A 115343-nucleotide genomic window follows, 5' to 3' on the forward strand; every position below is an offset into this window, starting at 1 on the left:
CAACTCGCCCTTATCGTTACCTGCGGTAAAACCCGCCATCAGCACAATATGATCATGTGGGATAGCCATGGCCGCAATACGTGCAGAAGATTCGGCTATGTCCACGGTCGATTCGAGGTAGTGCCCTTGGGCCAGCAATTTTTCAACAGGATTGATCACCGTAACCGGATAGCCCTTGGCTTTGAATACTGCCGCCATAATGGCAATTGACAGTTTTTCACCCCGGCAAATAATGGCCGCATTAACACTGTCCGGGCACTGGCCCAACAGCGCCACACCGTGCAATACCTGCTTTAACTGAGCAAATTCCTGATCAACCAAGGCTTTCAGGCGGTCATATTCAAATCCTGGCAGCGCCTGAGCCAATCCACTGAGTAGTTCAGCGAAAATACGCTGGGCATCACTCATATTGGGGAGAATATCTTGTCCTGCGGCAGTTTTTTCGATCATCGCCACCAGATGATTGGTGATCTTAGCGGGCGCTGACAATATCGTAGCCACCTGTCCCTGATGCGCATTGTTTTCAACGATATCGGCAACACGCAGAAAACGTTCTGCGTTTGCTACTGAGGTTCCACCAAATTTCAACACTCGCATTTCTGTTTATCTCCTGAATTCATATCCTAGTTGTTGCGCGCTACCGCTTGAATGACGAGAAGCATAGATCAAAAAAAAACCCGCACTGGTTAGGTGCGGGCTTTTTTTCTATTTTCGGTGTGCGTCAGCCCGCCCCGTTACCTGTGGTATCGGTGGTGGTAATAATTGTGGTGTTCAGGCTGATGTTTCGCATTCTGTTTGTCTGTCTCAATAAATATCTCTGTTACTTCTATTGGTTAAAGCAATCTCTTTACCAAGTCAAATTATTTTTTATTTTGTTCATTTTCTACCCATAGATTAATCTATGCAATAAAACGGAATAAATGTAAATTATCAGAACAAAACATAAGAATATGGTTTTAAAAATAGTGCATATCACTGGATTAATCAATGACTACACAACCATTACTTAATCAATTTTTTTTCGATGTCGTGTAGCAGCGTATGTAACATCACCATATCCCGTTGTTGCAAGATACCTAACCGTTGGTGGATCCAGTCACGCAATTTCTGATCTTCTGCTACGTCCAAAATGCTCAATAAATGTTCTAATCGTAAGCGTAACGCTTGTAATTGACCGGTATCCGCCGTGGGAACCGACGGCTCACTGACAGCCATCAACTCAGCCAATTGATAGCAATACACCATCACTGCCTGGCCCAGATTAAGGGACGGATAGTCAGCCACCATCGGCACACCCGTCAACAAATCCGCCAGTTCCAACTCTTCATTCGTCAGGCCGGAGTCTTCGCGGCCAAATACCAATGCCGCTTGCCCTACCCATTGTTGACGCTCCATCAACTGCTCAGCCAATTGCTGCGGGGTACAATAGTAATGAAAACGCGCGCGGCTACGAGCCGTCGTCGCAATGGTAAAATCAATATCTGCCAGCGCCAGTTCCAGAGAAGGATAGGTCTGAACGGCATCTAAAACATCGCCAGCACCATGAGCGACCCAGCGCGCCGCGGGCTGCAAGTGAGCCTCACTGTCGACAATGCGTAAGGAAGTAAACCCCATGGTTTTCATCGCCCGCGCTGCCGCACCTACGTTTTCTGGCCGGGCTGGCGCAACCAACACGATATGAAACTGCATCACTACTCCAACAATATATACCCGTCGCCAATGACGCTGCAGCGGTGTTGCTACGCTCTCTCACTCTAGTCACATAGCTATCTATGCTCCTAGGGCTTCATTCGCTGCCGCCTACCTGCAACTTCATTGAACTTGAGTCTAGTAAAAGTGAGGTTATCCTCTCGCCATTCAATCTACAGGGCTTTGATGAGTTCGCCCATCACTGACTGTGACAAAGTTATTGGTATTTACCTCACGCTTTCTGACTGAAACTTGATTAAATAGGGGGATAAATTCATTTGATCACAAATTACAAATCCTTAACATAAAAAATGTCATGCTAATAAAACATCGCTAAACACCTTTCTCAAACAGTAAATAATTGGAAACTTTCAGTTTTGCAAATAACGCCTTTATTTTATTAAAAAACAATAGTTTGTGACATTCTATAAAACAAAAGCCTAGAGCATTTAGCCTCGTCTGTTTAACAATGCTGAATCGTTCACAGAATCTGTCATGCAGTCCCTTAACTTGGCATTTTCATAGGTGTTTTTCACAATACTGTTAACGTGCTACAATTAAATTTGATATATGTCAACAAAGCGTAGTTTTGTTGGGTGATGAATACGGCACACACTGTTATATTGCTGTTAATAGGGTTAACATGTGCGCCGTTTTGGCATCATTGGGGCTGTAGAAAATAGCATCCCCCGCAAGCTAGCGATCTTGTTGACATAGGTGGAAAGCGCATCAAGAACCGAGTTTACGTACTTTAGTCGTTGGTAAGAAGGGAACGTGAGCTGTATCTCTGTCCTTCATGAAGAAAATAACGACTCCTGTATTTTCTATTTTGTTAGCAATTTTAGGTAGCAAATATGCAGACCCCGCACATTCTGATTGTCGAAGACGAGTTAGTCACGCGAAACACCCTGAAGAGCATTTTCGAGGCGGAAGGCTACATCGTTCATGAAGCCAACGACGGTGCAGAAATGCACAACATTCTGTCTGAAAATGATATCAACCTGGTTATCATGGATATCAATCTGCCAGGAAAAAATGGCTTGCTGTTGGCTCGTGAACTCCGTGAACAAGCCAGCGTTGCACTGATGTTCCTGACCGGCCGTGATAATGAAGTCGATAAAATCCTCGGCCTGGAAATCGGTGCCGATGACTACATCACTAAACCCTTCAACCCACGTGAGCTGACAATCCGCGCACGCAACTTGCTCTCACGCACCATGAATCTGGGCAGTACCAGCGAAGAGCGCAAACTGGTTGAAAGCTACCAGTTCAATGGTTGGGAACTCGATATCAACAGCCGTTCTCTCATTAGCCCTGCAGGGGAACAATACAAGCTGCCACGCAGTGAATTCCGCGCTATGCTGCATTTTTGCGAAAATCCAGGCAAAATCCAGTCCCGTGGTGAATTGTTGAAAAAAATGACGGGCCGCGAACTCAAACCCCATGACCGCACTGTTGATGTGACCATTCGTCGTATTCGTAAACACTTCGAATCCACGCCAGACACGCCAGAAATCATTGCCACTATTCATGGCGAAGGTTATCGCTTCTGTGGTGATCTGGAGGATTGATCCCTTCTGATTATTGCTGATAGCCATTCGATTCAAGCTGCAGGATAAAAACGCTGTCCGTTTTGTCCTGCAACTTGATAGTCCTTTATCTTATTTAACTTCACCCCACGGCATAATCGGCACAGCGCTTAACGCGTTCTTCGGCGAGCCATCAACCAAACGGTCGGAATAGCTCAAGTAAACCAACGCATTACGATTCGCATCATAAAACCGCACGACTTGCAGCTTCTTAAACACCAAAGAGGTGCGTTTCTGGAATACCACCGTACCTTCCGTCTTACCGCTTTTGATTTTGTCACTCAACACAATTGGCCCGACCTGCTGGCAGGAAATTGCGGCATCCGAGGTATCTTCTGCCAAACCAAGCCCCCCCTTGATACCACCTGTTTTGGCACGACTGATATAACAAGTGACATTTTTAACATCGGGATCATCGAATGCCTCAACCACAATCTTATGGTCTGGGCCGAGCAACTTAAATACCGTATCAACCGATCCAACCTGCTCTGCCTGTACAACATTGGCCGTTAAACCCACTAAACTGAAAAAGAGTATCCATCCTTTTTTCATTACCTTAACTCCAAAAAAGGTGCCCATTTAGCGATAGGGCAGAAATTAATAACAGCGATACCTTCGGGTCACAGAGGCGGGATCATTGTGACTCACATCTCTTTTTTTTGACATAGGGAGCAAAAAAATCTTTGGAAGTCGCGGAAGAAAAAAGTTGTTATGATGCCCTATCGTCATCGTTTTATGCTGGTTAACATCGCTTCTATCATCTATTTTGACATGATACCGATACACCCTAAATAGTGCGGGTTCCGACCCTCAAGTTTTACGAGGAAGATCTATGGATCAAGCCAATATCATTCGTGACCTACTTAACTGGCTGGAAAGCCATTTGGACCACCCCTTACTGTTGGATAACGTTGCGGCAAAAGCAGGTTACTCTAAATGGCATCTGCAACGGATGTTCAAAGAGGTCACGGGAAATGCCATTGGTGCTTATATCCGCGCCAGGAGATTATCCAAAGCCGCCGTCGCCTTACGCTTGACCAGCCGCCCTATTCTGGATATTGCCTTACAGTATCGTTTTGACTCACAACAAACCTTTACGCGCGCATTCAAAAAGCAGTTTGCACAAACACCCGCCTTATATCGCCGCACTGAAAATTGGAGTGCATTAGGTATCTGTCCACCGATACGATTAGAGGCATTTACGCTGCCAAATCCAGAATTTATCATCATGCCGGAACTCCATCTGATTGGTCAGACACAGAGTTACTCCTGTACCTTGGAGCAGATTTCCAGCTTCCGTACCGAATTGCGCAGACAATACTGGCGCCAATACTTAGGGGCAACCGAAACCTTGCCACCGGTACTCTATGGTTTGCATCACTCCCGTGCCAGTCAGGAAAAAGAGGATGAGCAGGAGGTGTTATACACCACCGCGCTAGAACCACATCACGTGCCAAAAGAAATTGCAGTGGGTCAGCCTTTCGTTCTACAACAAGGGGAATATGCCCTTTTCCACTACCAAGGTCCCCCCGCTGGACTGCAAGACTTTATTCTCATGCTATACGGTTCCTGTTTACCGTCTCTAAAACTGACCCGGCGCAAAGGGTGCGATATTGAACGCTTCTACCCGGAAGGTGAGCGCCGCATACCTCAGGCTATTTCCCAACTGAGTTGCGACTATCTGATCCCCGTCCGTCGTTAAGTTTTGCCGTTTGAGCCAATGGCCACTGAGACGAAGGATGGCGAATTAAGCCATCAGCTAGCGTTGCAGTTCATCCAACGCAGGCATGTCCAGATGTGAGACATCCCCGGTTGTTTCCACAATCCAACCGGGAGCCAGCCATGGGCTCTGCTGATAGTCAAGGCGTGACAACGAACAATTGCGTAAACGCAAACGGCGTTCAGCATAGGGTGGTAACCCAAGCACGGTATTGATCAAGCATCCCAATGCAATGCCATGGCTGACAATCAGTGGTTTACTCCCTTGCGGCAGCATCAGGCAATTGTCCAGGGCTGCTCGCATACGTTTCCCTAACTCCCCCATAGATTCACCTTGAGGGATCCGTGCTTCAGCAGTACCATCAATCATCTGTTTACGCCACTGTTCTTCAGGTTGTGTCAGGCTATCGATCAAGCGCTCTTCTAGAATGCCCATATGCAACTCTCGCAGCCGAGCATCAAGAACCACGTCACAACCGCAAGCATCCGCGATAATTTGCGCGGTATGGCGAGCACGGCCCAGGTCACTGGTAATCACATGGGTAATACCTTCATGACTCATGCGTTTACCAACCCAATGCGCCTGCTGTTCGCCCTTGGCGGTTAATGGGCTATCAGACTGCCCTTGAATGCGGCGTACTGCATTCCATTCTGTTTCGCCATGGCGAACGAGGTATACCTGTAACATATTTCTTTCCGTTATATCGCGTGAAACTTGAGTTTATCGGCTGACCGTGTTTTGCTTCGCACTGATGGTCGCCTAGGGTCATCACCCAAACTGGCAAAGCATAGCCCCACATTAAGTAAAGGAAGCTAAATCTGTTATGTATCATGTTGTCGCTGCAACAACCAATCCGGCAAAGATTAAAGCCATCCAGTTGGCATTTGAAGATACTTTTGGCGCAGACCAGTGTCGCATTGAATCTGTTGACGTCGCAAGTGGGGTCTCACTGCAGCCCATTGGTAATGTTGAAACCCGCACCGGCTCACGCCAGCGCGTTATGGAGGCTCGTCAGGTCAGACCTGAAGCAGACTTTTGGGTCGGCGTAGAGGCCGGGATCGAGGACAATATGACCTTCGCCTGGATGACAATAGAAAACCCGATAACCCGTGGTGAATCACGCTCTGCCAGCCTGATGTTGCCAGAGTCGATTTTACAGGGAATTCGCGCCGGGAGCGAATTAGGCGATGAAATGGCGTTAATCACCGGGAATAGAGAAGTGAAACGCCAAGGGGGAGCTATTGGTCTGTTTACTGATGGTAGATTAAGCCGTACCAGCGTTTATCATCAGGCATTATTATTGGCACTGGTGCCGTTCCATAATCCGATTTATCGCCAACATCTCAACACCACCCACCATCAATAATCGATTAGGAGACACTGACCTAGTCGGTGTCTCCTAATAGCTGCTGCTCCAACCACTGTTTCAAGGCCGGACTTGCTGCCTTCAAGCTATTCGAACCACGGGTAATGGTGGCAATACCCGCCCCCAGTTCATTCTTCAACTCACGCTGGCTCATCTCACCACGCATCAGTTCCTGAATTATTCGCACGCGGGTACCCAACGCAGTCCGCTCATCCGGTGTCAGCAACAGTTGCAGCAACGGTTGGTGCAAATCCTGTGAGAACGCATGATTCAACAGCGCAACAAAGAGCAGCCAATCCTCATTGCCTTGCTCTGAGAGCGCGGGATCATTAAGGGATAATTGCGTCATGACATTCACCATACTATTTAACTAGTACGGCAGCTTAGCATATCCGGGTTCTCTTTCAAGTTGGCGTAGAGCGGGTTGCCCTCCATGGGCTTCCCGGCATCTTATTTACTCAACTACCCTATCAGTAACGCCTTGACCACTCAGCATCCGTCAACACTTTGGCGGGTCGATTCATGAAATGACGATAAAACGCATCATACGCCAGCACGTTCTTGACATAAGAGCGGGTTTCATTAAATGGAATGCTTTCTACAAAGGCCACTGCGTCAACGCGCCCTTCGGTATTACCCAACCAGGTATTAACTCTCGATGGCCCGGCATTATAAGCCGCAGAAGAGAGAATACGGTTACGGCCAAACTGCTGATATACCGACTCAAGATAGTGGGTACCAATAGTGATATTGGTTTTTGGATCAAACAATTGACTTGGGCTGCTGTAACCTGGAATGCCATATAATTGCACGGTATGCTCCGCGGTACGCGGCATCACCTGCATCAAGCCTGCCGCCCCCACGGGGGATTGGGCTTTCGGGTTCCAGGCACTCTCCTGGCGGGCTATCGCCATGGCATAGCTGGGGGTGATACCTTTATCTTCAGTCGCACGATGGAATTCCGCTTCCCAGGCGATGGGGAAACGCTCTTCCAGATGATCCCAAAGTTTGCCGACAATGGTCGCCTGTACACTCAACTCAGCCCATTTCTGCTCAAAAGCATAACGCGCCAGCGCCTCCTGATCAGCACGGTTATGGCTAGCCACCAGCGAGCTCCATTCACTGCGCGCCTGATTATCCATATTCCAGTACATCAGCTCACGTACCCGATCAATCTCGGGCCTACTGACTAAATCGGCTCTTGGCTTGGTCGCCACTTCCACCATCACCGGGTAAGGCACATTGAGTTTTTGCGCCGCAACCATCGGGTAGAAGCCGCGTTCACGCATCAAGCTGCGTAGGGTGGCTTCCCCTTCGCTACGCTGCCCCTCATCAATCATTTGAACCGCACGCCAGTAACGCCACTCGTCTTTATCACGCGACTCTTGCGGCAAACGGGCCAGCCAGGTTTTCAGCCCCTGACGATCCCCCATTCCTAACGCCATACGCGCTCGACGTTCAAGCAAAGCAGACGATTGACTACGCAAGATCACCTGATCGCGCCACTGAGTCTGAGCTAAGGTGGCATTGTTATCCATCAAACGCCAAGCTACCGCCTCCTCCAACTCGAGCTTCTCGCCGTCACTCATTTTCTGCAAACGGGCCAGCGTTGGGATCATCAGCCGTGCATTTTCCGCATCCTGACGCGCCAGGCGAGCAAATACGATAATGGTTGCAGCACGCGTCAAGTCTGTCGGGCCGGCACTGCGAGCAAAAGACTCCACCGTACCAGGGTCATTCTGTAACCGAACCAGTGCCTCCCCCATGGTCTGCTCATTAGCCGGGAGTTGGCGATACAATGCATTTACCAGGCCACTGTTACCCGCTTTTAGCGCCAGTTTCATCCGAGCCTGAATATCGGCAGGCGTTTGCTTGCCCGCCGACTGCCAGACGCTGAATAGTTTGTCACAAGAACTCGGCAACGATTCTCCACTCAGCCAAATATCCCCGGCACCACGCCAAGCAACTTGCTGCTCACCGGTTACCCACTTGGCATAATAGTAATTACAACGAGCGGCTGCGGCTTTCGGTTCCTGTGGGCTGAATGCCAACAAAGTACGCCAATCTTCACGGCGGGCCAGTTCATTCACAAAACGCGATGAGAGTGACTGAGCGGGCGGCAGTGTGGGGTTGCGCTGCAAAAACTGACTGACTTGAGCCACATTGGCGATGCTCAAATCTTGTGCCAATTGGCGGTACTCCAGATAAGGGTACAGTGGGTAATCCTGCAACGTCGGCATCAATTGCTGTACCGTCGCCATCTGATTGCTGTCCCAAGCCTGCTTGATTTGCAGGTAACGCTGACGCTGGGCATCCAAAGAGTCCGCGACAACTGCACTAGAGAAGACCGTAAGGCTCAGCCCTACCGCCCAAATCCGCCATTTATCCACCTTGGACATACTTACTGTTTCCTCGCTGGGTTATCTTGCAACAAATCACACTCATTACCGACTCAGTCAGCCGTCAATGGACTTGTGGTTTCTAGGGGGGCAGTGTCTCACGCCCGATAACGGGAAACCACTGCCTGGCTCCCTTAGGATACAACCTGAATAAACTTGGGTATGACAGGATTGATTATAAGAAAAATTTCACCACAGCAATAGATTCTCTGTTCTATAGTTCTCTATAGTAGATCGTTCGTTGTTATACAAATCAATTACATTGTAAAAACATTTATTTAGAAGCATTTTCATATTTAACAGCACAGGGAGTATTAATGTGCTTTTGTCCGCTGAGATCAATAAGACAAGTTTTTGATTATCGACTATCATGCAGCGGAATAATTGATAAAGAATTGATTGAAAACACACAATAATCATCTCTCTGTGCCACAAATAATGGAATAACATTTCGACTAAAGAGCAGACAGCACAGACTGAAATTTGAGTACGCTTGACTTTAGGAGAGGCCTTAAATGCCAAAGCACACCCCCAATGACTATCATGAGTCGCCCAAGGCGAGTAAGCCATGGTACCAACATAATGTTGAAGACACACTTCAACAGCTCAATAGCCAGCAAAATGGCCTGAGCGCTCAAGAAGCAGCTGAACGGTTAAAAAAGTATGGTCCCAATGCTCTGCCAGAACAGGTGGGGAAAAGTGCGTTTATCCGTTTTATCGCCCACTTTAATGATGTCCTGATTTATATTTTGTTAGCGGCAGCCTTGCTTAAAGGCATCATGGGCCATTGGATCGATACTGTCGTGATTCTTGGTGTTGCCGTGATCAACGCCCTAATCGGTTTTGTGCAGGAAAACAGTGCCGAGAAATCACTGAAAGGCATTCGTAACATGCTGTCCAGCCAGGCGATCGCCATACGTGATGGTATTAACCAGACGGTGAACGCTGAAGACCTGGTGCCAGGGGATATTGTTTTGCTGCGCCCCGGCGATAAAATCCCAGCCGACCTGCGTTTGTTGGAATCCCATAATCTGCAGGTTGAAGAGGCTATTCTTACCGGTGAATCCACCGTGGTATCCAAGCAAACCGACCCCATTGCCGATGAAGTGATGATTGGCGATCGCACCAACCTGCTATTCTCGGGTACCACCATCAGCGCCGGCAACGCCAAAGGGGTGGTCATCGCTACCGGGGGCTTTACCGAACTGGGCCATATCAGCGAGATGATCTCAACCGTTGAGACTCAGCGTACCCCCCTGTTACAACAAATGGATCGCCTGGGTAAAAGCATCTTTATGCTGATCCTGGTGATGATGGTGTTGCTGTTCCTATTTGCCTTCACAATGCGCGACATGCCGTTCAGTGAACTGCTGGTGGCACTGATTAGCCTGGCGGTTGCCTCGGTTCCTGAAGGTTTGCCAGCTATCATCTCGATTATTCTGTCATTGGGTGTGCAGGCCATGGCGCGTAACCGAGCCATCATCCGTAAACTGCCTACCGTGGAAACACTCGGCTCAATGACGGTGATCTGTTCGGACAAAACCGGCACCCTGACCATGAACGAAATGACGGTAAAAAACGTCATCATGGCCGACCGTTCATTCCGTGTTGAAGGTGAAAGCTACCAGCCTGTTGGGGCTATTTTCCCTAGCGATAGCAACCAGCCAGTGAAAGTGCAGGATATTCCCCCACTGGCGCAATTTATCACCGCCATCACGCTGTGTAATGACAGCCATGTCAAACAGGATGAGCATGGTCGTTGGGGGGTCACCGGTAGCCCAACCGAAGGTGCCCTGAAAGTGCTGGCCATGAAAGCGGAGCTGGATGTCGGTCAAACACAGCAAGTGGCTAAAATTCCATTCGATTCCAGCTACAAATATATGGCAGTACGTAGCCAGGTAGCAGGCAAGAATCAGATATTCCTTACCGGCGCACCTGATGTGTTGTTCGCTTTATGTGAATTTGAACTGACCGATGCGGGTGTTCAACCCTTCCGCCGCGACTATTGGGAAGCGGAGATGTCACGCTTTGCCGAGCAAGGTTTGCGTATGGTGGCGGCTGCCAGCAAAACCACCGCTGACGGCGAAACCGAACTGGATCACAACGATATTCGCCAGCAGATGGTGTTTATCGGTATCGCCGGTGTAATGGACCCACCGCGGCCAGAAGCGGTTGCCGCTATCGCCGAGTGTCAGCAGGCTGGTATCCGCGTGAAAATGATCACCGGCGACCACCAGAAAACCGCGATGGCTATCGGTGCCATGTTAGGTATTGGCAACAGTCAGGACTCCATCACCGGTTCCCAACTGGAACATATGGATGATAAAGCGTTGGCAGAAGCCGCGGTACATTACGATATCTTCGCCCGTACCAGCCCGGAACATAAACTACGCCTGGTAAAAGCCTTGCAGGATAAGGGCGGCGTCGTCGGTATGACCGGTGATGGTGTCAATGATGCTCCCGCACTGAAGCAGGCTGACGTCGGCATCGCCATGGGGATTAAAGGTACCGAGGTGACCAAAGAGGCCGCCGATATGGTATTGACCGACGATAACTTCGCCACCATCGCCAGTGCAGTAAAAGAAGGTCGCCGTGTCTACGACAACCTGAAGAAAACCATTCTGTTTGTATTGCCAACCAACCTGGCGCAAGGGCTACTGATCATCATCGCCATTCTGATGGGTGCCATGCTACCACTGACGCCTATCCAGATCTTATGGATGAACATGGCCACCTCGACCACCTTGTCATTTGGTCTGGCTTATGAACCGGCAGAAAAAGACGTGATGCACCGTAAGCCGCGGATCCCCGGTAGTAATGTACTGGATCTGCACGCTATCTGGCGTATCGCCTTCGTCGGGACCTTGATTGCCATCAGTGCCTTTATCCTGGAAGCCTGGATGGAGCCGCGCGGTTATAGCAGCGAACTGATCCGTACAGTGCTGTTGCAAACATTAGTGACTGCGCAGTGGGTTTACATGTTCAACTGCCGTACCAATGACCGTTTCCCACTCAACCGCCAGGTGTTCCTCAACAAAGGCCTATGGTTAGTGAGTGGTGTGCTGTTCTTGCTGCAACTGGCCATCATCTATCTACCGTTTATGAACTCACTGTTCGGTACTGCGCCACTCCCCCTGTTCTATTGGGGCGTGACACTGATGATAGCGGTGGGGCTGTTCCTGATTGTAGAAGTGGAAAAATGGATTATTAACAGTTTCAAAGCGCGTCGTAAAACCACGGTATAATATGGTAGTCGTGGGTTAACCCCGCACTGAAACTCAAACGCCCGGCATCTCTGCCGGGCGTTTTCATTCTGAAACCGTTTTAACGTGCCACCGTTTACCGTTTACCGTTTACCGTTTACCGTTTACCGCACAAGGTTTTAAACTTATTCTTGAACCAAACCAAGGTATTATCACCCACGGCATAAATCGTATAAAACTTATTATCTTTTAGCGGTGTTGATGACGCACTGCAAACCGTTTGCAACATATCAGCATAGTTATCCCCCCACCCCAAATCGACATTATTGAGCCCCATAGAATAGAGGGTGCGCCTCGAGATCCAGCCATAAGATGGGGTATACATCAAATCGATAATTGCCTGATGGTTGAGAATAGTTTGGGTGATAGGTGCAGTACCGGGGTAGTTATTGATAAAAATCTTTCCGTGGTTATTGGCATTGACTGCCATCAAGTCATAGATCAACCACGAGAAAATACGGTCCTCATAGATGTGCTGATTTTTTACCGCATTCGCATATTGGAAACTCACCGCAGTAAAATAAAATACCGGAACCAGACTTAACAACATCCATTTAGGTTTTAGCTTTCTCAAAACTACAACGAGAGAATAGCCATGCAGAAATAGTGTTGCAGAAACCCCAGATAACACCCGAACATCCGTCATCCCTTCCCTAAGCAAAAACAATGGCCCAAGAAAAGCAAGGAAGATCACTATCGGCGACAACACCATCAGCAGTAAAGATAACAGCGTACTCACACTCCATTGTTTATCTTGCAGAAAGTTGTAAACATTCAGGAAAAACGTATAAACAACACACAAAGATGTAACATAAAGAATAATTTTCAATTCACGGGTAATAGCAGACTTAATATAATGAATTAAAATCTTAGTATGTTTAATAAGATAATCAGCCAACTCTGGCAAGGGGATCATGGCATCACGACCACCACTCATCCCCAGCATTTTATTGATAATAACAAAATATAAAATATAAGCCGATAATAACACCACACCTGACCATAGTGTCTCTTGTAATGGTGAACGGCTATTTTTATTAAAACCAACTAATAGGTTAACACCATATAAGCCAATAAAAATATTGGTACACGGCTGGTACAGCGTCAACGCTAAAAAAAGATAGGCCATGGGAATAAGATAACTTTTAACGCCTCTATCTCGCGGATAAAAATAAGCCAGTATCGAGATGGCAAGTCCAGCAATCATCGGGAGACTGTCATACTTGTAGGAGATATTTTGTAAAAAGAATGGGCTAATCAGCAACAAAATATAGGGGCAAAGAGAACCAATGGTTAAAATGGTTTCATTTCTCTTTGCTACCGTCCAGAGGACCCAAGAGATAAACAGAATCCCCAGCAACAGAGTAAAAGGTGCGGTATCAGTAAGCTCAAAAATATTAAACGTAAATAACCGCATCAGCAGGTCAGCGGTGGGGCGCCCGAGCGTATACCACCCTGCGGCTGGGTTTAGCACCCTTTCAAAGTCATCACGATAATAGACATCTGCCAAAATAATCGGGAAAGCATAGAGCATGCAGCAAGTTAAAACAAAGACAAAGGCATTCCTTGCAGAAATTTGCTTATTCATTAGATGGCTCATTTTTTCCCCTTTAAGCTCTTGACGATAAAACGTGGTCTATGTTTGGTCTCAACATAGATGCGGCCAATATACTCCCCGAGAACCCCAATCCCGATAAGCTGGATCCCGCCCAAAAACAACACAATAGAGATCAAAGAGGGATAACCTGCCACCGGGTTATCATTAACAATTTTATCAATAACCATATAGAGAGCATAAAAAAACGACAACGAGGCGATGCTCATACCGATATAAGTCCAAAAACGCAGAGGAATGGTGCTAAACGAGGTGATTCCTTCTAAAGCGAGGTTCCATAGCTTCCAGAAACCAAACTTGCTAGTACCACTAACACGTTCAGCTCTGGCATAAGTGACCACTTCTGTTTTAAACCCGACCCAACTGAGCAAACCTTTCATAAAAAGATTGCGTTCATTGAGCATCATGACTGCATCAACCACCTGGCGGCTCATCAGGCGGAAATCCCCCACATTCTCCTCAATCTCCGGGTTGGAAACGATATTATGTATCCGGTAAAACCAGGCCGCGCTGAGCCGTTTCAATCGACTGTCTGATTGGCGGTCGGTCCGTTTTGCCAGCACCACATCTGCACCATTCTGCCAAGATTCGATTAATTTAGGGATAATATCGATAGGATCCTGCAAATCGACATCAATAGGGATCACGGCATCGCCAGTGGAGTACTTCAATCCGGCATACAAGGCTGGTTCTTTACCAAAATTGCGTGAAAGATCGACCAGCAATACCAGCGGATCGGTCTTAATTAACTCATTAACGACGACTTCTGTCTTGTCTTGGCTACCGTCATTGACAAACACGATCTCAATATCAAACGGCGATAACTCCGGCTGATTACGTACAGCCTGATAGAAGATGGGAATTGCCTTTTCCTCATTAAAAACAGGCACTACAAGCGATATTATCATTGGGGTTTTGTCCTGAAAACGATATATTTCGAGTAAATGAAACCGAGCACTAAACTTATTGCGGAGAAAATAATCATCGTTAGTATCGGATTTATCTTCTGATTATCAGCTAAAGCGCCCACCAACCAACTCATGGCCCCCATAAAAGCCACATACAGCACATAGCGCTTCAACGACACGTAACTTTTAAACGTGAATCGTGCATTGACAAAAAATGAGAAAGTGACCGCAATAGCAAACGCCACCAAGTTACTAATAGCTTGTTTTTGCAGTAATTCATAGTACAGATACAGGAAGACCATCCAATGTATCAACGTGTTTAAAATACCAACAACACCATATTTGGTGAATAACTTCCACATGCCTAAACTCATTATAATTTTGCTATGTGTTAATTATAATAGTGAACTCAGGGTGTGCCTTTATGTCCTCCGACCCACCGCCAAAAATGTGATACAGATCACTAGATTTCTACTATTTTATGATTATTGATAAATGGAAATAAAAAATACTATTCAGATAATTGATTGACATCTTGTTGTGCCTCATTTTGTCGGCCACTATACTACGGAAAATTACCTTTACAGCCTCAGTTTGGTGCAATACCCATCGACTCTGGTTTCTGCCCCCTCTCCCCCAAAGATTGCCTCCCTCACTGCCTTTAGCGATATTTCAAATGCTTCTCGCATTACAATTGATCGGCAAATCAAATTATTTGGTATAGCGTGTATCTGAAATAACCGTATTTTGACTTGCAATTGTCACAATAGCGCCCAAAGAAGCATGATTCCTGTTATGACAATACTTATTTTTGAAGATCAGACTATTTTAGTGTGACAATATCTGCAAATTTTCTTAGGATAGGAGCAGAGAATAGGTCATAGCAGGTATGCCGGAATGCCGAATAGCGCCAAGCACAAAATTAATCGATTTTGTCCTCATGATCGGTTGATTACCGTTGTCTATAAGCTATCTACTTTGTGCCTGCTGACGACTCTCGCACTTCCTATGGCACATGCAGCGGGCAAGACCAGTGAAAAACCGCTCGTCAACGTGTTTACTACCCCCTGGTCACGCCTGTTCTCAGGCAGTGAAGCTTCATTTTCTACTGCACTCACCTACAGTGTTCCCTTAGAAAGATCAGACATCACGCTTCCTACCGGCAGAGAAACTTCTGAAACCCGGGAGATGCTGAATCATCGCGCTCTGTTCAGCATGCAATATTCACCCTTAAGTAACTTTTTTGCTAACACCACGGTGAATGTCCCATTGCAGGAAGTGAATAAATACGCTACCCGTTTTTCTTACAGTTTTGGCTATGATGACTGGCGTCCTAATACCTTTAGCTTTATATACAGCAACTATGCGGAAGATAACCATTTTTTCCCACAAAAAGGCTCGCAAATTACTGAGTTTGAGACTGGGTCATTTACTTCTGCCTATAAATTCGAGCTACCTGAAGGCATTGAAAAACATCTGTTGATTAATAAAGATGACAACATAGGGTGTCAGGTTGGTTATACCTACTCCTATCGCTATTATGACAGCGTCAGTGATGCCACCAAGCGCCATAAAAACGTTTTATTGGCAAGTTGCGGTTATACCCTTAAAGGTCACTATTTTTTGCGGCTTTCTAGTTTCTATTACCCGGATAAAAACCAACAACAGCCTTGGAACTCTGACTACACCTACAGCTTCGGTTATAATTCCGGTTATAAACCTGGTGCTATCTCGATACGTTATGATAACTACAGTGGTACACGTTACCCTTGGAAAAGTAATCCAACCGCCAATTTCAGATCGGGAACAGTGAGTATTAGCTGGACACTTCCCTGGTAAGCAACTTGAATAACCCGGCAACCTACCCCGTCGTCATTCAAGTTGCTGGGAAAACGATCACTTCACCTTTGCTGATTGCGCCTTGATATTACTGAAAGAGAATTGGTTTTTCCCCAACACGTTCCCTGCTTTATCACGTAATTCTGCCTCAACCACCATGGTTTGCTGATCCCGAGGGCGCACCTTCAGCTCAATCACTTTCTGGCCACTATCTGCCGCCAGATCAACCCGCTCTGCCCCTTGACTAATAACATGACCTGCCTGCTGTACACGCCAATGCAGCGTCGCATCAGGATAAGTTTGCCAACGATCATTAATCGCCCACAAACCAATCTGCCCCCATTTCCCTACTATCCAGTTCTGCGTTATCGGTTGAATGGAAGGTAGCACTGGCTGATAGGCACGTTGCAGTGCGTAATATCCCCGCTTGGGTTGCCGCAGATAATCGACGACAGCCCAGTTTATCGAGGGCCAGGTTTCAGAAAACATGAACTGAAACAGCATGTTCACTGGCTGATAACGTTGCCTGCGGTAACTCTCTGCCGCCAGTTGGATCAGGTCTGCCTGATATTTTTGTGTATTGGCAATCAGCTCTTCAATATCTTTGCCCATTGGCACTTTAGCCATGGCAAATGTATTTTTGGGCTGGAAATTATGGTAACGCCAGATATCCCAGCCAGGCGCCTTATCATTGGTGGTACCAGGCCATAACTTATCTGCTGGAATAATGGTACGTAGCGTCTCTATATTAGGCAGGGCTTGCGCGCCAAACTCAGTCACATATCGACTACGAGTTGGCTTGAGATAATCCTGCATCTTACCGGAGTACCACCCTAACCATGGGTGCTCATTAACCGAAGACCAAGCATGCGCGATCCGCCCATCGTCTTGGCTCAAGACCTGGGCAACCTGATCAGTCAGCGTTTTATTCAGTGTGGGTGTCCACCCCTTACGTGATTTCATCCATGGAGAATCGAACGGCGGCTCATTCTGCCCAGACCAGACGATGATGGAAGGGTGGTTACCCCATTGCCGTAACAGGTCGTTAGCTTGACGCTTCGCCTCATCAACAATGGACGGACTGTCGTCATAAGCCCACTGTAGCGGGAAATCCTGCCACAATAGCATGCCCATACGATCCGCCTGCTCATACAACGCCTGACCCGCAATATGTGCATGTATACGTACCGTATTGATATTCGCCTCACGCATCAGTTGCAGGTCACGATGGTATTTTTCACCATCCATGCTCCCCAGCCAGACAGAACCAATGTAGTTAGTACCACGAACAAACATCCGCTTATCATTGATTAACAAACTGTTATTCAGGTTATCCTGGCTGATTTTACGTAACCCGGTCTTAATGGTTTGCTGGTCAAGCAAGCCATCACTATCTTTTAGTGAGACTCGGAGTTGATAACGATTCTGCTCACCATAACCCGCAGGCCACCAAAGCGTTGGGTTTGGCACCCTCTGGCTGAATGACAGTTGTTGTGTCTTGTCAGGGGAACGTTTAAGGGCAACCGGATAGCTAAAGCGATAAGAACGCCCAGTAAAATTATCAGGGGTCAGTTCAATAACGAGCTCCGCATGACGCGCAGCATTGGCCCGGTAATCAATCTCAACCTTAACTTGGGGCTGGGTAAGCCCGTCCTGCCAATCCACAGAGGTCAGCAAATTGTCGATGGCAGCCCCACGACTGACATGTACCATTACGGATTGCCATATCCCCCCAGAATTAGCTTCTTGTCCACGCTCCGACCAAGCCCCTCCGGGGCGAGTATCATGGTGAGCAAGTACCCCCTTGATCAGCGTTTTGTGCATATACCAATGGGGACCAGGCTTTTCAATTGGGCTGTCAACTTTAACCAATAGCTGGTTATCAGCCCCGACAGTTGGCGTGATATCGAAGGCAAATCGCTGGAAATAACCTTTATGTTGCCCAAGCGGTTGTTGATTGAGCGTGATATCAGCAGAATAATCAACGCCATTGAATATCAGCGTTGCCATTTGATCCGAGGTGAGCGTTGGCAACAAAAAGTTCGTCTGGTACCAGACGACACCGTGGCGATCAACGCCCTGTGTGAACCAATTTGCCGGTACCTGCATCGGTTGACATATTTTGTCGTTGAACAACGGCAGTGCATCTGCGCTAGCAGGCGGCGGCAATTTGATACACCAAGTACCATTTAGTGAGATATCGGCCAAGGGTGGCACACTTGAAGGTGCCTGTTGGACACACCCGGCAATCAACAGTAACGGGAACAGCAAGTTAAGACGGTTCATTTCTATACCTCAACAAATATCCCGGCTGGTGATAATCACGGTGTTGAATGTTATCCCCAGCAGTGTCATCACATCGTACCCGGCGGTTCGAATGGCAAGCAGGTTTTTGGGCGATTAAAGACTTCCTGACGCATGCGTTCAAAGGCACCAGCAGGGTTGTCACGTACCAACACACCATAAGCGCTTTTGTACCATAAGGACTCCAAGACCAGCGCGTTGGTTGACAACGTCAACGCCTTATTTAATTTACCCGACCGCTCGGAACGCCCCTCAAACCAGCCCCGTTGCGGATCATTATGCCATTGCCCCAGACGCATCAATTGGTCGGTATAGGGGGTATTCCACAATGCCCACATACCGAACAGTGCTTTTGTTGAAAGCTGAGCATACTCAGGCCGGAAATTCCCTTTACTATCCAGCGTATTCCAGGGAAAACCACTGGCAAAAACGGTATCGCTAATGGCCCAAGGGGCTGCATTCAGTGAGAAGTCGGCACGTGCAGTCAATATTCCCTCTTTTTCGGCACGTAATTGCTGCACATTAAGCATGTTTAGTGCCTGGCGGCGCAACGCCTCGCTCTGCGTCTCATTCCCCGGTATCTGCCATTGAAACTCCATCCCAGCCAGGATATAGGGAGTTGAAGTCAGTGCATCACTCACCCCAGTAGTCCGCGGGTCACGCTCATCTATCGCTAAGGGGATGCCATATATCTGAATGTTTTTGTACGGTAAGGCGAGGTTATTGGCGGCAGAAAAACCCCATAATTGGAATCCCAGGGCGGTATATTCACTGTAACCCAAGCGCAAATCATCTTGGGTAGACAGTTTGCCGTTCTGGCGCCTGCCACTCAGCAAGGTACCCTGCGAATCAAACAGTGGGCAAAAGTTCCAGTTCACGACGGTTTTATCGACATAATAAGCATAATCAGGCGATAAATTACGAACCAGGCGCAAAGCAACCAGCAAGCGACCAATATCCTGCGCTGACCACCCTGTTGCCGCAGGTTTTACCGTTGAATCTACCATGGCGGCATCGGTAGTGCGGTAATGGCGGTTGACGATCCCATCCTTCAATGGCAACGCTTGTAGTGTGGCAAGCAAGGTGGTTATCCGCCGGTCATACTCTGCCGGCTCAATTACCCCCAGTTGTTTGGCAGCAAGCACCGCCATCATGCTGTCGCCAATCTGACCTACCGTCGTTAGCGGGTAATTGTCACTCCCATTTACCAGCCCAGTTGTGGGTTGAGTATTGTTCTCTATATAACGCCAGGCGATAGTTGCCCATTGACGCTCTTCCGCCGTCAGCGGCCCTAGCCGCCCCTGCGACTGCCAACCGCCTTGATAAAGATACTGCCATCCTTGCTGGATGCGCGCTGGAAACAGTACCAGCGCAACGACCAATACAAACAGCAGCCAAAGGAGTATTTTGCCTGTTATTTTTTGGTACATGATGAAAGCGCCGGTGGAAGTTTAACGGGCAAATCCTCGCTACACTGCGCACACTGGCATGCCGTGCAAGTTGGTGCCTCACGCAATGCCACCCCGGTCCGTTCACACCAACTGCGCGTACCTTTATCCGGTGAAATAAAGGGCCGATTCAAACGTTTATTATCTTCTTCAAAAACGTTCAATAGCCTTTGGTTCCAAATTGACGGCACAAAATCTTTCGCTTGCGAATCTTGTACTCTCAATTTCAGGATGTTGCCTTGTGTTTTGAATAACAGCGCTTCCAACATAATGCCGTTATTATTCGCGGTGAAGGTTTTAATTGGTCCACTTCCGTTTTCGTAAAGTCCCTCATAAAATCCTTTACCTTTCTCACTGGCATTTTCAATCATATTAAACAGATGGTCAGTATAAGAAGACTGCCATAACGCCCACATCCCCAAAGCTGCCTTCAATGAGACCGCAGAGAACTCAGGCACAAACTTGCCTTTATCCGTGATGGTGTTCCAGTCGAAACCATCTGAAAAGATAGTGTCATAAACAAAGTAAGGGGCACGGTCTAGTTGGTGTTCTGTACGGGCGGTCACCATCCCGGTGATCAAATAACGATTTTCCTGCGCTTGGTAAACTCGATCGCCAAAGTCATGTACCCATTCAGGAAGAATGGCAGCCTTTTCCTGCACATCGGTTCTCTTTTCACCCCAACCAAACTCCATGCCTTGCAGAAAAAAAGGTTCCATCACCACATAGTTATGTTGCTCATGTTCACGAGGATCACGCGAATCATAAGGCACCATCACACAATAAATATCTTTCAGCTGATAGGGTTCAGGGCGTGAAGCTTGACAGGTGTTAAACCCCCAAAGTTGGAAACCCCGCGCCGAATACTCCTCATAACCAAGCCGCCCTTCTTGCACATAAATAGTCTTCTTATCACCACCAACGATGGCACCATACATGGTCCCACAGCCATCTATCGCATTGGTGAAATCCCATCTGAGCACCACATTATCAACACCGTTGGCATATTCAGGATAACGCTCTTTAATGATCCGTAGCCAGATCAGCAGGCGGCCAGCATCCAACGGTGAAAAACCGATCTCGCCTGGCTTATTCATATAGTTCACTTTTTCTGCAGAAATAGTGTTATAGGCTTTATTCGGCATCTCGTTTTGAAATAGCGAGATACTATTGAGCGTCCCCAGCAACTTGATCATCCGTTTGTCGAATTCAGCTTTATCTATAATGCCTAACTCTCGAGCTGCAACCACAGCGGCAATGTAAGAGGCTGTATCCCACATCGTCGTAGAAGGGTAACCGTCCACCGCATTCACCAACCCAGTGGTAGGTTGATAGTTAGTGACGAAATACTCCCAGGCGCGGTTAGCCATGGCTCTTTCACGCTCAGTCAATTCACCTTGACGCACAGGATAATCTTTAGCAGGAAGCTGCTGTTCTGCCAGTGCGCAGAACGAACTCCCCACTAATAAGGTGGTCACTGCCAACATACTCACCACTAAATGACTGAAAAACCTCAGCGGTGACAAATAAAAGGGTAGCAAACGCATGAGTGCTCCTTAATGAGATCCTGAAGATTGTTCCGCAGAGGCGGTTTCTGTATTCTGACAGGCAAAGCAGACCATCTTTCCTTGAGCCGTATACATCAGACTTTCCAGAATGACTGCATTGGTTGTCGCCGTAATTAACTTGCTGGGTTGTTGGCTCTGTGCCTCCACTCCCTCAATCCAACCTCTACCCGGTACAAACAGCGTTGCTGCTTGCTGCCTGACCTGTTGGGTCCAGGTAGTACTGAATAAGGCATTCCAGCCAAAGGCGGCTTGCGTTGAAAGAGAAAGCGCAACCTTATTACGAGGTAACGCACTATCTTGGGTTGATGGTAACTGCCCGCTATTAGGTTGTTTTTTTCCGACAACAGGAAAAATATTCGTGAGCCCCATATTAACGTAACTGTGCCTGTCACTACTCTGGTTAATCATCTTCTGAACCTGAATAATGCGCCATGAAATCTCGGCTGACTCGGTATTAAAACCATTTTCCAGGCCACTGAGAATATAAGGTAAGCTATTGATAACAGGATACGGCTTACCCCTTATTGTCGCCTTACCATCATCAGGGATGTCTATGCCATTGACGGTAATAAAATCAAATTGTTGCCGGCTATTCGTCAATACGATCCCAGCCCAAGTATTAATTAATGACAAACCGTTAATGGCATACAGCGAATAACCGTAACCGCTGCGATAATTATTGGGCTTAAAATGGGCTTGCTTATGACGGCTTTTCAGTGAGGCATTATCTTTCACCATATCGAATAAAGTGGCCAGATCCCAATGTTTCACCGTTTGCTGAACTAAGACATTGTATTGCGGATAACGCCAGATAATCACCTTGAACGCGACCAACAACCGCCCGAGATCCACCAACGAATAATCAACATCATAAGCGGTCGAAAGCGGTTTTAAGTCTGTTGTGCTGTAGTAGAGATAAGGCACATTACCCTGATGCAAGGGTAATGAACTCAAGGCCATTAATGCCTTCTGCATACGCGCATCAAGTTCTTTATCATCGATAACATTGAGTTGATGAGCAGAGATCAGGGCTAATAGATAGCTCCCACAATCCCACAGACTGGTATAAGGCAAGCCGTCAGCAGAATTAACCAAACCACTCTCTTGAGTATTATTGACAAAGTATTGCCAGGCCACTCTTGCCCAGACCGCTTCCTGATAATCCAACCCGCGCGTTGTGGGTAGCGTGGGGAAGTTCTCACTTAACTGTAGTTGCGGCAATTTCATATTCGCCGGATTGGTATGCTTTTCAACATAAAAAACAATACTAAAGGCCAACATAAAACCAATAATCACCGTAAGATAGCTTCTCGCTTTCAGCAGATCCTGCTTAATTGACATTGGATATCTCCTCCGGCACCGCCATCTCCTCTTCGGATGGCTCTGGTTGCCAAAGTGCCGCACGGATCATCGGGATCATCGCAGCGATATTCAGCGAGCACCAAAAGATATTAATTAAAAAACCAGAAGGATCTTCAATTCTCCCCCAGTAAAGTTGCAATCCCCCCGCTATCAAGGCCAATAAGGTGACGCCAACAATCGCCAGTTGCGGCTTGACCAAACCAAGAAAATTACCTTGTTGCCGCTCTTTCGGTGTCACATGAAACTTGATTTTCTCCCCGCGCAATACGGTATCGATGGCACGCAAGTTCATGGAAAACAGCCCCAGATAAGAGGCTTTACCATCCCAGGCTGAAATTCCCCAGGTGCCAAACATAAAAGCCACCTCCGACAACAGAAAGAAAGGCACAAAATGGAGGTAAAAAGGCGTCGAATAGACTGACAAAGGAGGAATGCCGGTAAAAAGATAGATCATCGGGGCAATCAGGAAGATCGTATTCCAGATACAGGCCATATAAGAGATAAACGTCGAACCATACATCAGTTTCTGCGGCACACTAAGGTTAAGATTGCCACGTTTGAACAGTCGGTCATGGAACAGGATATCCACTGAACCGGCCGCATATTTAAAGCGCTGAATCATCCAGGAAAGCAGGTCTTGTGGTGATAACATCTTCGATTCAACCTCGGGATGCATCACTGAACGCCAACGACGTTCATGATCACCATGCAACATCAACGAGGTATAAATATCTTCGGAAACATGAAACTTATACGGCATCAATTCTGTTTCATTAGCCACCTGCCTCAGCATCGCCCCGCGCAATGAGGTTTTAAATTCTTCATGTTCGATATCGTCAGTGTACTTATCAATTTCAGCTTCAATATCATGATGATATCTTCGCAGCGCTGTCTGCATCACCGCTTCACGACGGTGTATCGATGCCGCACCACAACAAAACGCCGCATTGGCCCAATTACGCCGTCTTAAAATAATGTCGTAGAACATCTGAGGATCATTGGCAAAAGGATCATGCCCAATGGTAATAGGCCCAATACAGGATTCCACCGCCTTACCTAAATAATATCCCCCTTTACCAAACCGCTGTTGTAACTTCTTCGGTAAGGGTTTGCCTGCTGGAATATCATAGAACCATTGAGGCGTCTGGACCCAAGCCACATCCGGATCACGAAAATAACCCAATGTATCGCAGAGAATCGAAGGAAAAACGCGCGTATCTGCATCACAGATAATAATAAAATCACCATCGGTGAGTTCCATGCCATTACGCAAGTTACCAGCTTTAAAGCCGGTGTTTTGGTCTCGCGTAATATAATTGACCCCTTCCTCCTCTGCCACCTGGCGCATTTCTGCTCGCCGCCCATCATCAAGTACATAAATTTTATAGCTAATCGCGTTGGGTACAGTCACCTTATTGGCATCGATGATGGATAACCGGACCAGTTCAACATCCTCGGAATAAGTGGCAATAAACAGATCCACACTAATTGGTCGGTCATCACCATGTTGAGCCGAGGGCTCCAGACACTGATTTATGGTGGCAGGGGGTTGTTGGCGTTTATAGTCCTGTAACTTCCACAGGTTGATGGTAAAAAAAATGGTGCCGACATAGGCACAGGTTTCAGCAAGTAGCAAAGGAACCGAATACCAGAGGGCGTCATAGTTTAACGACTCCATCCAGCGCCAGCGGATATAATTTGCACCACACACCAGCGCGGTGACCGACAGGATTTGCCAAACACACTCAATCCCCTTGCGGTGACGCAAAGGTGCAGGAGGGGTCCGTTTCTCAAACGCTGAAAAGTAAAATCCCATATAAGCCAATGTCCTATCCCGGGTACGCTCTATCCCCTTCATCTTTCAAGCTACAGCGGTGTTGGCTGCAACTTGAATGAACTTGGGCCCCCTTGTCACATAAATTTTTCGCATGAACAAAAGGAGTTAGCGCCCCGTTTATTTCAAATAATGAGTATTCACTTGCCCACCGCTCACTGGCGATGTCAAATACTTCAATCACTTAAAAAGTGCTAATCAACGATTAAATATAGTTGAGCCACCTGTGGTTGGCAAACCAGGCAAAAAAAATATTAAATCATTTTTAATCAAACAATTAACCTATAATTGATTGAAAAAAAAGCAAAAATAAGCATGTAGTAAACATGCACAATGTGAGCTGTGTCCGGTCATCTAACGGCATGGTTACTCGTTGTGAGCTGCGCCTTTTGGATATCAAACTCAAATAACGCCAACAATGCTCGTGCCCCCTAGGCCCCTGCCAATGTTTAAAGATTCTTTTTAAATAAGTGATAATACTCGTTATACTCTATCTGGCTGGTTTGAATGACATGGCAAAAACATAATGCGTTTGTGAACAACACATCATGCGAGTCTCAATCCTTAATTGGCGAGTTGCCAGAACAAGTGTGAGAATTGCCAAGAGCATCAATAAACCATGTGATGAGTACGGCAGACCTGCCTAAACAGATCTGGATACGGTGATCTCGTTCACGTAATGGACCTAATACTCAGGCGCAGCCCCTGGCGCTTGAATAACGACGAGTATGAACATTTTCTTTAGGAGATGTATGTCATTGTCAGCAGGGTTATCGATTAAAGGGATGTCACTCGCCTATCACGCCTCTCCCCAAGCAGCGGGTAAACGTGATCTGCGGATTGACTTCCTGCGTGGTATTGCCCTGATTATGATGGTCGCTGCACATATCGAGATCACCTCTGTGGTTAACATTTTCACCTGGGAGCGTTTTGGGTTAACCACTGGGGCGGAAGGTTTCGTCATCTTGTCAGGTTTTGTCCTGGGTTTTCTCAAAAAGCAACAGCTGGAAAGAGATCATTTTCTTACGGTTGCCTACTCGATTTTGCGTAGAGCAGTCACACTTTATTTTATTAATATCACGATTATTCTCTCGATCCTGGTACTGACCAAAATGGGGGTCAACACCTATGAGACTACCCATTTTGTGGAAAGATTTTCTGGTACAGCATACTCAATGTATCCCACTGACGGTGGTTCATTAGAATCCTGGTTGAATAACATTTTATTTTTGCAAATAGGCCCTCACCAGACACAGATACTGGGGCTTTATTTTTATCTATTATTAATCACCCCAGTGATGTTCTATCTCCTTTACCATAAAAAAGCGTTGTTACTGCTGGGTGTATCTTTAACTCTATATATTATTTATCAAAATAATAGGATTACTTTAACCAGTGCACAATTTGAGTTCGCCTTCCCGCTGCTTTCATGGCAATTTATTTATGTGCTTGGCTTATGCTGTGGTTGGTATAAAGATGAACTGATGTCTTTGGCAAAAAATAATTTCGGCGTTTTTGTTATTGGCCTGTTGATAGTCATTTTCTTTATTTTGCTCTTTATTGCACAAAACCGTCTTAACCCCTTTTTACCGAAATCATTTTTCCTTCATATCATTCCTATCAATCAAGTTAACTGGATGTATGATAACTTGGCCGCAAAAAATGCGCTTGGTCCACTGCGGGTACTCAATGACATTGCCTTACTCGTCACCATGTATGTCTTTTTAAGCTATTTCTGGCGGCCGATGAACTATCTATTCAGTTGGTTCCTGGTCCCCTTAGGGCAGAACTCCCTTTATACATTTATACTGCATGTTTATATCGTGTTAATTGCTAGCTTCTTTGTAAAATTTAATCTGCTTGAATACCACTGGTTGAGAAATACCTTGGTCCATTGTGCTTCATTGCTTTTCCTCTGGTGGTTGGCGAAATCTCAAGTGCTGCGCCGTTTCGTGCCAAATTAATGGCCACGGTTCTATAGTGGGCTATGCTCCTAGGGATTAATGAACCTCATCCATGAGGTTCACCCTGCGGGCCAGCACTTACGCTAGTACGTAAGATAAACTTCAGGGATGAGGTTTATCATGCTCAAGAAAATAGCTTGCACGTCATCCTGTCGTTCCGGCAATTTCAATCACCATGGATAGCGTAATTAATAAGGAAGTCACCGCATGCACAGAGAAAAACACAGCATAGAGAAAATTGGTTGGCTTCGTGCCGCTGTACTTGGCGCTAATGATGGCATTGTTTCTACCGCCAGTTTGTTATTGGGCGTCGCCTCAGCCAACGCCACACACCAAACCATTCTGTTAACCGGCATTGCCGGCCTGGTTGCAGGTGCGATGTCGATGGCAGCCGGGGAGTATGTCTCGGTCTCTTCACAAGCCGATACTGAAAAAGCCGCACTGGCGGAAGAACAAGCGGAGTTACATGCCGATTATCCGGGTGAACACCGTGAATTAACCTCAATTTATGTCCACCGTGGGCTTGATTTGGCCTTGGCAAAACAAGTGGCAGAAAAATTGATGAGTCATGATGCGTTAGGTGCACATGCCCGGGATGAGCTGGGGATCTCCGAAATCACCACCGCTCGTCCATTACAGGCGGCCTGGACGTCTGCAATGAGTTTTGCTGTCGGAGCGATACTTCCTCTCTTGGTGGCTTTTATGGTCAACAGTGATTGGGCCATTACGGCAATCGCGCTCTCGACATTGATTTCACTGGCTATTTTAGGGGGAATTGCGGCAAAAACCGGCGGAGCGCCGGTACTTCCAGGGATTATTCGCATCACGTTCTGGAGCACTCTGGCGATGGGAGTCTCATCGGGGGTGGGTATGCTGTTTGGTTCACTTGTTAACTGATATAGCAAAGGTTATAACCTATGGACAGGACAAAACAAGGAAAACCACGATGTCGTCAAAAAAGCTGGAAACCCTATTAATCGGCGCGGGACGTAACAAACGTTATACCCAAGGTTCCGTCAACCCGGTAACGCAACGTGCCTCTTCATTAGTCTTTGAGTCAGTAGCTGCCAAAAAATATGCCACTGCCAAACGTGCACAGGGTGAACTGTTTTATGGCCGTCGCGGCACCTTGACCCACTTTGCTTTTCAGGATGCCATGACCGAGTTGGAAGGTGGCGCGGGATGTGTTCTCTACTCTTGCGGCGCTGCGGCGGTCGCCAATGCCATTCTCTCTTTTGTGGGCGCTGGCGATCATCTCTTGGTCACCGGCTCGGCCTATGAGCCTACCCAAGACTTCTGCCACCACATTCTTGGTCGCATGAACGTTACCACCCAATATTTTGATCCACTGATTGGTGCCGGCATCGCGGCGTTGATCCAACCGAACACCCGCGTGGTCTTTCTTGAATCCCCTGGTTCCATCACCATGGAAGTGCAGGATATCCCGGCTATCGTCAAAGCCATTCGTGACGTAAACCCGGAAATCGTCATTATGCTCGACAATACCTGGGCCGCCGGCGTTCTGTTTAAAGCCTTGGAGTTTGATATTGATATTTCTATTCAGGCAGGTACCAAGTACATCATCGGCCATTCCGATTATATGCTGGGCACCGCGGTAGCCAATGCCCGTTGCTGGGAGCGCTTACGTGAGTATTCCTACTTGATGGGGCAAATGGTTGACGCCGATACCGCCTATATGGCCAGCCGTGGCCTACGCACGCTCAATGTACGCCTCAAACAGCATGAACAAAGCAGTATTACCGTTGCGAACTGGTTACAGCAGCGGCCCGAGGTGGCGGTGGTCAATCACCCGGCACTGCCCAGTTGTAAAGGACACGAATTTTATCGCCGCGACTTCAGCGGGTGTAACGGCTTGTTCTCTTTTGTACTCAAAAAACGGCTCAGTAGTGAACAATTAGCCAATTATCTGGATAATTTCAGCCACTTCAGCATGGCTTACTCCTGGGGAGGTTATGAGTCACTGATCCTGGCCAACCAACCGGAAGAACTCAAGGCAATTCGCCCTGCGGGGGGTGTCGATTTCTCTGGTACGCTGGTGCGCGTACATATCGGGTTAGAGAATGTGCAAGACCTGATTGACGATCTGGCCGCCGGTTTTGCGCGTATCGCTGATTAAACAGTGCCGTGAATTGACCGTCATGCCATCAAAAAACGCCCCCTGGGTTTATGCCGGTTGCCTTGCTGCCAACCCTTTGTAATTTAAAAAACCCGGGGATAGCATATTATTACACTCTGTCTAATGTCCACTTAGGTTAATCGGGTTACACTACAAGCCAAGCCTGAGACACATGATTGTTTCCGTCATGACTCAAACTACTCAACGTTGGCTGTTGTTTGAATAAACCAGGGTATCAAAGCAGGCTAAATGATAAAAAGCCAAGCACCACAGGACAAAAAATGGATGTGTTAAGAGAGATTGTTCACGCACTGTGGACGCAGGACTTCGCTGCACTTGCTGACCCTAAGGTAATCTGGGTGGTTTATGCTGTTGTTTTCGCCACCCTGTTCCTGGAAAACGGATTGCTCCCCGCCTCCTTTCTGCCCGGTGACAGTTTGCTGTTATTGGCTGGCGCATTAATTGCCAAAGGCGTGATGAGTTTTATCCCGACACTGATCATTCTGACTGTCGCCGCCAGTCTGGGGTGCTGGCTTAGCTACCTGCAGGGGCGGTGGCTGGGTCATACTAAGTTGGTGAAAGGTTGGTTATTACAATTACCAGCGCAATACCACCAACGCGCCTATATGCTGTTTAACAACCATGGTCTGGCCGCCTTACTGATTGGTCGTTTCCTGGCCTTCGTCCGCACGCTACTGCCTACCATCGCTGGAATATCAGGCCTGAGCAACTCACGTTTTCAGTTTTTTAACTGGTTAAGCGGTTTGGTCTGGGTAGGGCTCGTGGTCTCACTGGGCTATGCCTTTAGTCAGATACCTTGGGTTAAACTCCACGAAGATCAGGTAATGACGGTACTCATGCTCCTGCCAATCGTGCTACTGGTATTGGGTTTATTGGGTGTCATCATGGTCATTTGGCGCAAAAAAAGCGCTTCCTGATAATCTATCGGTACCTGTGCCTTTACCCCTGTGCCACCATGATATTACTGTCCCGCAGCCGAGCGAGCTCATCGCTCGGCGTAATCCCGAACAAGCGTTTAAACTCACGGCTGAACTGTGAAGCGCTTTCGTACCCTACACGAATGGCTGCTGTACTGGCCTTCAACCCATCATGCACCATCAACAAACGCGCCTTGTGCAGGCGGTAAGATTTCACATATTGCAATGGGGAAGTGTTGGTTACCGCTTTGAAATTATGGTGGAAAGCCGAGACGCTCATATTCACTTCGTTCGCTAACTGTTCCACATTGAGATTTTCGGCGTACTGGCTTTCAATACGCCGCAACGCCTTGGCTATCTGGCTAAAGTGAGTATGGCGATTAACCAATTCCTGCAATGATGCACCACAACTACCACGTAACACGTAATACAACAGCTCGCGCACAATCTGTGGCCCCAGTACCTGAGCATCAAGTGGTGTTTCCATCACGTCCAGCAGGCGCTGGGTCGCACACAGCATTTCCTCAGTCAGCGGAGAAAGATTGACGCAGTTGCTTTCTACCGGTGGTTTTAGCAGGTAATCCTGGTCCCCGATGTCAAACAGCAGGTCCTGCAACATTTGGACATCAATACTTATCCCCAGCCCCACCATCGGACGCTGCGGGCTGGCAAAAGTCTCGCATTCAAATGGCAACGGTACCGTCATCAGCAGATAATTGCGGGGGTCGTACTGAAAAACTTTGTCACCACAGTACCCCACCTTATGCCCCTGAAAGATAATCACAATACAGGGTTCATACATTACCGGTTGGCGGGGCCAATGCTCGTCAGCATACAGAATTGTCACCTTGGCTACTGGCGAGGGGATAAAGCCTTTCCCTCGAACAAAACCCATTGCCTGGCGCGCCATACGGCCACGCCGCTCATCAATTTCAGTCATCACCCTTCTCTTGCCACCCAAACAATCCAGCAAAGAACATCGTAAAAAGCAGGCCTTTTCTACAATGTTTAAGAGAAATAGGCAAGACATTGAGAGAAATATGCATTGCCTGAGCAGGCTAAGTGACTAACAATAGCCAACGACTGTTTTTGCGCCGCTAGCGCTTCCCTGAGACTTGAGAGAATCCAACCATGCAAAACTTTATTCTTCATACCCCAACCAAGATCCTGTTCGGTCAAGGCCAGATCGCCGAACTGGGTAAACAGATCCCTGCAGATGCCCGCATCCTGATCACTTATGGCGGTGGCAGTGTGAAAAAGAATGGCGTACTGGACCAAGTCTATCGTGCGCTGGCTGGCCGCAATGTGCAGGAATTCTCTGGTATTGAACCTAACCCAACCTATGAAACGCTGATGAAAGCGGTTGAAATCGTGCGGGCGGAAAAAATCGACTTCCTGTTGGCCGTCGGTGGTGGTTCTGTAGCCGATGGCACCAAATTTATCGCTGCCGCCGCCCACTATCAGGCCGATAGCGATCCTTGGCATATTCTGAAAACCGTAGGGTCTGATGTCACCAATGCCATCCCGCTGGGTTGTGTACTGACCTTACCTGCCACTGGCTCTGAATCCAACAGTGGTGCGGTAATCACCCGTAAAAGCAGTGGTGACAAACAGCACTTCCACTCATCCTACGTGCAACCGCGCTTTGCCATCCTCGATCCGCTCGTCACTTATACACTTCCTCCACGTCAGATCGCTAACGGTGTCGTTGATGCGTTTATCCATATCCTGGAGCAATATCTGACTTATCCGGTGGATGCCAAAGTACAAGATCGCTTTGCTGAAGGCCTGCTGCTAACGCTGGTGGAAGAAGGTCCACGCGCACTGCTTGAGCCAGAGAACTACCAAGTCCGTGCCAACGTGATGTGGTGCGCCACACTGGCCTTAAATGGCCTGATCGGTGCCGGAGTACCTCAAGACTGGGCAACACATATGTTGGGTCATGAGTTAACTGCTATGCACGGTCTGGACCATGGGCAAACCTTGGCGATTATCATGCCTGCGCTGTTAGTCGAGAAAAAAGCACAGAAACGTGAAAAACTGCTGCAATACGCAGAGCGCGTTTGGGGTCTGCATGACGGTTCGGAAGATCAGCGTATCGATGGTGCCATTGCAGCTACGCGTGCTTTCTTTGAGAAAATGGGGATCCCTACCCGCTTATCCGACTACCAAATCGATGGCAGTTCCATCCCGGCTCTCCTCGACAAATTGCGCGAACACGGTATGACCGCCCTGGGTGAACATCAGGACATCACACCGGAAGTCAGCGAACGTATTTATCAGGCAGCACGCTAATCGGCTGACTGACACCTCCGTTGATTAACCTTGTTTGAACCGGCCTTGATGGCCGGTTTTTTTCGCTTCATTGCCCAGCTGCCACTGGATAAATTTGGGTATATAATTGAAAGATATCGTTTCAACTTGATGGGTTTATACCCAGGTGGTATGGAGCTCTATGACTCGATCACAGACTTATTTGTCGCGCTTCACCCTGGTACTGATGCTGTTGGTACTGGCTGGCTGTTCCAGAAATTCTCCGCATACTGGCAACTCTAGCCAAACCTCTGGGCACAATAAGCACACCTATAATTATCAAATTGAAGATGCAGCCAAAGAATATGGTGTCGACCAAAAGCTAATCACGGCCATTATTCAGGTCGAGTCTGGCTTTAACCCCGATGCAGTCAGCCGCTCAAACGCTATTGGCCTGATGCAGATAAAAGCAGATACCGCCGGCTGTGATGCCTACCGTTTTAAAGGTAAACGGGGTTGCCCAGATGAGAGTGACCTGCGGGACCCTCAAGTCAATATCGATTTGGGTGCGGCCTACATCAGTGCCCTGCAACATCAACAACTGAAATGGATTGAAAACCCGGTAACCCGGCGCTACGCCACGGAGGTCGCCTACGCCAATGGCGCAGGAACGCTATTACGCACCTTCTCTAATGACCGTAAAAAAGCCATAAGTATGATCAACAACCTCTCCCCGGAGGCATTTCACTGGCATGTGCGCAAGCACCACCCTTTTCCCCAGGCTCCACGCTATATGTTGAAAGTTGAAGCAGCCTATAACGAGTTGTAGAAAGGGACGCGCTGTAGAGATTGACGGGTTCACCGAGATCATTAATACGGGTACCCTACAGGAGGGATCCGGCGTAACCCCTTCATCATGCAAGCTGCGGTATGTTAGCTGCAGCTTGCACAATCTTGGATCTCACCGAATGAGAATTAACGGCGAACTGCAATTGCTTCGATTTCGATTTTCACATCTTTTGGTAAACGTGCCACTTCAACGCAAGAACGTGCTGGGAAGGGAGCATGGTGTTCAGTAAAGAAAGCTTCGTAGGTCGCATTAACGGTGGCGAAATCATTAAGATCTTTCACAAAAACCGTAGTTTTAACGATATCGGCCACTTTCAGCCCGGCAGCTTCAACAATCGCTTTCACGTTTTCCAGTGATTGACGAGCCTGAGCAGAAACGTCATCGGCAACAGTGCCGGTTTTAGGATCAACCGGAATTTGGCCAGAGGTAATGATCATGCTACCTAGATCAACACCTTGCACATAAGGACCAATAGCAGCAGGGGCGAGTTCAGTACTAATATTACGTGACATTTTTTCTCCTGATACCCTTTTGGCGTTACCAACAGTGGCTGGCACCCCATTGAGTAGCGTTATTTTTGAAATACCATTATAAAGAGTGGTGACAATATTAACAGCACCACTCCCGGTAAAACAGACGATTTTAATCGGCCTGCAATACCACTTGATGTTCAAACTCTTTTTCACAGTAACGGCACTTCAGGTGTACCTCACCAGCATGAGATTTCACACTAAAGCTGGAGGTCACCGGCTCACTGCGACTAATGCAATTGCTGTTCGGGCAGGTCAACACACCATCGATATGGTCTGGCAGGCTGAGGGTCAACTTACGCACCACTTCATAGTTATCGATGCGGTTGACTGTCGCCTTGGGGGCATACATCGCCAGTTGGTTAGCCTGCTGTTCCGTCAGGAAGGTATTCTCAATTTTGATCAAATCCTTGCGCCCCAACTCTCTAGAGGGCAGGTTTAACCCAATGGTGATGCGCTGGTCGGTAGCCGTCAGTTTGAACAGTGTAAGCAGTTTAAAACCGATTTGTGCGGGAATATGGTCGATCACCGTACCGCATTTGATTGCTTCAACCTGGAGTTTATTATCATGAGTCATGGCGGTTCCCCCTTAAAGAGCCAAATCTGCGTTTAATACCAGAGCCAACAACGCCTGGCGGGCGAAAATACCGTTACCCGCCTGCTGGAAATAGTGCGCGTAGGGCGTTTTATCCACTTCGATAGCAATTTCATCAATACGCGGCAGTGGGTGTAACACTTTCAAGTTGTCACGGGCGCGAGCCAAGTCCGAGACGCGCAAGATAAACTGCGCTTTGACATTGGCGTATTCGGAAGGATCCAGGCGCTCTTTCTGTACACGGGTCATATAGAGAATATCCAGCTCAGGTACCACTTCCTCAATACTGGCGTGACAACTATAAGAGATACCTTTTTCCGCTAATGTTTTCAGGATATAGCTTGGCATCGCCAAGGCGTCCGGTGCGATAAAAAAGAAGTGGTTCCCTTGGTATTTTGCCAATGCCTGGGTCAATGAGTGCACAGTACGGCCATATTTCAGGTCACCCACCATGGCAATATTGATATTACTCAAGCGGCCCTGAGTTTCCTGTATGGTAAACAGATCCAGCAGGGTTTGAGTCGGGTGCTGATTGGAACCATCACCGGCATTCAATATTGGGATACCACCGGCAAACTCAGCCGCCAGCCGGGAAGCCCCTTCCTGCGGATGGCGCATCACAATGGCGTCAACATAGGTACTGATCACCGAAATGGTATCGGCCAGGGTTTCACCTTTTTTGCCCAGTGAGGTGTTACTGCTATCAGAGAAACCAACAACCGATGCCCCCAGGCGATGAACGGCGGTCTCAAACGACAGACGGGTACGGGTAGAGGCTTCAAAGAAGCAACTGGCGACCACCTTATGTTTGAGCAACTCGGGTTGCGGGTTGGCTTTCAGGCTGGCAGCAGTGCGCAGTACCAGTTCCAGATCTTCACGGCTGAGATCACTAATAGAGATGATGTTCTTGCGATACAGCGGATTGGCCATGTTCACTCTCCTCAGATCAAACCCTTGGCGCGGGGATTTTCAATGTAATTGCAATTCTGCAGACAAAAAAAAGCCCCTCAATTGAGGGGCTTTTTTAAATGATAGGTGCTGTAACAGGAGGAAAAACGGCAGCTGCCCGGCGTTTGGTAGCCGGTTTTGTCCAATATGGCGAACAAAACAAACTTCGTCTTTCATGCTTTCTCCTGGCAAATTGTCGCGCATTATACTCGCGTTTTTGCTCTCTGCAAGCGTTAAGACACCTCTTTTTTATTTTTTCGCCATCCATGCTGGCAACCGCACTCACATTCCTGATTAGAACAGGTAACGGGCACCTAACATAAATTCGCTAGAAACCAGGCGAGCTTTCATTTGCTCATCTTTCAGCCCACGCACATTGGTGAAGTTATTATAACCACTTTCAATGTTGCCCATATCGACATAGCGATAACCTAAGTCTAGGCTAAGCTGTTGTATAGGGGCATAACTAACCCCTGCACCCACGGAATAAGCCAGGTTATTCTGGGTACTTTCCGCATATTGGCGCGAAGTATTACCTTGCCAACCATCAGACGTTACCTTGGCAATACCTAAACCCAGGGTACCATAGACCGAAAAGTTATAACCCAATGCATAGTCACGATAAACATTAATCATCACACGTTGGGCGTCCACTTTATGGTGATTGAAACTGCTGGCAAAAGTGGTAGAACCGCTGGTGTATTCAGTACTCTTTTTGAATACATACTCCCCTTCACTGCGCCAACCATTACCAAACTGGTAGCCCAGAGCAATGGAACCATTATAAAAACGCTGATTCTCATCACCGCTGACAAAATTACCCACCCCTGGGCGACTACTGGTGTCCATATTCTCGGCAGATTGTCTGGCATTCAGTAGTTTTACTGCTCCGTAATAGCCAGATAAATAATCATCAGCCAATACATTAGCGGAAAGTGCGGTTAAAACAATCGTCAGTGCAAGAGGTTTTATATTCATGTATTTCTCACTTAATAAGGTCATTTTTGATGAGCAATAAAGCTACGGTTAAAATAACCATCGGTGAGAAATTCAACAATTCGGTTCAATACCTAACTCTCTAGGTATTTTTACTTAGCTCGGTTGGCAGAAAATACCTCTCCATAGACTTTTATTAACTTCACCGACGAGTTGATAGCCAATTTTGTAAATAAATTGGCACGATGGGCTTCTACTGTCCGTGGTGAAAGCGAAAGCTCATTCGCAATTTCCTTGCTGGATTTGCCCTCCATCATCAGTTGGGTCACTTCTAATTCCCTGGTAGACAATGTATCGAGTTTTTCTTGTAACGCCGTTAATTCTTGCCGTTTTTGCTGAGAAGCACGCTGAAATTCCAACGCTCCGCCCACCGTTTCGAGCAGCAAATCAGCATCAATCGGTTTGGTTAAAAACTCAAAAGCACCATTTTTGAAGGCGCGGCGGCACAATTCAATATTCCCATGACCCGTCATAATGATGACCGGAATACTCAGTCCTTGCCGTTGCCACTCCTCCAGCAGCGTGATACCACTTTTACCCGGCATACGGATATCCAGTAGCAGACAGCCATTTAATGCTTGGGAACCCACCATCTGCTGTTGAAAATCCTGTGGATTTTCGTAAGTGACCGTTTGCCACCCCATGGTGGCCAAGAGTGAACTCAGAGCACAACGGATAGCCTGATCGTCATCAATCAAATAAATAAACTGTTCCATCACACCTCCCGACTGTTAAACGGAAACCACAGCGTAAAACACGCCCCCTGCCCAAGCCTATTTTCTGCTTTAATATTGCCATTGAGGCGTTGAACCAAGGTTTCTGTCAGCGCCATGCCTAATCCCAACCCCTCTTGGCGTGTGGTAAAAAAAGGAATGAAAACTTGCCCTAATGCTTGCACAGAAAGACCGGGCCCACCATCGGTGATGACTAACTCCATACCTTGCTCTGAGTAACTAGCATCAATGGCAACCCAAGACGATCCCGGTGGATTATTCTGCTGGGCCTGAATAGCGTTAGCGACAATGTTTTGAAAAATTTGTTCAACCCAGAGGGGATCAGCACGTAGAGTGGGTAGCTTTTCCGGTAACCGGTTAATGACCTTAACATTCCCACTATTGATTTCATCTTCCAGCAACATCGTGACGTGCAGCCAGACCTTGCGCAAATTGACATCCTGCAATACCACCGGCGCATCAACCAGCTTCTGTCTAAATTGCTGCAGTAATGTACTAATCCGTTTAATTTGTATCACCGAAGAATCAAGCAGCACAGTCGCTTTCTCTGCCTGCTGCTGCTCAATCAGGCGAAGTGCAGTCTGGTTATAGCTCAACACCGCAGTCAGTGGTTGGTTTAATTCATGAACGATACCGGCGGTGAGCTCCCCCATGGTGTTAAGCCGCGTTAATTCCGAGTAGTGCTCACGTAAAACGGCAATACTATGTTGATGTTTTTGCTTACGATACAGGCTAATAAAATGGATGACTGCCGCCCATAAAATCGACAACAGTAACAATATTAGCCAAGGTAACTTTGCCCAATCAGGATCATTACTGGCTTCTAACTCAAAAGGTTGCAATGCGCTGCTAACCTCTTTGTTCCATTGCCAGTAGGCGGGTTGGCTATTATTCCCCAGTTCGAACAGTGTTCTATTCTGCCTGCTCAGACTGATATGGCGAAAATCATGACGTTGGGGGATATCCGCCAATAACAGGTTGAAGTCAATCAACAAGGCGTTACGTTGATTTTCTAGCCAATAGGTTCCCTTATCAGTAGAGGGTAACGTTTGATGCGGGGCTGTGTTTAACTTGGGTTCCCAAGCCAGGATCTGTGGGAATTGTTGGCGAACAGCAGCAGGATCACTGGTGACGGAGAGCAATGAAAGTATCGTTTCCAACTGGGATAACTTAACGGCAATCTCACGATGTAAAATACGGTAGTTTACGGATTGCTCTTCATATTGCTGCTGCAAAACGTAAGCGACCACGCCGCCACCTGACAGCAGAGATAAAATCAACCAGAGGAAAACCTTGCGCATAATGATTCCAGACAGATTAAAGAGGCGATGAAGTTAAGGCTAGATGTTCCCCGGCTTGCAACTCTGCCCGGTTGTAGTGACGTACAATATGCCCTTGCTCCATTAAAGCCGCACGTTGGGACATATGAGCGATCACATCGCCATCGTGGCTCACCAAGAGGTAGGTCATACCATGTTCCCGTTTCAATTGATTGAGCAGGTTGAGGATCTCCGCCTGTACCGACATATCTAACGCCGAGGTGGGTTCATCTAACAATAACAGTTTTGGGCGTAACAACAGGGCACGGGCGATAGCCACGCGCTGGCGTTGGCCGCCAGAGAGTTGATGTGGGTAGCGCTCTGCCATCGCCGCACTCAACCCTACCTGCAATAACGCTTCACTGATCCGTGCCGGAATATGCTTTTCACCATGGATCTTGAGCGGCTCCCCTAACGTGCGGGCAATTTTGTGTTGCGGGTGCAATGATGCATAAGGGTCCTGAAACACCATTTGTACATCACGGCGCAACCGCCCAGAAAAACGCTGCAATGGCTGAATAACCTGGTCGAACAAGCGCACTTCACCGTGCCAATCACGTTGTAGCCCGGCCAACACACGCAACACCGTGGATTTTCCGCAGCCAGAAGCGCCAATCAAGCTAAAGGTTTCGCCGGCTTCAACGCTAAAACTCACCGACTCGACCGCAACTTTATGACCAAACGCCTGCGGAAAACTGACTTGTAGGTTCTCAATCTCAATCAGTGCCATATTCGCTCCGGGCAAAGTCGATACTACGATCCAATACCGGTAAATCATGACCGTAAGTCGCGGCACTGGGGCGACAGGCCCACAATGTACGCGTGTACGGATGTGTCGCCAGCGGCAGGTTGGCCGCGATCCCCTGATCCACCAACCGGCCTTGGTACATCACCAACACCCGGTCACAACGTGCCGCCACCAGCGACAAATCGTGGCTGATCAGCAACAGCCCCATATTACGTCTGGTAGCCTGTTCAACAATCAGATCGAGGATCTGCTCGCGCAACCGGGCATCCAACGCCGAAGTCGGCTCATCTGCAATCAGCAGTTGCGGATCGTTAACCAACGCAATCGCCAACATCGCACGCTGCCCCATCCCACCTGAAAGCTGAGCGGGATAACTGTGATAAGCACTCTCTGGTAAACCCACCGCCGCCAGCGAGTTCAACACCCGCTCATAGCGATCGGCCCGGGACAGGGCATTATGCAAGATGAGAGACTCGGTAATCTGTTTGCCAATTTTGCGTACCGGGTTCAAGGCATAGCGCGGGTCTTGCAGCACCATGGCAATTTCTGCGCCACGTATCTGGCTCCATTGGCGCGGTGGTAACGTCAGCAGATCGGTCTGGCAGTAGCTCAGCCTATCCGCCGTCACGATTCCGGGTTTACGCACCAAGCCCATCAGCGCTCGGGCGGTCATTGATTTACCTGACCCAGACTCGCCAACCAACGCGACTTTCTCGCGCCCAATATGCATGGAAAGGTTATCCACCACCTGATGACCATTAAACGCAATACTCAGATTATGTGCGGATATCAAAGGCTCAGTCATGATGCGGATCCAGTAAGTCACGTAGGCCATCGCCCAACAGGTTAAATGCCAGGCTGCTTACCAGGATCGCGCAACCGGGGATCGCCGCGATCCACCATTGATCAAAAATAACGGGCATCCCTTCTGCCACCATCGAGCCCCACTCGGCCATCGGTGGGCGCGCGCCCAAGCCCAGAAACCCCAAGCCGGCCGCCGCCAGAATGACCCCGGCCAGATCCAGTGCTAACCGGACAATGGCAGAGGGCAGGCACATTGGCAAAATATGCCCCCACAACAGGCGGGGACCACGAATCCCCATCATCTCAGCCGCCGCCAGATAGTCGCTGCGCCGCAATAATTGGATCTCGCTTCGTGCCTGGCGGGCATAGGCAGGCCAGGTAGTGAGTGCCAGTGCCAATGCGCCGTTAACCAAACCAGGCCCGAGCATAGCGACAAAGGCAAAAGCCAGAATCAGCCGTGGCATCGACATGGTGATATCGGTAAAACGCATCAATACGCGCTCCAACCAACCCCCATAGTAACCAGAAAGCACGCCCACCAGCAGGCCAAGGGGCAGCGTGATCACCGTGACCAGTAATACCAACCCCAACATCGGGCGGGTACCGTAGATCAGGCGGGAAAGCACATCACGGCCATAACTGTCGGTACCCAGCCAGTGACCGGCTCCCGGCGGCAACAAACGGTTAGCGGCCTGTTGCCAGTTGGGATCAACCGGTGCCAACCAAGGCGCAAATAGCGCAATCAGTAGCAGTAAGAGCAGGATAACCGTACCACAGGTGGCGGACGGTGAACGTTTAAGTAATGTCATCGCCATCTCAACCTACCCGGGGATCAAGCAAACGCACCAGTAGATCGGTGAGATTATTAATAATGACAAAGCATAAACCGATCAGCAGTGTCCCCCCCATGATGGTCGTGGTGTCACCCGCTAACAGCGCAATCGTCAGGTAACGGCCAATGCCGGGCCAGGAAAACACCGTTTCAGTCAGCACGGCACCTTCCAACATGCCGGTGTAAGCCAGCGCAATCACCGTCAGCAGTGTGCCACTGATATTGGGCAACACGTGGTGGAACATAATACGCATCTCGCTGGCGCCTTTGGCACGGGCCAGTGTCACATACTCTTTATTCAGCTCACTCAGGCAGGCGGAACGGGTCAGGCGGGTGATACTGGCCAGCGAGTAATACCCCAACAAACAGACCGGTAACACCAAATGTGCCAGTGCATTGCGTAACGCCCCCATATCGCCAGAAAGCCAGGTGTCGATCAGCGCAAAACCGGTCTTGGCCTCGACACTGTATTGGTAAATATCATCCAGCCGCCCGGGCCCAGGGCTCCATTGCAACTTGGCATAGAACAGTAGCAACATCAGCAAACCCAACCAGAAGATAGGCACCGAGTTACCCAACAAGGTCATCAAGCGCACAGTAATATCCAGCTTGCTACCGACAAAACGTGCACACAACACGCCCAACAGCACCCCTAAGGTCGCACCGACCACCAGCGACAAAGTGGCGAGTTCCAACGTTGCAGGAAACACGCGCAGCAATTCCTGCAACACGGGTTGCCCCGTAGCACTGACATTACCCAGATCACCCTGGGCGAGCCGCTGTAGATAGTGCCAAAACTGCACCGGTAAAGAGCGATCGAGGCCAAGCTGTTGTTTAACCTGCTCATAAGTTGCAGCGCTGGCATGATCACCAACAATCTGCAAGACCCGATCAACCGGCGACAACGCAGAAAGCAAAAAGGTAATCAATAATAGGCCGAACAGGGTCAGTACCAGTGTGAACAGACCCTGCGACAATCCCTTAAGACGACGCCGGGCAATATTTCCCGGCGTGAATTTTATCCCTACCGACATGGTTATCCTGATTATTTACTAACACGGTCATAATAGACCATATCTGCATTTAGTCCTTGTTGATAGCCTTTCACGTTATCACGCAGCACCACCTGCGTTTTAGCCTGATCGATAAACACATAGGGCGAACTTTGCTGTAACGCCTGCTGCAGGGCAGTATAACGTGCCGCACGCTTAGCCGGATCAGCCTCTGCCACCGCTTCCAGCGTCTGTTTATTCAGCTCAGGGATCTGCCAGCCATTGAGCCCGGCGACGGTGCTGCTTTTGCCATCGTTATACGCGAAGGTGCTGGCATTGGAATGGGCATCGAAATAATCGGGGATCCACAGACGGATTGCCGCTTGATGCTGTTTGGCACGGACACGAGCATAGACCTGGCTGCCCGCCGCAGGCAATAGCTCAAGTTTCACCCCACCTTGGGCAAAACTGGCCTGCAGCGACTGAGCAATGGTGATAAACGGAGGCTTATTTTCTACATCCAGGGTCAGAGTCGCATTGGTGATGCCGGCTTTTTCCAAGATAGCCTTGGCTTTGGCCGGATCAAAACTGAAGGGCTTATCTTCCAATGCCCCTGGCAGGCCCACAGGCAGGAAGCTTTGGTGAATAAAATATTGCCCTTTTAGCAGATCCTGGGTGATGCCTTGATAATCCACCAAATAGCGTGCGGCCTCCCAGAAAGCAGGGTTGTTCAACAGCGGGTTGGCCTGGTTGGCGGTATTAAACACCAAATAGTTCTGTTCAGCAGACGGAATTTCCAACACTTGCACGCCAGGCTGTTTTTTCAACGCACTGGTCTGGTCTGGGCCCAGCTCGCGAGCGATGTCAGCATCCCCTTGTTGGATCAACAGACGGCGCGCACTCGGGTCAGACACATTCTTGATAATGATGTTCTGGAGTAACGGCTTATCACCGGGAGAAGTAAGGTTGGCATCCAGCACAATGGCTTGATGGGGCTGATAAACGCGCATTTTAAACGGGCCGCTGCCAGCAGAGTGCAATTTCAACCAAGTATTACCGAGATCATCCCCTTTCACATTGGCTTGCACCACTTTGCTATCGACAATGGAGGCAATGGGGGTAGAGAGAATATTCAACGCGACCGCCGGGCTGACATCCGCCGTCCAACTCAACTGCACGGTATGATCATCAACCTTCTTCAATTGTTGTTCAATATTCTCGGGCTGCCAACCGAGCACATTGAGGATAAACGCTGGTGATTTATTCATTTTCACCGCGCGGGTATAAGAGAAAATGACATCATCCGCCGTCAATGGGTTGCCAGAAGAGAAAGTGGCCTGCGGACGCAGTTTGATGGTTAAGGTTTTAGCCGCCGCATCATCCTGCCAGCTTTCCGCCAATACGGGGATCACCTTGGCCGGGTTATCACGATCAGCTTGCACTAAACGCTGATAGAGACTGGGTACGGTTTGGATACTGGACAGTTCATTGGCTTCTGCCGGATCCAAGCTAACGATATCCTCTAATGACTGCACTACCACCAACGTATTCGGTGGCGTAGCGGCCCATGCAGTGCTGGAGAGAGCAGCAAGAATAAAAAGCGACAATACTTTGTTTTTCATGAGAATATTCCTTTATCCCTGTCCGTAATTCAAGCTGCGCAGGGGGAATGGCAACTTAAATGAACTTGGGTCACTTTGACTCGAACATTAAACCGAAAATGAGCAATTAGCATTTGTTTTTGTACGGTATTTTCACCGTCAGAGGGTCACGGTAGAACGTTGCACAGCCGCAAGCAAAGGTTAATCTGTTATTTCATATAGCCAAAAGAACTATAGCCAGATTCAATCAATTTGGTGGGTAAAGTGTGCAGGTTTATTAAAGAGAATATCGGGAGGGCTAGCCTATAGGGGCAGGTTTCGCCCCTATATACTCGTCATACTTCAAGCTGCATGGGTGTTGGCTGCGTCCGTTCGCACCAGTCACATAGTGGGCTATGCTCCTGGCGACTCTCAGACTTGCCGCCTACATGCAACTCGAATTATTTTGGGTATAGCACTTAATTTACTGGGCGTTGCTACTTAATGTCGCGACCATCACCGCCTTGATGGTATGCAGGCGATTTTCTGCCTGATCAAATACCACACTATGCGGGGACTCGAACACCTCGTTAGTCACTTCCATGCCCCCAGACAAGCCATACTGTTGTGCCATCTGTTTACCCAAGGTGGTTTGGTCATCGTGAAAGGATGGTAGGCAATGGAGAAATTTCACCTGTGGGTTACCGGTCAGTTTAACCATCGCCATATTCACCTGATAAGGCAGCAACTGGGCAATTCGTTCCTGCCAGACCTCTTTGGGCTCCCCCATAGAAACCCAAACGTCGGTATAGAGGAAGTCGGCACCTTGTACCCCTTCGGCAACATTCTCTGTCAGGGTAATTTTCCCGCCGGTCTGCTGCGCCAGCGCCTGACATTCAGCCACCAGTTGCGCCTGTGGCCAGCAGGCCTTCGGTGCCACCAAACGCAGATCCAACCCCACCAGTGCCGCTGCTTCCAGCAGCGTATTACCCATATTGTTATGGGCATCCCCCATATAGGCCAGTTTCATTTCACTCAAGTTCTTACCCGGCAGATGCTCAATCATGGTCAGTAAATCCGCCAGCAACTGGGTCGGGTGGAACTCGTTAGTCAGGCCATTCCATACCGGTACCCCGGCATATTCTGCCAGTGTGTCCACCAGATGCTGACCAAAACCACGATATTGAATACCGTCGTACAGGCGGCCAAGGACACGCGCCGTGTCTTTCATTGATTCTTTATGGCCGATTTGACTACCGCTTGGGCCAAGATAGGTGACCTGAGCCCCTTGGTCGAATGCGGCAACTTCGAAAGAGCATCGGGTACGGGTTGAGTCTTTTTCGAAGATGAGCGCAATGTTTTTACCCTGAAGATGTTGCATTTCCTGGCCTTGCTTCTTGGCCTGCTTCAAGTTAGCCGCCAGTTGCAGCAGGGACTGGATCTCACTGGGGGTAAAATCCATTAACCTCAAAAAGTGCCGATTATAGAACGGGTTCATTTGGCTCATCTCCATCTATCCTTATTTTTGTTTGAATTAAAATTCACGATATATGAATGAATATTCAAATTCAACCCTGATAAAGAAATCTTTTATCTTTACCATGGCAGCAGTGGCAACGGTATGTGAAAATAGAAGAGATAAAGCCATTTTATTGAGGATAGAGACATGGCAAACCGTGAACTGCTGGAAGAACAACGCGAAGAAACCCGCCTGATCATCGAAGAACTGCTGGAAGACGGCAGTGATCCGGATGCGCTCTACACCATTGAGCACCATTTCTCTGCTGAAAAGTTTGAAGTTTTGGAACAAGCGGCCGTTGAAGCTTTTAAACTGGGTTACGAAGTGACCGACGCTGAAGAGCTGGAAGTGGAAGATGGCAACCTGGTTATGTGCTGTGATGTGATCAGTGAAGTTGCCCTGAATGCCGAATTGATCGACAGTCAGGTAGAACAATTGATCACCCTGGCAGAAAAACATGGTGTCCACTACGACGGTTGGGGCACCTATTATGAAGACCCTAATGGTGAAGAGGGTGATGACGAAGACGGCGACTTTATTGACGAAGACGACGACGGCAAACGCCATTAATTAATAATTAAATATGACGGGCCGTTAGATAGCTACCGGCCCGGTTACCACTGGATACCATGAACACCGCATCACTCTTATCCCCTATTCTCAACTTCCTGCACTGTGAAACACCAGATAGCTGGATAGCAATTGCACGCCGCTCGGAAAACTTGCCACTGCTACTGACCGACCACCTGGTTTGTGAGCTAAAAGCCGCGCAAACGGGTATGTGGCTGATCCGCCGCTATGTAGCCGATAAACAGAGCGGTGAGGCTTTGCTGGCTCTGCTTAAGCCCTATGAGGCGTTTGTGCATGAAGAGCAAGCCGTGCCGGAAGTCCTGTTCCAGCAAAGTACGCTCACCAAAAAGATCTTGCCGAAAAACGACACCGCCTATGGCGCTGATTTGCTGGAAAAGATGGTCTTACTGATTAAAGAAGAACTTCATCATTTCTCGCAAGTGTTGGAAATCATGCGGATACGGCAGATCCCGTATAAAAAGATCACCGCCAGCCGCTATGCCAAAGGGATGATCCGCGAGGTACGTACCCATGACCCGGCCACCTTGATCGATAAACTGATCTGCGGGGCTTATATCGAAGCGCGATCCTGTGAGCGTTTTGCCAAACTGGCGCCGTTTCTGGATGATGAATTGAACCGGTTCTATGTTTCACTACTACGCTCTGAGGCGCGCCATTATCAAGATTACCTGACGCTGGCGCAGCAGGTGGCGGGGGGTGATATTAGCGAACGGGTGGATTATTTTGGCCGTATTGAAGCTCAGTTAATCCAGTCACCAGATACGGAGTTCCGTTTCCACAGCGGGGTGCCAACCTGCTGATTATCCTGGCAATACCCGTCATACTGCAAGTTGCTCGGGTCTTGCCAGGTTCACAGTGTTTTTAGCATCGCTACTTCGCAATCACCGTGGCCAGTATCGCCCATAGCGCACTCGATAAGCTCAAAACCAAGATGCTGATACAGGTCTATCGCACTCTGTAGGGTCGCGGTGGTCTCTAAATAACAACGCTGGAACCCTTGCTGGCGGGCAAAATCCAACGCCTGAAGGGCTAAACGTTTCGCCAAGCCTTTGCCACGGACTATCGGCAGGAAATACATCTTCTGTAATTCACAGATAACCGGATCGCCCCCTTGTAATGGCGCGACCCCACCGCCCCCCACCACTTGGCCCTCCAGCTCCACCACCCAATAGGCGCTGCGTGGTTGGCTATAGAACTGAAATAGTGTATCCAGAATCGGATCGGCAACGGCATAGCCTTTATCTGCCGTCAGGCCATGTTCGGCTGAAACGGTACGAATAACATCGGCAATCACAGCGTTATCTTCAACCGTGATCATGCGTATCAATGCTGTCATAGACTCCCTCCCTCAATCAAGCGGCAACCGGAAAGCAAAAACAGCGGTGGTTTGCCGCTGTTTTTGTGTTACCTGTTTTTGATATCGACTAGCTTTGGTGCAACTTACCCGCGCTGATTACAGCGCGGCAATCGTCGCTTGCTGCTCCTGCAGCTTCACCTTACCTTGCTGACAAGCGGCCAGACGCTCACGTTCCTTGGCGACCACCGCTTCTGGCGCACGAGCAACAAAGCCCTCATTAGACAGTTTGCCTTCAATCGAGGTAATTTCCGCATCCAGTTTAGCCATCTCTTTCGTCAGGCGCGCAATTTCTGCGTCCTTATCGATAAAGCCCGCCATGGGGATCAACAGCTCAGCACCTTCCACCAATTTAGTCACCGAAACCGGGCCTTTTTCACCCGCTGGTAACAGCGTAAGCGCACTCAAGCGTGCCAGTTTTTCAATAAAACTCTGGTTTTCCAACACGCGACGCTGGGCATCACCATTGGCATTGCGCAGCAGCACTTCCAGCGGTTTACTTGGCGCGATATTCATTTCAGCACGGATATTACGCACTGCAGTGATGGCCTGCTTGATCCACTCCAGATCATCCAATGCCTGCTGATCTTCCAGTGCGCTATCAAACGCCGGGAAAGGCTGCAGCATAATGGTATCGGCGGTGATGCCTTTAATCTGCTTCACACGCTGCCAGATGGTTTCGGTGATAAATGGAATGATCGGATGCGCCAAGCGCAACAAGGCTTCCAGCACAGTAATTAACGTGTTACGCGTCCCACGCTGTTCCGCTTCACTGCCATTACCGATAATCGGCTTGGTCAGTTCCAAGTACCAGTCACAGAACTGGTTCCAGGTGAATTCATACAGAATGCTTGCTGCAATATCAAAGCGGTAGTTATCCAAGGCTTCACGGTAAGCCTTCACCGTGCGGTTGAATTCAGCCAGGATCCAGCGGTCAGCCAGCGAAAGCTGCATTTCACCACCGTTAAAACCGCAGTCATGCTCTTCCGTATTCATCAGCACAAAACGGCTGGCATTCCACAGTTTGTTACAGAAGTTACGGTAACCCTCCAGGCGCTTCATATCCCAGTTGATATCACGCCCGGTAGACGCCAGTGCCGCCAGAGTAAAGCGCAGCGCATCAGTACCGTGCGGCTCAATGCCGTTGGGGAACTGCTTCTCAGTGCGCTTGCGGATCTTCTCTGCCAATTGCGGCTGCATCATATTGCCGGTACGTTTTTCCAGCAATTCTTCCAGTGATATCCCGTCCACCATATCCAGCGGGTCGATGACGTTGCCTTTCGACTTGGACATCTTCTGCCCTTCGTCGTCACGGATCAGGCCAGTCATATAGACCGTTTTGAAAGGCACTTGCGGTTTGCCATTTTCATCTTTGATGAAATGCATGGTCAGCATGATCATGCGGGCAATCCAGAAGAAGATAATGTCAAAACCGCTCACCAACACACTGGTCGGGTGGAAGGTTTTCAGCGCTTCAGTCTGCTCAGGCCACCCCAGCGTGGAGAAAGTCCACAAGCCAGAAGAGAACCAAGTATCCAGCACATCCTCATCCTGGTTGAGCACCACATCTGCCCCCAGGTTATGCTTCTGGCGCACTTCTTCTTCGTTACGGCCAACATACACCTTGCCATCCGCGTCATACCAAGCGGGAATGCGGTGGCCCCACCATAGCTGGCGAGAGATACACCAATCCTGAATATCGCGCATCCAACTGAAATACATGTTTTCGTACTGCTTGGGTACGAACTGAATGTCACCTTGCTCAACCGCTTCTACTGCTACTTTCGCCAGCGGCGCAGTACGCACATACCATTGGTCGGTCAGCATCGGTTCAATCACCACACCACCACGGTCACCATAAGGCACCGTCAAGTCATGGGGTTTGATCTCATCAAGCAGGCCGAGTTGCTCAAAGGCAGCAACCACCGCTTTACGGGCGGCAAAACGTTCCAGGCCACGGAACTGAGCTGGGAGCTCACCGCTGTATGCAGTGCTCGCTTCACCCTGGGTATCAAACACCTCGGCTTCTTCGCGGATATCGCCGTCAAAAGTCAGGATGTTGATCATCGGTAATTGGTGACGCTTACCCACTTCATAGTCATTAAAATCGTGCGCCGGGGTGATCTTCACACAACCGGTGCCCTTTTCCATATCGGCATGTTCGTCACCGAGGATAGGGATGCGGCGGCCAACCAGTGGCAAAATGATCTCTTTACCGATCAGATCTTTGTAACGCGGATCCTGCGGGTTAACGGCAACACCGGTATCCCCCAGCATGGTTTCCGGCCGGGTGGTGGCAACCACCAGATAATCTTTGCCTTCCGCCGTGGTAGCGCCATCGGCCAGTGGATAACGCAGATGCCACATCGACCCTTTGGATTCACGGTTTTCCACTTCCAGATCAGAAATGGCGGTGCGCAGTTTCGGATCCCAGTTCACCAAACGTTTACCACGGTAGATCAAGTCTTCCTGATAGAGGCGAACAAACACTTCTTTTACCGCATTGGACAAGCCGTCATCCATGGTGAAGCGTTCACGCTCCCAATCCACCGAGTTACCCAGACGACGCATCTGACGGGTAATGGTGCCACCGGATTCTGCCTTCCATTGCCAGATTTTTTCGATAAACGCATCACGGCCGTAGTCATGGCGGGTTTTCCCCTCTTCGGCGGCGATCTTACGCTCCACCACCATTTGGGTAGCGATACCGGCATGGTCAGTACCCGCTTGCCATAGGGTATTTTTACCCTGCATACGCTGGTAGCGCGTCATGGTATCCATAATGGTTTGCTGAAAGGCGTGGCCCATATGCAAACTGCCGGTGACATTCGGCGGCGGGATCATGATGCAGAAACTTTCCTGGCGGGTGTCGCCATTTGGCTTAAAGTAACCCTGACTCTCCCAATGGTCGTACAGCTTTTGCTCGATCTGGGTTGGGTCATAAGCGGTATCAAGATGCGTGTTTGTTTTTTCCATTTTATATCGTTGTTCAGTAAGTTGGCGGCGTAGCCGTGGTCAAATTGAAGCCGACGCTGCGATAGGCTTTATAACGTTCGCGCGCCAACTGTTTCAAGGTATCTTGGTAAGGGACGAAGTCTACCACTTCCTGGAAAGCAGTAGCAAAGTCTACAAACTGGGGTAACAGGGCAATCAGCAGTTCCCGTGGCGCATTGCCGCGTTTACCTGGCCAGCACAGCTCCACTGGGGCACCAAAATTTGGCCCTTCACCGGCCAGATTATGTGGCACAAATTGGTGAGGGTCGCGCTGCCACAAGGCTTCATCCAGCCGTTCAGCCTGCTCCTGGCTTTCACAGGCAATCAACACCCGTTTGCCGGTACGCCAGTGCTGTGCAGCAACCGCACAGGCCAGCGCCTCGTGCGCACTGAGCATACCGATGGGCTGGTCATTTTCTAGCAGGTAAAACGTTGCCTGTTTCATGGTGACTTGATTGCCGTTGATAAGAAAAATTCGGGGCGCAACCAGTGCGCCCATCTTGCATGATTATATACACAATAGCGTTCAAGTTGCAGCAGGGAGCAATGGCATCGCCCCCTGCCGCCAGCATGGCGACGGCTATCTATTCGTCGCCGTTTAGACCGGCCCTATTGAGCAGAAACTGCGCCAGCATCGCCACCGGTCTGCCTGTCGCCCCCTTGTTTTTGCCTGAACGCCAAGCAGTACCGGCGATATCCAAGTGTGCCCAACCGTATTTACGGGTAAAACGCGCCAGGAAACAGCCCGCGGTAATCGCCCCACCAGGGCGGCCACCGATATTCGCCATATCAGCAAAGTTGGAATCCAACTGCTCATAATACTCTTCTGCCAGCGGCAAACGCCAAGCGCGATCCCCTGCCTGTTCAGCCGCGCCCACCAGTTCATGTGCCAGCGAATTGTGATTCGACATCAAGCCAGTCAAATGGTGGCCTAATGCGATCACACAGGCACCGGTCAAGGTAGCAATATCAATCACCACCTCGGGCTCGAAACGCTCCACATAAGTCAGAGCATCACACAACACCAGGCGACCCTCGGCATCGGTGTTCAGGACTTCCACGGTCTGGCCAGACATGGTGGTCAGTACATCACCTGGGCGGTAAGCGCGCCCACCCGGCATGTTTTCACAACCGGCCAACACACCGACCACGTTCAGTGGCAGATTCAGTTCTGCCACCACACGCATCACGCCGTACACGCTGGCCGCGCCACACATGTCATACTTCATCTCATCCATGCCATCTGCGGGTTTGATCGAGATGCCACCGGAATCGAAAGTCAGCCCTTTGCCCACCAGCACGATAGGCTTGGCATGCGGATTAGGGTCGCCTTTATATTCCATCACAGACATCAATGATTCGTTTTGCGAACCGGCCCCTACCGCCAGATAAGCGTTCATGCCCAGCTCTTTCATCTGCTGTTCGCCAATCACTCGCGTGGTGATACGGCTACTGAAGGCATCCGCCAACTGGCGTGCCTGAGAAGCCAGATAACCGGCATTACAAATATTCGGCGGCATATTGCCAAGATCTTTCGCCGCTTTAATACCGCTGGCCACCGCTAGGCCGTGCTGAATGGCGCGTTCGCCACTGGTCAGTTCCCGGCGTGTAGGCACGTTGAAGACCATTTTACGCAACGGACGGCGCGGCTCCACCTTGTTGCTTTTCAGTTGATCGAAGGTGTAAAGCGTTTCTTTGGCCGTTTCTACCGCCTGGCGCACCTTCCAGTAGTTGTTACGGCCTTTAACATGCAGTTCAGTCAGAAAGCAGACTGCCTCCATGGAGCCGGTATCGTTAAGGGTATTGATGGTTTTCTGAATCACCTGCTTGTATTGGCGTTCATCAAGCTCGCGCTCTTTGCCACAGCCAATCAGCAGGATACGTTCAGAGAGAATGTTTGGCACATGGTGCAGCAGCAAAGTCTGACCAACCTTACCCTCCAATTCACCCCGGCGCAGTAATGCGCTGATATAACCCTCACTGATTTTGTCGAGTTGTTCGGCGATAGGTGACAGGCGGCGAGGTTCAAATACCCCGACGACAATACAAGCACTACGCTGTTTTTCCGGACTACCGCTTTTTACACTGAACTCCATGCACACTCCTGAATCTTAAAGACAACGGCGGAAGCTACAGCTAAAATGGTTTATCCTCACCTTCATTCGTGCTGCCAGAATGTAGGCTGCAACTTGAATGAACTTGGGTATATACTCCCCACGAGCTCCGCCACTGAGGTAACTAACAAGGTTAACCTGAATGGTGTAAATTGTTCTGTTTCGGCACTGATAGGCTCATTCCTATCGTATCGCCAAGCAGCTTGATATTTTAAGGCTATTTTAGCTGTGAAGGTTGCCACATGATGAGAAAAAATGGCGGATTCGCGATGAACCTATCTATTTTCCTGCAAAAAGACAAGTTTTCACAGGCGTAACAAGCGTGATTATTATTAGATATCTAGTACGGGAAACACTGAAAAGCCAAATTGCCATTCTGTTTATCCTGCTTCTGATCTTTTTTTGTCAGAACTTGGTCAGGGTGTTAGGCGATGCGGTAGACGGCAATATCCCAACAAATTTAGTCTTGTCGCTGCTGGCCTTGGGTGTGCCCAAAATGGCACAGCTCATCTTGCCATTAAGCCTGTTTCTTGCCCTGTTGATGACACTTGGCCGGTTATATACCGAAAGTGAAATCACCGTGATGCAAGCCTGTGGGCTCGGTAAACGCACGCTGATTATCGCCGCGATGGTATTAGCACTGTTTACCTCACTCGTAGCAGCGGTGAACGTCTTCTGGCTGGGGCCCTGGGCGGCAGGTCACCAAGATAGCGTTATTGCCGAAGCCAAAGCCAACCCCAGTATTGCCGGGTTGACGGAGGGGCGTTTTCAATCCTCCCAGGACGGTAATGTCGTGCTGTTTGTCAGCAAAATAAAAGATAATACCTTCACAGATGTGTTTCTGGCACAACTGCGCCCCAGCGGCAATCAGCGTCCTTCGGTAGTGGTGGCTGAACACGGGGTCATCACCCAGAATCCTGACGGTTCGCAGGTCGTGATGCTGGATAAAGGAACCCGTTTTGAGGGTACCGCGTTACTGCGTGATTTCCGCGTTACCGATTTCACCGATTATAAAGCAATTATCGGCCATAAAACGGTGACGACGGATAACAACCAGAGTGACAAGTTGCTGATGAGAACGCTGTGGAAATCGGACGATCCCGATGCCCGTGCTGAGTTACATTGGCGCCTGACGCTGGTGATTTCCGTGGTATTAATGGCGTTATTGGTGGTGCCACTGAGCGTGGTCAACCCACGCCAAGGCCGGGTAGTCAGTATGCTGCCAGCGATACTGCTGTATCTGATCTTCTTTTTGTTGCAAACCTCAATACGCTCCAATGCAGGAAAGGGCAAAGTGGACCCGATGCTGTGGATGTGGTTGGTTAACCTGATGTATTTCGTACTCGCGCTACTACTTAACCTGTGGGATACCGTACCAATGCGCAGACTGCGTATGCGCCTGAGAGGAGCCGCCTGATGTTTGGCGTATTAGACCGTTATATCGGCAAGACGATTCTGAACACCATCATGATGACCCTGTTCATGCTGGTATCACTCTCTGGCATTATCAAGTTCGTCGAGCAACTGCGTAACGTTGGCAAGGGGGATTACACTGCCTTGGGTGCCGCCATGTTTACGCTACTCAGCGCACCAAAAGATATCCAGATCTTCTTTCCCATTGCTGCTTTGCTGGGATCATTGCTCGGCCTGGGTGCTTTGGCTACCCGCAGCGAACTGGTGGTGATGCAGGCTTCGGGATTCACCCGTTTGCAAATCGCCGGGGCGGTGATGAAAACCGCCATTCCACTGGTGTTACTCACCATGGCGATTGGTGAATGGGTAGTGCCGCAAAGCGAACAGATGGCACGTAACTATCGTGCACAGCAGATGTATGGCGGTTCACTGCTGTCCACCAAAGGCGGCTTGTGGGCAAAGGATGGCAACGATTTTATCTTTATTGAACGCGTATCTGGAGAAAAGGAGCTTTCCGGCGTCAATATCTATCACTTTAATGATCAACGCCGTTTGCAAACGGTGCGTTTTGCTGCCAGCGCCAATTTTGAAGATGGCAAATGGCAACTTTCCCAGGTAGAAACATCTGACCTGACTGATCCTAAACAAGTGACCGGCACGCAGACCTTGACCGGGGTTTGGCACACCAACCTGACACCCGACAAGCTCGGGGTGGTGGTGCTCGATCCTCAATCGCTCTCTATTCGCGGGTTACACAGCTATGTGAGATATCTGAAGCAAACAGGGCAAGAGTCTGACCGTTATCAGTTGGATATGTGGAGTAAAATCTTCGCCCCGCTCTCCGTGGCGGTGATGATGCTGATGGCGCTGTCATTTATCTTTGGCCCGCTACGCAGCGTAGCGATGGGGGTTCGGGTATTGTTCGGCATCAGCTTTGGTTTTGTCTTCTATGTGCTGAATCAGGTCTTTGGCCAACTGAGCCAAGTCTACAACATACCGCCGATCCTCGGTGCCGTGCTGCCGAGCTTGTTGTTCTTACTGATTAGCCTGCAAATGTTGCTGAAGAGGAGATAGTCGGCCTCTTGTCTGCTACACATGACTAAATAATAAACATTTTTATCTGTAACTTGAATTTCTTTCGGTGAATTTGATGGAAACGTGATGAAAATAGAAATACCTCTGGAAAACAGCCTGCTGGCAATGCTGCAAGCGCAGCAGGACGAATACCGTTATTTACTCTTGGACCCACTGAAAACCGTTTCACCAGTTAACCCCCTGCATCTCTCTAATTTGTGCGATGAATTGGGTGAAAAAGCACTGTTCCCGGTATTGCGCCGTGACTTGGCGCACTCGCCACAAGAGTGCCCACAGTTGGTGTTACTGGCGGCACCAGGCGAACGTTGTGATTTCCCTTGGCTGGCGGAGACGGAAAATTATGCCCGCAGCGAAGTTTGGCAAGAAAAACGCTACCTGTGCGCCTGGTTATCCAGCGCCATGCCACCAGAACAACTGGCGACCACCTTGGCAGCACAATGCAGCCAACTGACCGATCACCGTTTTATTCCGTTGTTTGAACCCTTGCGCTTTGAACTCTTACAGGCAACCGCCGGCTCGCCAGAGGCGTTGGCCGGTACTATCTGGCCCGTCAGCCACTGGGGGTTTATGAAGTTCTCCGGTGAAATTGCCTGCCAGACGGGGAAAGCCAGTGAAGCGCCCTGGAGCATAAATTGGGGCGTGGAGAGCGTACAACAGGATATTCGGCCTATTTGGCAACTCTTGCTTGCCTGGCACCGGGTTAACCCGCTGTTACCCAGTGATGCCGCGATACAGGCGGCAAACGCCTGGCGTAACACCACGAAAACCGGGCTGACTGATCCCCAGGATCGCCATTATCTGGCACTCAACCGCCTGACATTACCTGTAGATATCGAACAACACCCCGCAGTCCGGCAAGTGCTGCAACAGGTCATCGCTGACCCAAGCCAGCGCTTTATCCCGCTGTTAAGGGCACTACCAGATACTGTCTGGCTGGAGTTGGAAAACTCAATCACCACGCCGCAACACCACGATGAAGGGAGTTACCGCCATGGGGCTTAAAGAACAGATCAACCAGAACGCCGTCGCCAGCTTGCAGGCAACCTCGCTCCCTTTGGGCTGTAAAGTGTGCGAACGTCAGGGTTTGCCGATATTTCCGTTGCGCGTGGCAGCCGTACCAGCAGCGTTCTTAAACTCCCGCTGGCAACCCACTGTTCCGCCCCAGGCGGTGCCACTGACCGGGGGTGAATTCAAGTATGCCTTGCGTACCCTGCGTATGGGGTACCTGTATGTGTTGTTGGATCAAACCACCTGGATGGGATATGAGGTAACTGCCGAAGGTTATCTGCGCCAGTTCAACCCATTGGCCATGCCAGAGGCCGGAAGAGTCACCCCTCTGACTCAGGCGTGTTTGACCCATGGGCATGATATCGCCGCCAGCTTTATCAATATTGATGACACGCAATATAGCCAGGCCTGGCTAGCGTTTAGCAGTGACCCATGGAGCCTGCAAGTACTGGAAGAGTATGCCTCTGGCAAGCGCCCCACCAGCCGCTTTACCAAAATATCTCTGGCAGAGCTGAAAGCCAACCCAGGCAGTGTTCCGGGGGCGTTAGCGCTAGACCCTTCTCTTGCGACATTAAAAGCCAATGTGGCGGAATTTGCCACCAAACATTACTCCAACATCGCCAACGCACCGGGTGAGCCTGCGGGAGGGGCGCATGGTTTTTACCCGCGTTTGAACAGCGAGCTGACCTTGGGGGTACGCATTACCCAACTGCGGGCGCAATACCGTTGCCAGATAGCGGCCATCCCCCTGGAAGATCCGGTGGGTATTGTTCAGGAGTTAAACAACAGCCGGATGCAGATTGTGGAAGCTCGGCAGGCGTATATTAAACAACCTGGCGTCTTCCACAAACATATAATTTCGAAGGCTATTACTCTATTTTTTGACAAAATAAAAAAGGATATAGCAAGAGAAAGCACTCCTCGCTACAAAATGACTGGCCCTGCAATCGGGGGAGGCGTTCCAGAATATGTTCCCGCTGAAAAAGTGGCGGAGCAGACGTTCTCTAAACAATATACACGTCTGTTGGAAAGTTATAACGAACCAGCACGGGCCTCTTTCGCCGCAGAATTTGAGTTACATTTTACGACGCCTGAGCGGCAACTTAAGGGGATTGATAAGGATCTGGCAGCTTGGTACAAGTATCAGATCTGGCGAAATATCATTACCTATGATTATGCACCTGCCAGTAGTGCGCCAAGCTGGGCGGCACAAATGTTAACGCTTGCGGCCTGTGTACAGGGTGGGGCCATGGGCCAGGAAACCAAGGACGTTTGGGCCTTGTGGTTACAAAAAGCCGACTCTCCTGCCTATCTGGGCTTTACCGGAATGAAAACGTCCTTGTTGGAGACGGTTTTCAGTGGTGGCAATGTTTTCAGTAACCTCAAAACGGCGGCAACATCTGATGAATTTGGTAACTACTTAAAAAATGTTGCCATTCAGCAGGGCTGGGCAAGCCGGATGCTGGCAGTGACCAGCTCAGTAAGTCAGTTGGGCAAAACAGTAACCCCGTCCATACGCAAAAGTTACATGGCGATGATGCAAGGTGCCATGCTGACGGCTGGTGAGTCCACCGTGGTGCTGGAATATCAAACCACCCTTCGGAAATTAAAGAGAGAACTTAGAAATAACGCCAAGCTCCGCCAGTCTCTCTCCAAAAATAATGCATCCTTTGAAAATACTGGGCTTAGAGGTGGTAGTGCCGCAGTGGTGGATGAGATTATGGGAATGCGCGGCAAAGGGCTGGATGCTCAGATCAAAGTCCAACTCAGCGTCCCAGGTTCGCTAGAACAGATACAGAAGGCGGTGCCAAATATCAACATCACTGAAAGGCCTTTCGGCAACCCAGCGATGGTGAACGGTCTTGATGACTTGTTTATCTCTGATTTGTCGCTTCAGGGCAAAGGCATCAAAGGACCTGTTCTGAAGGCAAGCTATGCGCAGATGGCGGAATGGAATGAGCGCGGTAGGCGTCTTATTAGCGGTGACAGTACCGGTCTGATTCTAGGGGCCGGGTTAATGGCTTTACAGTTAGAGGACTGGAACACCAAGGCAGATGGACTGAAATATTCTGTAGGTACCGATGTAAATGCCATTGCAGACTATGCCATTAACCGTCTTCTGGTGGTGGAAGGGATGGCTGAAATGGCCGGTTTCGCGTCTAAGTTGGCGGTGCAACAGAACTGGATAACCTTGACTGCGAAGCAACAAGTACCGGAACTGGTCCGATTTGGAGCAGTGCTGGGAGGACTTGCGGGGATAGTCGATGGTCTTAGACAATGGAGTAATGCTTTTAAAGATTACCAGGCTAATGATGTTGGTGCTGGTATACTTGGTGCTGGCTCGGGGTTTTCTATAGGCACTAGTGGGGTTATTACGGCTGTTTGGGGATGGAGAGGTGTTTTTGCCTTAACTAGCAATACATGGCTACTAGGTCTAGGGCCTGCAGGATGGGCGGCAATACTTATTCTGTTGGGAATGATACTGGCCTATGAGGCTTCTGAACTCAGAAGTACGGCGTTTGAACTCTGGCTACGGCGTACCTGCTTTGGTATACCAAACGAGGGAATTAATAACTACCCGGTGTGGCAGGCCAACAGCTTGGCAGACTTAGCCGAGGCGGTGGTAGAGTACCGCGCCATAGTCAATGGTATGGTGGCAGATGTGGCCTTTGCCTCGCAGTTTGATGTGATTACTGGCAACCCGACCATTAACTCTGTTGCCTATCGTCGGGTGGATTTCAAGGTAAGTCTGCCGGGATGGAGTGAAACTGCAAGTGGTCGGTCAATAGTTTTAAGCCGTGACAGTGATGGCACAGTACTGTTTTCCCAATCACATAATGCTCCTGACCTTGATGACCATGAACAACAGACAGGGCCTAAGGGATATTATAAATATCTATGGCGTATCGATGACGTGAAGGATGAAAATGGTAAGGATACGGGATTGAAAATTCTAAATCTGGTAGTCAGTATCTGGGTAGAATATGGAAAAACTCCGAAAGTCACCCTGAAAGCAAACTACTGGCCGGATATGACTGATCCAGATCTTGTACTGGGTCTTAAGCTTAGCGCAGAGCGGGACTGAAGAATATGGGTAAGCTTAAACGACGCCAACAGAAACAACCTCAACAGATACTCCCCCGGCTTATACCGCCAGTCAAGAACTGGAGCGAAGATTTACCGGATTTGGCAGAGGAGCAACATTATCCCCCGCAACTTATCCGAGTGAATACAATTAATGATATTTGGATGGAAATTCCACGTTATGTAAATTACGGTTGGGGGATGCTATGGGCTCCCGTATTTTTATTGTGTATTTTTTTTATTATTAGTGTTATTTTTGCTTTATTGCCAAAGATCATATCTGATCCTTTATATTTACCAATTGCTTTTGTCCCTGTTTTCATTTTTTTTTCATTTTTTATCTATTGCCTCAAATCAGTTTTATTTGAGCCTCGTGGTGCACCAGTACGGTTTAACCGCAAACGGCAAAAAGTCTATGTCTATGAATATCAAAGCTGTATCTGGCCTTGGCAACGCTGGCATGCGGTGATTAAAGTGTTTGACTGGGCTGATATTCACGCCGAGCGGGTATTGATGGCCGGGCATGCGGATTGGGGGCACCGGGTTTATTGTGCTGTCTGCAAACCGGGTACTTACCAAGTAGTGGACCGATTTATTCTCACTTGGACTGTCGGCAGTATTTATGACGCCTATGGCTTATGGAGCCACTGCTGCCATTATATGCAGGCCAAACCCGTGCCGACCGCACCGTTACTGACAGACGTACCATGGAGCTGGACTCCTTTTAAAACGGTCCGTTGGCCGAAAGCCTTGGACCTCGAGTCCACCACCGCACCAGACGATTAAAAGGAATATGGTGGTGAATAAAACAAGTAAACATGCCAAAAAAGAGACCTCAGGGGAAATACCAACGCCTTGGTTAGATAAGGGGGGAGCTGGTATTTCAAAACTGACGCCGCAGGTTAAAAACTGGGAAGAGGACCTGCCTGAAAAATATGCACATCCCATTACTCCACCACAACTTATCCGGGTTAATAAAATTAATGATATCTATATGGAGATCCCTCGGTATGAAAATATTGGCTGGTCTGGGATGTGGTTTTTTTCTTTAATTTCTGCATTTCCTGTTCCTTTTATACTGATAATTTTTAATTTATCTGGATATGAGTCTGATATTGAATTTAAATTCATTTTATCATTGTTTCTGTTTTTTTTCGTAACTATGACCGCATTTTTACTCAAAATGGCTATCTTCGTCCCCCGAGGTACCCCAGTACGTTTTAACCGTAAGCGCCAAAAAGTCTATGTCTATGAACATCAACGCAGTATCTGGCCTTGGAAGCGCTGGCCTACCGTGATTAAGGTCTTTGATTGGACCGATATTCATGGTGAGATGATCCAACAATCTGGCCGCTATGATTATGGTCATCGCTTATCCTGTGCGGTATGTAAACGGGGAACCTATGAGGTGGTCGATCGGTTTACCCTAAGCTGGACAGTGGGAGATTACCAGATGATCCGTGGGTTATGGAGCCACTGTTGCCAATATATGCGGTATCAGCCAGTACCGGAAAAACCTCTGCTGAGTAAAGCCCCCTGGAGCTGGTGCCCACGCAACAATATTCACTGGCCTGCAGAACTGGACCTTGAGTCCACCACCGCACCAGACGATTAAAAGGAATATGGTGGTGAATAAAGCAAGTAAACACGCCAAAAAAGAGAGCGCAGGGGAAATACCAACGCCTTGGTTAGATGAGGGGGGATCTGGTATTTCAAAACTGACGCCACAGGTTAAAAACTGGGAAGAGGACCTGCCTGAAAAATATGCACATCCGATTACTCCACCACAACTTATCCGGGTTAATAAAATTAATGATATCTATATGGAGATCCCACGATATGAAAATATAACATGGTCTGGAATGTGGATTATGAGTATTTCGAGTCTGGTTTTTTTTTGTGTGTTCTGTTATCTTTTTTATTTCTCTGGTTCTTATTCAAGAATAACGCTAGACGATAGGATATTTACATTTATTGTTGTTTTGTTTTTTATTTCATCAACTTTGTTTTTTTAAGAATGGCCTTATTTGTCCCCCGAGGTACTCCGGTACGTTTTAACCGTAAGCGCCAAAAAGTCTATGTCTATGAACATCAACGCAGTATTTGGCCTTGGAAGCGCTGGCCTACCGTGATTAAGGTCTTTGATTGGACCGATATTCATGGTGAGTTGATACGACAGTCTGGCCGCTATGACCAAGGATACCGTTTATCCTGCGCGGTATGTAAACGGGGAACCTATGAAGTGGTGGATAGATTTATCTTGAACTGGACGAGTGGTAAAGTGCCAGTTAAAGGTGTATGGAGCCACTGTTGCCAATATATGCGGTATCAGCCAGTACCGGAAAAACCACTGCTGAGCAAAGCCCCCTGGAGCTGGTGCCCACGTAACAATATCCACTGGCCTGCAGAACTGGATCTCGAGTCCACCACGGCACCAGACGATTAAAGATGACCTATTACAACAACCTAAATCAAGCTGGCTATTAAGTAAAAAAACAGCGGGTAACAGTATAACCCGATGGCTAATGGCCTATCCCCTTAGGACATATTTATTAGCCTTGTGCACTCAACAATACAATCCCGGCTTCCTGATAATCTGCAGCATCTTCTGGCAGACGATCCAGCACGATAGTGTCGATTTGTGCCGGGGTAGCAAATTGCGCCAGTGAGGTATTGCCCAATTTGGTATGGTCACACACCACAATCACCTGATTGGCATGTTCCACCATGCTACGTTTGGTCTCTGCCAGCATAATGTCGGCGACACAGGCACCCTGATTGAGGGAAAGGGCATTCACCCCCATAAAGGCCTTATCGATATTCAACGTATCCAGCAGTGAACGGCCATTGATCGCCACCGCACAGTGGTAGCCTTTTTTAACCACCCCGCCCAACAGCACAATCTGGACAGATTCCACATCTTCCAGGCTTTTAGCGATCATAAAATCGTTGGTAATTACCGTGATATTGCGACGTTGGCGAATATGGTGGGCAATCTGCAAGGTGGTGGTGCCGGTATCCAGCACGATTATATCGCCATCTTCTACCAGGCTGGCCGCTAACTGGCCAATCTGCTGCTTGGCGGCGAGGTTCACTTCGTTACGTTGATCAGAACTGATTTCAAAACTGGCCCGGGTACGCAGAATGGCCCCACCGTGAGTGCGGGTCAGCATGCCAGCATCTTCCAGGATGCGTAGATCGGTACGGATGGTGGCGCCAGAAACATTGAAATGTTCGCTCATCTCCCCAACGGATAACTTGCGCTTCTCTTTCAGAATAATGAGCAGTCTTTCTTGGCGCTCCTCTGCGTACATAGATACTCCCAGTGGACAAAACGATGTGCGGGTAATATACCCCGCGCAGAGAAGGCTGGCAAAAGGGAGCATCGGGCGATTAATGCCAGCCATACGGCATACCAACCCACCGTTCACCTACCCGATATGCCTCATGATACCTATTTAGCACCAGGATCTACTGGCTAAGATGCGCTATTGTAATAGGTATATTTTTGACGTAACAAGAACCTATTAACCTCAACAGTAAGTAAACCATGCAAAATCGGCTGACAATCAAAGATATCGCCCGTCTGAGTGGCGTAGGTAAATCCACCGTATCACGTGTCATCAATCATGAAGGCAGTGTAAGCCCACAGACCCGTGAACGGGTGGAAGCGGTGATCCATGCTCATGGCTTTACCCCCTCAAAATCAGCACGGGCGATGCGCGGCCAGAGTGACAAAGTGGTAGCGATTATTGTTTCCCGTCTTGATTCTCCATCAGAAAACCAGGCGGTGCGCACCATGTTGCCACTCCTCTACCTACAGGGTTTTGACCCTATCGTGATGGAAAGTCAATTTGACTGCCGCCTGGTGCAGGAGCACCTTAAAATACTGCAACAGCGTAATGTCGATGGGGTGATCCTGTTTGGCTTTACTGGCCTGACTGCCGACATGTTTAACGCATGGCAGGATAAAATGGTGGTGGTCGCTCGTGAGTATGCCGGTATCTCTTCGGTCTGTTATGACGATGAAGGTGCAGTAAAACTATTAATGCAGCGTCTGCACCAACAGGGCCATCGCCATATTAGCTACCTTGGCGTGCAAAGTACCGATGCCACCACCGGGATGCGTCGCCACCAGGCCTACCTGGATCACTGCCAACAATACCAAATCCCCCCCGTCGTCGCGCTGGGGGAATTGAGCTATCAGAGTGGTTTTCAACTGGTTGCCAGTGTGATCAAACCTGATACTACCGCGCTGGTGTGTGCCTCAGATACCATCGCCCTCGGCGCCATAAAATATCTGCAACAGCAGCAGATCGCCCCGTTGCAAGTGTGCGCCATTGGCAATACGCCAATGCTCAACTTCTTGTTCCCTGAAACAGTTTCTGTCGATCTGGGTTATGGCACTGCCGGACAACAAGCGGCACAACTGTTACTTGCTCAGTTGAGTGGTAGCCAGGGTATTCGCCAAATCGTTATCCCCAGTCAACTGGCCTAACCGCAAAGGTCTGGGTAGACACACTGCCTAGCCCTTCCCGCTGCACTTATTCTGTGATCATCCACTCGTAATGGGAACGTTCCCATTTTATAAAAAACAATAAATGGATAAGCTCATATACTTAAAATAATTCGAGTTGCTTGATAAAACGCTAGGCGTTTTGAACAGCGCTTGCGCTGGCCCTTTAAGGCGAGGCTCATGGACAAGACGAGTAACTGCAGCCAACACCCAAGCAGCTTGAAGAATAAAGTGTATAGCCATCACACCTCTGCGTCTCACTAATTACGAAGGGTCACATAATGAGTAAAGTTCAGCAGCAGGACATTAATCGCTTGATAGTGCTGGTGGGTGGCCGTAAAAATGTCGCCACCGTCAGCCACTGTATTACCCGCCTGCGTTTTGTGCTTAACGATCCCAGCAAAGCCAACCCGAAAGCGATCGAAGAACTACGTATGGTCAAAGGTTGTTTTACCAACGCGGGGCAATTTCAGGTGGTGATCGGCCCTGAAGTAGGGGATTACTATCAGGCGTTAATCACCACCCTCGACCTTAAGGAAGCGGATAAAGAGCAGGCCAAGCTGGCAGCTCGCCAGAATATGACCTGGTTTGAGCGCGGCATTTCCCATTTTGCTGAGATCTTCTTCCCGTTGTTACCGGCACTGATCAGCGGTGGTTTGATCCTCGGTTTCCGCAATGTGATCGGCGATATCCCGATGTCCGATGGCAAAACGCTGGCCCAGATGTACCCCGCCTGGAAAACGATTTACGACTTCCTATGGTTACTGGGTGAAGCCATCTTTATGTTTCTACCTGTTGCCATCTGCTGGTCTACGGTGAAAAAAATGGGGGGAACCCCGGTGCTGGGTATCGTTATGGGGGTTACCCTGGTATCACCACAACTGATGAACTCCTTCCTACTCGGCCAGCAAATACCCGACGTGTGGAATTTTGGCTGGTTCACCATTGAAAAAGTGGGTTATCAGGCACAAGTGATCCCGTCGATCCTCGCGGGGATCACCTTAGGCTGGATCGAAACCCGCTTGAAAAAGATCGTGCCCGACTATCTGTATCTGGTTATCGTGCCAGTAGTGTCCTTATTGTTGGCGGTGTTCCTGGCGCATACCTTGATCGGGCCATTTGGCCGAATGGTTGGCGATGGTGTCGCCTGGGTAGTGAAATGGGTGATGACCGGCAGCTTTGCCCCAATCGGCGCTGCGTTGTTTGGTTTCCTGTATGCCCCGCTGGTGATCACTGGTGTACACCAAACCACGCTGGCGATTGATATGCAGATGGTGCAAAGCATGGGGGGAACGCCGGTCTGGCCACTGATAGCCCTGTCCAACATTGCTCAGGCTTCGGCGGTGGTCGGTATCATTATTGTCAGCCGCAAAGTGAATGAACGCGAAATTTCGGTACCGGCGGCGATTTCCGCCTACCTCGGCGTTACCGAACCGGCCATGTATGGTATCAACCTCAAATACCGCTTCCCCATGTTGTGCGCGATGATCGGTTCTGCCATTGCCGGCCTGATCTGCGGCCTGACGGGGGTGCTGGCCAATGGCATCGGTGTGGGTGGTTTGCCCGGTATTCTGTCGATTCAACCCCAATTCTGGTTGATCTATTCCCTGGCTATCCTGATTGCGGTGGTGATCCCGCTGCTACTGACGATGATGGTTTACAAACACAAAGCCAAACGTGGCGATTTACCACAATAAACGCCCCCAGACGTCACTCAAGCGACAGCTAACCGTGCTGTCGCTTGGTGCGGGAAACAGGTTACAACCTAAAGGTATGACTATGAGCAATCCAATCCCTTGGTGGCAGAATGGAGTCATCTATCAAATCTACCCCAAAAGTTTTCAGGACAGCACCGGTAATGGCTTTGGTGATCTGGCTGGGGTCACCCGGCGGCTGGACTACCTACAAGAATTGGGCGTTGATGCTATCTGGTTAACCCCCGTCTATGTCTCTCCACAAGTGGATAATGGCTATGATGTGGCGGACTACTGTGCCATCGATCCCGCCTACGGTACCCTGGCTGACTTTGAACATCTGGTCGCGCAGGCCCACCAGCGCGGCATCCGTATTGTGATGGATATGGTATTTAACCATACCTCTACCGAGCACCCCTGGTTTAAAGCGGCGCAGGACCACCACAGCCCACTGCGCCAGTTCTATATCTGGCGCGATGGTACCGACAACGCGCCACCCAATAACTGGCGTTCCAAGTTTGGCGGGAACGCCTGGCAATGGCATGCACCAAGCGGCCAATACTATCTGCATCTGTTTGCCACCGAACAGGCGGATTTGAACTGGGAACACCCCCCGGTGCGCGAAGAACTGAAAAAGGTTTGTCAGTTCTGGGCGGATAAAGGGGTTGATGGCTTACGCCTTGATGTGATCAATCTGGTTTCCAAACAACAAGATTTCCCCGATGACAATCAGGGCGATGGCCGCCGTTTCTATACAGATGGGCCACGAATCCACGAATTTTTGCAAGAAATGAGCCGGGATGTGTTTCAGCCACGCGGCTTGATGACCGTGGGTGAAATGTCATCCACCTCATTAGCGCACTGCCAGCAATATGCCGCGCAAAGTGGTAAAGAACTGTCGATGACCTTCAACTTTCACCACTTGAAAGTGGACTATGCCGATGGACAAAAGTGGACATTAGCCGCCCCCGATTATGTTGAGCTCAAGCGGATATTCAATCACTGGCAGCAAGGCATGCATAACCAAGCCTGGAATGCGCTGTTCTGGTGTAATCATGACCAACCGCGTATCGTTTCACGCTTTGGTGACCAAGGCGCACTGCGGGTCACCGCCGCCAAAATGCTGGCGATGGTGCTACACGGTATGCAAGGCACCCCCTATATTTATCAGGGGGAAGAGCTCGGTATGACCAACCCCGGTTTTAGCCATATCGAACAGTATCGCGATGTGGAAAGCCTGAATATGTATGCCGAACTGCATGCTCAAGGCAAGAGTGATGAAGAACTGTTGGCAATCCTGGCCAGTAAATCTCGTGATAATAGCCGCACCCCAATGCAGTGGGACGATACCGCCAACGCTGGCTTTACCCGTGGAACGCCCTGGATCAGTTGTGCGGATAATTACCAGCAAATTAACGCCAAAGCGGCATTGGCTGACCCGAACTCGGTGTTTTACGCCTATCGCCACCTGATTGCCCTGCGTAAACAGTACCCGCTGTTAACTTACGGTGACTATCAGGACCTGGCGCCCACTCATCCCGCTTTGTGGTGTTATCAACGCAGTTGGAATGGGCAGCGGTTATTGGTGGTCGCTAACTTGAGTAAACAACCTTTACCTTGGGATGCCGCAGGTGTTGAACTGGCTCAACTGTGGCGGCCATTAATCAGTAACTATGACGATGCCATCGAACAGCCGCAAAGCAGCCTATTGCGACCATTCGAAGCCATCTGGTGGTTATTGGAATAAAGATTTTAATTCAATATACTACCGCATCATTTATGTCGTGACTTGCCTCTTACCAGAGGCAAGTCACGATTATGGTCGTGTTCAAACTCCGCGCCAGGGAATATCAGAACTTACCGCGTAATTTATTAATTTATACCCGTCATACTTCAAATTGCATGTGTGTTGGCTTTCCTCGCTCACCCCAGTCACTTACCCGTGTAAGCTCCTGGGGATTCTCTGCGTCGCCGCCTTCCTGCAAAACGAATTATTTAGGGTATAGTCGAAAAATGCAATAAACCGATTTTAACAGAGCTTCTATCCTGGCATTCTGAATAAAGGCAGATAAACCTGGAACTACCTAGACCCATCACCTTGATTTCCCCCAACTTCTTTCCGACCAATCAAATTAGAACTTTCCTAAATATAGCGTTATAATTCTTCACCGGCTCATTTTTTGAGCTTTTATGGTGCGGTTTTTACACTATGTGACTTATTTTTAAGGGATAATAGATGAAAAAGGTAACAGGAATTATTTTTGCTACAGTCCTTCTGGCATTAGTGGGTAATACAGCAAATTCAGCAAGTAGTTCAGGTGGCAACTTTTCAGCAACGCAAGAAACATTATCATCAGATAATAAAGCGGACATTAAGTCAGATTTAACTGATTTAAGTCGCCTTATGAAAGCACATAACAGTGATGTAGCTAAAATAAAAATTGAATTATCAGAAGCTGGAAAAAAAGAAGATGCTGATGGGATGATTAAAGCATTTGATAAAGTTAAATCCAGCGTTATAGAACTCACCAACCAATTGAAAGCGCTGACCATTAAAAGCCAAGAATTACAAGATGTCAGAATGGACATAGTTACAAGCAATGATATCGGGATTATATTGTTAGATTTCGTTAAAAAGAATATTGAACTTAATAAAAAAGGGCAATCCCTTTCTGAAAGTGAGGTTCAACAAATGAATTCTCTTCAGGAAAAATCTGTCACCCTAATGAAGATATATGGGGAAAAACTGAACAAATTGAATAAAGAATACAATATTCAATAAATTACTCTAATTACTGGGAATGTATTTTTATATCCAAGTCCAATAAAGTGATAAGACAAAACACAACGCTTGCATTGGGCTGTTGGAAGAGCCTCAGGGAAGAGGCGAGTAACGCACGACTTGCAGTATAAGGAATATATCCTGCTTTCAGTACATCGGTTTTCATGGTGCAATTTTTATACTATGACACTTAATCTGCAGGGATAGCATAGGTTTTAAGGAGAAACAATGAGAAAGCTAATCACTGCTATCTGCGCCACAGCACTCCTGGCATTGTTCAGTCACACTGCTAATTCAACCAGCAGTGTAGAAGGCAACGCATCAACAAAGCAAGAAACGTTATCAGCAGATAACACGCCAGACATTAAAGCAGATTTAACTGCTTTGAATGATATTATTAAAAAATCCGACACCTTCACGAAAAAGTTGCCAGACGAGTTATGGAACGCAATGAGTAGCCCTAATAAAGAAACGAAAGAAAAAGCATTTGAAAATATGATATCCAATTTTGAAAAAACCAATGAACAACTGATTAATTGGCAAGTTAAAAGCAAAGAAATACAAGAAATGAAAGAGGAATTCATTACGATAAATGAATTATCGAGCAAAATCACCAAATACCTTAATCATCCAGATAAACTTTCGGAACAAGATATTAAAGAAATGTTATTACTTCAGAATAAACTTATTCCCATGCAGGCTGGTTTTCAGCAGCATCTTGATAAGTTAAATGCCAAACATAACAAATAATTATACTTGTTAGGTATTAAATGGTGACGCCCCCGCCACCTTTCAACCGGCAGAGATATTTCCCGTACAGAAATCACCCAATAAAAAATAGGCTCCGCCCCTGAAAGAGAATAACGCCTCTCATATCAACCGGCCCTTTACCGCTCTATCATTTCTTATCATCACCCTTTGAATAGTGATTCTCAGAAGCCTGATAAAATTGTCTTGGGATTAATCCTTTACCTCACCAAATTTAGACCTCACTACGCAAAAATAGGGTTTTACAACCCACATAGCGCGGTACCAAAAAATATTTTCTTCGCATCAGATCAATTATTCAGGCTAAAGTGTGAAGAGAGTCTCAAATTGGCCATGCATTTACTTTATGCGGCAAGAATAATATGTAATGATTAATAAAAAAATATAAAACCAACCAATTTAAAATAGTGATTAAAACCAGGTTACTGAAAGTTCGTTTCATCTGTGGTTTATTTTACCTGTTACCTAAGTGACTTCAGGACGTAGGTCAGTGGCAATTCAGTAAAGCGTCTCGAAATTATTACCCCAATGACGGGGCGTGAACAAGCCGTTTAGCCAATCATTCTGCACCTTGAAGGATCACCGGTATCACGATATGGAGTTTTCTTTATGCGTTTTAAAAGAAAGTCGATACTGATATTCAGTGGGTTGTTAGCGGCCAGCTTAGCCGGGTGTGATAATAATGATTCTTACGTGGCGCCAAGCTCTCAGGCAGAATTGGAAAGTAGGAATATTCCAATTATTACTGTCGGTACGCTGAAATTTAAAGATATGAATAAAAATGGTCAGCTCGACCCTTATGAAGACTGGCGTCTCGACAGTGCCACCCGAGCTCACGACCTGACCACCCGCATGAGCGTGGAAGAAAAAGCCGGAGCCATGATGCACGGTACCATCGCCCTTGATAACGCCGGGCGTGTCGATCTCAGTGCGACCGAAGAAGACATTAATCAACGCCTCGCCAACACCTTTATTACCCGTATGGCCGGCAACCCCCAGTTTATTTCTGCTGATAACAACGCATTACAGGAAATGGCCGAGAAAACCCGCCTGGGTATTCCCCTGACCATCAGTACCGACCCGCGCAACCACTTTGTTAATGACCCCAACGCGACCAGTATTGCAGCGGGGAGCTTCTCACAATGGCCAGAACCCCTTGGCCTGGCAGCAATAGATGATACTGCTCTGGTCAAAACTTTTGGTGATATCGCACGCCAGGAATATCGGGCTGTCGGGATCCATATGGCATTGTCACCGCAGGCCGACCTGTCTACCGAACCACGCTGGGGGCGCATCAATGGCACCTTTGGTGAAGATAACCAACTGGCCAAACGTTTGGTGCAAGCCTATATCGAAGGCTTCCAGAATGGCGACAAAGGCTTGACCCCGAATAGTGTTATCACGGTAGTCAAACATTTTGCCGGGGGTGGCCCTCAGTTGAATGGGCTGGATCCACACAACGCCTTTGGTAAACAGCAGGTCTACCCGGGGGAAAACCTGGAATACCACTTGGTGCCGTTTGAAGGTGCATTTGCCGCCAAGGTCGCTTCGGTGATGCCTTATTACGGTCAGCCAATCAATTTGTGGTACAAGGAGCAACTGGTTGAGGAGGTCGGTTTTGGCTTTAACAAACTGGTATTGAGCGAAATATTGCGTGGCCGCTTTGGTTTCACCGGTGTGGTGTTAAGCGACTGGGGTATTTTGGAAAGCTGCGAAGGCAAATGTATCACTGGTAACAGCGATGCCGATATCGCGGCTGGTGTTTCACCTTGGGCCGCTGGCATCGGGATGCCATGGGGAGTTGAAAACCTCACGCGTCAAGAACGGGTGGTGAAAGCGGTTGAGGCCGGTATCGACCAGTTCGGCGGAACCACCGACTCCAGCGATCTGATCGCCGCCATCAACGAGCAACAAATACCGGTGGCGACTATCGACGCTTCAGTCACGCGTATTTTGCAGCAAAAATTTGAACTGGGGCTGTTTGAGAAACCCTACGTCAATGAAGCTCAGGCGGTGAAAATTGTCGGCAACCGTGAATTCCAACAAAAAGGGGATGACGCACAGCGCCGTTCGCAGATCCTGCTGCAGAATAACCGTACCCTGTTACCCTTAGCGTTGAGCGGTAAGAAGGTGTTCCTGCATAACGTTAATGCCAGCGTGGCAGCACAATATGGTATGGAAGTGGTTGCTACACCAGAAGAAGCTGAAATCGCTATCCTGCGGGTAGATACTCCCCATCAAAACGATCCCCACTATCCCTTTGGTGTACTGGTCAACTTTGGGCAATTGGGCTTTGACGATGCCGATACCGTGGTGCTGGATAAGAAAACCGGCACTTACAGCGGCAGTGAGGACTACCAGCTTATCAAACGGGTGAAGGCACACAATATTCCAACGGTGATTTCCGTTTACCTTGATCGCCCAGCCATCCTGACCAATATCGTCGATAAAACGGATGTGCTGCTGGCTAACTTCGGTGCTTCCGACCAAGCCGTGCTGGATGTTATTACAGGTAAGAGCAAGGCACAGGGTAAATTACCCTTCGAGTTGCCCTCCAGTTGGCAAGCGGTGTTGGAACAGAAAGAAGATGTACCGCATGACTCTGCCAACCCACTGTTCCCTATTGGTGCGGGTATTTTGTAACCCCAGGCTGGCTGTCACTCCACCAAGCCCCAGTAACTTGGTTAGCCGAGTTTCTGGGGTAAATACTCGTATTGTTTGCAACCAGAGAGATCCACAGCCATTTTGACTCAACGGTTCAGGTCGCTATAGACAGCGCCTTATTGACCGCCTATTTCGCTTGCCCAGCTCTCTCTTTGGATGCTTAAAGTGATCTAAATCACGCTTTGGTGATTTCTTTACGTTTTGACAATCTGGCAACAATAAGGTGCAGTCCCCCTGATAGCAAGGGCTACCCTTGTTACTGAAATGTACCGCTGTACAGCGTTCAAACTCTCTCCCAAATTCCTTGCCCTACATCAACAAAAAACACAACACACCCATATATAGTGCACTAAAATATATAAACACCTATATATAGTAGTTATCCACAATGTCATCCACACCTCCCGCAGCCCTTGTGTCTTGCGGTTTTGCCCTGTGGATAAGCTGACGCTCCCCAATGGGAACAGGAGTAACAACGTGAAACCAGTAGTGATTAAGCGGGACGGTTGCCAGGTCTCTTTTGACGAGATACGCATCAAGCAGGCCATTGAGCGGGCCGCGCTGGCTGCCGGAGTGGTCGATGACGACTACTGTGCTACCGTCGCCCGAGTGGTCGCTCAACAGATGGAACAGCAGTCACGTGTCGATATTCATGAAATCCAGCAGGCGGTTGAAAACCAATTAATGGCAGGCCAATACAAACAGTTGGCCCGTACTTACATCGAATATCGTCATGACCGCGATGTGGCCAGGGAACTGCGCGGCAGACTGAACCAGGAGATCCGTGGCCTGGTTGAACAGAGTAATTTGGCGCTGTTGAACGAGAATGCCAATAAAGACAGCAAAGTGATCCCGACCCAACGTGATCTGCTGGCAGGTATTGTCGCTAAACACTATGCCAAACAGCATATTTTGCCACGTGACGTGGTGCTGGCCCATGAACGTGGGGAGATCCACTACCACGACCTCGATTACTCGCCATTCTTCCCGATGTTCAACTGCATGTTGATCGACCTGCAGGGCATGCTGACGAACGGTTTCAAAATGGGTAATGCCGAAATTGAACCACCGAAGTCAATTTCCACCGCCACAGCGGTTACCGCTCAGATCATCGCACAGGTAGCTAGCCATATTTATGGCGGTACCACCATCAACCGCATTGATGAAATTCTGGCTCCTTTTGTCAGTGAAAGCCTGGAGAAACACCGGAAAGTGGCACAAGAGTGGCAGATCCCGGATGTAGAAGGCTATGCGATGGCGCGTACCGAAAAAGAGTGTTACGACGCCTTCCAGTCGTTGGAGTATGAAGTCAATACGCTGCACACCGCCAACGGCCAGACGCCATTTGTCACTTTCGGTTTTGGCTTGGGCACCGGTTGGGAATCGCGGTTGATTCAGCAATCGATCCTGAAAAATCGCATTGCCGGCTTGGGCAAAAACCGTAAAACCGCGGTATTCCCTAAACTGGTTTTCGCCATTCGTGACGGCTTGAACCACAAGTTCGGTGACCCCAACTACGACATCAAGCAGTTGGCGCTTGAGTGTGCCAGCAAGCGTATGTACCCGGATATTCTTAATTACGACCAGGTAGTTCAGGTCACCGGTTCATTTAAAACGCCAATGGGTTGCCGCAGCTTCCTGGGTACCTATGAAGAAAATGGCGAACTGATTCACGATGGCCGCAACAATATCGGCGTCATCAGCCTCAACCTGCCGCGCATTGCCCTGGAAGCCAAGGGGGATGAATCACGTTTCTGGCAGTTGCTTGATGAACGGTTATTACTGGCCAAGAAAGCCCTGATGACGCGCATTGCACGCCTGGAAGGCACCAAAGCGCGTGTCGCGCCAATTCTATATATGGAAGGGGCCTGTGGTGTCAGGTTAAACGCCGACGATAATGTCGCCGAAATCTTCAAACATGGCCGTGCTTCGATCTCATTAGGCTATATCGGTGTGCATGAAACCATCAATGCCCTGTTTGGTGCCGGGAAACATGTTTACGATGACCAGCAATTACGCGCCAAAGCTGTGGCGATTGTAGAACGCCTGAAAGCCGCCACCGATAGCTGGAAAGCGGAAACCGGTTATGGCTTTAGCCTGTACAGTACGCCAAGTGAAAACCTGTGTGATCGCTTTTGCCGTTTGGATACCAGTGAGTTTGGTGTGGTGGAAGGGGTAACCGACAAAGGTTACTACACCAACAGCTTCCATCTGGATGTTGAGAAAAAGGTCAACCCTTACGACAAGCTGGACTTTGAGGCCCCCTATCCGCCACTGACCAGCGGCGGCTTTATCTGTTACGGCGAATATCCGAACCTGCAGCACAACCTGAAAGCGTTGGAAGATGTATGGGATTACAGCTACAGCCGCGTCCCTTACTACGGCACCAATACGCCGATCGATGAGTGCTATGAGTGTGGCTATACTGGCGAGTTCTCTTGTACCAGCAAAGGGTTTACCTGCCCGAAATGCGGCAACCATGACCCGGCAAAAGTCTCGGTCACCCGCCGTGTTTGTGGCTACCTGGGCAGCCCGGATGCAAGGCCGTTTAACGCCGGTAAGCAGGAAGAAGTTAAACGCCGGATAAAACACTTGGCCAACGGGCAGCTTGGTTAATTGCCCATAATGATGGGTATTAGCGATGGGTATTCTTGGCGAACCAATAATACCCATCATGGCAACCGCAGGTGTCGGCGTGGAACAGGTAAGAGATAAATGAATTACCATCAATACTATCCCATTGATGTGATCAACGGCCCAGGCACACGTTGCACGTTGTTTGTTGCTGGCTGCGAGCATCAATGCCCGGGCTGCTATAACAAAAGCACCTGGCGGCTCGATTCGGGTATCGCGTTTACCCCACAAATGGAAGCGCAGATAATTGCTGATCTCAATGATCAGCGTATTCCACGCCAAGGGTTATCCCTCTCAGGGGGGGACCCCTTGCACCCAGCCAATGTCCCGGCCATATTGCAGTTAGTCACTCGCGTGCGCGCTGAATGCCCCGGTAAAGATATCTGGTTATGGACTGGCTACAAGCTGGAAGATCTCGATAATGCGCAGATGAAAATCGTCAACCAGATCAATGTGTTGATAGATGGAAAATTTGTCCAGGCCTTAAAAGACCCGGCGCTGATTTGGCGTGGCAGCAGTAATCAAGTGGTACATCAATTACGTTAAGCGGGGAATTTCTCTCGTTGATGGGTGATCGCTAAAATTTTTATTGCCTCATCCAAAACGACGTATATCACTAATAACGATGCTTTACTCACCAACAATTTTCGCGCCCCCCGTACCAAGGCCTACCCAATTGTGGGTTATCCGACAACCGCTCGACGGCCAACGCAATTTCAATATCAACTTGCTCGGCCACCAATGGATTGATTGGATAAAGCAATTCAAAAATGCGTTCTCGATCCTGTAACGCAACGTCGTCCCATACGATGCGCCTAGCAATCGTTATTGAGTGGTGTATTTTGCTCTGATTTTGGCTTTGAAGTTTTCCATTCTTTCTGCAACTTGCTGTCCATCAAGAGAAACGGCCTTTCCCTGATGCAAACGGGCAAAAGCGGCATCAACCCTTTCCTGCAACCAATTTTCATGCTGTTCAGATGCCCGCTGTTCGGCCGCCATTTGATATATTAAATGGCGGCATGCCTCACTGAGCGTGGTACCTTTAGACTCTGCTGCTTTCTGTGCCAGCAATTTGGTTTCATATTCAATACGAAATTGGATACGGCTTTCCACGTTTAGCACTCCTACTTTGATTCTATGTTTACAGCCTGATGACGTGTTAGCACATCGGTGACAACAATATAAGCAAAAAAGATTAATTTCTGCGCTGTTTATCCATGCTCCTCTCAGCCTAGGCTCCCGCTCACGGCGATTTGAGCTGAGGGGATATTATCCCGCCTTGATTTGGTCAGACTCCAATACCTTAACGCCATTACCCGGGGTTAGCGCCTCGGTCAACAAGGCTTGTGCCACGTCTTTGGCAGCGACACTACGCCATTTACCGGGTAACAGGTTAAATAACGGCGCAGTCAGCCGCTCCAGCAAACGGGCGTGAGTACGCTCCCCCGTCAGCATTGACGGGCGCACCAACGTCAGGCGTGGCCAATGCTGTTCACGCAGCGCTTGTTCCATTTGCCCTTTGGTGCGGTTATACAAAAAGAGGGAACCGGGGTTCGCCCCTAGCGCGCTGACCACCAGGCAGTGTTGCGCCCCCAGCCGCTGCCCGGTAAGGGCGGTATCAACCACCAGTTGGTAATCCACATGGCGGAAAGCGTCGGCGCTCCCGGCCTGACGACGCGTGGTTCCCAGGCAACAAAACACCCTATCCACTGGTTCCGCCAACGAGTTCAACAACTCGTGCAGATCTTTCCCTACCGGGTTTTGCAATTTACTATGAGGGGGCAGTGCGCTACGTGTAGGAGCCACTATACGGCTGACCTGGCTGTCTAATTGCAACAAATGCAACAGTTCGCCCCCTACCAACCCACTAGCGCCGGTGATTAATACTCGTGCCATCAGATCCTCTTTATCTCTTTGACCATTTGCATAGAGTATACCTGTTATCAATCAGGCTGCCGGTAGAAGATGGCGAAACCATACTCTGTTGCTATCTCACTGCATCTTAATTGAATTTCGGTATATCATGGACTTGATTTCAGGAAACGAGTCGCTACAGGGAGGTCATATGAAACGTCTTTGGGCAAGTCTGCTGTTGATTATTGCAGGCTTCTTTTGTGGTGTAGTTATCTCAACGCTTAATATGGCCTTCGAACCCAAGTATTGTGGCGAGACCTGCGCCATAAATGCCCTGAACTCATTACTAACCTGGGTTGTAATATGCGCTATTATCTTCCCTGTTATCGGTCTGCTGGTGTGGTCTCGAACAGGCCAAACCTGCCGTAGCCTGGCCACTATCACCGTGATACTGGTATTGATTTCGACACTGCCTGCTTTTTCAATTTATGGTTATGGATTACATAAAAGATATTGGCCGGATGACTGGAAGCGCCATTATCCCAATGGCGACTTTAGTTATATGATCATTGCCACCAAACCAGTGACAGTCAACACCACCGGCACTGAGTCGAAAACCCAAATAAAAATCTGGGAACGCTGCCTACTCGGCAGCGCTCAATGCGATACCAAACCCCACAGTGTTGAATTGCTATGCCTTGGTAGCGGGACAGTTGTCTCGATCGATGAATCACACTGGCGCGCCTTCCAACGCATTCCTGAAGAAGACCTACAGGGGTCAACTGATGCCCCCAAAGATATGCACTTATGCGCCGTACCGTGATGTTGCTCGCTGTTTGTTTCTGGCTCCAACTGTTCTTGACCCCGACTTAGTTGACCCTACCTAATGGGGCTGGGCGATATACCGCATGGCGGAAGCCACAGAAACAGAGCCCGGCCCCACCACGGTTTTAAAATAACTGAGCGGTTTCAGCTTAATCATGGTGCCTTTATAAAGCGGGTTTGACCTCTGTGACAAACGTCGGCAGATCCCAGGTGCCGCCCAAATGGATATAGCTGCACATACCGGTGGTCGCTTCACGGCTTTTGTGGAAGGTTTCACCATCCCATAGCCAACGTGCTGTTGAAAAGCAATCCCCCAATCCGCGCCCTCTTTGTCCTAGGGAAATCACCCCTTGACTATAGCCTGAAGCGGAATTGGTCACCAAAACCGGGTCAGTTTTCAATGCATTGTCGATAACCCAATAACCATAACCTTGGTTATAGGCGGCTCGCCAACAGAGTGTAGAGATCAACGCATGGTCGTTACCCAGTGGGGTCAGTGTTAAGGCATCCTCATGGTCCGCAGATGTGCCTAAATCTGAATTATTCTTCAAATCAAACCATAGGTGCTCACAATCATCCGGTTTTAACATTGCCAACAGTTTTGGTTTTAACGCTGCTATTTCTGGTGCAGTGAGTAGACGCTCCGGCACATCACTCACTTTGACCCATTGAATCACCGGGGCAGGAATCGCTGCTGGTACGCTGCTTTCCGGTTTATCGCCTTTTTTAGTCAATGCACCCGGAGTGCCAATACGCCCTTGCACATCATCCATTTTCAGTAATACGGCAGTGGCCCCATCCCCGGATAATACAAAAGAAACTGGCCCACCTTTAAATTCAACTTTGCCACTGCCGTTGACCGTTTTGAGCACCGCCAGCGTTTGGTTGCTTGATAAATGCCAGATGCCCTCTTGAGTGGGTTGGACGCTACCCATCGATTTATCGTTAATCCATAGGGTCAATTTGGGTACCGGGGAAGATTCATTAGACTCAATATCCGCCAACGTCACCGCCCCAGTGGGTTGCGTACCCGGGCCAGCAAGGCGGGTAATCAGCACTGAGCCCGTGGCCCCCTCCTCACCGTTACTGTAACCCGCCGCACGGCAGGTATGAGTGTTATCACAAACCAGCTCCCAGTTTTTGTGTGCAAAAGAAACCCCCTCATCCTGCGCCATCGCCGAAGAAATAAAGCTACCAGCCAATACTAATGCCGCTATTTTTTTATGGTTCATGGGATACCGCATTAAGGAATAGTGGAAGTGTTCCCACAATATAAAGAGCTGCGCGGAATAGTGCTACCGGTGCGAGTGACGCAGGTTAGCCGACTGCGGAGGCGCACCGGTATACACCCGGTGCGATAACAAAGAAGGGGGAGTGATGCCAAACTTCAGGCCAAGGGAACAGAGAGAATAGTTAGAGCTGCCATTCAAGAATAGGCCAGTGATGCTCATCAGCAAGTTGACGTAAACCCGGATACGGATTGACGGCGTAGGGGTGGGCTACTGCCTGCAACATCGGCAAGTCATTGTGGGAATCGCTGTAACCGAAACTGCCCTGCCAGAGGTCTGGCTGCTCACCGAATAGCTGCTTGATGCGGGCCACTTTGCCCTCACGAAAGCTCAGCGTACCGTATGTCTGGCCGGTCAACCTGCCCTGCTCTTCTTCCAGCAGGATGGCAACGCAGTGATCCATCCCCAGCATCTGGGCCATTGGTGCCACCAAGTGTTCCCCGGTGGCGGAAACCAATATCAAGGTATCACCCCGTTGGCGATGCCATTCGATACGGGCTATCCCTTCCGGGTAAACACGCTGGCGCAACACCCGCTCAATAAAGTCCTGACTCTGTTGGCCGAGCCACTGACGGGACTTGCCCACCAGCGGCTGTAAGGTAAAAGCCATATATTGATGCATATCCATCTTGCCCTGATAGTAGAGCGTCATCATGGCTTGTTCCTCAGCAAGCATCGTTGCCGGAGCCAACTGTTGCGCCACCATATATTCCATCCACAGGCTAGAAGAGTCGCCGCAGAGCAGGGTATCGTCCAAATCAAATAGTGCCAGTGCCATCACCACTCCTGGTAATTACTTAGGTATAAACCACAAGAAAAAAACTATCAGCTAGGCAACTTCACAAAGCTGATCCCGAGCAACCGCCAGCGTCACTGCGGTACCCACTGGCAGCAGAGTGATCGCTTCCGGCCGCAACGCCAGCTTGCCACTAAACTGTGCGCCAAATAGAGACTTGCCCTGCTCCGGCCCCAACAGGTTATAGTTGCCAATAAAACCCACCACAAATTCGCTGGCAGGTTGCGTATAAATCTGGTCTGGCCTGCCGCTTTGCACTATCTTCCCTTGGTTCATCAGGAAGACCCTCGATACTCAATGAGTTACTGAACGCTTGCAGGTAAAAAGGCGAGCTGAGTATCTCTTGGTAATTATCGATGCCCCAACCTTCTGATGTCTGAAAACTCCCCACCAGCACCCACACCAAGGGAGCTAACTGGAACAAGAACATCAACAGGGCAAAAGGCAATAACACCAGTGCCGGAAGCCGGTGACGGCGGACAGCGTGCGGGATCCGCTGTTGATCCCGCACTGTCTGGGTTGTTGCAGACATCATCAATGCACCTCAGGTAACAAGGCCGCCTTGAGTAGCGATGGGCCGCGCGATTTTTGGTGAGCAACCCCGAGCAGATCCGCCATCAGTGCACAGAGCTGAGTCTGCTGGATGCTGGCTCCTGCAGGCCATTGTGCGACGAAAGCATCGCCAAACAACCACAGCGGCACTGTGCGCTCTTCCGGCAAAATGCCACCGTGGCTCAAGTCGTTATTCATGCCGTGATCCGAGGTCACCAGTACCTGATACCCCTGCGCCAACCACTGAGGCAGAAGATCCGCCAGCAGGCCGTCCATGCGCCGCGCCTGATTACGATATTGGCGCGAATCCAGCCCGAAGCGGTGACCGGTGTCATCCACACCCATTGGGTGGATCAACAAAAAGTCGGGATCATATTGGGTTCTCAGCCACTCGCCATCCATCAGCAGATGGCTGTCCGGGTAGCTGTCATCGCAGTAAAAACAGCCATGCTGGATCGGCAGTTGTTCATCATGGGTAAAACGATCCCGGTTGGCTTGCCAAGGAGCGCGATTGTACAGCTCGCTGATCCAGTGGTAAGCCGCCGCCGCGGTGGTTTTCCCCGCCGCACGGGCAAGATGAAAGATAGAATCATGTTGGCTCAGGCGGCAAATGCCATTGTGAGTGATGCCACTGGCCACCGGCGCTACCCCAGTCAGGATGCACTCATAAAGCGGGCGGGAAAGAGAAGGTAGAGCACAATTCAGCTTGGTATAAAGACCGCGCTCCGCTTCCACCATCCCGGCCAGGTAGCCCATGGTATGGGCTATCTCAGCACTGAGGCCATCAACAAGTACCACTATTACCTTGTGTTGCACATTCATCCCTTACTTCATGTTGATCATGACAAATTCTTGCCACTTGCGCGGCAGTTCTTTCGAGCTTTTCTCCCACGCCGCCTGGTCAATCACTGGCTTGGCATTGGCATACTGCTCGGCAGCAATTAATTTGCTCTTCACATCATCTGGCAATATCACATTGCTGCGGATCGGGCGGGCGTAACCACGAGCCAGGTTAATTTGCCCCGCATCAGAGAGGATGTATTCGCGCGCCAATTTTGCTGCATTGGGGTTCTTGGCCCACTTGTTAATGATGGTGGTATAACCGGCGGTCACTGAGCCATCGCTGGGGATCACCACATCAAACTTGTTTGGGTCGATCCGGTCACGGTAGTTAAGGGCGTTGAAATCCCACAGTACCGCCACTTCCACTTCACCCTTCTCAATATTAGCGATGGTACCGGTATAGGCCAGCATCCAGTGGCCGTCAGCATCTTTGGCCCAGTTGGGAATATCACCCCAGGTGGTAGGCTTGTAAGGCTGGGTTACCCCTTGCTTAACCGCTACTTGCCCAAAGGCGCCGCCTACGTCACCGATATCGGCGGTAGCATTAGCTTTTTCGGCAGAGAATTTGGCAATTTCCTGCGCTGAACTCATGTCAGTATCCTAATGCTTGATACCGTAGATACTGCCCAATTGCTGCCAGGTATCTTTCCAGTTAGCCCAACTATCAGGCATGCCGATACTATTGAGCTGGCCTTCTCTGCGGGCTGCTTTTTCCAAATCGGCAATATTGTCGGCGGCAAAGAGCTGCTGGCTCAGTGCCACCATGGTCAATGCACTTGCCATCACTTTCTTTATCATTTCACTCCCCTGGACTCGATTAATTATGGTTTGAGGGGCATGTTAGAGGGTAAATATGACGGTTACGGTGTAGTTTGATGATGGTTTGGTGACAGCCCTGTTACGCCAGAATCACAACAGGTGGGAAGCTAACACGCGGCGGAAAAAAGCGCTGACGGACAGGCTCCAGCCCCTTGTTGCTGCCACTTGCCGTAATGAATGAAGCTGATGGGTGAGCCGTTAATCCGCACGCTGCCAGTAGAGCTTTTTACCAAAACCCAAGGTGTTATCGGTCATCTTCACCTCTTGCAAGGTGATCTGCCAGACGGGGGTGTTCATAACCTTGGCGACCGGGAAACGCTTGCAGTAATGTGCGCTGGCCTGTTGGGCTTCATCCCCTTGCAGTAACCTGATGTCACCGGCGTATTGCACCCCTTTAATCAGGGCGATGCTCTTGGGTTGTGGCGCAATGGTGCCCACCACCTGGTGATGTTGCTGCATCAGCGTGCCGTGGCGGGTATGGGGTTCCGTCATTAACCACAATGCCATACGCGGCGCATCAAACACATAAAAGCAGTTGGCGCACCACATATCCAAACCGTTGCCAGCACACAACGTGAGCAGATGCTGCTGGTTGAGAAAACGGATAATATGTTGTTGGTCTTCGCTGGGGTTCACGCTGAGTCTCCTAGAGCAGAGAATATCTTATTGCCGAGTTTAACCGCCAAGAGCCATCATTAACGATTACCCCCACCAAGGCTAAACAGCATAATTCTCATCAAATCTCGCATAAAAATGCAAATTCAGTTACAAGAATGTCATAACAATGGAGATACATTCTGCCTTATAATCCCGCCTTTAATACTTAAAATAATACGCAGTGCTTGCCAAACCGCTGGAGGAGTGAGAAAGCCCCCTGCAGCTTGATTGATGGCGAGCCGATTTGCCAGTGGAATACGTTGACCAATGAAAAAACTAAAAATTGCCGCCAACACAAAAACGGTAGGATGCTTTACCACCACACGTGAAATTATCGATGTGCATCAAAGTGATTTTAATGATGTTGCTGCCATCGTCCTGGCGATTGAAGATGTACAACAAGGTATGTTGGTTCAGTTAGCAGAAACTGGCCTGGATATCCCGATTTTTGTCACGGTAAGTGGCGAACAAGAGCTAGAGAGCAGCGTATTAGCGGCTCTGTATGGGGTATTTGAACTCGGTAGCAACAACAGCCCATTGTATGGCAAACAGTTGGAAGCCGCCGCAGTGAAATATGAAAGTGAACTGCTGCCGCCCTTCTTTGATACCCTAACCAAGTATGTCGAAATGGGTAACGCGACCTTTGCTTGCCCTGGGCACCAAGGGGGGGCATTCTTCCGCAAACACCCTGCTGGCCGCCAGTTCTTTGATTTTTACGGTGAAACTATCTTCCGTTCGGATATGTGCAATGCCGATGTCAAGCTGGGGGATCTGTTGATCCATGAAGGTGCCCCCTGCGAAGCACAACAATATGCCGCCAAAGTATTCAATGCCGACAAAACCTATTTTGTGCTCAATGGGACTTCAGCCTCCAACAAGGTAGTGACCAATGCGCTGCTAAGCCGTGGCGATCTGGTGCTGTTTGACCGAAATAACCACAAATCCAACCACCACGGCGCACTGATCCAGGCGGGGGCCACTCCGGTCTACTTGGAAACCGCGCGCAACCCCTTCGGCTTTATTGGCGGGATTGATTCCCACTGCTTTGCAGAGCCCTATTTGCGCCAGCAAATCCGTGAAGTTGCCCCTGAACGCGCCAATGAAGCGCGCCCGTTCCGCCTGGCGATTATCCAATTGGGCACGTATGACGGCACTATTTATAATGCCCGCCAAGTGGTAGACACCATTGGCCACCTGTGTGACTACATTCTGTTTGATTCTGCCTGGGTGGGTTACGAGCAATTTATTCCGATGATGAAAGATTGCTCGCCACTGTTACTGGAGCTGAATGAAAACGACCCGGGCATTATCGTCACCCAATCAGTGCATAAACAGCTGGCTGGGTTCTCGCAGACCTCACAAATCCATAAAAAAGACAAACATATCAAAGGGCAAGATCGCTACTGCAACCATAAACGTTTTAATAATGCGTTTATGCTGCATGCTTCCACCAGCCCGTTCTACCCGTTGTTTGCCGCCTTGGATGTTAATGCCAAAATGCATGCAGGCAAGAGCGGACCACACCTGTGGAAAGAGTGCGTTCACCTGGGTATTGAAACACGCAAAATGCTGCTGGCAACCTGCTCGATGATTAAACCCTTTGTGCCAGAGCAGGTTGATGGCAAACCTTGGCAATCTTACAGCACAGAAACCATGGCGAATGACCTGCGCTTTTTTGACTTCGTACCCGGGGAGAAATGGCATGCTTTTGAAGATTATGCTGCCTCACAATATTTTGTTGACCCCTGCAAGCTACTGTTAACCACACCCGGTATCGATACCAGCAATGGGGAATATAGCCACTTTGGTATTCCAGCCACTATTTTGGCTAATTACCTGCGTGAAAACGGTATTGTGCCGGAAAAATGTGACCTCAACTCGATTCTGTTCCTGCTGACGCCGGCAGAAGACAGCGCCAAAATGGCCCACTTGGTGGCACAGCTTGCCCGTTTCGAAAAGCATATCGAACAGGATTCATTGCTGAGTGAGGTGTTACCGACGGTGTATAAAAACCATCAAGCGCGTTATCACAACTATACGTTGCGCCAACTGTGCCAGGAAATGCACGATTTATACGTCAGCCATAATGTTAAGCAATTACAAAAAGAGATGTTCCGCAAAGCACATTTCCCACCCGTGATGATGAACCCGCAAGATGCCAATACGCAGTTAGTGCGTGGCAATGTGGAATTAGTCGCCTTGGCACAAGCAGCAGGCAGAATTGCAGCTGAAGGAGCCTTACCTTACCCACCAGGGGTGTTATGTGTTGTCCCCGGTGAAGTTTGGGGCGGCGCGGCACAACGTTATTTTCTGGCATTGGAAGCAGGGATTAATTTATTACCTGGCTTCGCCCCTGAGCTGCAAGGTGTGTACATCCAGCACGATGAAGATGGCTGGAGCCGAACCTATGGATATGTATTGACATCCTCCCCGCCCTAAAGGGCGAGGATCCCTACAGCGTTCAGACCGAAGCCTGACTCGCCTCGGTGGGTTCCTGCTTCATCGAGCGGCCTAAAGCTGCCATCTCTCCACAGGCTAACGCGGCGTGCCCCGCCGCTAAAATATTACGAGCGCCGTTTATATCGGCGTTCTCTGTATATCCACATTCCAGACACTCGAACTGACTTTGTGACTGGCGGTTTTCTTTCGCTGTATGACCACAGCAAGCGCATTTTTGACTGGTGTAGGCTGGATTAATCGCCAGCACCTGCCCACCGCGCCAGAGCTGTTTGTACTCAAGCTGGCGGCGAAGTTCGTACCACCCCTGATCTAATATCGAACGGTTTAAGCCTGATTTTGCACGGACGTTGCGCCCATGCTGGATTACCGTACCCACTGCCGACTTTGACATGTTGGCAACTTTCAAGTCTTCAATGACGATCATTGCGTGGTTTTTGCTGATTGTCGTACTGACTTTGTGAAGGTAGTCGCGGCGAATATTTGCGATACGAGAATGCAGGTTTTGTACTTTGCGTTTTGCCTTCTTCCAGTTGTTGCTTAACTTCACCTTACGGCTCATTTCACGCTGAAGTTTGGCAACTTTCTTCTGATTGGTTTTAAAGCTGTTTACAGGCTCAAACACAGTGCCATCAGAGAGCGTAGCGAGTTTTGCTACACCAGCATCAAGACCTACCATCGATGTTGAGGTATGAGCCGGTTCAGTGACTACGTATTCAGTCTGAATACTCATGTACCACTTACCGCATGACTGGCTAACCGTGACGTTTTTCACCTCGCCAACAACCTCACGGCTGTTGCGGTAGCTTATCCAGCCCAGTTTTGGCAACGATATACGGTTATTTTCCTGATCGAGCTTCACACCTTGCGGATAGCGGAATGAATCACTTTGACCACGTTTTTTAAGCCGTGGGAATGAGGCTCTTTTTTGGAAGAAGTTTTTATAGGCTCGCTCAAGGTCTTTTAACGCCTGCTGTAAAGACTGAGAAGGTGACTCTTTCAACCAGTGAGTTTCAGGTTCTTTTTTCCACTCAACCAGCCATGCGGCCATTTTTACATAGGGAAGGTATTTGTTTCCCGCCTCATGATTTTCATTCTGTAACGCCAGTGCGCGGTTAAAAACAAAACGACAAGCCCCAGAGAAGCGCCGCATATCACGCTCTTGCTGACCATTGGGTCTTAACTGGAATTTAAAGGCTTGCAGTCGCTTCATACCCACAATTATACTCTTGGCCTATGACAAAAGAAATTGATATTCGTCGATGAAAAAATTGTACTTTCCTGATGCATGTTCACTTGGTCTTTGTCACCAAGTATCGACGCAGAGTATTTGATCAGGATGCTATCGAGAAGCTACGAAATTACTTTGCCAGTGTATGCGCTGATTTCGAGGTTGAACTGGTCGAGATGGACGGCGAAGGCGATCACGTTCACCTGCTGATTAACTACCTGTAACGGCTCGCGTTTGAAACCCTATGGGCTCGCATTTACCCACTTTTTGAGCTCACAATAATTGCAAATGAAAATCCCTCCAGGCTCACATTAAGTGACAATGAGCTCGCATTTATCTTTGTCGGCTCGCATTTCATCATCATCGGCTCACAATAACTGCAAATGAAAATTCCCCATTGCACTACCCTGCGTCTTTTATGAGTACACATCAAACTGACGTCAGGATAAAAGCAAAATACTGTCCAGTTGAAGCCTTTTCTTGATTTTCTAGACACTTCTCGCCGCATGTCTATGAACCTAACCTGACACTACTGTTCAAAAAATGCACTTAACGTACATTTCCGTACGGTTGGGCTTCAGACCCCTGTGCGACATTAGGCTGTATAAATCGTTGTTCTCCGATTTGAGAGAACCGCCTGTATCACCATGTGAACCTAGGATCCTGAATAAAGTAGCGAGTCTGACAACGTAACAAAACGCATTCTGATGCGTGGGATACAAATCGTGAGAGGCGTGTCTTCCTGGCAACCACAGTCGGGTAAGTGCAAGGTAGTCAGTACGGTGAACATAAGTGAATCTACGTAGAACGCGTCACGAGGTAAGCAGCGGAAGTGGTTAACACGCTGTGGCCAAAAGGCACCGAGGGTGGGTAGAAGACTATGGGGTTATCTTCTCGTGATCCATATGCCCTCCGCATTCAAGTAGGCACCTAACCTGACACACGAGATATACGGAACATGGTAAGCCCGTATCCGACTTAATGAACCTGGCCGTACCTTCTGGGCAAAAGTTAACGTGAAGTTCTGACGCTGTCTGAGACAATGGCAGTCGGCCACGATAGTTTCCAGGACCATAAAATTAAATAAAAACAATGAATTATCTCCTTAGCGTGGTTTTTCATTGGCCTTCAAACCCCGTTACTCTCCGCCAAGGATCGGACGGAGGGGGCGTGATTGAGATTATGCATTTAGTTAATAAATATTTGTGTGTTTGATTACAAAGTGTTAACATTTCGCCACTTTGATTAGATTTGATATCCTTTATTTATTGTCACGGAATACACTGAATGGATAACCAAAATATCTTTCAATTGATGGAGCAGGAGCGAAACAATTTATTTTCGGCATTAGATAAAATTGCTTACGATCCCGCCGGCGGTGATGCTTATATTCATGCGATACGATCGTCCATGATCACACATTTGCCACTTCGGATAAGCGCCGCTTTAAGTCAACAAAAAACTTCGATCAAACCAAGGCCATACCTTATTTTAAAAAATGCGCCGGTAGATAAAGAGGTCTTTTTCTCCCCTTGCCCCAATCAATATACGCCCTCGGCTAAATCGGGGAACATCAGTGAAAATTTTTTGGTCGGTATATCTTCGTTAATTGGTGAACCCTATTCTATGTATTTCGAGGGGAAAGAGTTAATTAATAACTTGATCCCAAAACGCGAAGCCAAAAATGAATATACCGGTCTGGGATTCGACGTTGAACTGGACTTCCATATTGAAAATGCGGCCCTGAAACACCTGGAGCAGTTCAACGTCTCACCTATGGCCTGCTGTTGGCTGGCGTGCGCCGCGATCCGAACAGCCCGATGACGCGCATCTCCGATTCGCGTCTGGCCATCGCTCAGCTTAGTCGCGAGGATGTAGAAACGTTGGCCAGTCAGTTGTACAGCATCAAGCTGCCGTACCGCTGGCGCCAATCTACGCAGGTCGAGCGTGAAGAGACCGAGTTGGTACCGCTGATTTCGCAAAACCACGTGTTGCCGGATGTTAGCGCAGTCTTCTATCCCGGCATGATTGTGGCCAGCACGCCGCGAGCGGAAGCTGCGCTGGAACGTTTCTATAGTCTGGTGAAAGAAAACGCCATCGGTATCGATATTTGCCCGGGTGATTTGGTTTATATCGATAATCGCTTTGTGCTGCATTCGCGCGATAAATTTACACCTTCTTTTGATGAAAAAGATACGCCGTTACGCTGGGTGCAACGTGTCTTCGTTTCGGCAAATTTGTGGAATCACCGTAACCTCAATCAGGTTGAAGGGCGTATTTTCTCGATTTAAGGCCATCATTCATGTTAAACGTTTTTCTTTCTATACTGCCCATTTTTTTGTTAATCGTATTGGGCTATTTGTCCAAGCTATATGTTAAAGATGTTGCCGTATTCTGGGGCTTCTCTGACAAGCTTGTTTATTACCTTTTTTTTCCGGCACTATTGATATTAGATATCAGTGAGGCGGATTTTAGCGGTGCGGACAGTTTTTATCCCGTCGTGGCGACCATTATTTCCACTCTGGTTGTTGCGCTGATTATTTTCGTTGGGAAGCTGTTCTTCAATACTTCATCCGCTCTGTTTACCTCCATTTTTCAGGGCGGAGTAAGATACAACTCTTATGTATTCATCGCACTCTCACAATCGCTGTTTGGCAGTGAGGGGGTGGCGCTGTCCGGCTTCTTTGTGGCATATATGATCATTCTGACCAATATCATGAGTGTGTTGGTGATGAACCACTACGGCACCGGTAGCAAGAAAAGCCTGAGTGGCGCGCTGCTGGCACTGACGAAAAACCCACTGATCATCGGCGCGCTGTTGGGGGTGCTGATGAACCTGTGCAACCTACACATTACCGGCGCGATAAAACAGCTATTCGTGTATTTGTCCAACGCTGCAACGCCACTGAGCCTGATGTCGGTGGGCGCGGGGCTGATCGTCAGCATGAATATCCGCAAGCTGGTTTCCATCTCTTATGCGACCATGCTTAAATTGGTGGCAATGCCTTTGATTACCATTGCACTGGTTCACTATTTCGGCGCCACCGGCGTGCCGGCCAACATCGCGATTCTCTACTCCGCCGTCCCTTGCGCCGGCAACGCTTATATTTTGGCGCGGCAAATGGGCGGCGATCATGAAGCGATGGCCTCCATCATCACCTCGACGACGCTGCTGTCGGTCATCACCGTCACCTTCATCCTAGGCAGCGTAGCCCTTTAACACTGGCGCCGGGCGGCAATAGCTGACCCGGCGTTTTCGGTTCATGGTTTGTCTATGGTGTATGTGCATGTATTTACTGTTACTGAACTTCATGGCGTTTTCAGAGGCTTCAGCCGCTTTGTTACCGCCACGACTGCTTTGATTACTACCTGTAGCGGCTCGCATTTCATCATCATCAGCTCACAATAACTGCAAATGAAAAACGTCATATTGGCAACCCCACCGCCAGCATCCGATCACGTAGTTCTGTCGTTCGCGCAGGATCGAGTTGATTATTGAACAAGGCTCTGATTTCTGCAGGTTTGGCATCAAATTGCTCCACCATATCTTTCAAGCGATAACCATGGCGTGTTAACGTCGGCTCCAGGTCGTCAAGCTGGCGCGAGAGTACCGATTCGATCAGAGCTGCAGTTATTGGCTTTTCTCCCGTCTGATAACCCGCCTCCAGGGCCAGCGTCAGATGCAACTGAACCTGAAGCGGGGTCCGAAGTTTCATCGCCAATAAATCAATGGCGTCAGTAGTGAGAACCTCTTCCGACTTCCCTTTTCCTATACTGGTTTTTAGCAGCCATTGAATGTATTCCCGTTGGCTACCGGCTATGCCGTCCAGCGTGAAAATATCAGTCCGATATCCAATCTCTTCCATCGTGGGACGTCTCGGGTCATTACGTAGTTTTGGGTGGCCAGCTAAAACGACTGATAGCCGCCCACCACCGTCTTCCACGACTTCCAAGTGGGTAAATGCGAGCCTGACTGATTTCAAATGCGAGCCGCTACAACTACCCACCAAAGTTAGCGGTATCAAATCTTGTTAACAGCCTCAAGGGTGTGTCTAGCCGATTACTTCGTCGTGATCGCCCTGACATTGCAGCTCGGTATTACTACAAAGGTGTTCTGTGGACGCCGAGCTACTTTGCCAGTAGCTCGGCGGATCGCCAATATCCATCATCAGGCAATACATTGAGCAACAGCAAACACCAAGTTAGGTAGAAAACCGTGCCTTATATCCTCGCCCTGAAGGACGGGGTTTTACGGCACACCGGATAAAAGATTAATTTCCCAATTGGCAGTTTTTTACTGCCAATATACTCGTCATACTTGAAGTTAGATGTCTGTTGGCTTTACATGGGCAGTGCAGATATCCTCCCCCCGGATCCTCCCTGCCCAGCTCCCTGTATGGATGAGTTTTTTTGTATAAAACAGGCGCATACTGCACAAAACGCAACCACAGGTGGTCAGGATGAAACGTGCAGTTTTCGCTACTCTTTTTCTGCCAGCAATGGCACTTGCCTCATGGACTGCGGCCGATTTCCCTGCCTTTACGCCTGCAGGTAGCGGTCAATGGATTAGCCAGCAATCACTCCCCAAAGGGACCCGCCCCTTAACAATCCATTTTGACCAACAGTGTTGGCAACCTGCCGCCGCCATTAAGCTCAATCAGAGCTTACCACTTGAATCCTGCCACGACGCCACACCGCAGTGGCACATTTTCCGTGATGGCCACTACCAGCTCAAAATAGACACCCAAGCCAGTACGCCGACACTGGTGTTGAGTGTCGCCAGCGAGGACGACGCGACACCACAAGTCTTGGCCCGTCAGTGCCCACGTTGGGACGGTAAACCGTTAACCATCGAGGTGGGCCATACCTTTGCTCAGGGCAGCCATGTCCGGGAATTTTACAGTGGGCAAATCGCTCAGGTACAAAATGGGAAAATTACGCTGCAACCGGCAGCCGACAGCAATGGTCTGCTGCTACTTGAGCAGGCTGACACCGCCAGCCCTGCACCCTTTAACTGGCATAATGCCACGATATACTTCGTGCTAACTGATCGCTACGTCAACGGCAACTCGGACAACGACAACAGCTATGGTCGCCATAAAGATGGCATGCAAGAAATTGCCACCTTCCATGGTGGCGATCTACAGGGTCTTGCCAGTAAGCTCGATTATTTACAACAGTTGGGTGTTAATGCGCTGTGGATCAGCTCACCACTTGAGCAAATTCACGGCTGGATAGGGGGTGGCAGTCAGGGAGATTTCCCCCATTACGCTTATCATGGGTATTACCCCATGGACTGGACGCGTCTTGACGCCAATATGGGCAGTGAGACTGATCTGCGCAACCTGGTGGATGAAGCACACAAACGTGGCATCCGTATTCTGTTTGATGTGGTGATGAACCATACTGGCTATGCCACCCTTGCGGATATGCAGCAATATCAGTTCGGTGCACTCTATCTGCAAGGTGACGAGCTGAAAAAAACCTTAGGTACACACTGGAATGACTGGAAGCCAGGCACAGGACAAACCTGGCACAGCTTTAATGATTACATCAATTTCAATGATCCACATGCCTGGCAAAAATGGTGGGGAAGCGCGTGGGTTCGTGCCGATATTGGCGATTACGACAGGCCTGGCTTCGATGACTTGACGATGTCCGTTTCCTTTTTACCCGACCTGAAAACGGAATCTACTGAGCCTTCCGGCCTGCCCGTGTTTTATCAGCACAAACACGATAGCCAGGCTGCAACCATTGCCGGGTATACGCCACGCGATTATTTGATTCACTGGCTTAGCCGATGGGTACGGGAATACGGTATTGATGGTTTCCGTATCGATACCGCGAAACATGTGGAGCTGGCTGCGTGGCAGCAACTGAAAAACCAAGCCAGCAACTCGCTGGCAGTATGGAAACGCGATAACCCAGGAAAATCACCAGACTCTGGAAACTTCTGGATGACAGGTGAGGCTTGGGGACATGGGGTGATGGAAAGCAAATACTATCATGCTGGCTTTGACGCGATGATTAACTTTGATTATCAGGATCAGGCCGCAAAAGCCGTCGACTGCTTGGCGGATATTGATGATACCTGGCAGACCATGGCAGACAAACTCCAGCAGTTCAATGTGCTGAGTTACCTTTCCTCTCACGATACCCGCCTTTTCCGCGAGGGTGGGAGCGCAGCCGCAGAACTACTGTTACTGGCACCCGGTGCGGTGCAAATTTTTTATGGTGATGAATCAGCCCGCCCCTTTGGCCCCACTGGCTCCGATCCTCTGCAAGGCACACGCTCAGAGATGAACTGGCAGGATGTTGGCGGTAACGCCGCCGCCAATGTAGCGCACTGGCAGAAACTGGGTCAATTCCGTGCCCGCCATCCGGCGATTGGCATGGGTAAACAAACCACCGTGACACTCTCCCAAGGTTATGGCTTTGTGCGTGAGTGGGGTAATGACAAGGTGATGGTGGTGTGGGCCGGGAAACCGTGACTTGGGTTGTTGCTAACAACGACTTCAAGGCGATAAAAGCCAATGTAGCCGCTTATAAGCACCAGTTATTGTCGCGGTTTATCCCCGCTAGCGCGGGGAATACTGTCTCAGGCACTGGCAAACGATCTGGTTTTCCAACGTCACGAAAGTATTACCAAAGCAGGAAGTGTGGACAGTGATAGCTTTATCAATAAAGTTCAATCTGCTGTTTTATCATAGCAGCACCACACTACCTGTTCTCGGAAGTGACAGTAACAATGACCTCTTCAGGTAAAGCCACTCCCCAGCGGTGCATGGCTTCCAATACCTCACGTAAGCTTTGTCCAAGCGGAGTCAACTCGTAAACAACCCGTGGTGGTGTTTCAGCAAAGGCATTACGCGTGAGCAAGCCGTATTGCTCGAACTGTCTAAGCCGGTGGGTAAGCGTATGCGCACTGATACCCGGTAAAGCTTTACGCAATTCGGTAAATCGATGTGGCCCATGTAATAGCTCACGTATGATCAGCGTGGCCCAAGGACCGTCTAAAAGAATGAGAAATCGGGCTACGCCGCAACGCGGAAATTCAGATCGAAACATGAAAAATTTCCTATTAGTGCAGTTGATGTAACTGGTGCAGTATATGCAACAATGGAGTTTCAGTATATTACTTCACCCTACTTTATTTCACTTAGGATAATTCTTATGGCTTACATTGTTCATGGCGCAACAGGGGCTCAAGGGGCTCCACTGTTTAAACGACTTCAGCAGTCAGGCAAGCAGGCGATTGCCGCAGTACGAAACACAGACAAACTTTCCGGTATGCCGAGCATACAAATTGATAATGCGTCTATCGACTCCTTGGTTACTGCCTACCGTGGAGCGGAGGGTGTATTTATTCATTTGCCGCTAGCTGCTGAAGCAGACCGTGTTACTTATGCACACAATATTGCTCAGGCCGTCAAATTAGCCAGACCAAAACGTGTCGTTATTTCGACCAGTGGTATCATTATTGACGAGCCAGGCTCACCACTTCAGGCTCCCGATGACTCGGCGATAGCTATCCTGATCGACGGAGTGCAGAAGACTGGCATTTCTACCGCGGTTGTAGCTCCTCGCTTGTATCTGGAAAATCTGCTACTACCGATGGTCTTCGGTCCAGCGCAATCCGAGGGTGCATTACGTTATCCTCTTCGGTCCGATTTCCCGGTGTCCTGGAGTTCGCATCTTGATGTGGCGGAAGTTGCAGAGCGTCTATTTAATCAGCTGGAGATAACTGGCGTTGTTGGCGTTGGTCAGTTGCCTGGAATGCAGGGGGCTGATCTGGCGCTTGGCATGGCTAAATATCTTGGCCGTGATGTCATATTCGAAAGTATGGAACCCCAAGATTTCGGTAAATTAGTCGAACCATTGATCGGACCTGCCGCTAACGCCGTGGTTGGTCTGTACCAGGCGCTATGGCAAGCACCCGGCAATACTATCTCACCCGCCACTAGCGCACAGCAGTTACTGAACATCATTCCGAGAAATGTCGAAAGATGGCTGACTGAGACACTGAGCTGAAAGGTGTGTACATCCAGCACGATGAAGATGGCTGGAGCCGAACCAACGGGTTGGGAGGCCAAAAATCTGCCCCCACATGCTCTTGATAAAGAAGAACAACGCTTGTTTTACAATGTCAGTGAGCGTAAATTTTTAGCATTCGCAAGCGGAGTCAGTAGGCATAAAGCCCTTTAGCCGCTAGAACACTTGAAAAGCCCCCCAGATACCGTCTGAAATGGGCAAGGCAGGGAACGAAAATCAACATTCATTCCTGTTGCCCTAGGTTTTGACGGTGACATATTTAACATCAGGTCAGAAAGTGGAGTATGAGTATGCTAAACCCCTTGATGCGCATAATAGTATTACTACCCATCGCTTTTTCCGAGCATGTATTTGCGGGCAATAATTATAATACCGCAGATGATCTTATTGCTCATTTTTATCAAAAGGGAAGTAACAAAGATTACCCTTGGCATAAAAAAGTAAATAATCCAGACGAAACTGACGCACTGGATTATTCCATTTGCTATAACAAATTGGTTAGCCAACAACCGCCACAATATCTTATTGTCATGTGCCCTGATGTCAGTGAAATAGCATATGCTAATGCACCGCTCCCCACTGATTACTATGTTCTTGCAAAAACCGCGCAGGGATTTTCTCTGCTGGCGACCGAACAGGAGAGTGGAGGTCAATTTCAAGACGTTATTACTATAGGGCAAGGGAAATGGGCAATACACGAATCAATGAGTGCAATGAATCAGGGTTATGGACAAACTCATGATTCGCTGAATATTGTTGTCAAAGATAAATTTATCCCGGTTGTACAATGGACGTCATGGATGGATAACACCGGGGCGATCGACCCAGATGATCAAGACGCTAAAAATCAGGCAGAAAGCATGGAAAACAAAATCTCGGTCGCGGATGGGCAGCAGAATACCGATTTTTACCCTTTAGTGATTCATTCCACCGGGTTTCATGGCAGTGAGAAATTTGACAAAAAGTATACCATTAACTTTTCTATGGACGCCGGTAAATACCTAGTCCCGGATGAATTGAACGGTGGTTACTAAATGATTTCATGCCCAATCGGATTTGGTGGTGCCTTACATTACTGCGATCCTCACCCAATGTCTTTTGAAGAGTACTTCGCCACTCTCACCTGAAATGGATGAAGCACAAAAGCTTATTAATTTTGGTATCGGTCTGGGCTCTTTACGCTTACACAGTAGTTATCTCGACTCATCCCAACTCGACTATGAAAGCCGGAAAGTCGTTTCACTGAGCTCGTCATGCCTGCTGGCCACTACGTTTACGTCAAGATTAACATTAGCGAAACTGCTTGGACGTGATATGTTTTTTAAACCGGTCCCTTATGTTGATCAAAGCGACTCTATGGCAGGTCGCTTCGAACAAATTTATGGAAATTAGGGGGTTAACGGACTTAAATCCGTCATAAAGCTTCAGGCAGCCAGAGAAGAAGCCGCGTGCGGAACTGGATTACACCATTACATTGGCACTAACACTATGAAACCACGTATTTTTATAGACGGTGAGGCAGGAACTACAGGTTTGCAGATACACTCTCAGCTCAGCAACCGTGATGACATTGAGTTGCTTGAGCTGCCGCGTGCAGAACGCAAGGATCCGCAGAAACGTAGCCAGGCGCTTAACGAATGTGACATTGCGATTCTATGCCTGCCTGACGATGCAGCACGTGAATCCGTGTCACTGGTTAAAAATCCTCGGGTGCGAATTCTGGATGCAAGCTCGGCTCATCGTTCTACCCCTGGTTGGGTTTACGGTCTGCCAGAACTGACCTCCGGCCAAGCGGCGTTGATTGCGGAGGCCAACAGAGTCACTAACCCCGGCTGCTATCCTACAGGGGCTATTGCTTTGCTGCGTCCTCTTACTGAACGGGGCATGGTTCCACGTGATTACCCTGTTAATGTACATGCCATTTCCGGCTATTCCGGTTCCGGACGTTCATTGATTGAAGCCTATGAAGATCCAATCCATCCCGAGCCGGTCAGCGCGGCTTTTCGTGGATATGGTTTGAGTCTGAAGCATAAGCACGTTCCGGAAATGCAACAACAGGCATTATTAACCTATCCCCCCTTATTCACGCCTTCTTACGGAAAATACCGGCAAGGAATAGTCCTGTATGTACCTCTGCATGTAAGACTTTTGCAGGCCGGTATCAGCGCGAAACAGATCCATGACTGCCTGTCTGAATTTTATTCAGACGCTGAGCACATCAATGTTATTCCAGTGGAACAGGCTGCAAAGGTGACGCAGTTAGACCCAGAATATTTGAATGGCACAAATTCTCTCGATATTTATGTGTTCGCCAATGAAGAGGCCGGACAAATTCTTTTGGCAGCGGTATTCGATAACCTCGGAAAAGGAGCCTCCCGCGCTGCAATACAGAATTTAAATATCATGTTAAATAATGTAAGCCAGTAAACACAGCACCAATTCCCCTCTCGTTTTTTTACGGAGGGGATTTGATGAAATATCAGCTTTGGAGAGACTGATCGGCAACCATCTAGATCCAGCGTCCCGCTTCGCTTAGGTGGCTTTTTTATGTATTGAGGGGGGGGGCAGAACAGCCACACTCAGTGGCCTATTCCGGCTGTTCCCTCAGCGACCACTCTTATTTGGTCAATTTAGCTGTCATATGGACGCCGTTATTGAAATGAGCGCTAGTGATTTTGTATGACGCACCCTGTTTAGCTGCCTGTGCTGCAATTTTAACTTCTGCGCTATCAAGAGTGGAAGCTGTAGCACTGACGCTCTGAGCAAAAGCACCGAAAGACATCATGGAGATGGCAGCAACAGCAACTAAAGTTTTGATGGATTTCATGGTCGTATTCCTTAAGTTATTTTGTTTGGTTTAGGGGGTTTTCCCTGATGTGATAAATGATATGACGACCATGAGATAATTAAAATCGAAACGATTTGCGTATTTTATTCAAAAAAAATGAACGATAATGGCGAGCGAAAGTGCAGTGCAGAGAGCGGGTGTTATGTTCAATCCTGCTGGGTGGTACAAAAGAAAAAAGCCCCGGAGGACTTTGAGTTACGCCGTTGGACGTTCGCTCCAGGAGTCATGAGCTAACAGATTACCGTTTTTGTACAGGTGAGTGATTTTCTCATAGTTCAGGGCAACTTCTCCATATGGCCTGTGCCTCGACAACCCCGTGTATCGTGCATCACCGGACTGACTGAAATCACCTTCACATTCTCCAGTGAGATCCGGTAATACTCCACTTCTTGTCCAGCATCGTTGATGTTGTAGAACCGGAACTCAGCAGATTTTAGCGTTTGGCCTGTCGCAGCTGCCTTAAAGGCGCAGAAACACCCCCACGTGCGTGGGGAAGACCGTTGTGGCCCCACCTCGCGATGGCGAGGATAGGAAACACCCCCACGTGCGTGGGGAAGACTCAGTAATCTTGGTCGTCGTGCCGCGCATGTGAGAAACACCCCCACGTGCGTGGGGAAGACTATCCATGCGGCGCTCTGCTCTGTCACCCATGAGAAACACCCCCACGTGCGTGGGGAAGACGATGTTCCGCCCCAAAGATGGATCGGATCCAAAGAAACACCCCCACGTGCGTGGGGAAGACCCATACGCTCATGCTGCATACTCCCGCTGGCAAGAAACACCCCCACGTGCGTGGGGAAGACCAGCGCTAGCAGCATAACGCCGATTGAGATGTAGAAACACCCCCACGTGCGTGGGGAAGACAAAATGAGGAACACGATATGATCCGCGATACTAGAAACACCCCCACGTGCGTGGGGAAGACTCGCGCCGCTTTGGTTGTCGATTCCCAGCATAAGAAACACCCCCACGTGCGTGGGGAAGACTCTGGAAGAAGATAGGGCGGGTACGTAAAAATAGAAACACCCCCACGTGCGTGGGGAAGACCAAGCCATCTGCGCTGCTCATCTGTCAGTGCCAGAAACACCCCCACGTGCGTGGGGAAGACTAGATTGACCCCTGAGCGCTCTGGTAGCTGTTGGAAACACCCCCACGTGCGTGGGGAAGACAGGTCACGAGTTCAAGTCTCGTCTGGGTGACCAGAAACACCCCCACGTGCGTGGGGAAGACCCTTTCAGCCTGCCCGGTAACGCCAGTTGATGAGAAACACCCCCACGTGCGTGGGGAAGACGTAGATCTCTCTACTCAAGATCAGGTGATGGTAGAAACACCCCCACGTGCGTGGGGAAGACGTGTGGGCAGTGGCTTTTTGCCTCTGTGTTTTAGAAACACCCCCACGTGCGTGGGGAAGACGGCTTGCCCCGCCAAAAAAGACGGGGCTCATGGGAAACACCCCCACGTGCGTGGGGAAGACCACTAACTGAGTGGGAAGCCGAGCAAGATCGAAGAAACACCCCCACGTGCGTGGGGAAGACAACCTTCAAAGTTGACTTCACAGGGGTCTAAAAGAAACACCCCCACGTGCGTGGGGAAGACCCTCGCATTCACCATCAATGGTGGAAAAATAATAGAAACACCCCCACGTGCGTGGGGAAGACGAACGGCATCCAGCAGCTCGCCACTACGCAGCGGAAACACCCCCACGTGCGTGGGGAAGACCATTAACGCCGGGCTTATGCCTGCGACAGCGTAGAAACACCCCCACGTGCGTGGGGAAGACTTAGGCGACATATCCGAACGGCACGCCGCTACCGGAAACACCCCCACGTGCGTGGGGAAGACTCTGTACGTCGCCCTCTGGGGTCTTAGCCATGGGAAACACCCCCACGTGCGTGGGGAAGACAATGGTGGCAGCTTTACCGCCAGTACGATACTAGAAACACCCCCACGTGCGTGGGGAAGACCTGAGGTTATTTAATATCAACGCCACCCGCTTGGAAACACCCCCACGTGCGTGGGGAAGACTACGCGCCATCGGCTGCTTGTTGCTCTGCTAGCAGAAACACCCCCACGTGCGTGGGGAAGACCGGGCTTGCATTAACGGCTTCGGGGTTAAAGTAGAAACACCCCCACGTGCGTGGGGAAGACGGGCGCGGTTTGTTTGTCCGGTCCGTCAGGCTGGAAACACCCCCACGTGCGTGGGGAAGACGCGTCAATTAATGCAGACAGCATGACCACTACAGAAACACCCCCACGTGCGTGGGGAAGACTTCGACGTCAGTTCCCTGAGTTCGCGCAGAATAGAAACACCCCCACGTGCGTGGGGAAGACACTCCAGTAATCTTCAATGGCAGCACCAAGGCGGAAACACCCCCACGTGCGTGGGGAAGACACCAATATATTGTGAAAGAGCGGTAATTAAAACACTATATTTGTGGATTATGAGGATTTCAGGGTTTCGATAATAAGTTGTAATCCACTGATATTAATGATCGGTTTCCTCACCTCTCCTTTGTAACGAATTTCGTAACCTGGCGGTTGAGGAATACTTCTAAACAGCATAAGACCTGACTCTGCTGGCGAATACTGCATCAAATAATCAACCACTGTTTGTGCGACAGAATCTTTCACACCCGATACGAACACATTCGGGCGAGGCTCTACGAACCAGAGTTTCATACGCCCACGAACTGCTGGTGGTAAGTCATTTGCGAGTACGACGAGCATATTTAACCCCCATCAACTCATTAACATCAGTTGTGATCTGATTGAGCAAATCAATGGCAATAACCCGCTTTCTGAATTCGTCGGAGACTTTGTGTTTATCATATCGGCCGGCCATTTCTCGAGAGAGAGAAAATGCCAAATCAATACACAGTTTTTCCTTGTAAAGGTCAGCTAAATCATACACAAACGGTAATGGACTGCCGGAATGAATAAATCCAATATGAGGAGAATATCCCATAGCGTGCACAGCCGAACATAATATGCCATAAAGCGCCGCATTGGTGGCGGTTAGCACTTGATTGGTTAAATCACTCAATTGAAACTTGCCTGGTGTGAACTGGCGTCCTTTCCAACCTACGCCATACTCTTCAGCTTTTTGCTGATACAACGCCCGTACCCGATTACCTTCCATCCCCATCATGCTGTTTAAACTCTTACCATCCAGTTCAGCATCGGGAAAACGTTTTGCAAACATCGTCCGGGCGATCTTAAGAGAAGACTCCTCATTACTGGCAAGAGCCATCTGTAATTTAAGATTGCGTGTATCGGCGGTGGGAAGAAAACCTGCAGCATAAAATAGCAGACTATCCTCTCCCACCCAGCAAACAGAGCAGTTAGCTGCAACTGCCGTTTTTATCGCTTCATGGGTCACTGTGGTGCCTGGGCCGAGTAGCAATGTGTTGATAGTTGCAACAGGTATCGGTACCACATTAGCCTCCGAGTCAACCCACTTAACGCTGCTGTCATCAATCTCTAATCGCCCACGTTCCAGATATAAGAAGGGATATTTGTCTTTTACCTGGGGCAATGATTCACGTGTCACCTTGACAAACAGTCGCTCTCCCTTAGCCATTAGCCGAACTCCAGCAATGTCACCCGTCGATCCCGATAACGCTTATGCTGGCCGAACTGCACGGGGACATCGTTTAAGGTAATAATATCGCCGTCGGCTTCCCCCTCAATGACCGCGTAGCTAAGTAACCGCTGTTTGTTATCTGCCAACGTTTTTGCCTGTTGCCAGGCAGCGTCAGTGTCCTCAAATAAACCCTGATAAATCAGCTCGGTTGGTACACAACTTTTGCGGCCCAGATACAAATCCCACACTGGATTTTGCAAAACGTCAGATAATGATTCCGCTTGCGTCTGAGGTACCTCCAATACCACGGCGAAAGCCGAGTCCTGCAAGTAGTAGCGATAGGTCATTTTGGTACCGCCACCAACAGCCTTTTTTCCATCAGACGTTTTAGGTATCAACAGACTTTGCCAAGGGTCACTGTCGTCGTAGCCACTCCCAACCATCTGGAAGTCGCACAAGGCGGGCTCACGTAGATAGGGCTGACCTTTACCATCAGTGCGGGCGTAAGACCGTACCTCCATGCTCAGGTTATTCATTTGTGCCAACCATTCGATTTCGGGGCCGCCAGCCCCTCGAGCACAACAAAGCAGGCCCAAGATGCCTGAGCGTGTTGGGAAGTTCAGTGTGTCGCGCACCCCAAACTTTGAGTCATGCCCCCAGGCTTGCAACGGCCCTTCAAGCCACAGGAGCATATATTGGGTAGATTTGCTCATCGTTATCTCCCTTACAGGTGAGACTGTAGATCGGCAATCAGGCTATCGATGCTGTATTCAAGGTGATCACCCCATTGATAGTCCCCTTGTTTGCCAAACAGCGAGCCAGATAGCTTTTCTTTTTTGTCGAGCCAGGTGTTAAGTTCATCTTTGCTGGGACGGAGGAAACCTTCGCCTTTACTTTTGACTGGTTGTTCAAAAGAAGCTTGCAGGCGTTGCCCTTTACGCACCAATACGCGAGCATATTCCCACGGGCAGGCACCAGATTGTGTTGTTTGACGTGCGCTTGGCACAGCGGCATACAACGCCTTTACAAAGGCCTCTACGGCAGTCTTAAAGTCAGAGCCCTCTCCCAACGTCTGTTCCAATTGGCCCAGGTCAAGGCTCACATAACGGTAGTAAGTTGCTGAGTTGTATTCCAAACTACCCATATGTGCAGAACCACTTTCATCTTCTGTTTTACAATCATCTACTGCGGTAAAAAACTCTATTTCGTTGGTTACTTTATGAGTTGAAATAGCATGAGCGAAGGATGCCGCCGCCTCAACATTCATATCTGGTGCTTTGGCGACCATACGTCCAAACAACGCTATATCCAGAGCATCCAAGGTTTTGTTAACGACTTTTTTGGACACTTTTACCAGATCTTTATCTTTCAGCTTCGATACTTCAAAACCATTTTCTTGCGCATATATGGCAAATGCTTTGGCTTCAGATTCGCTCAGAAATAACAAAGTATCGTCAGAAAAAAATGCCGCCATAGCCTCACCACAATGGGCCGCTTGCTCTTCGCTGGCACCGAGTGCCAGACACTCATTGGTCAACATAGCGGCTATCTTTTTACTGCGGATACCCAGCCTAATACCAAAGTCCGGCATAGCAAGACGTACTTCTCGTTTCCAGCATTGAGATGAAACACGAGCACGTGGCACGCCGCCGATGATGGCTGACTTGGGTGCACCCACATCATCACGGTTAAGACAGGTCACTGGGAATGATTGCAGGATGTGGAATTCAATGCGGGTATTTTTGTATAGGTTAGTCATAACATTGTCCTTGTAAAAGATGCTTTAACAATCAGGCGAATGGGTTATCAATGATGGGCACTATTTGCAATAAGCCGCAGCCAAACGCGCGCCCCTTGCCAATGCCATTTTTAAAACTATTGTGAAATTGCTGCAGGTTGGTCACGGTGAGTTGCCCCTGAATATGAGCTTTGCCAAGTGTGACCTGGCGACCAACCTTGTCTTGGAATTGCAGTACTTCAATGGCATCAACCTGTAGGGTTTGAGAGTCCACCTCAAACCCCCAACTATTGGCGGCGCGCTGTATAAACCATTGTGCGATCTCAGCACGGCCTTTTACCGCAACACGTTTACCACTCTGTTTATCCTTGCGTACCGGGTTCACCTGCACCTTGAAGCGATAGCGTGAATGAGCCAAAAACGCATCAGCGATTGGCCTGCTTACCACTTTACCGTATTGCCCTTCTACCTGTGTTGTTGGTTCTCGGTTTGAAACAATCAACACTTTGCGGCTATAAAAGTCCCCCCCTTGATCGGCATAAACAATACCGCTTTGGATATGGCTGTGTTTTTCAGTTTCAGTACGCTCATCAGAAAATAGGCTGTATACCACTCGGTGTAACGAATAGGCATCGGTCATTTTCAACGCCTTAACAGCTGTACGATCAAGGTGTAAGGCACTGGCAAATAGTTCAGTCATGTGTGGGCTCCGTTGCTGCTCCGTCCACTTCGGCGGTGCGACGATAGAACTCTTGCGCCCAACGAGCTCTAATCTGCTCCTGCCTATTACCTGAGTACCACAGCAATTGATCCAACAACTGAGCGAAATCAGGTGTCACACCTCGGCTTATCATCAGCGAAAGCAATGGCCGCAAAATACGACAAGTTTCACTTGCACTGGTACAGGCCAGCAGGCGGCGCAGGCGTGCTTTAGCCTGATCAGACTGGTTCCCCTCGTCAAAGCAGGCGGCAATCGCTGCCCCCAAGGGTAACTTGCCATTCGCCGTGGGCTTAGCTTTTGCCAGGGCGGCACCCACGATGCAATAGGGTAGCCGCTCCCACTCTTTTTCCAGATCAACACCAAAATGAGCCAGTAATTCCCAGCTTTGATATTCGGTTGCTGGGTTGTCGGCACGTTTGAGCCGAGCGGCAAAGCCGTTGTCCTTGTTGATGCCATCAATCACATAGCTGACGAATCGGTCTGCCCGGGATAGTTTGGCAGAGGTGTGGATTGCAGTGTCTTCCTTTGGCTGATCCATATAGGTTTTCTCCTTAGTCAGCTTTTAAATATTTGGAAAAGTTAGGGCGTGCTTGAGCCCAAGCATCCATTTGACGGGCACTATCGTTTGGGCAGATTTTGTCAAATACTTGGATAGCGTAAGTAGCGAAGGTTTTGCGTAAAGACAATAGATCTTCTGGATTACTCCCTTTGCTAAAGCAAGCATGAATTAATTGCTGAGAATGGCGCTCACACAACTGCCACATCCTTTTCTCCGCAATTAAAGAAACGTCTTTGGCTCGTGTCTTTTTTCTTACATCTGTGGGTTTAGGGTCACCGACTTGGTGAAAATATCTTTCAACAGATTTTTTTAAGTAGGAAGTAGCGACGCTAAGTTCAGCTATTTCAAACTTATACTGCTCGGTTTCTATATTCCCTAAGTAATCAGTGTGGATATCAAAATAAGATTCTATAAATTCATCACGCTGTTTGACAGATTGATCACCAGAATTAGAGGTGACTTTTATTCCCCCAACCCATACAGTCAAAACTCTTGATTCTTTCTTGATGCGCCGTTTTACCCAATTTAAACCTACACACTCAACTCCATTCGATGATGAATATGATAACCATGATGATAAATCCCTCCAGGGTTTTTTATCAAGATTGACATAAATTGGCCTTGGCACAGCGTCAGATTGATTGATAAGTAGAGATGTTTCCAGCCAACCATCGGCAACTTTGGGATATTGAATTCCATCCATATAGTAAATATCTCCATCTTGCAGTAGAGCAAAACGGGATAAGGCAATAAGAGTTGCCATATACGTTTTTGAATACTTCTCGCTCGATACATCTGATTCTTTTTCAGGCATCGCCTCCCAAGGCGGATGGCCAACACCACTCCATACAACTCTTTCAGCAATTTGTTCCGTTGAGAAAAGATTAAACCAAATGGATTCAAGTAGTGTTTCAGTAAACCCAAAGCAGTGCAAGTTACCAACAAAACCGCCTAAACTTGGCCCGGCAGGTGCTGAATACTGAGCACTAAGTAATTTACCAGAAAGGTTTGTAATATTACTTTCAACTCTTTTTCCCCCAAAAGAAAAGTTCATTATCAATATAATAAATATCGCCAAATCCTGATTGTTAATATCTTGGGGACTTAGGGTTTGAAAAAGAATGGTATTATTACCAGCCCATATATCAGGGTAATATCCAGCACCTATGGGCTTCGGTTTGCTAGAAGATTCAATCTCTAATATTTTTGATTTGGTATTAGCAAGTAAAATTTTTTCTGAGGCTCTCCTGTCTATTAAGGTTTTTATAGCAGGCATCTGTAAAAATGGCCGTTCACCATATAGAAAAAATCGGTCATGCCATTTCTCAAGATAGTTTAGACACTTATCCGCCATGCCCTGCCAGCCCATATGTTTCCAGTCATCGTCATCATCGGGTGTTGCAGCGGACTGAGCGATAGCTAATAACAATTTGGTGATGGCAATTTTCTGAACAGGGTTACCCCCTAAAGCACGTAATTGCGAGTTACTAAAGATCTCTTTCAGACTAACACGGCCCACATCCGCAACCGGTATCCAGGGCTCATCAATCAAGTTAAAGCGGTTTTCCATCGTTTATTCCTTATTGGAAATGGCACGGAAGCCAAGATCTTCACGGTATTCAAGCAGGTATTTATCACCAGCCGGGTAGCCATCCTGAGTGAGCAATTCTCCCGTTTTGCTGACGATGGCAATACGCAGCAAAGCTTCGTCGTCCTCTGGTCGGCCAAGATAAAACACCTCATTCAGATGCAGTTTTTCCAGCTCATGTTTCGTGTTTTTGGGTGGGCAATAAGCCGGGTTGACTCGTACTAATTGCTGGTTAAGTGCTACAGCCAGTTTGCGCCACTCTGCCTTGGTCAGGCGATGGCGGCTATGCGGCAAGGTTAATTCGCTGCCATCAAGTAAACGGATATAGGTCGTTCCATCTTGTGAGCGTAAATTACACAGTAACAACAAATCATGGGTATCCTGGTCGCTATAGCGAGTGTCCGCTTTGTGCTCAGGCAATGTTTTGCCACCTTTGGACAAAGTGAGTTTGGCGAGGGCTTGTTGGGCCTGCTCGCCAGTACGGAACCGGCTGCCGTTTTTCAATTCGTGTAACAGGCTAGCCCATTGTGCGCTTTCCGTTCGCTCGACATAAGTTTGATCAATTAAAGGGCGAATGCCTGATGGTAAGCAGACTGACTGCATATCTTTCCAGACTTCAAGGCTGCGGCACAACACATACGGCGAGTACACCATGGCGCTTTTGCCAAAAGCAGAGTGAGGATTAGCCAGTGCACACTCCAGCGTTGGGGCCAACAACCAGCATTCTGGTTTGGCGCTGGAATGACGTGGGGTGTCTGCGTGCCGCCAAAGGCGGCCAAGACGCTGTAGCAACATATCGGTGGGTGCAAAGCGAGTTATCAGAAAGTCAGCATCAATGTCGAGTGACTGTTCCAGTACCTGTGTACCCACCAGAATGCGTCCACAGTTTGCACGTTGGGGCCATCCGGCCCGGCCATAGAGGTTTACCCAAAGATCTTCGTTGATGGCACGGTGTTGGGGGGTAAAACGCGAATGAAGCAAGCCCGTTTCGCACCCCGCCTGTATCGCACGACTGGCGATATCAAGATACCGCTGTTGTGCTTCAGCAACGGTGTTTTCAATCCATAAGACTTGTTGGCCCTGAGCTGCCCGTTTAAGTGCTTCTTCCAGTGCTTGTTCATTTTTATCGCACATTTGAAGTATTACTGGAGGATTGTCTACAGTCGGTACTCCTACTTCAACCAGCTGATTTTGTTCCCCCACCGCAGCTACAGCCGTAACCAGTGGGTAAGCTGTGCTGGTTGTAGCCTGTTGTAATAGTGCTTCACGTCGAGCCTGACTCAGGGTCGCACTGAGAATAATCACGGTGCAGTCTATCTGCCGCAGAAACGCCACCAGTTCGTTGAGAATAGTTCCCGTGTAGAGATCATAGCTATGCACTTCATCCAGGATGACGACCTTGCCAGCCAGACCAAAAGCTCTGACAAAACCATGTTTGACGTTCATAACCGCCATTAACGCCTGATCAATGGTGCCGACGGCAAATGGAGCCAGTAAGCCGCGCTTATTTTGGTTGAACCAAGAACCGCCAGGGCAGCCTTCTTCCCCTATTTCAGTATCCAGCAACCAGGCACCAGAGTGCAGCAACAAGCCCCGTTGAGGGGTTGCTGAACTAATGATTTGCTCCAAAAAGGCATTGAAGCGATCGTAAATCTTGTTGGAAGTTAATTGAGTTGGCAGCGCAAAATAAATACCCGTCACTTTTTCCTGTGCCAATAACTGATAAGCGGCATACAAAGCAGCCTCGGTCTTTCCCATGCCCATCTGGGCTTCAAGAATATATACCCCTGGTCCCGATACCTGTTCCACAAACAATGATTGCGGCTCACGCAGTTGCATCGCTAGATTGATGGGATCAAAGACTTCAGCGAAAGAGAGTCCGTTGCGAATAATAGGCTTGATAAAACCAGCATCATTCAAGGCGGCCGTGATATTTGGCCGCCAATCTTCATCAGGGTTTTCAAAAAAACCACCAGAGCCAATCCAGTCAGAGACAGAAGTCAACCCAGCGACAACACGTGCCTGAGCTGCGGAATCAAACTTCGGCCAGTCCGATTGAAAGCATTCTTTTAGCGCGACCACCAGTTTTTTGCGTTCGTCAAACCAGTTGGGGCCGCCAAAGACATCTGCGTTGCCGCGTTTATCATCAACCGACGGGTTAAAACCATGGTGTTGACCGAGGATTTCGGCAACATATTTCGGTACTCCAAGATCTTCCGCTGTGGCCTGGCTGACTCCGGCATGTCCACCCCATTGTTGCTCTAGTTTGGGGTTTACTCCAGCCAACTCCGGCATCCTTGTGTAGTCGATACCGCAAGCTGAAAGGATCTTTGCCACAAAAGTCGGGCTGACCTTGCCGATATCATGACTGCCGGCTGCCATTTCACTCCCTTTCGGAAATAAACGGTATTGCATAGGTTGTGGGAAACGCGATATCAGTTGGCGAGCAACTTCACCTACAATCTGGCAGTGGCTCAGCACCGAACGCCCTTGAATCGAGGTTCCATCACTTAGCATCCGTGTTTTAGCCGGGCACTTTTCGAAGCAAATTGCAGAGGCTATATTGTCGGTTTGCGCAGGCGATTTTGTTGAGAATCTCACTATTAATCATCCTTACCTAAAGGCGTTTATCCACGGACGTTAAACTGATTTCATAAGACATAGCCAAATAAGGTTTGTCATTGGAGTGAGAGCTTGCTACTAATAAAAACCCTTCACAATACTGTACAGAAATTCAGGTTAACTGAGATTACTAATCTATTACCTACACACTCACCAACTGTTAAAAAGCCATTGCTTGATGTCATCTCTGTTTACCAACACCAGTTGTTGAGCTTCGGGTTTTCCGTCAAGATATTTAGTGTTCACCTGCAATTCTTTCAGTAAGTAATCGGCAAGGGCTGCACGGGTTTTTATATGAAGTTGGTTATTTTCCATTTGGTAGTCGTTGGCGAGAACTTCTCGTTGGGCGAGAGTTAACCTCGGATCAGGTGATAGTATTAATGTGACATAAGTCTGCCAGGCTTCATCTTGAACGATGGAGTGGGGCGATGAACCTTCAATTGCTGCATTCTCACGGAACCGACTCAAAACAAGGTCACGAAATCCTTGAGATTTCTCACAATATCCACGGACATGGAAGCGGCTTCCCGCTTTGATAATGCTGTGTGGACTGAAAATCCGCCCCTCACTTTCGGGATTAGACAAGGATATATAGTTCACTTCTATTCGTAAGTGTTGATGAATAGCTTTCATTAAAGTCGTAATGACTTGACGTGGTACTTTGCGTTCAGGTAATTCAAGTCGAGTTACACAGGAATTGAGTAATCGGGGAGCCAATATAAAATAGCCGGTTTCAAGCCAGGCAAGAAAATCATCTAACCCACCATGAAAATATTGAGGCTGTTTATCATCAGCAAAGGCGTAATGTGCTTTATCTAGCTTAAGGAGGTGATTGGGGTGTAAATTTTGATAGTGAACAATGTCTTTGTAGGCCTGTTGTCGGGTTATGCTGAACTGATTTTCAAGATCTCTATTACGTACTTCTCCCATCCAAAAGGCCAGCATCTCCAAAAATGCGAATCGTTCGTGAGCTAGCTTGGCACTACTCATATGCCCTCCATGGAACATCGAACCTCATGCGAGGTCAACTACAGCATAACTGGTTATTATGCACTGTGAATAAGGCGAACTTTTGATCGCCATTAGAAACTGAATACACTTTTTATGACCGAACAGTGGCGTAGCGTGGTAAAGCCAGACTATCCTTGAGGTGAATCACCCTTGTTTTCTTGGCTCATTATTAGCCGTGAATATAGGCTAAAAACTTTTACGAAGCTAAACTATACCAGCCTAAAAATCAACCTACAGCATCAATTTGGGAACCAATACATTAGCTTCACCACATACAAGAGAAAAAATCTCACTCAGTGGTGACTGCAACTGAACAAACGATAGCCGTCATTAAAGACTTTCGTTCTGACCTTGGCCAGGTAACCGATTTGGTCCAATCAGTCGCCTGGATAAATAGCAGCCCGAATAATTTCTGGCTAGCAAGACGTATTACCAGTAAGCACCCAGTCTTCAAATAGACAAATACCATTAAATTGTCTACCATAAGACCAACTGATTCACCAATAGGAACCAGGAGAATGAGATGAAAAAGCATCTCAACACCGTTGCTAAAACCAATGCTAATCGTGACCTAGTGGCGGTGAGGGCGGCGATGGAAATTATGGATAAATGGGGCTGTACGGCGGAGCAGCAACAAAATATTCTGCAACTCTCTAAGGCTACGTTCTACAAGTACCGCCATGGGGAAACTAAAACCGCTTCGTTGAGCCATGACCAACTGACCCGAATCAGTTATCTGCTGAATATCCATTCCGCCCTGCGTATTGTGTTCAACAACCCAGAGAACATTTACGGTTTTATGACCATGAAGAACCATAATCCCTTCTTCAATGGCACTACCCCGCTCTCGTTGATCGAAAACGGTGAGTTTGGTCATCTACATGAAGTGGCTAAACGTGTCGATGTACTGCGTGGCGGGTTGGTCGGATGATCCACCCCGAGATCCCGCGCACCGCTGTCGTGCCGCTGCGTGGCTATCGCCTGATCCATACTAAATACCCAGCGGTTTCGGTGTTTGCTGACGTCGCCAGCCCGGAAGAGTTCGATATTCTGTTTGAGATCCAACAAATCACCAATCCACGCTTGGCAAACCAAGTGGGGAATCTCAATTTGCTGGCACGTGAAGAGTGGGTATTGGGGATTCCGGGGGCGCACTACGCCATGGCCGCCTTTACCCACGTCAACCCTGACGGGAGCCGTTTTTCCAATGGCGACTACGGGGTCTACTACATCGCAGAGAGCAAAAAGACCGCCATTGCTGAAGTGTCCTATCACTGTGAACGCTACTGGCGCAAGGTGCCCGAGCTTAAGTTTGAATGCTTCGAATACCGCTGCCTGAACACTGAGCTCAGTGATTCTACATTTGCCGATATCACCAATCTGCCGCTGGAACACCCCTACTATCACTCAACGGACTACCGAGCTGCACAACAATTAGGGGCGGAGTTGCGTAGCGCCCATGAGATTGGCATCACCTATCGTTCCGTGCGCCATCCCGGGGGGATCTGCTGGGGGCTATTTACCCCCAGAACCCTCACCCGCATTGTTCCTTCTTCCCTACACCAGATTATCTGGGATAACGGCATTATCTCCGTCAATCAGATTACTCGCGGTTAAGTTTATCAAGCAGTTAACCGCGAGTAGCGGTATCAGCATGAAAATTTTCTTGAAAAATTAAATTAATGAAATTAAATTAATGTCATTAATTTAATTTTCAACTCTAGGAACTCTATTGTGGCTCGCCCTCTTAAACAGCAGTCTCTTGATATCCCTCGTCGAGCAATAGAGGTGGCAATTGAATTGCTTTCGGAAAAAGACGCCTCAAGCATCACGATGGCGGAAATTGCCAATAGAATCGGTTGTCGTGGCCCTGCGCTTTACAACCATTTTCGTAATCGTAACGCTTTGCTTAGGGCGGTACATGATGAAGGCTTTCAGCGGCTTTATTCCCATAAGCTTGGTCTGCTAACACGCCATAAAAATGACGCCCTAGCACGCCTTCGAGAAGGTGGGGAGGCCTATCTCATTTTTGCCGCTGAAAATCCCGCGTTGTACCGCTTGATGTTTTTCCCTCCCCAAATAGAAGAAATAGATACCCAACCCTTTTCTGCTGATCCAGCACAAAAAGCACTGACATTGCTACGTAATAACGTCATAGAAATTCAGCAAATGGGCTATTTACCAGAACAAGATTCAAATGATGTTGCGTTTACTCTTTGGTCCACTGTCCATGGCGCAGCTCTTCTGATGGCACAACAGCGAACCCCTGATGTAGGGCTTAACGCTGAATTGCTGGCAAAAAACACCGTGAATACATTGATGCTTTTGATTGAAAAAACCCGATCCACTTAAGGAATAGACAACATGCGTAAAGGACTTATGATCACAGCGACTCTGTTCATCCTCTTCATTATGATTGCTGGCTTTATCGGGGTGAACGCAATATTAACAGAACGGGAAATCGCCACTTTTGCAAAGCAAGTACGTGATAGCGCGGACTCTCGTGCGGTCACTATTAAGACGGATAGCCCTGAATTCATGTCATTACCCGAACCCGTACAGCGCTATTTTAAATTTGTTTTTCGTGGTAGCCAGCAACCATTGCGCTATGTTGAATTGACCATGGAAGGCGACTTTCGCAGACCATTGACTACCCAATTCACACCAATGGAGGCAACGCAAACCATCGCAATCCACTCCCCCTCATTACTTTTCACGGGTACGACGCCCATTTTTTTAGGTGTCTGGGCAAAGGCTTACGATGCTTTTTATGATGGGGAAATGACGATGAAAGCGAAAATAATGTCAACGTTCACCGTTGTTAGCGAGCATGAAAGCCCTGAGCTTAATCGTATTTCGTTAAGACGCTGGTTGCTAGAAAGCCCTCTTTACCCGCAAGCGTTATTACCAGGGGGAGTTGTACGCTGGGAGGCTATCAACGCCAATCAAGCTCGTGCGATTGTTTCAGCGCAAGGAATCAGTGCTTCTCTGGTTGCCACATTCAGGGAAGACGGTAGCTTAGAACGTTTTAACGCAGAGCAAGATGGTGATTTGACAACCCCTTATCACGGCTCCGGTGAGCAAGTGGTCCGCACTGATTATCGCCTAGTGAATGACATGATGATTCCATTTGGTTTCGTCATATCTCGTGTTGCAGGTGGCAAAGACTATCCATTTTGGCAAGGCAAAATAACAGATATTAACTTTTATCATTAAGATGGTGGTTAAATGGTCGAGCGGCATCAACAATTAGGGGCCAAATAGGAGCATGCAGTAAAGCCTGACGGTTAGCTGAATGTAAGAAGTGAGCACTCACTGGGGCTTTGAGGTTCGAGCCCCAATTTGCGGTAACGACTGTGTTCTTATATTCCCCAGAACATGAGATTGATGGCATTCTTAATCTCGTCTGCATAGGAGCTAAGATCGATGATAGCCTCCCCCGTTACATTAGCAGAGACACTTGCCAGTTCGGTTGTCATCACGCGGTAATCTTCACCGTCAATACTGACCAAAGGAAACAGTGAGTGATTCACCTTCTCAGAAAGGTGATGAGATTCAATAAGTGGTATAACCATGCGCCGCCTCGGCGTATCAACAAGATCACTTTGTACATCAACAAATAGTTTGTAATGACTTGCCCGTTGGTATTTATAAACAATAAATTGCATATCACCAGTTCCTGTTATCCTCAGCAAACGAGCCATGTTGCTCGATAAAAATTGCAACTTCTTCCATGCCTTCACGGTTATCCGCTTGCCATTGCTCGGTCTTTATCTTACGAGCCTCTTTGCCTATGGTGTCGTTAACCAGACCAGAAATATTTATTCCAGCAGAAATAAGCACCTGATAATTATCTTTATCTACGGTAACACTGACTCTGTGCTTCATAGTACCCCCCTCAGTATGTATTTTCAGTATATACTGAAGGTAATCAGCAAGCAATGGACTGAGATGAGCGCGGAAAGTCGCAGAATAATGGGGGAGATCAACCAAGAGGCCAGTAGCAGCCTCTTGGATTAAGTGTCTCGGGGGTTAAAAGCGGTTAAAGGGCGCGGAATACGCCACCAGCCCATTGGCGCCATGCAGAGCATCTTCAGCCAACGGGTAAACCTGAAATGCGGCTTCGGTTCCCGGCCAGCGGCAGTGTAGATCATACGGAGCGGCAGCTTTAAAGCCAAAACGCCCGTAGTAGGCGGGGTCCCCCAGTACTACCACTGCGGCATAGCTGAACTCGTTGAGTGCATCCAGCCCTTCATAAACCAACTTTTCTGCCAACCCCTGGCGGCGTTGATCTTCTGCCACCGCTAAGGGAGCCAGAGCCACCCATAAACGGTCCTCTCCGGCAACTTCAACCGGGCTGAAAGCGGCATAACCCACCACGCCCCCTTGTTCATCGGTAGCGACAACCCCTAACGTCAGTAAGCCATCCTCACGCAGTTGTCGTACCAGGTCCGCTTCATCATCCCGGCCAAATGCGTCACGCAGTAAAGCATCAATGCCTGCTGCATCCACCGGTATCTCAACACGGACTAACATGGCTGCACCACACGGGAAGCGTACACCGTGTCCTCTTGCAGACCCGCCTCAACAAAATCAGCCAACTGTAACAGCCCAATGCGCAACGGCGCTGGCATCGCATCAAGATCGATGGCGTCCATCAGGTTTTTAACATAGAGTCCCAATTCCGTATCTCCTTCAATCTGCAACCGGCGCTGGAAAAACAGCGTGTCGGGATCTTGCTTACGGGCAGCAATCAAGATCAGATCGTTGGCTTCACCACTGAAGCTCACATCAGCCTTCGCCTGTTGGCTCACCACCAGCTTATCGTTCTCTACGGTCATAAACCATTGTAGCGCCAGGTCGCGCACTTCAATTTTCAACCAGCGTGATTCAAGAAATGCCAAATCGCCATCGGCCAGCGCTTGGCGAAATTGCCAGCCCAGCAATTGTTCCAAAAGCTGGCGCTGCAGAGCAAATGGCGTGAATTTTAGTGGCACACGTAATAGTGACGGCCCTTGGCGCACAATGCGCGCTCGTAGTTTTTCCAACACGTTCACTCACTCCTTTCCACTCAATTTTAGATTATTTTGCCACATTAATGCCCCAGATAACCGATCTATCCACAGAATCATTCACGGCAAGGGGGATAAAACCCGTCATCAAGGTGGTTTTGTAGCGCTGACACCCTTTCTATCATCAATCAATACGCCAGAAACTGCCCCAAATCAAAGCCTGTTAACTTCGGGTTTACTAGAATTAGCCTCCCGCAATATGAATGAACTTGGGTATATCCCCTTCATCCTTCAAGTTGCTTGGGTGTTAGCTGCACTCGTTCACCCTAGTCACATAGTTGGCTATGCTCCTAGGGATTCTCTCGATTGCCGCCTACAAGCAACACGAATGAGTTTGGGTATAACTCCGCCACCGGATAATCATGTTGACCGGCAACATTTATCACCACGTGTCCCTCGCTGGGTACACGGCTGAATCAGGATAGACCTATGGAGCTGCTTTGCCCCGCCGGTAATCTGCCAGCATTGAAAGCTGCAGTAGATAATGGCGCAGATGCAATTTATATCGGCCTGAAAGACGATACCAACGCACGCCACTTCGCCGGGTTGAACTTTACCGAAAAAAAGTTACAGGAAGCCGTCGACTATGTACATCGGCATGGTCGCAAATTACACATCGCCATCAATACCTTTGCCCACCCGGATGGGTATGTCCGCTGGCAGCGCGCTGTGGATATCGCAGCACAATTGGGAGCAGATGCGCTGATTCTGGCTGACTTGGCGATGCTGGAATACGCCGCTGAACGTTACCCGCAGGTGGAACGCCATGTCTCGGTGCAAGCCTCTGCCACCAACGAAGAAGCCATTCGCTTTTATCAGCGCCACTTTGATGTCGCCCGAGTGGTGTTGCCGCGCGTGCTTTCCATGCATCAGGTCAAGCAATTGTCGCGTACCAGCCCGGTGCCGTTAGAGGTTTTTGCCTTTGGTAGCTTATGCATCATGGCTGAAGGGCGCTGTTACCTTTCTTCTTATTTGACCGGTGAATCCCCCAATACCATTGGTGCCTGCTCCCCGGCGCGCTTTGTACGCTGGCAACAAACTGCACAAGGGATGGAGTCGCGGCTGAATAATGTGCTGATTGATCGCTATCAGGATGGCGAAAATGCCGGTTATCCAACGCTGTGTAAAGGCCGCTATCTGGTGGATAACGTGCTTTATCACCCACTGGAAGAACCTACCAGCCTCAATACGCTGGAATTGTTACCAGAGCTGTTGGCCGCCAATATTGCGTCGGTGAAAATTGAAGGCCGCCAACGCAGCCCAGCCTATGTCAGCCAAGTGGCACGGGTTTGGCGTCAGGCGATTGATCGCTGTATCGCCAATCCGGCCACCTATCAGCCAGACGCCGCCTGGATGGAAACGCTCGGTGCAATGTCAGAAGGGACCCAAACCACATTGGGCGCCTATCACCGCAAATGGCAGTAGTGAGAGAAACCATGAAATATGCATTAGGCCCAGTGCTCTACTACTGGCCAAAAACCGAGGTGGAAGCCTTTTATCAGCAAGCCGTTAATAGCAGCGCCGATATTATCTATCTGGGCGAATCTGTCTGCACCAAACGGCGTGAGATGAAAGTCACCGAATGGCTAGCGTTGGCCCAGGAGATCGCCAAATCCGGTAAGCAGGTGGTGATATCCACGCTAGCACTGTTGCAGGCCCCTTCGGAATTGAACGAATTAAAGCGTTATGTGGAAAATGGCCAATTTCTGATTGAAGCCAATGATCTCGGTACTGTGAATATGGCGGCGGAACGCGGTCTGCCGTTTGTCGCCGGGCACGCGCTCAATTGTTACAACGGCTATACGCTACGTCTGTTACACAAACAAGGCATGATACGTTGGTGTATGCCGGTGGAGTTGTCTCGCGACTGGCTAGCCAACTTGCTGCAACAATGTGATGAGCTGGGGTTCCGCCAGCAGTTTGAAGTAGAAGTGCTCAGCTATGGTCACCTGCCGTTGGCTTACTCCGCGCGCTGTTTTACCGCTCGCTCAGAAAACAGGGGCAAAGACGAATGTGAAACCTGCTGCATTAAATATCCCCAGGGCAGAGTGGTTAACTCACAAGAGAATCAACAGGTGTTCGTGCTCAATGGTATTCAAACCCTAAGTGGTTACTGTTACAACCTGGGCAATGAACTCGCCGGTATGCAGGGATTGGTGGATGTGGTGCGCCTGTCACCAGAAAATGTGGAGACGCTGGCCTTGATTGACCGTTTCCGCGCTAACGAGCAAGGTCAACAACCCTTGGCATTAACCGAGCACGCGCAATGTAATGGCTACTGGCGGCGCGTTGCCGGGTTAGAGTTGGTGCAGTAAGGCCTCTCCAATACTCAAAATGCTCAGGGGGCCAGAAACCACTGGCCCCCTGATGCCACTCAGTTGATTCGATCAGCGCTGGATCAAATAACGAATGGTTGGCCCATCCTGCTGAATGTCCAATACGGTGTAACCGTGGTTACGCGCATCCAGTGGGATATTGTTAATCGACTGCGGACAATCGCTAATCACTTCCAGTATTTCACCCGCTTTAAGCTGTGGCATCGCCTCTAATGTGGCAACCGCCGGGTAGGGGCAAGGTTCTCCCACCATATCCAGGCGATAATCCGGCACTATTTCAGCCTGTTTCATCCTTCACTCCTTAAATTCACCGTCTGGGTGTCGTGTTTGTTACGGAAAAAGCGTTTCTCCCACCACAGCATGGCGGCAAAAGCGATGGCCAACATCAGGTAAGTAACCAACAACCCGCCAATCGGCCCAAAGGCTTCCAGCAGGTTAACCTTGCTATAATTAGTCGCCAGTGCAGGTGCCAGGTCATCCCAAAAATAGGCCAGTAGCGTAGCACCGATAATATTGCCGAAGCCGACCCACCAGTA

Annotated in this window: 105 protein-coding genes, 4 pseudogenes, 1 CRISPR repeat array and 1 other annotated feature (2 of these 111 cut by a window edge); of the genes and pseudogenes, 46 read left to right on the forward strand and 63 right to left on the reverse strand. The window is 48.9% G+C overall.

Features of this window, described 5'->3' with window-relative positions:
• The 3 genes from thrA to ACX9GV_RS15165 all read right to left on the reverse strand — a co-directional run.
• Positions 1–597: the beginning of a bifunctional aspartate kinase/homoserine dehydrogenase I gene (gene thrA, locus ACX9GV_RS15155; RefSeq protein WP_023489768.1), read on the reverse strand. Its footprint begins 1863 nt before the window's first position; only the first 597 of its 2460 coding nucleotides appear in the window; its start codon is at positions 595–597; the stop codon falls past the left edge of the window.
• 69 nt (positions 598–666) lie between these two features.
• Positions 667–783, reverse strand: a sequence feature (Thr leader region).
• The gene (gene thrL, locus ACX9GV_RS15160; protein ID WP_071998276.1) at positions 722–790 is read right to left on the reverse strand and encodes a thr operon leader peptide; all 69 of its coding nucleotides are present in this window, start codon (positions 788–790) and stop codon (positions 722–724) included. Its footprint overlaps the feature before it by 62 nt.
• Before the next feature lie 212 nt (positions 791–1002).
• Positions 1003–1689 (reverse strand): tRNA/rRNA methyltransferase, encoded by a 687-nt coding sequence (locus ACX9GV_RS15165; protein ID WP_037386395.1) that lies wholly within the window; start codon positions 1687–1689, stop codon positions 1003–1005.
• 854 nt (positions 1690–2543) lie between these two features.
• On the opposite strand from ACX9GV_RS15165, the gene arcA reads away from it, so the two are divergent.
• Entirely contained in the window at positions 2544–3260 is a 717-nt protein-coding gene (arcA, locus tag ACX9GV_RS15170; protein ID WP_023492762.1) for a two-component system response regulator ArcA, read from the forward strand.
• Positions 3261–3350: 90 nt separating this feature from the next.
• Here the strand turns inward: arcA and creA are convergent, their stop codons facing one another.
• Entirely contained in the window at positions 3351–3830 is a 480-nt protein-coding gene (creA, locus tag ACX9GV_RS15175) for a protein CreA (RefSeq protein ID WP_023492763.1), read from the reverse strand.
• 280 nt (positions 3831–4110) lie between these two features.
• On the opposite strand from creA, the gene robA reads away from it, so the two are divergent.
• Positions 4111–4980, forward strand: coding sequence for an MDR efflux pump AcrAB transcriptional activator RobA (robA, locus tag ACX9GV_RS15180; RefSeq protein ID WP_473196072.1), 870 nt, complete (start codon positions 4111–4113; stop codon positions 4978–4980).
• A gap of 57 nt (positions 4981–5037) precedes the next feature.
• Here robA and gpmB read toward each other — a convergent pair whose 3' ends face one another.
• Entirely contained in the window at positions 5038–5685 is a 648-nt protein-coding gene (gene gpmB, locus ACX9GV_RS15185) for a 2,3-diphosphoglycerate-dependent phosphoglycerate mutase GpmB (protein WP_023489664.1), read from the reverse strand.
• Between the two features lie 136 nt (positions 5686–5821).
• Between gpmB and yjjX the strand changes: the two genes are divergently transcribed.
• Complete coding sequence (yjjX, locus tag ACX9GV_RS15190; protein WP_023489663.1) at positions 5822–6364, forward strand: inosine/xanthosine triphosphatase; 543 nt, start codon at positions 5822–5824, stop codon at positions 6362–6364.
• A gap of 19 nt (positions 6365–6383) precedes the next feature.
• Here yjjX and trpR read toward each other — a convergent pair whose 3' ends face one another.
• Complete coding sequence (gene trpR, locus ACX9GV_RS15195; protein WP_023489662.1) at positions 6384–6713, reverse strand: trp operon repressor; 330 nt, start codon at positions 6711–6713, stop codon at positions 6384–6386.
• Between the two features lie 121 nt (positions 6714–6834).
• Entirely contained in the window at positions 6835–8754 is a 1920-nt protein-coding gene (sltY, locus tag ACX9GV_RS15200) for a murein transglycosylase (RefSeq protein ID WP_473198045.1), read from the reverse strand.
• Between the two features lie 524 nt (positions 8755–9278).
• On the opposite strand from sltY, the gene ACX9GV_RS15205 reads away from it, so the two are divergent.
• The gene (locus tag ACX9GV_RS15205; RefSeq protein WP_473196073.1) at positions 9279–12008 is read left to right on the forward strand and encodes a cation-transporting P-type ATPase; all 2730 of its coding nucleotides are present in this window, start codon (positions 9279–9281) and stop codon (positions 12006–12008) included.
• A gap of 115 nt (positions 12009–12123) precedes the next feature.
• On the opposite strand, the gene ACX9GV_RS15210 is transcribed toward ACX9GV_RS15205, so the two are convergent.
• From ACX9GV_RS15210 to ACX9GV_RS15220, 3 genes are read right to left on the reverse strand one after another with little or no spacing between them, the layout of a single operon-like run.
• Positions 12124–13614 carry a glucosyltransferase domain-containing protein gene (locus ACX9GV_RS15210; protein WP_473196074.1) on the reverse strand — a complete coding sequence of 497 codons (1491 nt, stop codon included), beginning with the start codon at positions 13612–13614 and terminating at the stop codon, positions 12124–12126.
• A gap of 8 nt (positions 13615–13622) precedes the next feature.
• Positions 13623–14549, reverse strand: a complete 927-nt coding sequence (locus tag ACX9GV_RS15215; protein ID WP_037386388.1) for a glycosyltransferase family 2 protein — start codon at positions 14547–14549, stop codon at positions 13623–13625.
• On the reverse strand, positions 14546–14911 hold the full coding sequence (locus ACX9GV_RS15220; RefSeq protein ID WP_473196075.1) for a GtrA family protein: 366 nt from the start codon (positions 14909–14911) through the stop codon (positions 14546–14548). Before ACX9GV_RS15220 ends, ACX9GV_RS15215 begins: the two co-directional genes overlap by 4 nt.
• 646 nt (positions 14912–15557) lie before the next feature.
• Here ACX9GV_RS15220 and ACX9GV_RS15225 point away from each other — a divergent pair.
• Positions 15558–16388, forward strand: coding sequence for a hypothetical protein (locus ACX9GV_RS15225; protein ID WP_037386381.1), 831 nt, complete (start codon positions 15558–15560; stop codon positions 16386–16388).
• Between the two features lie 57 nt (positions 16389–16445).
• On the opposite strand, the gene ACX9GV_RS15230 is transcribed toward ACX9GV_RS15225, so the two are convergent.
• From ACX9GV_RS15230 to ACX9GV_RS15250, 5 genes are all read right to left on the reverse strand, one after another.
• A complete protein-coding gene (locus tag ACX9GV_RS15230; RefSeq protein ID WP_473196076.1) occupies positions 16446–18674 on the reverse strand; it encodes a glycoside hydrolase family 2 protein in 2229 nt (742 codons plus the stop codon).
• Positions 18675–18742: 68 nt separating this feature from the next.
• Positions 18743–20122, reverse strand: coding sequence for a DUF3131 domain-containing protein (locus ACX9GV_RS15235; RefSeq protein ID WP_473196077.1), 1380 nt, complete (start codon positions 20120–20122; stop codon positions 18743–18745).
• Positions 20107–21687 carry a DUF3131 domain-containing protein gene (locus ACX9GV_RS15240; RefSeq protein WP_473196078.1) on the reverse strand — a complete coding sequence of 527 codons (1581 nt, stop codon included), beginning with the start codon at positions 21685–21687 and terminating at the stop codon, positions 20107–20109. The genes ACX9GV_RS15235 and ACX9GV_RS15240 overlap by 16 nt, the downstream gene beginning before the upstream one ends.
• Before the next feature lie 9 nt (positions 21688–21696).
• Positions 21697–23049 (reverse strand): DUF3131 domain-containing protein, encoded by a 1353-nt coding sequence (locus ACX9GV_RS15245; RefSeq protein WP_473196079.1) that lies wholly within the window; start codon positions 23047–23049, stop codon positions 21697–21699.
• A complete protein-coding gene (locus tag ACX9GV_RS15250) occupies positions 23039–24886 on the reverse strand; it encodes a glycosyltransferase family 2 protein (protein WP_473196080.1) in 1848 nt (615 codons plus the stop codon). The genes ACX9GV_RS15245 and ACX9GV_RS15250 overlap by 11 nt, the downstream gene beginning before the upstream one ends.
• An 803-nt stretch (positions 24887–25689) precedes the next feature.
• On the opposite strand from ACX9GV_RS15250, the gene opgC reads away from it, so the two are divergent.
• The 4 genes from opgC (at position 25690) to ACX9GV_RS15270 (ending at position 29943) form a co-directional block, all read left to right on the forward strand.
• A complete protein-coding gene (opgC, locus tag ACX9GV_RS15255) occupies positions 25690–26868 on the forward strand; it encodes an OpgC domain-containing protein (protein ID WP_473198046.1) in 1179 nt (392 codons plus the stop codon).
• A gap of 207 nt (positions 26869–27075) precedes the next feature.
• Complete coding sequence (locus ACX9GV_RS15260) at positions 27076–27765, forward strand: VIT1/CCC1 transporter family protein (RefSeq protein WP_473196081.1); 690 nt, start codon at positions 27076–27078, stop codon at positions 27763–27765.
• A gap of 49 nt (positions 27766–27814) precedes the next feature.
• On the forward strand, positions 27815–29005 hold the full coding sequence (metC, locus tag ACX9GV_RS15265; protein ID WP_473196082.1) for a cystathionine beta-lyase: 1191 nt from the start codon (positions 27815–27817) through the stop codon (positions 29003–29005).
• 281 nt (positions 29006–29286) lie between these two features.
• Complete coding sequence (locus ACX9GV_RS15270; protein ID WP_473196083.1) at positions 29287–29943, forward strand: DedA family protein; 657 nt, start codon at positions 29287–29289, stop codon at positions 29941–29943.
• Between the two features lie 22 nt (positions 29944–29965).
• Here the strand turns inward: ACX9GV_RS15270 and ACX9GV_RS15275 are convergent, their stop codons facing one another.
• On the reverse strand, positions 29966–30883 hold the full coding sequence (locus ACX9GV_RS15275) for an AraC family transcriptional regulator (RefSeq protein WP_473196084.1): 918 nt from the start codon (positions 30881–30883) through the stop codon (positions 29966–29968).
• A gap of 191 nt (positions 30884–31074) precedes the next feature.
• On the opposite strand from ACX9GV_RS15275, the gene yqhD reads away from it, so the two are divergent.
• Together yqhD and ACX9GV_RS15285 are read left to right on the forward strand one after the other, a co-directional pair.
• Entirely contained in the window at positions 31075–32238 is a 1164-nt protein-coding gene (yqhD, locus tag ACX9GV_RS15280) for an alcohol dehydrogenase (RefSeq protein WP_023489655.1), read from the forward strand.
• Positions 32239–32398: 160 nt separating this feature from the next.
• Complete coding sequence (locus tag ACX9GV_RS15285; RefSeq protein WP_473196085.1) at positions 32399–33025, forward strand: transglycosylase SLT domain-containing protein; 627 nt, start codon at positions 32399–32401, stop codon at positions 33023–33025.
• A gap of 146 nt (positions 33026–33171) precedes the next feature.
• Here the strand turns inward: ACX9GV_RS15285 and ridA are convergent, their stop codons facing one another.
• The 13 genes from ridA to argF all read right to left on the reverse strand — a co-directional run bounded on the left by ridA (position 33172) and on the right by argF (position 44631).
• Positions 33172–33558 (reverse strand): 2-iminobutanoate/2-iminopropanoate deaminase, encoded by a 387-nt coding sequence (gene ridA, locus ACX9GV_RS15290; protein ID WP_473196086.1) that lies wholly within the window; start codon positions 33556–33558, stop codon positions 33172–33174.
• A 130-nt stretch (positions 33559–33688) separates the two neighbouring features.
• Positions 33689–34153: an aspartate carbamoyltransferase regulatory subunit gene (gene pyrI, locus ACX9GV_RS15295; RefSeq protein WP_023489652.1), complete on the reverse strand. Its 465-nt coding sequence runs from the start codon at positions 34151–34153 to the stop codon at positions 33689–33691.
• Between the two features lie 12 nt (positions 34154–34165).
• Positions 34166–35101, reverse strand: a complete 936-nt coding sequence (gene pyrB, locus ACX9GV_RS15300) for an aspartate carbamoyltransferase (protein WP_473196087.1) — start codon at positions 35099–35101, stop codon at positions 34166–34168.
• A 39-nt stretch (positions 35102–35140) separates the two neighbouring features.
• Positions 35141–35296 carry a hypothetical protein gene (locus ACX9GV_RS15305; RefSeq protein WP_023489650.1) on the reverse strand — a complete coding sequence of 52 codons (156 nt, stop codon included), beginning with the start codon at positions 35294–35296 and terminating at the stop codon, positions 35141–35143.
• 117 nt (positions 35297–35413) lie between these two features.
• Positions 35414–36097, reverse strand: a complete 684-nt coding sequence (locus ACX9GV_RS15310) for an outer membrane protein (protein WP_473196088.1) — start codon at positions 36095–36097, stop codon at positions 35414–35416.
• 110 nt (positions 36098–36207) lie between these two features.
• A complete protein-coding gene (locus tag ACX9GV_RS15315; protein ID WP_473196089.1) occupies positions 36208–36831 on the reverse strand; it encodes a response regulator transcription factor in 624 nt (207 codons plus the stop codon).
• Complete coding sequence (locus ACX9GV_RS15320) at positions 36831–38150, reverse strand: sensor histidine kinase (RefSeq protein ID WP_473196090.1); 1320 nt, start codon at positions 38148–38150, stop codon at positions 36831–36833. Before ACX9GV_RS15320 ends, ACX9GV_RS15315 begins: the two co-directional genes overlap by 1 nt.
• Before the next feature lie 16 nt (positions 38151–38166).
• Positions 38167–38898, reverse strand: coding sequence for an ABC transporter ATP-binding protein (locus ACX9GV_RS15325; protein ID WP_473196091.1), 732 nt, complete (start codon positions 38896–38898; stop codon positions 38167–38169).
• Positions 38885–39721, reverse strand: coding sequence for an ABC transporter ATP-binding protein (locus ACX9GV_RS15330; protein WP_473196092.1), 837 nt, complete (start codon positions 39719–39721; stop codon positions 38885–38887). The genes ACX9GV_RS15325 and ACX9GV_RS15330 overlap by 14 nt, the downstream gene beginning before the upstream one ends.
• On the reverse strand, positions 39714–40529 hold the full coding sequence (locus tag ACX9GV_RS15335) for an ABC transporter permease (RefSeq protein ID WP_473196093.1): 816 nt from the start codon (positions 40527–40529) through the stop codon (positions 39714–39716). Before ACX9GV_RS15335 ends, ACX9GV_RS15330 begins: the two co-directional genes overlap by 8 nt.
• Before the next feature lie 7 nt (positions 40530–40536).
• Positions 40537–41586, reverse strand: a complete 1050-nt coding sequence (locus tag ACX9GV_RS15340) for an ABC transporter permease (protein WP_473196094.1) — start codon at positions 41584–41586, stop codon at positions 40537–40539.
• Between the two features lie 11 nt (positions 41587–41597).
• A complete protein-coding gene (locus tag ACX9GV_RS15345; RefSeq protein WP_473196095.1) occupies positions 41598–43166 on the reverse strand; it encodes an ABC transporter substrate-binding protein in 1569 nt (522 codons plus the stop codon).
• A 442-nt stretch (positions 43167–43608) separates the two neighbouring features.
• Positions 43609–44631, reverse strand: coding sequence for an ornithine carbamoyltransferase (gene argF, locus ACX9GV_RS15350; RefSeq protein WP_473196096.1), 1023 nt, complete (start codon positions 44629–44631; stop codon positions 43609–43611).
• Between the two features lie 159 nt (positions 44632–44790).
• On the opposite strand from argF, the gene rraB reads away from it, so the two are divergent.
• The gene (rraB, locus tag ACX9GV_RS15355; RefSeq protein WP_037386370.1) at positions 44791–45213 is read left to right on the forward strand and encodes a ribonuclease E inhibitor RraB; all 423 of its coding nucleotides are present in this window, start codon (positions 44791–44793) and stop codon (positions 45211–45213) included.
• A 59-nt stretch (positions 45214–45272) separates the two neighbouring features.
• Positions 45273–46034, forward strand: a complete 762-nt coding sequence (gene miaE, locus ACX9GV_RS15360; RefSeq protein WP_473196097.1) for a tRNA isopentenyl-2-thiomethyl-A-37 hydroxylase MiaE — start codon at positions 45273–45275, stop codon at positions 46032–46034.
• Positions 46035–46084: 50 nt separating this feature from the next.
• Here the strand turns inward: miaE and ACX9GV_RS15365 are convergent, their stop codons facing one another.
• From ACX9GV_RS15365 to pepA, 4 genes are all read right to left on the reverse strand, one after another.
• Complete coding sequence (locus ACX9GV_RS15365) at positions 46085–46558, reverse strand: GNAT family N-acetyltransferase (protein ID WP_473198047.1); 474 nt, start codon at positions 46556–46558, stop codon at positions 46085–46087.
• 129 nt (positions 46559–46687) lie between these two features.
• Complete coding sequence (locus tag ACX9GV_RS15370; RefSeq protein ID WP_473196098.1) at positions 46688–49564, reverse strand: valine--tRNA ligase; 2877 nt, start codon at positions 49562–49564, stop codon at positions 46688–46690.
• A gap of 13 nt (positions 49565–49577) precedes the next feature.
• Positions 49578–50027 carry a DNA polymerase III subunit chi gene (locus ACX9GV_RS15375; RefSeq protein WP_037386431.1) on the reverse strand — a complete coding sequence of 150 codons (450 nt, stop codon included), beginning with the start codon at positions 50025–50027 and terminating at the stop codon, positions 49578–49580.
• A 139-nt stretch (positions 50028–50166) separates the two neighbouring features.
• Positions 50167–51678, reverse strand: a complete 1512-nt coding sequence (gene pepA / locus ACX9GV_RS15380; protein WP_023489588.1) for a leucyl aminopeptidase — start codon at positions 51676–51678, stop codon at positions 50167–50169.
• Between the two features lie 340 nt (positions 51679–52018).
• On the opposite strand from pepA, the gene lptF reads away from it, so the two are divergent.
• The 8 genes from lptF (at position 52019) to ACX9GV_RS15420 (ending at position 60742) form a co-directional block, all read left to right on the forward strand.
• Positions 52019–53113, forward strand: coding sequence for an LPS export ABC transporter permease LptF (gene lptF, locus ACX9GV_RS15385; RefSeq protein WP_473196099.1), 1095 nt, complete (start codon positions 52019–52021; stop codon positions 53111–53113).
• Positions 53113–54183 carry an LPS export ABC transporter permease LptG gene (gene lptG / locus ACX9GV_RS15390; RefSeq protein WP_473196100.1) on the forward strand — a complete coding sequence of 357 codons (1071 nt, stop codon included), beginning with the start codon at positions 53113–53115 and terminating at the stop codon, positions 54181–54183. Before lptF ends, lptG begins: the two co-directional genes overlap by 1 nt.
• A gap of 87 nt (positions 54184–54270) precedes the next feature.
• Positions 54271–55206: a hypothetical protein gene (locus ACX9GV_RS15395; protein WP_473196101.1), complete on the forward strand. Its 936-nt coding sequence runs from the start codon at positions 54271–54273 to the stop codon at positions 55204–55206.
• Positions 55196–58297, forward strand: a complete 3102-nt coding sequence (locus ACX9GV_RS15400; protein WP_473196102.1) for a T6SS effector BTH_I2691 family protein — start codon at positions 55196–55198, stop codon at positions 58295–58297. Before ACX9GV_RS15395 ends, ACX9GV_RS15400 begins: the two co-directional genes overlap by 11 nt.
• A 101-nt stretch (positions 58298–58398) precedes the next feature.
• Positions 58399–59082, forward strand: a complete 684-nt coding sequence (locus ACX9GV_RS15405; protein ID WP_473196103.1) for a DUF6708 domain-containing protein — start codon at positions 58399–58401, stop codon at positions 59080–59082.
• A 13-nt stretch (positions 59083–59095) separates the two neighbouring features.
• The gene (locus ACX9GV_RS15410) at positions 59096–59911 is read left to right on the forward strand and encodes a DUF6708 domain-containing protein (protein ID WP_473196104.1); all 816 of its coding nucleotides are present in this window, start codon (positions 59096–59098) and stop codon (positions 59909–59911) included.
• A 13-nt stretch (positions 59912–59924) separates the two neighbouring features.
• Positions 59925–60311 carry a hypothetical protein gene (locus tag ACX9GV_RS15415; RefSeq protein WP_473196105.1) on the forward strand — a complete coding sequence of 129 codons (387 nt, stop codon included), beginning with the start codon at positions 59925–59927 and terminating at the stop codon, positions 60309–60311.
• 2 nt (positions 60312–60313) lie between these two features.
• The gene (locus ACX9GV_RS15420; protein WP_473196106.1) at positions 60314–60742 is read left to right on the forward strand and encodes a DUF6708 domain-containing protein; all 429 of its coding nucleotides are present in this window, start codon (positions 60314–60316) and stop codon (positions 60740–60742) included.
• Between the two features lie 106 nt (positions 60743–60848).
• Here the strand turns inward: ACX9GV_RS15420 and ACX9GV_RS15425 are convergent, their stop codons facing one another.
• Positions 60849–61610 carry a DeoR/GlpR family DNA-binding transcription regulator gene (locus ACX9GV_RS15425; RefSeq protein ID WP_473196107.1) on the reverse strand — a complete coding sequence of 254 codons (762 nt, stop codon included), beginning with the start codon at positions 61608–61610 and terminating at the stop codon, positions 60849–60851.
• A 236-nt stretch (positions 61611–61846) separates the two neighbouring features.
• On the opposite strand from ACX9GV_RS15425, the gene treR reads away from it, so the two are divergent.
• The 8 genes from treR (at position 61847) to nrdG (ending at position 73900) form a co-directional block, all read left to right on the forward strand.
• Complete coding sequence (gene treR, locus ACX9GV_RS15430) at positions 61847–62794, forward strand: trehalose operon repressor TreR (RefSeq protein ID WP_473196108.1); 948 nt, start codon at positions 61847–61849, stop codon at positions 62792–62794.
• A 299-nt stretch (positions 62795–63093) separates the two neighbouring features.
• Positions 63094–64509 carry a PTS trehalose transporter subunit IIBC gene (gene treB / locus ACX9GV_RS15435; protein ID WP_473196109.1) on the forward strand — a complete coding sequence of 472 codons (1416 nt, stop codon included), beginning with the start codon at positions 63094–63096 and terminating at the stop codon, positions 64507–64509.
• An 82-nt stretch (positions 64510–64591) separates the two neighbouring features.
• Positions 64592–66253: an alpha,alpha-phosphotrehalase gene (gene treC, locus ACX9GV_RS15440; RefSeq protein ID WP_473196110.1), complete on the forward strand. Its 1662-nt coding sequence runs from the start codon at positions 64592–64594 to the stop codon at positions 66251–66253.
• Between the two features lie 489 nt (positions 66254–66742).
• Positions 66743–67288, forward strand: a complete 546-nt coding sequence (locus ACX9GV_RS15445; RefSeq protein ID WP_473196111.1) for a hypothetical protein — start codon at positions 66743–66745, stop codon at positions 67286–67288.
• Between the two features lie 228 nt (positions 67289–67516).
• A complete protein-coding gene (locus tag ACX9GV_RS15450) occupies positions 67517–68038 on the forward strand; it encodes a hypothetical protein (protein ID WP_473196112.1) in 522 nt (173 codons plus the stop codon).
• A gap of 627 nt (positions 68039–68665) precedes the next feature.
• Positions 68666–70699 (forward strand): glycoside hydrolase family 3 protein, encoded by a 2034-nt coding sequence (locus ACX9GV_RS15455; RefSeq protein ID WP_473196113.1) that lies wholly within the window; start codon positions 68666–68668, stop codon positions 70697–70699.
• Positions 70700–71197: 498 nt separating this feature from the next.
• Positions 71198–73336 carry an anaerobic ribonucleoside-triphosphate reductase gene (gene nrdD, locus ACX9GV_RS15460; RefSeq protein ID WP_473196114.1) on the forward strand — a complete coding sequence of 713 codons (2139 nt, stop codon included), beginning with the start codon at positions 71198–71200 and terminating at the stop codon, positions 73334–73336.
• 99 nt (positions 73337–73435) lie between these two features.
• Complete coding sequence (gene nrdG / locus ACX9GV_RS15465; protein WP_473196115.1) at positions 73436–73900, forward strand: anaerobic ribonucleoside-triphosphate reductase-activating protein; 465 nt, start codon at positions 73436–73438, stop codon at positions 73898–73900.
• 88 nt (positions 73901–73988) lie between these two features.
• On the opposite strand, the gene ACX9GV_RS15470 is transcribed toward nrdG, so the two are convergent.
• The 3 genes from ACX9GV_RS15470 to ACX9GV_RS15480 form a co-directional block, all read right to left on the reverse strand.
• Positions 73989–74117, reverse strand: coding sequence for a hypothetical protein (locus ACX9GV_RS15470; protein ID WP_473196116.1), 129 nt, complete (start codon positions 74115–74117; stop codon positions 73989–73991).
• A gap of 62 nt (positions 74118–74179) precedes the next feature.
• The gene (locus ACX9GV_RS15475) at positions 74180–74467 is read right to left on the reverse strand and encodes a type II toxin-antitoxin system RelB/DinJ family antitoxin (protein ID WP_473196117.1); all 288 of its coding nucleotides are present in this window, start codon (positions 74465–74467) and stop codon (positions 74180–74182) included.
• Between the two features lie 156 nt (positions 74468–74623).
• On the reverse strand, positions 74624–75250 hold the full coding sequence (locus tag ACX9GV_RS15480) for an NAD(P)H-binding protein (protein WP_473196118.1): 627 nt from the start codon (positions 75248–75250) through the stop codon (positions 74624–74626).
• A 169-nt stretch (positions 75251–75419) separates the two neighbouring features.
• Here ACX9GV_RS15480 and ACX9GV_RS15485 point away from each other — a divergent pair, with 169 nt between their 5' ends.
• The gene (locus ACX9GV_RS15485; protein ID WP_473196119.1) at positions 75420–76031 is read left to right on the forward strand and encodes a hypothetical protein; all 612 of its coding nucleotides are present in this window, start codon (positions 75420–75422) and stop codon (positions 76029–76031) included.
• A gap of 166 nt (positions 76032–76197) precedes the next feature.
• Here the strand turns inward: ACX9GV_RS15485 and ACX9GV_RS15490 are convergent, their stop codons facing one another.
• The 6 genes and pseudogenes from ACX9GV_RS15490 to ACX9GV_RS15515 all read right to left on the reverse strand — a co-directional run bounded on the left by ACX9GV_RS15490 (position 76198) and on the right by ACX9GV_RS15515 (position 80968).
• Positions 76198–77265 (reverse strand): DUF1176 domain-containing protein, encoded by a 1068-nt coding sequence (locus ACX9GV_RS15490; protein ID WP_473196120.1) that lies wholly within the window; start codon positions 77263–77265, stop codon positions 76198–76200.
• Positions 77266–77446: 181 nt separating this feature from the next.
• Complete coding sequence (locus ACX9GV_RS15495; protein ID WP_473196121.1) at positions 77447–78100, reverse strand: HAD family hydrolase; 654 nt, start codon at positions 78098–78100, stop codon at positions 77447–77449.
• Positions 78101–78151: 51 nt separating this feature from the next.
• Complete coding sequence (locus ACX9GV_RS15500) at positions 78152–78394, reverse strand: hypothetical protein (RefSeq protein WP_473196122.1); 243 nt, start codon at positions 78392–78394, stop codon at positions 78152–78154.
• A 258-nt stretch (positions 78395–78652) separates the two neighbouring features.
• Entirely contained in the window at positions 78653–79486 is an 834-nt protein-coding gene (locus ACX9GV_RS15505) for an alkaline phosphatase family protein (RefSeq protein ID WP_473198048.1), read from the reverse strand.
• Positions 79487–79495: 9 nt separating this feature from the next.
• A pseudogene (locus tag ACX9GV_RS15510) lies at positions 79496–80308 on the reverse strand (ABC transporter substrate-binding protein).
• Positions 80309–80530: 222 nt separating this feature from the next.
• On the reverse strand, positions 80531–80968 hold the full coding sequence (locus ACX9GV_RS15515) for a YhbP family protein (protein ID WP_023490608.1): 438 nt from the start codon (positions 80966–80968) through the stop codon (positions 80531–80533).
• Positions 80969–81256: 288 nt separating this feature from the next.
• Here ACX9GV_RS15515 and speF point away from each other — a divergent pair, with 288 nt between their 5' ends.
• Positions 81257–83428: an ornithine decarboxylase SpeF gene (gene speF / locus ACX9GV_RS15520; protein ID WP_473196123.1), complete on the forward strand. Its 2172-nt coding sequence runs from the start codon at positions 81257–81259 to the stop codon at positions 83426–83428.
• Between the two features lie 22 nt (positions 83429–83450).
• On the opposite strand, the gene ACX9GV_RS15525 is transcribed toward speF, so the two are convergent.
• Positions 83451–84659 (reverse strand): RNA-guided endonuclease InsQ/TnpB family protein, encoded by a 1209-nt coding sequence (locus tag ACX9GV_RS15525; protein WP_473196124.1) that lies wholly within the window; start codon positions 84657–84659, stop codon positions 83451–83453.
• 68 nt (positions 84660–84727) lie between these two features.
• On the opposite strand from ACX9GV_RS15525, the pseudogene tnpA (ACX9GV_RS15530) reads away from it, so the two are divergent.
• The 4 genes and pseudogenes from tnpA (ACX9GV_RS15530) to ACX9GV_RS15545 form a co-directional block, all read left to right on the forward strand.
• Positions 84728–84895, forward strand: a pseudogene (gene tnpA / locus ACX9GV_RS15530) (IS200/IS605 family transposase); the annotation flags it as partial.
• Positions 84896–85964: 1069 nt separating this feature from the next.
• The gene (locus ACX9GV_RS15535; protein ID WP_473196125.1) at positions 85965–86501 is read left to right on the forward strand and encodes a hypothetical protein; all 537 of its coding nucleotides are present in this window, start codon (positions 85965–85967) and stop codon (positions 86499–86501) included.
• Positions 86498–86968 (forward strand): TauD/TfdA family dioxygenase, encoded by a 471-nt coding sequence (locus ACX9GV_RS15540; protein ID WP_473196126.1) that lies wholly within the window; start codon positions 86498–86500, stop codon positions 86966–86968. The genes ACX9GV_RS15535 and ACX9GV_RS15540 overlap by 4 nt, the downstream gene beginning before the upstream one ends.
• A gap of 11 nt (positions 86969–86979) precedes the next feature.
• Positions 86980–87897, forward strand: coding sequence for an AEC family transporter (locus ACX9GV_RS15545; RefSeq protein ID WP_473196127.1), 918 nt, complete (start codon positions 86980–86982; stop codon positions 87895–87897).
• A 205-nt stretch (positions 87898–88102) separates the two neighbouring features.
• On the opposite strand, the pseudogene ACX9GV_RS15550 reads toward ACX9GV_RS15545, so the two are convergent.
• A pseudogene (locus tag ACX9GV_RS15550) lies at positions 88103–88630 on the reverse strand (ExeA family protein); the annotation flags it as partial.
• 44 nt (positions 88631–88674) lie between these two features.
• On the opposite strand from ACX9GV_RS15550, the pseudogene tnpA (ACX9GV_RS15555) reads away from it, so the two are divergent.
• A pseudogene (gene tnpA / locus ACX9GV_RS15555) lies at positions 88675–88952 on the forward strand (IS200/IS605 family transposase); the annotation flags it as partial.
• A 185-nt stretch (positions 88953–89137) separates the two neighbouring features.
• Positions 89138–91168 (forward strand): alpha-amylase, encoded by a 2031-nt coding sequence (locus tag ACX9GV_RS15560; RefSeq protein WP_473196128.1) that lies wholly within the window; start codon positions 89138–89140, stop codon positions 91166–91168.
• A gap of 229 nt (positions 91169–91397) precedes the next feature.
• On the opposite strand, the gene ACX9GV_RS15565 is transcribed toward ACX9GV_RS15560, so the two are convergent.
• On the reverse strand, positions 91398–91745 hold the full coding sequence (locus ACX9GV_RS15565) for a winged helix-turn-helix transcriptional regulator (protein ID WP_023492040.1): 348 nt from the start codon (positions 91743–91745) through the stop codon (positions 91398–91400).
• Positions 91746–91850: 105 nt separating this feature from the next.
• On the opposite strand from ACX9GV_RS15565, the gene ACX9GV_RS15570 reads away from it, so the two are divergent.
• The 3 genes from ACX9GV_RS15570 to argC all read left to right on the forward strand — a co-directional run bounded on the left by ACX9GV_RS15570 (position 91851) and on the right by argC (position 95156).
• Entirely contained in the window at positions 91851–92708 is an 858-nt protein-coding gene (locus ACX9GV_RS15570; protein ID WP_473196129.1) for an SDR family oxidoreductase, read from the forward strand.
• Positions 92709–93019: 311 nt separating this feature from the next.
• Positions 93020–93763, forward strand: a complete 744-nt coding sequence (locus tag ACX9GV_RS15575) for a hypothetical protein (protein ID WP_473196130.1) — start codon at positions 93020–93022, stop codon at positions 93761–93763.
• Positions 93764–94217: 454 nt separating this feature from the next.
• Positions 94218–95156 (forward strand): N-acetyl-gamma-glutamyl-phosphate reductase, encoded by a 939-nt coding sequence (argC, locus tag ACX9GV_RS15580; protein WP_473196131.1) that lies wholly within the window; start codon positions 94218–94220, stop codon positions 95154–95156.
• 190 nt (positions 95157–95346) lie between these two features.
• Here the strand turns inward: argC and ACX9GV_RS15585 are convergent, their stop codons facing one another.
• The 11 genes from ACX9GV_RS15585 to ACX9GV_RS15635 all read right to left on the reverse strand — a co-directional run bounded on the left by ACX9GV_RS15585 (position 95347) and on the right by ACX9GV_RS15635 (position 107378).
• Entirely contained in the window at positions 95347–95556 is a 210-nt protein-coding gene (locus ACX9GV_RS15585) for a YdgH/BhsA/McbA family protein (protein WP_473196132.1), read from the reverse strand.
• A gap of 296 nt (positions 95557–95852) precedes the next feature.
• The gene (locus ACX9GV_RS15590) at positions 95853–95984 is read right to left on the reverse strand and encodes a hypothetical protein (RefSeq protein WP_473198049.1); all 132 of its coding nucleotides are present in this window, start codon (positions 95982–95984) and stop codon (positions 95853–95855) included.
• Between the two features lie 63 nt (positions 95985–96047).
• Positions 96048–97969: a CRISPR direct-repeat array (repeat unit 28 nt; unit sequence GAAACACCCCCACGTGCGTGGGGAAGAC).
• Between the two features lie 47 nt (positions 97970–98016).
• A complete protein-coding gene (gene cas2e, locus ACX9GV_RS15595) occupies positions 98017–98304 on the reverse strand; it encodes a type I-E CRISPR-associated endoribonuclease Cas2e (protein WP_023491387.1) in 288 nt (95 codons plus the stop codon).
• Positions 98282–99157, reverse strand: a complete 876-nt coding sequence (gene cas1e, locus ACX9GV_RS15600) for a type I-E CRISPR-associated endonuclease Cas1e (RefSeq protein ID WP_473196133.1) — start codon at positions 99155–99157, stop codon at positions 98282–98284. Before cas1e ends, cas2e begins: the two co-directional genes overlap by 23 nt.
• A complete protein-coding gene (gene cas5e / locus ACX9GV_RS15605) occupies positions 99157–99873 on the reverse strand; it encodes a type I-E CRISPR-associated protein Cas5/CasD (RefSeq protein ID WP_473196134.1) in 717 nt (238 codons plus the stop codon). The genes cas1e and cas5e overlap by 1 nt, the downstream gene beginning before the upstream one ends.
• Positions 99874–99884: 11 nt before the next feature.
• Positions 99885–100919 (reverse strand): type I-E CRISPR-associated protein Cas7/Cse4/CasC, encoded by a 1035-nt coding sequence (cas7e, locus tag ACX9GV_RS15610; protein WP_473196135.1) that lies wholly within the window; start codon positions 100917–100919, stop codon positions 99885–99887.
• 31 nt (positions 100920–100950) lie between these two features.
• Positions 100951–101598: a type I-E CRISPR-associated protein Cas6/Cse3/CasE gene (gene cas6e / locus ACX9GV_RS15615; RefSeq protein ID WP_473196136.1), complete on the reverse strand. Its 648-nt coding sequence runs from the start codon at positions 101596–101598 to the stop codon at positions 100951–100953.
• Positions 101591–102157: a type I-E CRISPR-associated protein Cse2/CasB gene (gene casB / locus ACX9GV_RS15620; RefSeq protein ID WP_023491380.1), complete on the reverse strand. Its 567-nt coding sequence runs from the start codon at positions 102155–102157 to the stop codon at positions 101591–101593. Before casB ends, cas6e begins: the two co-directional genes overlap by 8 nt.
• Before the next feature lie 13 nt (positions 102158–102170).
• Complete coding sequence (casA, locus tag ACX9GV_RS15625) at positions 102171–103748, reverse strand: type I-E CRISPR-associated protein Cse1/CasA (RefSeq protein WP_473196137.1); 1578 nt, start codon at positions 103746–103748, stop codon at positions 102171–102173.
• A 3-nt stretch (positions 103749–103751) separates the two neighbouring features.
• Positions 103752–106367 (reverse strand): CRISPR-associated helicase Cas3', encoded by a 2616-nt coding sequence (gene cas3 / locus ACX9GV_RS15630; protein WP_473196138.1) that lies wholly within the window; start codon positions 106365–106367, stop codon positions 103752–103754.
• Between the two features lie 171 nt (positions 106368–106538).
• Positions 106539–107378 (reverse strand): WYL domain-containing protein, encoded by an 840-nt coding sequence (locus ACX9GV_RS15635; protein ID WP_081878529.1) that lies wholly within the window; start codon positions 107376–107378, stop codon positions 106539–106541.
• Positions 107379–107922: 544 nt separating this feature from the next.
• On the opposite strand from ACX9GV_RS15635, the gene ACX9GV_RS15640 reads away from it, so the two are divergent.
• From ACX9GV_RS15640 to ACX9GV_RS15655, 4 genes are all read left to right on the forward strand, one after another.
• Complete coding sequence (locus ACX9GV_RS15640; RefSeq protein WP_473196139.1) at positions 107923–108330, forward strand: MbcA/ParS/Xre antitoxin family protein; 408 nt, start codon at positions 107923–107925, stop codon at positions 108328–108330.
• Positions 108327–109016, forward strand: a complete 690-nt coding sequence (locus tag ACX9GV_RS15645) for an RES family NAD+ phosphorylase (RefSeq protein ID WP_473196140.1) — start codon at positions 108327–108329, stop codon at positions 109014–109016. The genes ACX9GV_RS15640 and ACX9GV_RS15645 overlap by 4 nt, the downstream gene beginning before the upstream one ends.
• 117 nt (positions 109017–109133) lie before the next feature.
• Positions 109134–109751, forward strand: a complete 618-nt coding sequence (locus ACX9GV_RS15650) for a TetR/AcrR family transcriptional regulator (protein WP_023492804.1) — start codon at positions 109134–109136, stop codon at positions 109749–109751.
• A 12-nt stretch (positions 109752–109763) separates the two neighbouring features.
• Complete coding sequence (locus ACX9GV_RS15655; protein WP_473196141.1) at positions 109764–110615, forward strand: DUF6920 family protein; 852 nt, start codon at positions 109764–109766, stop codon at positions 110613–110615.
• A 146-nt stretch (positions 110616–110761) separates the two neighbouring features.
• On the opposite strand, the gene ccdB is transcribed toward ACX9GV_RS15655, so the two are convergent.
• The 4 genes from ccdB to ubiT form a co-directional block, all read right to left on the reverse strand.
• The gene (gene ccdB / locus ACX9GV_RS15660) at positions 110762–111067 is read right to left on the reverse strand and encodes a type II toxin-antitoxin system toxin CcdB (RefSeq protein ID WP_037384485.1); all 306 of its coding nucleotides are present in this window, start codon (positions 111065–111067) and stop codon (positions 110762–110764) included.
• Between the two features lies 1 nt (position 111068).
• A complete protein-coding gene (gene ccdA / locus ACX9GV_RS15665; protein WP_037384482.1) occupies positions 111069–111287 on the reverse strand; it encodes a type II toxin-antitoxin system antitoxin CcdA in 219 nt (72 codons plus the stop codon).
• Between the two features lie 144 nt (positions 111288–111431).
• Positions 111432–111935 (reverse strand): GNAT family N-acetyltransferase, encoded by a 504-nt coding sequence (locus ACX9GV_RS15670; RefSeq protein ID WP_473196142.1) that lies wholly within the window; start codon positions 111933–111935, stop codon positions 111432–111434.
• On the reverse strand, positions 111929–112450 hold the full coding sequence (ubiT, locus tag ACX9GV_RS15675) for a ubiquinone anaerobic biosynthesis accessory factor UbiT (protein WP_473196143.1): 522 nt from the start codon (positions 112448–112450) through the stop codon (positions 111929–111931). The genes ACX9GV_RS15670 and ubiT overlap by 7 nt, the downstream gene beginning before the upstream one ends.
• A 450-nt stretch (positions 112451–112900) precedes the next feature.
• On the opposite strand from ubiT, the gene ubiU reads away from it, so the two are divergent.
• Together ubiU and ACX9GV_RS15685 are read left to right on the forward strand one after the other, a co-directional pair.
• Positions 112901–113896: a ubiquinone anaerobic biosynthesis protein UbiU gene (gene ubiU, locus ACX9GV_RS15680; RefSeq protein ID WP_473196144.1), complete on the forward strand. Its 996-nt coding sequence runs from the start codon at positions 112901–112903 to the stop codon at positions 113894–113896.
• Between the two features lie 11 nt (positions 113897–113907).
• On the forward strand, positions 113908–114786 hold the full coding sequence (locus tag ACX9GV_RS15685; protein WP_473196145.1) for a U32 family peptidase: 879 nt from the start codon (positions 113908–113910) through the stop codon (positions 114784–114786).
• Positions 114787–114858: 72 nt separating this feature from the next.
• On the opposite strand, the gene yedF is transcribed toward ACX9GV_RS15685, so the two are convergent.
• Positions 114859–115098, reverse strand: coding sequence for a sulfurtransferase-like selenium metabolism protein YedF (gene yedF, locus ACX9GV_RS15690; protein ID WP_023489009.1), 240 nt, complete (start codon positions 115096–115098; stop codon positions 114859–114861).
• Positions 115095–115343, reverse strand: partial view of a selenium metabolism membrane protein YedE/FdhT gene (gene yedE, locus ACX9GV_RS15695; protein ID WP_473196146.1) — the 3' portion only. Its footprint extends 966 nt past the window's final position; only the last 249 of its 1215 coding nucleotides appear in the window; its start codon lies off the right edge, out of view — the gene reads right to left on this strand; its stop codon occupies positions 115095–115097. Before yedE ends, yedF begins: the two co-directional genes overlap by 4 nt.

The sequence above is a fragment of the Serratia sp. 25CWL12 genome, assembly GCF_055790885.1.

Bases quoted from the DNA above. Each gene is read 5' to 3' on its own strand.
- ACX9GV_RS15205 (WP_473196073.1), top strand. From the start codon at position 9,279: ATGCCAAAGCACACCCCCAATGACTATCATGAGTCGCCCAAGGCGAGT.
- ACX9GV_RS15480 (WP_473196118.1), bottom strand. From the start codon at position 75,250: ATGGCACGAGTATTAATCACCGGCGCTAGTGGGTTGGTAGGGGGCGAA.
- ACX9GV_RS15210 (WP_473196074.1), bottom strand. From the start codon at position 13,614: ATGAATAAGCAAATTTCTGCAAGGAATGCCTTTGTCTTTGTTTTAACT.
- ubiU (WP_473196144.1), top strand. From the start codon at position 112,901: ATGGAGCTGCTTTGCCCCGCCGGTAATCTGCCAGCATTGAAAGCTGCA.
- creA (WP_023492763.1), bottom strand. From the start codon at position 3,830: ATGAAAAAAGGATGGATACTCTTTTTCAGTTTAGTGGGTTTAACGGCC.
- ACX9GV_RS15490 (WP_473196120.1), bottom strand. From the start codon at position 77,265: ATGAACCATAAAAAAATAGCGGCATTAGTATTGGCTGGTAGCTTTATT.
- ACX9GV_RS15425 (WP_473196107.1), bottom strand. From the start codon at position 61,610: ATGTACGCAGAGGAGCGCCAAGAAAGACTGCTCATTATTCTGAAAGAG.
- casA (WP_473196137.1), bottom strand. From the start codon at position 103,748: ATGGAAAACCGCTTTAACTTGATTGATGAGCCCTGGATACCGGTTGCG.
- ACX9GV_RS15575 (WP_473196130.1), top strand. From the start codon at position 93,020: ATGCTAAACCCCTTGATGCGCATAATAGTATTACTACCCATCGCTTTT.
- treC (WP_473196110.1), top strand. From the start codon at position 64,592: ATGAGCAATCCAATCCCTTGGTGGCAGAATGGAGTCATCTATCAAATC.
- ACX9GV_RS15485 (WP_473196119.1), top strand. From the start codon at position 75,420: ATGAAACGTCTTTGGGCAAGTCTGCTGTTGATTATTGCAGGCTTCTTT.
- ACX9GV_RS15305 (WP_023489650.1), bottom strand. From the start codon at position 35,296: ATGAAAGACGAAGTTTGTTTTGTTCGCCATATTGGACAAAACCGGCTA.
- ACX9GV_RS15535 (WP_473196125.1), top strand. From the start codon at position 85,965: ATGGATAACCAAAATATCTTTCAATTGATGGAGCAGGAGCGAAACAAT.
- cas5e (WP_473196134.1), bottom strand. From the start codon at position 99,873: ATGAGCAAATCTACCCAATATATGCTCCTGTGGCTTGAAGGGCCGTTG.
- ACX9GV_RS15330 (WP_473196092.1), bottom strand. From the start codon at position 39,721: ATGACTGAGCCTTTGATATCCGCACATAATCTGAGTATTGCGTTTAAT.
- ACX9GV_RS15235 (WP_473196077.1), bottom strand. From the start codon at position 20,122: ATGTACCAAAAAATAACAGGCAAAATACTCCTTTGGCTGCTGTTTGTA.
- rraB (WP_037386370.1), top strand. From the start codon at position 44,791: ATGGCAAACCGTGAACTGCTGGAAGAACAACGCGAAGAAACCCGCCTG.
- yedF (WP_023489009.1), bottom strand. From the start codon at position 115,098: ATGAAACAGGCTGAAATAGTGCCGGATTATCGCCTGGATATGGTGGGA.
- ACX9GV_RS15225 (WP_037386381.1), top strand. From the start codon at position 15,558: ATGGCACATGCAGCGGGCAAGACCAGTGAAAAACCGCTCGTCAACGTG.
- gpmB (WP_023489664.1), bottom strand. From the start codon at position 5,685: ATGTTACAGGTATACCTCGTTCGCCATGGCGAAACAGAATGGAATGCA.
- treR (WP_473196108.1), top strand. From the start codon at position 61,847: ATGCAAAATCGGCTGACAATCAAAGATATCGCCCGTCTGAGTGGCGTA.
- metC (WP_473196082.1), top strand. From the start codon at position 27,815: ATGTCGTCAAAAAAGCTGGAAACCCTATTAATCGGCGCGGGACGTAAC.
- ccdB (WP_037384485.1), bottom strand. From the start codon at position 111,067: ATGCAATTTATTGTTTATAAATACCAACGGGCAAGTCATTACAAACTA.
- miaE (WP_473196097.1), top strand. From the start codon at position 45,273: ATGAACACCGCATCACTCTTATCCCCTATTCTCAACTTCCTGCACTGT.
- ACX9GV_RS15345 (WP_473196095.1), bottom strand. From the start codon at position 43,166: ATGAAAAACAAAGTATTGTCGCTTTTTATTCTTGCTGCTCTCTCCAGC.
- ACX9GV_RS15495 (WP_473196121.1), bottom strand. From the start codon at position 78,100: ATGGCACTGGCACTATTTGATTTGGACGATACCCTGCTCTGCGGCGAC.
- ACX9GV_RS15315 (WP_473196089.1), bottom strand. From the start codon at position 36,831: ATGGAACAGTTTATTTATTTGATTGATGACGATCAGGCTATCCGTTGT.
- cas1e (WP_473196133.1), bottom strand. From the start codon at position 99,157: ATGGCTAAGGGAGAGCGACTGTTTGTCAAGGTGACACGTGAATCATTG.
- opgC (WP_473198046.1), top strand. From the start codon at position 25,690: ATGTCACTCGCCTATCACGCCTCTCCCCAAGCAGCGGGTAAACGTGAT.
- treB (WP_473196109.1), top strand. From the start codon at position 63,094: ATGAGTAAAGTTCAGCAGCAGGACATTAATCGCTTGATAGTGCTGGTG.
- cas2e (WP_023491387.1), bottom strand. From the start codon at position 98,304: ATGCTCGTCGTACTCGCAAATGACTTACCACCAGCAGTTCGTGGGCGT.
- ACX9GV_RS15635 (WP_081878529.1), bottom strand. From the start codon at position 107,378: ATGAGTAGTGCCAAGCTAGCTCACGAACGATTCGCATTTTTGGAGATG.
- pyrI (WP_023489652.1), bottom strand. From the start codon at position 34,153: ATGACTCATGATAATAAACTCCAGGTTGAAGCAATCAAATGCGGTACG.
- ACX9GV_RS15565 (WP_023492040.1), bottom strand. From the start codon at position 91,745: ATGTTTCGATCTGAATTTCCGCGTTGCGGCGTAGCCCGATTTCTCATT.
- ACX9GV_RS15450 (WP_473196112.1), top strand. From the start codon at position 67,517: ATGAGAAAGCTAATCACTGCTATCTGCGCCACAGCACTCCTGGCATTG.
- ACX9GV_RS15420 (WP_473196106.1), top strand. From the start codon at position 60,314: ATGGCCTTATTTGTCCCCCGAGGTACTCCGGTACGTTTTAACCGTAAG.
- ACX9GV_RS15310 (WP_473196088.1), bottom strand. From the start codon at position 36,097: ATGAATATAAAACCTCTTGCACTGACGATTGTTTTAACCGCACTTTCC.
- ACX9GV_RS15165 (WP_037386395.1), bottom strand. From the start codon at position 1,689: ATGCAGTTTCATATCGTGTTGGTTGCGCCAGCCCGGCCAGAAAACGTA.
- ACX9GV_RS15215 (WP_037386388.1), bottom strand. From the start codon at position 14,549: ATGATAATATCGCTTGTAGTGCCTGTTTTTAATGAGGAAAAGGCAATT.
- ACX9GV_RS15270 (WP_473196083.1), top strand. From the start codon at position 29,287: ATGGATGTGTTAAGAGAGATTGTTCACGCACTGTGGACGCAGGACTTC.
- lptG (WP_473196100.1), top strand. From the start codon at position 53,113: ATGTTTGGCGTATTAGACCGTTATATCGGCAAGACGATTCTGAACACC.
- ACX9GV_RS15375 (WP_037386431.1), bottom strand. From the start codon at position 50,027: ATGAAACAGGCAACGTTTTACCTGCTAGAAAATGACCAGCCCATCGGT.
- ACX9GV_RS15250 (WP_473196080.1), bottom strand. From the start codon at position 24,886: ATGGGATTTTACTTTTCAGCGTTTGAGAAACGGACCCCTCCTGCACCT.
- ACX9GV_RS15275 (WP_473196084.1), bottom strand. From the start codon at position 30,883: ATGACTGAAATTGATGAGCGGCGTGGCCGTATGGCGCGCCAGGCAATG.
- nrdG (WP_473196115.1), top strand. From the start codon at position 73,436: ATGAATTACCATCAATACTATCCCATTGATGTGATCAACGGCCCAGGC.
- yjjX (WP_023489663.1), top strand. From the start codon at position 5,822: ATGTATCATGTTGTCGCTGCAACAACCAATCCGGCAAAGATTAAAGCC.
- ACX9GV_RS15670 (WP_473196142.1), bottom strand. From the start codon at position 111,935: ATGTTAGTCCGTGTTGAGATACCGGTGGATGCAGCAGGCATTGATGCT.
- ACX9GV_RS15560 (WP_473196128.1), top strand. From the start codon at position 89,138: ATGAAACGTGCAGTTTTCGCTACTCTTTTTCTGCCAGCAATGGCACTT.
- ACX9GV_RS15285 (WP_473196085.1), top strand. From the start codon at position 32,399: ATGACTCGATCACAGACTTATTTGTCGCGCTTCACCCTGGTACTGATG.
- arcA (WP_023492762.1), top strand. From the start codon at position 2,544: ATGCAGACCCCGCACATTCTGATTGTCGAAGACGAGTTAGTCACGCGA.
- ACX9GV_RS15500 (WP_473196122.1), bottom strand. From the start codon at position 78,394: ATGAACCAAGGGAAGATAGTGCAAAGCGGCAGGCCAGACCAGATTTAT.
- ACX9GV_RS15685 (WP_473196145.1), top strand. From the start codon at position 113,908: ATGAAATATGCATTAGGCCCAGTGCTCTACTACTGGCCAAAAACCGAG.
- cas7e (WP_473196135.1), bottom strand. From the start codon at position 100,919: ATGACTAACCTATACAAAAATACCCGCATTGAATTCCACATCCTGCAA.
- ACX9GV_RS15220 (WP_473196075.1), bottom strand. From the start codon at position 14,911: ATGTGGAAGTTATTCACCAAATATGGTGTTGTTGGTATTTTAAACACG.
- ACX9GV_RS15525 (WP_473196124.1), bottom strand. From the start codon at position 84,659: ATGAAGCGACTGCAAGCCTTTAAATTCCAGTTAAGACCCAATGGTCAG.
- ACX9GV_RS15260 (WP_473196081.1), top strand. From the start codon at position 27,076: ATGCACAGAGAAAAACACAGCATAGAGAAAATTGGTTGGCTTCGTGCC.
- ACX9GV_RS15570 (WP_473196129.1), top strand. From the start codon at position 91,851: ATGGCTTACATTGTTCATGGCGCAACAGGGGCTCAAGGGGCTCCACTG.
- ACX9GV_RS15585 (WP_473196132.1), bottom strand. From the start codon at position 95,556: ATGAAATCCATCAAAACTTTAGTTGCTGTTGCTGCCATCTCCATGATG.
- ACX9GV_RS15455 (WP_473196113.1), top strand. From the start codon at position 68,666: ATGCGTTTTAAAAGAAAGTCGATACTGATATTCAGTGGGTTGTTAGCG.
- casB (WP_023491380.1), bottom strand. From the start codon at position 102,157: ATGGATCAGCCAAAGGAAGACACTGCAATCCACACCTCTGCCAAACTA.
- ccdA (WP_037384482.1), bottom strand. From the start codon at position 111,287: ATGAAGCACAGAGTCAGTGTTACCGTAGATAAAGATAATTATCAGGTG.
- argC (WP_473196131.1), top strand. From the start codon at position 94,218: ATGAAACCACGTATTTTTATAGACGGTGAGGCAGGAACTACAGGTTTG.
- ACX9GV_RS15370 (WP_473196098.1), bottom strand. From the start codon at position 49,564: ATGGAAAAAACAAACACGCATCTTGATACCGCTTATGACCCAACCCAG.
- ACX9GV_RS15230 (WP_473196076.1), bottom strand. From the start codon at position 18,674: ATGAACCGTCTTAACTTGCTGTTCCCGTTACTGTTGATTGCCGGGTGT.
- ACX9GV_RS15400 (WP_473196102.1), top strand. From the start codon at position 55,196: ATGGGGCTTAAAGAACAGATCAACCAGAACGCCGTCGCCAGCTTGCAG.
- ridA (WP_473196086.1), bottom strand. From the start codon at position 33,558: ATGTCACGTAATATTAGTACTGAACTCGCCCCTGCTGCTATTGGTCCT.
- ACX9GV_RS15240 (WP_473196078.1), bottom strand. From the start codon at position 21,687: ATGCGTTTGCTACCCTTTTATTTGTCACCGCTGAGGTTTTTCAGTCAT.
- ACX9GV_RS15540 (WP_473196126.1), top strand. From the start codon at position 86,498: ATGACGCGCATCTCCGATTCGCGTCTGGCCATCGCTCAGCTTAGTCGC.
- pepA (WP_023489588.1), bottom strand. From the start codon at position 51,678: ATGGAGTTCAGTGTAAAAAGCGGTAGTCCGGAAAAACAGCGTAGTGCT.
- ACX9GV_RS15655 (WP_473196141.1), top strand. From the start codon at position 109,764: ATGCGTAAAGGACTTATGATCACAGCGACTCTGTTCATCCTCTTCATT.
- trpR (WP_023489662.1), bottom strand. From the start codon at position 6,713: ATGACGCAATTATCCCTTAATGATCCCGCGCTCTCAGAGCAAGGCAAT.
- argF (WP_473196096.1), bottom strand. From the start codon at position 44,631: ATGAGCCAAATGAACCCGTTCTATAATCGGCACTTTTTGAGGTTAATG.
- speF (WP_473196123.1), top strand. From the start codon at position 81,257: ATGAAAAAACTAAAAATTGCCGCCAACACAAAAACGGTAGGATGCTTT.
- yqhD (WP_023489655.1), top strand. From the start codon at position 31,075: ATGCAAAACTTTATTCTTCATACCCCAACCAAGATCCTGTTCGGTCAA.
- ACX9GV_RS15320 (WP_473196090.1), bottom strand. From the start codon at position 38,150: ATGCGCAAGGTTTTCCTCTGGTTGATTTTATCTCTGCTGTCAGGTGGC.
- ACX9GV_RS15395 (WP_473196101.1), top strand. From the start codon at position 54,271: ATGAAAATAGAAATACCTCTGGAAAACAGCCTGCTGGCAATGCTGCAA.
- ACX9GV_RS15545 (WP_473196127.1), top strand. From the start codon at position 86,980: ATGTTAAACGTTTTTCTTTCTATACTGCCCATTTTTTTGTTAATCGTA.
- pyrB (WP_473196087.1), bottom strand. From the start codon at position 35,101: ATGGCCAATCCGCTGTATCGCAAGAACATCATCTCTATTAGTGATCTC.
- ACX9GV_RS15335 (WP_473196093.1), bottom strand. From the start codon at position 40,529: ATGACATTACTTAAACGTTCACCGTCCGCCACCTGTGGTACGGTTATC.
- ACX9GV_RS15245 (WP_473196079.1), bottom strand. From the start codon at position 23,049: ATGTCAATTAAGCAGGATCTGCTGAAAGCGAGAAGCTATCTTACGGTG.
- ACX9GV_RS15325 (WP_473196091.1), bottom strand. From the start codon at position 38,898: ATGGCACTGATTGAGATTGAGAACCTACAAGTCAGTTTTCCGCAGGCG.
- cas6e (WP_473196136.1), bottom strand. From the start codon at position 101,598: ATGACTGAACTATTTGCCAGTGCCTTACACCTTGATCGTACAGCTGTT.
- ACX9GV_RS15340 (WP_473196094.1), bottom strand. From the start codon at position 41,586: ATGTCGGTAGGGATAAAATTCACGCCGGGAAATATTGCCCGGCGTCGT.
- ACX9GV_RS15645 (WP_473196140.1), top strand. From the start codon at position 108,327: ATGATCCACCCCGAGATCCCGCGCACCGCTGTCGTGCCGCTGCGTGGC.
- robA (WP_473196072.1), top strand. From the start codon at position 4,111: ATGGATCAAGCCAATATCATTCGTGACCTACTTAACTGGCTGGAAAGC.
- ACX9GV_RS15445 (WP_473196111.1), top strand. From the start codon at position 66,743: ATGAAAAAGGTAACAGGAATTATTTTTGCTACAGTCCTTCTGGCATTA.
- ACX9GV_RS15640 (WP_473196139.1), top strand. From the start codon at position 107,923: ATGAAAAAGCATCTCAACACCGTTGCTAAAACCAATGCTAATCGTGAC.